The sequence below is a fragment of the Aeromonas sp. MaB10011B genome (assembly GCF_017939325.1).
GTDB classification, from domain to species: Bacteria; Pseudomonadota; Gammaproteobacteria; order Enterobacterales; family Aeromonadaceae; genus Aeromonas; species Aeromonas caviae.
Map to the genome: position 1 here is coordinate 169719 of NZ_JAGKRK010000072.1, position 112130 is coordinate 281848.

Below are 112130 nucleotides of genomic sequence, written 5' to 3' on the forward strand. Positions count from 1 at the left end.
CTACCAGCCAGCTGATGACCCCCTCCTTGGCCAGGATCAGCTTCCAGGCGTAGACCCGCACCAGATAGCTGGACCAGAGCGGCAGCATGATGCCGACGTAGAACAGGGCCCGGGTCTTGCCGCTGGTGTAGCGCGCCATGTAGTAGGCCACCGGAAAGCCGAGCAGGGCGCAGGCCAGAGTCACTAGCAGCGACATGCCGACGGTGCGCAGGATCACGTCCAGATTCTCCGCCCGCAGCAGGGCGACGAAGTTCTGTAGGCCCAGTTCGTGGCGGATCTGGCCGCTGAACTCGTCCAGCCCGAAGAAGGCGTTGGAGAGCAGCATCAGCAGGGAGCCGACATAGATGATGCCAAGCCAGAGCAGCGGCGGCCCGAGCAGGACGGCCAGCAACAGACCCGGCCGCCCGTAGAGCAGGGTGGAAAGGCGCCGCAGCGGCCGATAGGAGAGGGGGGCAGTGGGTTGGCTCATGGCAAGGCTCGCACTGTGGGGGGCGCTCATGGTTGAGCTCTCTGAGGGGCGGTGTGCAGGTGATGGATCGCCTGCTCCGGCCAGCTGAGGCTGACCCGGGCGCCACGGGGCAGGCGGGCCTGGCCCTCGTTGGGGTGGTTGACGATAAGCTCGAGCTGCTCGCCGAGATCGACCCGGTAGCGCACGAAGGGGCCGAGGTACTCCACCTCGCGCACTTCCCCTGACCAGCCGGGCGTGCCGGCCTCGGCGAGACGGATCCGCTCCGGGCGCACCATCATCTGGCGCTCATCGCCGCACAGACGCCTGGCCTGCTCTCCCTCGAACAGGTTGACGGTGCCGACGAAGCGGGCGACGAAGGGGGTGGCGGGGGCGTCATAGATGGTATCCGGCGCGGCGATCTGCTCGATCTTGCCCTGATTGAAGATGCAGATGCGGTCGCTCATGGAGAGCGCCTCCTGCTGATCGTGGGTGACGAAGATGAAGGTGATGCCGAGCTGGCGCTGCAAGGCTTTGAGTTCGAGCTGCATCTGCTCGCGCAGCTTGAGGTCGAGGGCCCCCAGCGGCTCGTCCAGCAGCAGGATGCGCGGCTGGTTGATCAGTGCCCGGGCGATGGCGATGCGCTGGCGCTGGCCGCCGGAGAGCTGGCCCGGCTTGCGGTTGCCGACGCCGGGCAGGCGTACCATCTCCAGCATCTCGTCCACCTTGCGGTAACGCTCCGCCTTGGCGACGCCCTTGAGCATCAGGCCGTAGCCGATGTTGTCGCGCACATCCATGTTGGGAAACAGGGCGTAGTCCTGAAACACGGTATTGAGGTTGCGGTCGTAGGGGGGCACGGTGGAGCAGGGCTCGCCGAACAGCCGGATCTCCCCCTCGCTCGGGTATTCGAAGCCCGCAATCATCCGCAGGCAGGTGGTCTTGCCGGAACCGCTCGGCCCCAGCAGGGTGAAAAACTCGCCAGCCGGGATCTGGAAGGAGATGTCGTCGACCGCCTTCACCTCGCCATAGTGGCGGCTGACCCGGTCAAATTGTACGGCATTCATGGGACGTCCTTGTCTGTGTGAGAAGCGGGCCGGACTCCTGTCCGGCCCCATCTGGTTATCCGGTCTTAGCGGCCACCCAGGATGGCGATATAGTCCGAAACCCAGCGGTAGTAGGGCACGCAGGTTCCCTGGCTCTTGCACTGGGAGACAGGAGTACGCCAGAAGTGAACCCGATCGAAGTTGTCGATGCCGTTGGTCTTGCACCCCTCTTTCCCGAGCAGGGCATTGCCCTCGCAGGCGGCCGGTACCACGGGCACTGAGCCGAACCAGGAGGCGAGATCCCCCTGCAGCTTGTTGTTGAGGGAGTGCTCCAGCCACTGATAGGCACAGGTGAGGTTCTTGGCCTCGCTGTGCACCATGCTGGTGTCGGCCCAGCCGGTGACCCCTTCCTTGGGCACGGTAGTGGCGATGGGCTGCTTGTCGGCGATCAGGGTATTGGCCTGGAACGGCCAGGAGCCGGAGGCCACCACCCCCTCGTTCTTGAAGTCATCGATCTGGACGAAGGCGTCGTGCCAGTAGCGTCCCACCAGCTTGCGCTGCTGGCGCAGGAGGTCGAGGGCGGCCTTGTACTGATCCTCGTTCAACTCGTAAGGATCCTTGATGCCGAGCGCCGGCTGGTGGCTCATCAGATAGAGGGCCGCATCGGCGATGTGGATCGGGCCGTCGAACGCCTGCACCCGGCCCTTGTTGGACTTGCCGTCCGGCAGGGTCTGTTCCTCGAACACCACGCTCCAGGAGTCGGGCGCCTTGGGGAACACCTTGGTGTTGTACATCAAGATGTTGCCGCCCCACTGGTAGGGCACGCCGTAGTGCTTGCCGTCTACCGTGTGCCAGGGGGCATTCTGCAGGCGGGGATCTATCTTGCCGTAGCTCGGGATGAGCGCCAGATTGAGCGCCTGTACCTTGCCGCCGGCGATGAGGCGTAGGCTGGCGTCGCCGGAGGCGGTCACCAGATCGAAGCCCCCCTCGTTCATCAGCGCCACCATCTCGTCCGAGGTGGCGGCCGTCTTGACGTTGACCTTGCAGCCGGTCTCTTTCTCGAAGCCGGTGACCCAGTCGTAGTTCTTGTCGGTCTCGCCGCGCTCCACATAGCCAGCCCAGGCCACGATGTTGAGCTGGCCTTCCCCCTTGCCGAGGGTGGTGGGGGCTGCCTGGACCTGGCTTGCCAACAGCGCCGGGATCAGGGCCAGGGTCAGAGGGGTCAATTTCATCTTGCTCTCCTTGCATGATTGGCAACCGTGGCGGCGCCACAGTAGGCATTAACATCCTGTTAACCAGCCATGAGCGTAGGAGAAGCGGTGAGCAATGAGAATTTCAATTTTTAACGGCTTGGGTATCTGTAAAATCAATATCGAGCGCAGATGAATCTGTTTTCTTTGTCGGAGTCACGGCTGTTCAGGCTCAGTCCTAGCGGGGGAGGTGCTGGCGGGCCCGCAGCCGGCTCTGATCTCTGGCGATGTCGATGAACTCGCGTGCGGCCCAGTCAAGGCGCGAGCCGCGCCGCCACACCAGACCGATGTCGATGGCGGGGATGGGTTCCTTGATGGCGCGGGCCTCGACCCGCTCCTGCTCCAGGGACCAGGGGCGGTAGGCAAAGTCCGGCAGCAGGGCGAGCCCGAGCTGGCTCGCTACCAGGCTGCGCACCGCTTCCACCGAGGCGGTACGCAGCACGATGCGCGGCGCGATACCGTAGCGGCGCAGGCCGCCGCCGATGATCTGGTCCAGCTGGTCGGCGGTCAGCGAGATCATGGGCTCCTCGCCGAGCGCCTTGAGGGAGAGGGTCGACTCGGCGCAGAGGGGGTGGTTGGCGGCGAGCCAGACCCGCAGCGGCGAGCGGGTCAGCAGCTCGGTATCGAACGCCTCCTGGCGGATGGTGCGGTTGGTCATCAGGATCCCCACGTCCACCTCACCATTGACGATCTGGTGCTCGAGATAGGGCTGCTCATCCTCCTTCACCTCGATCTGCACCGCCGGGAAGGCGCGGCGAAAGCGGCCGAGGGCCTCCGACAGGTAGTAGCCAGCAACCAGGGTGGTTACGCCTATGGTAAGCCGCCCCTGATCCTGCTGGGCTACCGCCTTGAGGGACTGGCTGGCTTCGGTCATGGCGCTTAGGATGCGACGGGCGTGCAGCAGAAACTGGTGGCCCTGGGTGGTGAGGATGACCCCGCGCGGATTGTGCTCGAACAGGGCGGCGCCGAGCTCGGTCTCCAGCTCGCGGATGGCGCTGGTGACCGCCGACTGGGAGATGTGCAGCTCGGCGGCTGCGCGGCTCACCGAGAAGCTGTCGGCCACCGCCACGAAATAGCGGATCTGGCGAAAGGTGAAGTTCATCTGGGCGTCCTGCCACGTGCGATCAAGGTGAGTGCCAGCTTAACCTCGAATCATACCCAGACAAAAGGCGCCGTGATGGCGCCTTTGTCGTTGTTTTTACGGAAATTAGCGGGCTGTCACCGCCTCTGTGACCGGTACACGGTTCACTCCCTTGCCCAGATAGGCGAGGGTGATGGTCACAATGATGCAGGTGAAGCTGAGCCACATGTAGGGCAGGTAGTCGAGGGTCGCTACCCCGAGGACCCCGGCCATGAAGATGCCGTTGTCGCTCCAGGGCACCATGCCGCAGGTGAGGGTGCCGCCAAACTCGGCGTTGCGAGAGAGGTTCTTGCGCGCAAGCCCCAGCCGGTCGTAGTTCTTGGCCATGATCTTGGGGGTCAGGATCAGCGATACATACATGGCGGAACCGAACACGTTGGCCAGGAAGGCGGTGCCTATGGTGTGGCTGGTCAGGCTGCCGGCGCTGTTGATGCGCTTCTCGAAGGCGCTGGCGATCACTTCCAGGATGCCGACCTTCTCCAGCAGACCGCCGAAGCCCAAGCCGAAGATGATGACGGCCACTGAGCCCAGCATGGACTCCATACCGCCACGGCCCAGGATGTTGTCGATGAAATCGACGCCTGAGGTGATGGCAAAGGGGCTGTAGGCGGAGTGCATCGCCTTCACCGGATCCATGTCCAGGAAAACGATGGCCCAGACAAGACCCAGCAAGGCGCCGAAGCTGATCACCGGGAAGGCGGGCTTGCGGTTGGCCAACAGGCCCAGCACCAGCACCACGGGCACTATGGCCATGGGGGTGATGTTGAACTGTTTGTCGAGGGCGTCCATCACCAGATTGACCTGCTCCAGGCTGACGTTGCCGGAATACTGCATGCCGACCACGGTGAACAGGGCGGCGGTGATGACGTAGGAGAACAGGCTTATGGGCAGCATCCCCTTGATGTGTTCCATCACGTCGACGTTGGACATGGTAGAGGCCAGCACCACGGAGTCGGAGAGCGGGGAGAGCTTGTCACCGAAGTAGACTCCGGAGAGCACGGCACCGGCTACCAGCGGCGCGGGTACCCCCAGGCTGTGGCCTATGCCCATCATGGCGATGCCGGCGGTGGCCGCCGAGCCCCAGGAGGTGCCGGTGGCCAGCGAGGTGAGAGAGCAGATGATCAGGGTCGCCAGCAGGAAGATGGAGGGGTGTATCACCTTGAGGCCGAAGTAGATGATGCTGGGGACGATGCCGCCGGCAATCCAGGTGCCCACCAGGGCACCGACGGAGATCAGTATCAGGATGGCCCCCATCCCCTTGGCGACGCCGTCGACTGCCGCCTGCTCCAGGGATTTGTAATCGTGGCCGAGCTTGATGCCGAGTCCCATGATGACGAACCAGGCGATGAACAGTGCCAGCTGGATTGGCAGATCCAGCACGCTGGTGAAGGAGAAGGCCAGGGCCAGGAAAATGGCCAGGCAGGCAAATACTTGCGACATGCCCGGCAATCGGATGTGGTGTTGTTGGTTTTGCATAGACGCTCCCTAAACTCTTGCTCGCCAAGGTCAGCCCCTCTCGTCCTGCGGATGCGTCGATCCCGAGAGGCTTACCAAAAGAGGGCGCAATCTACCATAAAGCGGAGGTGTAAAATCCCTGCTCATTCGGCAAAACAGCTTTAAAATTTTAAAATCCCACAAAATAGTTGATCTAATCGGCATTTTTCACTGTTCAATCGACACCGTTTGATAGCCGGAAATCCATAGGCAAGTTCGATTGCAGATGGCGACACCAAAGATGATAATGGTTATCATTAATCTTTATCGGACCAATGCCAATGAACTGGATAGCACGCGCTCTGCTCTTGGCCGCCCTTCTGGCGGTGCTGGTCTGGGGTCAGGAGAAGGAATACGGGTTCTGGAGCCTGGGGTTCTTGCTGGCTGCCTGGGTCATGCTGGAACCCAGGCTGAGACCGGTGTTGATCCTGCTGCCGGTTGCGGGAATGACAGGGGTCGTCACTCTGCTCTGGCAGCAGGGCTGGCATTAAGCCTGGCGAGTGGGGACGGCCTGGATCTTGTCGTAGGCCTGGCGCAGGGAGGCGATGACCTTCTTCTCCATTTCGCTGCGTTCGGCGTCTGTCGTGAAGTAGATCATGTCGACATCGTGACGGATGTAGTGGGAAGGAAGCTGGTTGAGTGTCAGGCAGCAGAGGTCTGCCAGCTGATAGGGGGTCAATGTTCGAGCCAACCCCTGTTTTTCTATCTCCTTGAGCACCAGATGCTCATAGAAGTTGTGAATATCGGTATCCAGGATCATGGGAAAACCCCCGTGGTGGCGCAGCATCTTCAACAGCATAGCCATGGGGCATGAAAACACAAAAGGCCCGTTACTCTCGTAACGGGCCTTTGCAGAATGATGGTGCGAAGAGAGGGACTCGAACCCTCACATCCGTGGGACACTAACACCTGAAGCTAGCGCGTCTACCAATTCCGCCACCTTCGCACACTGATTTTCTCCAGCTGGTTTTTAAATGCGGTTGGAGCGCATTTTCTGTGTTTTACATGCCAGAAGCATGGTGCGAAGAGAGGGACTCGAACCCTCACACCCGGGGGGCACTAACACCTGAAGCTAGCGCGTCTACCAATTCCGCCACCTTCGCACATCGGGTTATCAGTCTGGATTTACATGCTGTCTGATAAAAGCATGGTGCGAAGAGAGGGACTCGAACCCTCACACCCGGGGGGCACTAACACCTGAAGCTAGCGCGTCTACCAATTCCGCCACCTTCGCACATCGGGTTATCAGTCTGGATTTACATGCTGTCTGACAAAAGCATGGTGCGAAGAGAGGGACTCGAACCCTCACACCCGGGGGGCACTAACACCTGAAGCTAGCGCGTCTACCAATTCCGCCACCTTCGCACATCGGGTTATCAGTCTGAATTTACATGCAGTCTGATAAGAGCATGTTGCAGTATGGTGCGAAGAGAGGGACTCGAACCCTCACATCCGTGGGACACTAACACCTGAAGCTAGCGCGTCTACCAATTCCGCCACCTTCGCATCACTGCGGTGGGGGATTCTATAGAGTTTTGGGGGGGCGTCAACAGCCAAAGGGGACTTTTTTCGCTGTTGACGGATAAAGGCGTGCCAAGGGCACAAAACTTCAGCAATCGGCGTCAGACGGTGGCCAGCGCATCCTGATACATCTGTTCGTACAGGATGACGGAGTCTGCCCAGTCGAAGCGGGTGTTCATGGCGTGGTGCTGCACACGGGCAAAACGTGCCGGTTCCTGCAGATAATGGAGCAGGCTGCGGCGCATGGCATCGAGCAAGGTGCTTGCAGTGGGATCGTTGAAGCAGAAACCGGTCGCGTGCGCCGGGTCGGCATCCCAGTCCACGACGGTATCTTTCAATCCGCCGACAGCCCGCACCAGGGGCAGTGTGCCATAGGCCAGACTGTACATCTGGTTGAGCCCGCATGGCTCGAACAGAGAAGGCATCAGGAAGAAGTCGGCGCCGGCCTCCACCAGGTGGGCCAGACGGTCGTCATAGGCATTGATGAAGGCAAACTTGTCGGGATGCTGCTGGGCAATGCTTTGCAACTGGGCGGCGAGAGAGGGATCACCGGAACCCACGATCACTACCTGAACCTGGTGCTGCAAGAATTTGTCCAGTGCAGGGATGAGCAGGTGTACTCCTTTCTGCTCGGTCAGTCGACACACCATGCCATAGATGGGGAGGTTGCCAACGGGGAGCCCCGTCTCCTGCTGCAGGATGCGCTTGCAGGTGTGTTTGCCATCCAGGTTGTCGGCATCATAGGTGGCGGGCAACAGAGGATCGAAGGCGGGATCCCAGTCCTGATAGTCACAGCCGTTGAGGATGCCACGCAGGTCAGCAGCCCGCTGCTGGAATACGCTGGCCATGCCGTGAGCGCCCAGGTGCGTCAGCAGCTCGCTGGCGTAGTTGGGGCTGACCGCATTGATCTTGTCTGCGTAGAGCACACCGCACTTGAGCAGATTGATGTGACCATAGTCGTAGTTGATGCGCTGCTCGTAGTCGTGGATTTCCGGCACGGCCCAGAACTGCTGGCGATCGAATACCCCCTGAAAGGCCGCGTTGTGAATGCTGATGACCGACCGGGTGCGCTGGAAGAAGGGGTTGTGGGCATGACGGGTTTTCAGCAGCAGCGGCAGCAGACCGGTGTGCCAGTCGTTGCAGTGGGCGATGTCGGGAGCGAAACCCAGCTGTTCGCACGCATGCAGGGCCGCCGCGGCCAGAAAGGCAAAGCGTTCACCGTTGTCGGGATAGGCCTGGTTGTTCTCGGCATAGAGCTGGGGGCGGTCGAAATAGTGCGGGCAATCGAGCAGATAGACGCAGATCCCGTCCAGTTCCAGCTGATGGATGCGATAGCTGATATCACTGCGATCCTGGGGGGTGGGGAGCCAGCGCGAGGCGAGGAGGGTGGCCTCGTCCCGGCGCTTGATGGTCTTGTAGAAGGGCATAATGATGCGCACATCGTGCCCCTGACGGGCGAGATGCTGCGGCAGGGCCTTGGCCACATCCGCCAGGCCCCCGGTCTTCACCAGCCCCTCAACCTCCGAGGCTACAAACAGGATTTTCAGTGGGTTAATAGCCAACTCTTGCTCCCTTAGGTACCACGACGATACCGCCTTCGGATACGGTAAACCGCTCTCTGTCATGGTCCAGATTCTCACCGATCACGGTGCCGGGTGCAATTTCAACGTTCTTGTCGATGATGGCGCGGCGAATGGAGCAACCTTCGCCGATTTTCACATCCCCCAGCAGCACGGATTCACTGATGTGGCTGCAGGGGCCTATGTTGCAGCGAAATCCCAGTATGGATCGCTGGATCTGGCTGCCCTGAATGAAGCAGCCACCGGAGATCAGGGAGTTGGCGATCTTGACCTTGCAGTCGTCGGTATCGATGAAGGTGGCGGGGGGCAGGGGCGGGTAATGGGTGTGCAGCGGCCACTTGCGATTGTAGAGAGAGAAGGGGGCATCGTCGGCCACCAGGTCCATGTGCGCCTGCCAGTAAGAGTCGAGCGTCCCCACATCGCGCCAGTAGACATTGGGCTTCTCGCCCGGGATCACGTTGGTGCTGTAGTCGTAGACATAGACGGGGGCACGGGGGAACAGGCTGGGAATGATGTCCTTGCCGAAATCGTGACTGGAGTTCTCCTCGGCGGCATCCCGCTTGAGCTCCCGATAGAGGGCCTCTGTCTCGAAGATGTAGTTGCCCATGGAGACCAGGGCCTGGGTGGGGTCGCCGGGGATGTGTTTCGGGTGACGGGGCTTTTCTTCAAAGCCAATCATGCGCCCTTCCTGATCCACCTCGATCACCCCGAAGGCGCTTGCTTCCTCGATGGGCATGCGCAGTGCCGCGACGGTCAGGGCGGCCGCTTTCTGCTTGTGGAAGCTCACCATCTGGCTCACGTCCATCTTGTAGATGTGATCGGAGCCGAAGATGCAGACGTGCTCGGGGTCGGAGATCTCGATGAAGCGCAGGTTCTGGTAAATGGCGTCTGCGGTGCCGTCATACCAGCGTTTGCCCATTCGCATCTGGGCCGGAATGGGGTCGATGAAGCGATCCGTGATGCCGACGATGTTCCAGCCCTTCTTCATGTGCAGGTAAAGGGACTGGGACTTGAACTGGGTGAGTACATAGATGCGCAGGAAGTCGGCGTTGACGAAGTTGTTGAGCACGAAGTCGATCAACCGGTAACTGCCGCCAAAGGGTACGGAGGGTTTGCTGCGGGTGGTGGTCAGCGGTTGCAGTCGGGTACCTTCACCGCCTGCCAGTATCATGGTGAGTATGCCTGCCATCGTCGTTCTCTCCCTGAGATCATGATGTTGAAAAGGTTTTCATGTTGCTGCGAAAAAAACACCCCTAAAGGGGTGGTAAACGTTTTCTTGGTACCTTAACAGATCCCGTCTGGCACTCTCTACTTGTTTTATTACAACCGTTGCACTTCTTTAAGCTTTGCTCAGATACACCTTGAATTTGGTATCGCCCGCGATCACCTCGGTCTGTTTGAAGTGCGCATCCAGTATAGGCTGGTATCGCAGGAAGGCATTGGCGACTATGGTCAGGGCGCCATTTGCGGTCAGGTACTCAGGAGCCTTTGCCAGGAAGGTTTCGGTGGCGGCGTAGAAGGTCTTGAGCCCGGCATGGAAGGGGGGATTCGAGACAATCTGTTGGAATGTTTCGGCAATGTCGGAATAGACATCGGAGGCATGAACACGCCCGCTCAGACCGTTGACCGCCAGGGTTCGGCGGCTGGACTCCAGTGCCAGGGCATTGATATCCACCATGGTGACGGCCAGGGCCGGGTTGCGCTTGGCCAGCACGGAACCGATGACGCCGGCGCCGCAGCCAAAGTCGAGCAGCTTGCCCGTCACGGGGGGGAGGCTCGCCAGCAGCATCTGGGTGCCGAGATCCAGGCCGTCTGCACTGAAGACCCCGGGCAGGGCCATGACGGTCAGGGTGGTGTCGCCTGCCTGGCACTCATAGCGACTGAACCAGGCGTCCAGCTCGAAGGGGACGACCGGTTTGTCGAGCATGCCGTGGTAGAGAGAGCAGCGGCGCGCAGAGTCGCGCTTGATCGGTTTCTCGCCATAAGGTGCCAGCAGCTTGTCTGCCCCGTTGATGCCGCCCCGGTTCTCGCCGGCGAGGAACAGGTCGGCCCCGCTTTCGAGCAGCGGCGTCATCATGGCCAGCAGGTATTGCGCCTCGGCCTTGGCCTTGGGCATCAGCAGCAGCAGGGCATCGAAGCGGGGGGCGCCACCCAGCTGGTGATCGAACAGGATGGCGTCTCCCAGAGCGGCCTGCTGGCTGCGGTAATAGCAGTAATCCGTGGTGAAGACGGTCAGGCTTTGTGCCAGCTCGGCCAGTTGACGAGGATAATCATCCTCCAGGGCACCGCACACCAACAGCCGCTTGCCGACAAAGAGGGCTTGGTTACGTTCCAGCATCTGACTGACGGCACTGACAGGACGGCTCATTGGGTCTCTCCACGCATTTTTGGGCGGCCATTATACATGGCCGCTTTCGCCTTGACATTTATGCCGTGTTCCCGAAATATGCCCAGACGCCTTATTTACCCAGAGATGATGCAATGCGGTCATGCGTATCGAAACGAAAGCATAAACACAGCCTGACAATCGGGCCTGCTGGCGTGCGCGCGTAACCTCTCATCCCTGAGACGATTCAAGCCCCGGTAGCGACTCCCGTACCGGGGCTTTTTATTGACCAATCCATCTGTTTAGGAGAAGGAAATCCCATGTTTCAAGGTTCGATAGTTGCCCTGATCACCCCATTTCGACAGGGCCAGCTGGACGAGGCCGCACTGGCTCGCCTGGTAGAGTGGCACATAGAGCAGGGAACCCATGGCATAGTGCCGGTCGGCACGACCGGGGAGAGCCCGACCCTGACCCACGATGAGCATTGCCGCGTGGTGGAGCTGGTGGTCAAGCTGGTGGCCGGGCGCATTCCCGTGATCGCAGGCGCAGGCTCCAACAACCCAGTTGAAGCCATTGAATACACCCGCTATGCCGAGCAGATGGGAGCGGATGCCACCCTGCATGTGGCCGGTTACTACAACCGCCCCAATCAGGAAGGGCTCTACCACCACTTCAAGGCGGTGCATGACGCCACCACCAAACCCATCATCGTCTACAACATTCCGCCCCGCGCCATCGTTGACGTGCAGCCGGCGACCCTGGCCCGTCTGGCCGAGTTGCCGCGCATTGCCGGCGTGAAGGATGCCACCGGTGATCTGGCCCGCCCCTGGGTTGAACGCCAGCTCATCAAGAAGCCGTTTGCCTGGCTCTCCGGTGAAGACGCCACCGCCGTGGCCTACAACATCGGTGGTGGCCAGGGTTGCATCTCGGTGACGGCCAACGTGGCCCCCAAGCTGGTGGCCGAGGTGCAGAACCTGGCGCTGGCCGGTGAGTGGCAAGCTGCCCGCGAATTGCAGGACAAGCTCATTCCGCTGCACCAGGCCATGTTCGCCGAGCCGAGCCCCGCAGGGGCCAAGTATGCGGTCTCCCTGCTGGGTCTGTGCAGCGAAGAGTGCCGTCTGCCGGTGATGCCGCTCTCCGAGGCCACCCGCGAGCGCATCCGCAGTGCCATGCAGGCATTGAATCTGTTGTAAAAACTGGGCTCTGGATCTCGCTTTTGATTGCCCGGTCAATTAATGGCCGGGCTTTGCCGATATACTCGCTTGGATACAACCAAGGATGATTTGGCATGGAAGAATGGGATCCGGAGCACTTCACCAGTTTTGAACATCTCTGTGAAGTGACCTTGTCTGCGGTCAGGGAAAAAACAGAGGCTGAACAGATCTATCTGTGGCTGCGTGCTCCGACGCCCCAGCTCTATCACTATCGCCCGGAACAGGGTCTGCTCTGCCTGAGCGCCGACATCCTCTCTTCCCTCGAATTGCCCATCCTCTTCATCGAACGTTCCCTTGCGCTCGGCCAGTTGCTGGTGGAGCCCATCGCGCCGACCCGTGCCATCTGGGAGCGGGAGAGTGTTGAACCCGAGATCCCGCGCCTGCGTGCCAGCTTCCCCCTCAAGCGTCACAAGGGGCTGGAGGCCGTGGTCTATCTGGAAACCCGCCGTCGTCTCGATCGCCTGCCAAGACGCCAGCAGCAGAGCATCCAGCTGCTCATGCATTATCTCGCCGCCGAGCTCGAGAGTCGGCGACTCGCGGGACAGGTGGATCTGGAGCGGGATCAGCGGCTCCACACCCAGGCAGACCTCGTGCGCAGCCAGGCCCTGCAGGACTCTTTCCTCAGCATGCTGCAGGCGCTGCATCAGGTGGGGGTCAAGCTCTCCCGCTGCGAGAGCGAGGATCGTTTGCTGCACGACGCGGTGGCACTGGCCCGCCAGGAGTTGCAGTTCGATCGCATCGCCATCTTCCTGACTGACAGTGAATTCAAGACCATGCACGGTACCTGGGGGACCAACGAGGCGGGTGAGCTCATCGACGAGCGCCATTTCATCAGCCCCATTCCGGATCATCCCACGGTGCAGGAGGCGCTGCGTCGTAAGGACTATGTCCTGGTGCTGGAGGACACGCCTCTCTATTACGAGAAGCAGGAGGTGGGTCGCGGCTGGAACGCCATGGTGTCGCTCTGGGACGGGAGTACCCCCATCGGCTGGATCGCCGCCGACAACCTGCTCTGGCGGCGCCCCCTCAAGGCGTATCAGAGCGAGATCTTCAAGCAGTATGCCGCCGTGCTCTCTCAGTTGCTGATCCGCCAGCGCACCCAGGAGAAGCTTGAGCGCTTCAATCGGGAGCTGGAGCTGAGGGTGCAGGAGCGGACCCGGCAACTTGCCGATACCAACCGGGCGCTGGAGGAGGCCAACCGGCGCCTCTCTCTGCTGTCTTTGGAAGATCCCCTGACTGGCATCGCCAACCGCCGCCAATGGGACATCACCATGGAACGGGAGTGGGAGCGGGCTCGCCGCCATCAGGGGGTGCTGGCGGTGCTGATGATCGATGTGGATGAGTTCAAGTCCTACAACGATCACTTCGGCCACGGCAAGGGGGATCAGTGCCTGCAGCGGGTGGCGGCACTGCTGCAGGACACCGAGCGGCGGCGTACCAACCTGGTGGCCCGCTATGGGGGGGAGGAGTTTGTCATCCTGCTGTGTTCACCGCAGCCGGGAGAGGCGGAGCGGCTGGCGGAGCAGATCCACCACGGCCTTGACGCCTTGCAAATTCCCCATCCGGCCTCCCGGGTAGCGGCGACACTCACCGTCAGCATCGGGTTCAGCTATCTGGTCCCGTCATCGGACAAGGAGTGGCAAACCCTGACCGAGCAGGCGGATCAGGCACTCTATCACGCTAAATCACAAGGGCGTGCCTGTACCCTGGCATATCGCTGACACCTGCGTGGGGGCTGCCTCCTGGCATCGCCCTGTATAAATGAGGTGGCAAGCGTTTCTCGCCATCTGGCGCATGGCGATGCGCCCGCTCTCTGGCTAGAATGGGGGCCCATTTTTCACAGACAGATCCTGCACCATGACCCTATCCGGATTTCAAGGCCTGGTTTTCGACCTCGACGGCACTCTGGTGGACTCCATGCCCTTGCACCTGGCCGCCTGGGAGCACACCGCCCGCGAGTTTGGCTTTCGGTTCGACGCCGACTGGTTTTATGAGCTGGGAGGCATGCCCAGCCGCAAGATAGCCCTGCTGGTGGCCGAAGTGCAGCAGATCGCGCTGGATCCCCTAGTGGTGACACGCTGCAAGACCGAACACTATGTCGCCAACCTGCATAAGGCCACCCCCTTCCCGGCCATGCTGGATCTGGTGGAACGCTATCACGGCCGGATCCCCATGGGCATAGGGACAGGCTCTCCCCGTATCAATGCCGAAGCGGTGCTGCGCAACACAGGGCTGGATCGGTATTTCCCCGTGGTGGTCACCGCCGACGACGTAGAGCTGCACAAACCCCATCCAGACACCTTCCTGCTGGTGGCGCGACGCCTGGGGGTCGAGCCCGGTCAATGTCTGGTGTTCGAGGACACGGGCATAGGCGCACAGGCCGGTGAAGCGGCCGGCATGCAGGTCTGCATGGTCAGAGAGGGAAAACCGGTCGGGTTGACCTGCTGAGTGACGAAGACGAGCGGGTCAACAACCGGCTCGGGAGAGAAGCCCCACTCTCATACGGGACAGGCGAAACATGAGAGTGGGGAGCAGATGTCACTGGCTGACGCAGCAACACCGTCAGGATGGGCGGGGGCGAGATTTACTGCTCGCTGCCACCACCCTGGTTGTCGTCATAACGGCTGGGGGCGCCATGGGGGCGCGGCGCCATGGAAACCCGTGGCTTGCGGGCTCGCTGGATGCTGACGGCAGGACGGCCGGAGTGCATGGCAATGGTGGAAATCTTGGCCTTGTAGACCAGTTGCTGATTGCCATGGGCATCGGTCAACAGCACGCTGTACTGGTCAAAACCGCTGATGGTCCCCTCCAGCTTGATGCCGCTCACCAGGAAGATGGCGACCTGGCTACGGTTTTTGCGCAACCAGTTGAGGGCAGAATCTTGCCCGTTCCCGAGGGAGAAGGCCTGCTCGATAGTGGAGTAGCTTGGGGATTCAGTTGTCATAAATTATTGTCCCGCGGAAAAAAAGTGGCGTTTGATTGTGCTAAATGGTCACTGCCTTGTCAAAGTCATTCTCACTCCCGGGCAGGATGGATAACGACAGGGCTGGTCGGCAGGGGCCGCTGCTGCAATAATTGGCGGCTCTGGCCCCGTGGCGGGCCTCATGCTGGGGTCTTATCTTGCATCCGGTTTCACACCAACATCCACCCACCTATACCCATGACGCGACCGCCTGCGAAGAGTGTGACCTGCTGGTGCCGGCCACCGAGCTGGCCGTGGGGGAGACGAGCAGTTGTCCGCGCTGCGGCCATACCCTGACTCGTCATCTGCCGGAGCAGGAGCGCAGGCCCATCGCCTATGGCTTTGCGGCCATCATCATGTTCGTGCTCTCCAACGCCTTTACCTTCATGTCGTTCTCGGCCAAGGGGGTGGGGCAGGAGATGACCTTCCTGCAGTGCATCACCACCCTGGTGGATCAAGGCTACCTGTTCCTAGGGGCCGTGCTGAGCATTACCCTGATCGGGTTGCCGCTGGTCTATATCGGCTCCATCATGCTGGTGCTGTGGCGCCTGGACAAGGATCTGCACAGCAAGGCCCTGCGCTCCCTTGGCCGCCTGCTGTGCCGGATCAAGCCCTGGCTGATGGTGGACGTCTTCCTCATCGGGGTGCTCATCTCTCTGGTCAAGCTGATGGGGATGGCCGACATCAAGATGGGGCTGTCGTTCTGGGCGTTCGTTGGCTACACCCTGCTGCTCATCAAGATGATCTCCTCCCTGGATCGGATGTGGCTGTGGCAGCGGCTGTTCGGCCCGACGGCGGCGAGGGAGCTGGATCCCGAGGAGAGCGCCCTGTCGTGCGGTCTGGTGGGCTGTCACATCTGCGGCGCCCTGAACGAGCAGGATGCCCATAGTTGCGTTCGCTGCGGTGATCACCTGCACAGCCGCAAGCCGGGTGGTCTGAACCGCACCTGGGCTCTGCTGATCACCTCGGTGATCCTCTATGTCCCAGCCAACCTGTATCCCATCATGGACACCGTGTTCCTGGGGGATGACAGCCCCTCGACCATCATGGGCGGGGTGGTGCTGCTGTGGGCCATGGGCTCCTACCCCATTGCCGCCGTCATCTTCTTCGCGAGCGTGGTGGTGCCGCTGGTGAAGATCCTGGCGCTGCTGTGGCTCTGCTACGTGGTGCAGCGCGGCCAGGGGACATCTCCCCTCGGCAAGCTCAAACTCTATCGCATGACCGAATTTGTGGGGCGCTGGTCGATGATCGACGTCTTCGTGGTGGCCATCCTGGCCGGTCTCATCCGGCTCGACAATCTGATGACCATCTACCCTGGCCCTGCGGCCGTCGCCTTTGCCGGGGTCGTACTGGTCACCATGGTGGCTGCCATGAGTTTCGATTCCCGCCTGATCTGGGATTTACAACAAGGAGAACGCGAACGTGAGTGAGCGTAAGACAAGGTGGAAACCGGGCTCTGATTTCATGAGTTCGGCTGCCGCTATCTGGATGGTGCCTTTGCTGGCGCTCTTCATCGGCGCCTGGATGCTGTTCCAGCACTGGTATTCACAAGGGCCGAGCTTCACCCTGACGGTGGCGACCGCCGAGGGCATAGTGGCAGGCAAGACGGTGATCCGTTCTCGTGAAGTGGAGGTGGGCCGTATCGAGACGGTGGAGCTCAGCGAGGACTACAGCCATGCCGTGCTCAAGGCTCGCCTGACCAATGCCGCCGCCGGCATGCTCAAGAAAGACAGCCAGTTCTGGGTGGTCAAGCCCAGGGTCGGGCGTGAGGGCGTTTCCGGTCTTGGCACCTTGCTCTCCGGTGCCTATATCGAGCTTTCTCCCGGAAAGAAGGGCAGGGCGCGAAGCGAATACGCCATGCTGGACAGGCCACCCCTGGCATCCCTGGATGCCAAGGGATTGCGGCTCTCCCTGTCCAGCCGGGATGCCAACGCGCTGGGTGTGGGCTCCCCCATCAGCTATCAGGGATTCACCATCGGCCAGGTCGAAGAGGCCAAGTTCCTGCCCGAGAAGAGCGAGATGCAGTACCAGCTCTTCATCAACGCGCCTTATGACGTCCTGGTGAGCAGCAACTCCCGGTTCTGGCTGACGCCCGGCTTCGAGGTCTCCATGAGCAGCGAGGGGATGAAGGTGAAGATGGACTCGCTGGAGAGCCTGATCAACGGCGGCATCACCATGGGGCTGCCTCCCGGCTGGTTGCCGGGGGAGCCGGTGAAACAGAACGACGAGTTCGTGCTGTTCAAGGACGAGGAGAGCGTGCTGGCCGGTAGCCTGGATCAGTTCATCGACTATGTCTTCCTGTTCGACAATGATGTGGGCGGGCTGCATCCCGGCGCGGCGGTACAGTATCGCGGCATCCGGGTCGGTACCGTCATCTCGGCTCCCTATCTCATCGACGACAAGGGCGTCCAGCTGTTCAAGAGCCGGCAGATCCCGGTGCTGGCGCGCATCGAGGTGCAGCGTCTCTCCCACCGTTATGCCAATGCGGAGAAGGAGCAGTGGCGAGCCCTGTTCAACAAGCAGTTCAAGGAAGGGCTGAGGGCCAGCCTCAAGACCGCCAGCCTGCTGACGGGGGGCAAGGTGATCGATCTGAACTTCTATCCGGATGCGCCTGTCTATCAGCCGCTCAAGATGGCGGGCTATCAGGTCTTCCCGACTGCCCAGGCCGGGCTGGATCAGATCGAACGCAAGGTGAACCTCATCCTCGACAAGTTCGTCGACATGGACATGGCCACCACCCTCACTCAGGTCAACAGCACCCTGATGACACTGGACAAGACGCTCAAGCATGTCAGTGCCGTGAGTGCGAATCTGGAGCAGTTTACCGGTCAGCAGTCGACCCAGCAGTTGCCGGCCTCCCTCAACCAGAGCCTCAAGCAGTTGCAGGAGACGTTGCAGACCTATGATGCCGGTTCCCAGACCAATCAGGAGCTGCGTCAGTCGGTGCAATCACTCAACCAGCTGATGAGTGAGTTGCAACCTCTGGTCCATTCACTGAACGAGCAGCCGAGTTCGCTGATCTTTGACCGCGCTCGTCCGCGGGATCCCGAGCCCAAGCGAGGAAAATGATGAAAAAACGGATGTTGACGCTGGCCTTGCTGGGCCTGCTGGCGGGATGTGGCAGTGCGCCGACGACGCTGCATTACTATTCGCTGGATGCTGACACGGCGCCGTCGAGTGTCACCACGGCGCAGCCGCAGCACCAGTTGGTGCTGCGCCCCGTCGCCCTGTCCGGTCAGCTTGACCGGATGAGCCTGGTCTATCAGCTGGAGGGCAAGGAGTTGCACTTTGCCGAGTACCATCGCTGGGCAGGTTCCCTCGATGCCCAGTTGAACCAGTTGACCCTCAATGGCCTCTCCAGCCGCTTGCCTGGCTGGGTGGTGCGTCAGGACGGGGCCCGCAAGGGGTCTGTGCTGAGCATCTCGGTCGAGCGTTTCCAGGGGCGGCACGACGGCCGCGCCCTGCTCAGCGGTCGCTGGCGCCTGCTGACGGAGGAGGGGGTCGTGTTGAGAGATGTTCCCTTCCAGCAGGAGCGGGTGCTGCCTGCCGATGGGTATGGCGCCCTGGTGAACGAGCTGGGACAGGGCTGGCAACTGTTGCTCGATCAGATTGCGGCGGATGTACGCACGCGCATCTGAGGAAGCATAAAAAAAGACGGGAGGCCATGGCCTCCCGTTTTGTTTGGGGTCGTCGTTATTGCTGTACTTCCGAGACGCCCTGTACCTTGACCTCTACCCGGCGATCCGGGGCCAGGCAGACGATCAGCTCGCGCTTGGATTTGCTGGTGCAGCTGTCGCCGGTGACGGGAGACTGCTTGCCACGCCCTTCCACATTGACCTTGCCGGCCGGCAGGCCCTTGCCAATCAGGTAATCGGCCACGGTCCGGGCACGCTGCTCGGACAACTTCTGGTTGTAGGCCTCGGAGCCGATGCGGTCGGTATAGCCGATGACGGTGGCCGACCCGTCTTTAGGCCTTTCCTCTTCAATCTGGCTGTAGAGGGTATCCAGCGCCTGCCCGGCCTGGGGCTTGAGGGTGGCCTTGTTGAAGTCAAACAGCACGTCCGAGCTCAAGGTGAACTGCTTGTCGACCATCACGGGCTCGGGCGCGGGGGCGGGAGCTGCGACCGGCAGAGCCGGTGCAACCTGACCGAAGCGATAGACGGCGGCCAGGGAGAGCAGGCCGTTGTCCATGCGCAGGCCGGTATCGTCACGGCTGCCATACGGGGTGCTGTACTGGTATTCGAGGCGGGCTGCCCAATCCAGGCTCAGGGCATACTCCGCACCGAGCGCGCCGACGAAGGTGAAGCGGCTGTCGTTTTCCAGCTGATCGCTGTCGGTCCAGCCATAGCCGCCCCCGACACGGCCGTAAAGGTCCAGATTGTCCGCAACCGGGAACCCCAGTTTCAGCGTGAGCTGGGCCAGCTGGGCTTGCACGGAGTCATTGAAGGCCGCGCCATTGCGGGTGCCGCTGTACTTGAGCTTGCCAAGGTAGTCATAACCCAGTTCGACACCCAGATTCTGGTTGATCTGGTAACCGGCGAAGGCACCGGCGCCGACTTCATCGTCGTCTTTGTCGGTGATGGCGATGGAATTGCTCTCATCGACACCGTAGAAGTTGGACCAACCCAGTTTGGCACCGCCATACCAGGTGTTGTCTTGTCCGGCTGCCTGGGCGTTGGCCGCAAGCAAGCCTGAAACCAGCAAGGTAATCAGTGTTTTGTTCATAGATGCCTCTGCAATCTTGTGTGTGGGGAGCGCGAATTCATGTCGCCTCGCCTCGTGGGTTGGGCCTGTGTTCGACCACAACACGTTTAAACGTAGCTCGCTTTTCCCGATCTACAAGCAACTGATATAAAACATATTGTGATATCCATCTGCATCATAGTGGAGACAGAAGACCGCCGGGGAACCGTGACTCGAATCTGTGATGGGTGTCATATGGATTGCTTGCCCTTGTCGGCAAGAGGGCCGGCTAGGCGCCGGCCCTGGCAGGATGGCCTCCGTTATCGAGGGAGGAATTCGTACTCCTGTTCGATGAAGGCGGCAGCCCGCTCGCTCAGGGCGGCGTGTACCACTGTGGTGGGGTGGACCTGGTCCCAGAACATCTTGCCTTCACAGTTCAGCTCGCCCGCACTGCGGCGCGCCATGGGCGTTGCGACGGCCTGAGCCAGCAGAGGGTTGCCGGCGATGGCAAGGCGCTCCTCGGGATTGAAGGGGGCCAGTCGACTGTCGGTGGCGGCGCTGCGGGAGGCAAAGGGCTTCCACACATAGCCGCCGCCATAGCAGGCGTGTTCGGTGTCGCTCAGGCCGAAGTTCTGTGGCTCGCGCAGCATCTCGGCGAACTGCTTGTCGATCTCGAACAATTTCACCATGCCGGTGGGAGCCAGCTGGCGTGCCAGATTCAGCAGCAGCTGGTTGTGGTAGGCGGAGACATGGCTGGCTGCCTCGACCACTTTCTGGCTGCGGGCCGAGGGGTTCTGGCCCAGATCCGGCAGGTTGAACAGCAAGATCTGCTTGGCACCGTTCAATACCATGCGGTTGGCCGCATCGCTGATGGCGTCGCGCACCCGCTTGGCATCCTGCTCGGTGTTCCAGCCATAGGCCAGGTAGTCGTTGGCACCGACCCAGAGGATCACCAGATCGTCGGGCTTGAAGCCATCCTTTTGCAGGAACTGGGTCACCTCGTAGTCCAGGTTGTTGATGACCTGATACTTGGGGTTCCAGGAGATCTTGTTGTAGGCCACGGCAGTGGCGCCCCCTTCCGCCTCGTTGGCGATGGCGAGGCCCGGGAAGTGCTGGTTGAGCTGCTCCAGCCAGACCGGTCCGTTGGAGAAGCGGCCCTGATGGTAGGGAGGGCTGGAGGGGAGGTAACCACGCATCTTGTCGTACATCTTGCCGGTGTCGGAGAGGCTGTCGCCGAACATCACGATGCGGGAGAAGGGGGGGCGCGTCTCGGCGGCATGGGCCGTGAGGGCGAAGAGACCCAATAAACACAAAAGCCATTTGTTCATGTAGCTGTTCTCATGGATGGGGCAGGGCGGGCCTGCGGGCTGTTCCTCGATGGCGGCGGGCTGGGAACCCGCATGGCCAGGTGAAAAGGTATCCACTCGAATACATTTTTGCAGCATGCCGTGGCCATTTAATCGCTTGCGATCACATCACTCCTCCCTGAATGGGGAGGCTTCACGTTTGTTTCACGCGCCCCCGGGCAAGATGCCCTCATACAGCAAAGACAGGAGCATGAAATGAACAACGCAAAAGCAATCGCCCTGGTGGCCCTGATGTCCGTCTCTTCCTTCGCCATGGCGGCCTACACCGGCCCCAAGGAGCAGAACAAGGTATCGGTCGCCCAGTTGAAAGACGTGGCCGATGATCAGTGGGTGACCCTGGAAGGCAAACTGGTCAAACACCTGGGTGGCGAAAACTACCTGTTCCGTGACGACAGCGGCGAGGTGGAAGTGGAGGTGGACGGTGACGTGTGGCGCGGTACCGAGGTGGGCCCTGACGATCTGATCCGCGTGCGCGGCGAGGTGGACCACAGCTGGAACAAGACCGAAGTCGAGGTGGAACACCTGGAGAAGGTGGGGGCTGCGCCCCTGAGCAAGGGTGGCTTCATCGCCAAGTAAGCTTTCAGGCCACAGTAAATGAGAAGGGCGCTCCAGGAGCGCCCTTCTTGCATGCCATCAGCCAGCCCGGCTTGCGACGGTTCGCTTGAACCCCTTCTCGGCCTGATTGACCTTGTAGAGATAGCGGCGAGCCTCTGCCTTGGGATGTTGTTCGGTCAGTACCTGATAGACGGCCTCGGGGGAGAGGCGGTTGATCATGCCGGGGGCCGCCTTGCGATCGTTGGAGAAGGTGTTGAGCACCCCTCCCGCACCACCGTTGTAGGCGGAGATCACCGCATAGCGGCGGGACTGGGGATCCTGGATATCCGCCAGATAGACGGTCTGCAGCAGGTGCAGGTAGGCGGTCCCCACATCGATGTTGTAGGCCGGATTGAACAGATCTTCCCTGGTCGGCTGGCCATCCTTGCCCTTGACCCTCACATAGACATCCCGCCCAGCGGTAGCCGGGATCACCTGCATCAGGCCATAGGCGTTGGCGTGGCTGACCGCATAGGGGTTGAAGCTGCTCTCGGTCTTGATCACCGCGTAGATGAGACTCTCGGCGACCCCGTACTTGCGGGAGGCGTCGCGGATGATGCTGGCGTATTTGTAGCCGCGCCTGTCTTCGTGGTTGGCCACCATGGGAATGTCGATGAAGAAGATGTTGCGGATCCCGAGGGTGCGTTTCTTCATCGCGTTGGCGATCAGATAGTCGGCATAACGTTCTGCACGCCAGCTGGAGCGGATCGCTTGTCCCTGGTTGTCCAGCACCTGGCCATAGAGGAAGGGCTCGCCACCTGGCATGATCTCACGGTCGGAATAGAGGTCGACCTCTGCCGGATCGTCCGGGGTCAGCAGGGTTTCGATGATGGCGCGACGCAGGTGGGCGCGGGGATCCAGACCCGAGACGGTCTCCACCATGATGTGACCGCTGGAGAAATCGATGTGGGCGCGGCTCTTGTACTGATCCGTGTATTTGACGTAGTCAAACTTGCCCGCGAACAGCGCCTCGCGCCCCCATATCTCGTTCACGTTATGGGAGAGCGCACTGATCATGTGTTCAAAACCGCGCACGTCCTTGCCGTTGACCAGATCATCATCGCCACTCCCGCTGGTCTGGGGTGTGGATGAACAGGCAGAGAGAAACAGCAGGGCGCACAGCAGCCCAAAAAAACGACCCATAAGATCCTCAAACCGGGCGGTGGGGCCGCCCGTCACTGACTGGCCTGAGCCAGGATTGGTGTCACCCTGCGGCATATTGACGACTCAGGGGGACGCTGGCCCTTTGACTCGATTCCCGCTCACTGGCTGGGAGGGGTGTAACCGTCGATCTGGACTTCACCCGCGTCGAACAGATAGCTGACCATCTCTTTTTCCAGCAACTGGCGGTGCTCGAGATTCATCATGTTCAGCTTCTTCTCGTTGATCAGCATGACCTGCTTCTTCTGCCACTCGGTCCAGGCTTCCTTGCTGATGTTGTCGAAGATCCGCTTGCCGAGTTCACCGGGGTAGAGTTGGAAATCGAGACCCGGCGCTTCTTTCTTCAGGCGCAGGCAAAATACGGTACGGCTCATGTTGACCTCTGTGGTTGCAAGTCTGGTTGTAAGTCCGGGTAGGCGAGCAGACGGGCCGTGGCCGCCGCCAATCCCACCTCGGCAGGATGGCGTAAGTTATACCAGAGTCGGGTATCCGCTTCCATGAGCAGGGGGGCGGGCGGAACAGCCATTTCGATCAGCAAAGGGCGGATATCGAGGTGGAAGTGGCTGAAAGTGTGACGAAATCCAGCGAGCTCCTGATAGGCGGCATCCTCCAGCCCCAACTCCCGCAGTCGTCCGGTCACCTCTGTGAGGGATTCCACCTGCGGGAAGCAGTAAAGCCCGCCCCAGATCCCTTGCGGCGGACGCTTCTCCAGCAGCAGCTGATCGCCGTGGCGGATGATCAGCATAATGCCGTTGCGTGCCGGAATGCTCTTCTTCGGCTTGCTGTGAGGGTAGGCGGTGGGGTTGCCCTGCGACAGCCCCTGGCAATCGGCCTGCACCGGGCAGCGCTCGCAGGCGGGCTTGCTGCGGGTGCAGACGGTGGCCCCCATGTCCATCATGGCCTGATTGTACTGGGCCACCCCGACGCGCGGGGTGAGGCGGGTCGCCAGCTCCCAGAGATCGTGCTCGACCTGCTTCTGGCCCGGCCAGCCCGCCAGCGCCAGCCAGCGGGTGAGTACCCGCTTCACATTGCCATCCAGGATGGCGTGGGGCTGGCCCAGAGAGAGGGAGAGCACGGCCCCGGCGGTGGAGCGACCGATGCCGGGCAGGGCCATCACCTCTTCCAGTTGTTCCGGAAAGAGGCCGCCGTGCAGATCGCGGATCTGCTGGGCAGCCTTGTGCAGGTTGCGCGCGCGCGCGTAGTAGCCAAGCCCGGTCCAGTGATGCAGCACCTCGTCGATGGGGGCGTTGGCCAGGGCCAGCACGTCGGGGAAGCGGGCCATGAACCGCTCGTAATAGGGGATGACAGTGGCAACCTGGGTCTGTTGCAGCATGATCTCGGAGACCCAGACCCGGTAGGGGGTCTTGTCCTGCTGCCAGGGCAGGGTCTTGCGGCCGTGGATCTGGTACCAGTCCAGAATGCGGGTGGCGAAGGTGGTGTTGTCTGAGTGGCTCACAGTGTGCTCATGTTCTGATGATAAGTCCGCCCGCCATCAGGAGGGCGATCCCCGACCCGGCGCATGGCAATGGTCGAGTGTAGGTTATTGATTAAAAAGGGGAGCTCTCGGGCTCCCTCAGAATGGGCGCTGACCCTCCCGGGGGAGGGCCACCGGATGCCGGCAGATCAGCCGCGCCAGTCTTGCAGCGCCTTGAGGCTGGCATACTGGCCGTCGACCTGCAGGACGATGTAGTCCTGGGCGATGGCTGCCAGGATGACACCGGGGGCTATCTCATTCCCCTCGCGCCACTCCCGTCCATTGAGCACGACGGCCCGCTTGGCCGGGTCGGAGGAGTAGTTGTGGGCACCATAGGTCAGGGACGGTACCTGCTGTTTCAGGGCCGGGGCCAGGGCGCCGAGGGGGATGGCACTGGTCTGGACCTGAGCCTGGGGCGCACTCTCTTCCACCAGCGGCGTGTTGTTGAGGGCGGCCATCAGCCGTTCTGCCAGACTCTGTCCCCCCTGGTTTGCGGTAGTCGCAGCCGGGGTTGCGGCAGGTCTTGGAGCGACCACGGGCTCCGGCAGGGGGGGCGGCAGCGGCCGGGTGATCATGGGCCTGGGTTCGACCCGCACGAAGGGGGGAGTCACCACTTCCTTCACTTCGACCTGCTGTTCCACGGGTTTGAGGTGATAGAGGTGCCAGCCATAGTTGGCTGCGGCGCCCATCACCAGGGCCAGGGGCACCAGGGCCCACCAGATCCAGCGGCGGTTGGGCTCCTCTTCCTGGCTCACGGGCAGACCCATGAGCGGCATATGGGGGGTGAACTGGGGCTGGTCGGCCCGGCGCAGGGCCTTGAGCAGGGTGGACATCAGGAGGCCTCCTCGACCATGGGATCCGTCTCATCATCCGCCACGCTGTCGAGATCGACCGGCGTGCTGGCTCGCAGGGATTCATCCTCCAGCCTGGGCATGGGTTCGCCGGAGGCCACATTCAGCCGCAGCAGGGTGTTGCTGCCGGCGATGCCGTCCGGGGTCAGTCCCTGCTCGCGCTGGAACTGTTGCAGCTTGTTCTTGAGGGTGGCATCAAAGCGGCTCACCTTGCGATCGGGTTGCTGCATGGCGCGGCTAAGGGCGTTGTCCAGCCACTGCACCTGGGCAGCCCCGGCATTGCTCGCTATCAGGGGCACGTTGCCCCTGGGCATGCGCCAGAGCAGGGTGTAGCTGCCGCCCCAGGCGTCGGAGAGCCACTGCCTGTCCACCTGCCAGCTCTGGTTGCCGATGAGCAGGGAAGCCTTGTCCGCCCCCAGGCTGACCAGGGTGGCGTAATAGAGGCCGCCGGTCTCGTCGGTGAGACTGATGAGGGCCGGGTATTGCAGCGCCTGCAATTGCGCCAGGGAGGCTTCTCCCTCCTGGCAGCGCAGGCCCGCACGGGGGGCATTGTCGCAGGTTGCCTCCTCCAGCTCGGCCTGGTAGCCCCATACCTTGTAGAGATTCTGCATGGCGACGTCCGGCTCCAGCGCCTGATTGATGGCGCGGGTCAGCTGGGCCTGCTGCTCCGGCGTGTCATCCACCTTGACCGGTACCTCGACCTTGACCAGGGGGCGGGCTGGGAAGAATCCAAAGAATTGCCAGCCCCACCAGCCGGTGGCGACCAGCAGGGCGCCCACCAGGGCGACCGTGAGGCCGGATTGCCAGCTCCCCTCGTCGCGAATGCCGCTCACCTCATACGCGGACTGGCTGATGTCCCCGTGCACTATCTTGTGGCTGCCACGGGCGAAGGCGGCGATGAGGGCGCGGTCGCAGATGAGGTTGATGAGGCGGGGAATGCCCCCGGAGAGGCGATGCAGGGTCTGGATGGCCCTGGGGGTGAAGATGGGCTGGACGCAGCCTGCCACCTGCAACCGGAAGCGGACATAGGCATCCACATCCTGGCGCGACAGCGGCAGCAGGTGATAGCGGGCGGTGATCCGCTGCGCCAGCTGGCGCAGCAGGGGCTGGCGCAGCATCTGTTGCAGCTCGGGCTGGCCGATGAGCACCACCTGCAGCAGTTTCTTCTCGTCTGTCTCCAGATTGGTGAGCAGTCGCAACTGCTCCAGCACGCCGGGCAGCAGGTGCTGGGCTTCATCCACCAGCACCACGCTGCGCTTGCCTGCCGCCAGATTCGCCAGCAGATGATCCCGGATAAGGTCGAACAATTGCTTGAGGCTGGCCTCTTCGCCGTAGGGCAACTGGAATTCGTCGCAGATGGCGGCCAGCAGATCCCGCTCGGTCAGAGAGGGATTGAGGATGTAGGCGATCTCGGTGTCGGCGGGCAATTGCTGCAGCAGACAGCGGGAGACGGTGGTTTTCCCCGTACCCACTTCCCCGGTCAGCAACACGAAGCCGCCACCGTCCTGCAACCCGTAGTTGAGGTGGGCGAGGGCCTCCCCGTGACGCTCGCTCATATAGAGGTATTTGGGGTTGGGCGAGATGGAGAACGGGGGCTCCGACAGACCGAAGAACTGTGTGTACATAAGGATCCATTCCATTGTTATGGGCGGCAGGTTAAAGCCTCCCAAAAGGGATGTCAAAGACCCGGATACCATAAGGGGAGCTGGCTCGAACCACGGGCTGAGTCGCCCGGGACGATGGCGGGAAGCAGCCGCCCGGCCGAGTGATGGCGAGCCTGGTTCGACGGGTGCACATCGTCTCTCTTGGCCAAAAGCGGTATCATCGGGGCAAGTTTATCGAGGGAGAGTGCGCGTGCAGATTTATCTGGTCGGAGGGGCGGTGCGGGATCGCCTGTTGGGATTGCCCCAGGGTGACAGGGATCACCTGGTGGTCGGCGCCACGGTGGAGCAGATGCTGGGTCTCGGATTCACCCAGGTGGGCCGAGACTTTCCGGTCTTTCTTCACCCCAAAACCCAGCAGGAGTACGCCCTGGCGCGCACCGAGCGCAAGCAGGGGCAGGGTTACACCGGCTTCGTCTGCCATGCCTCCCCCGAGGTGACGCTGGAGCAGGATCTGCTGCGCCGGGATCTCACCATCAACGCCATCGCCGAAGATGAGGACGGGCAACTGCACGATCCCTACGGCGGCGTGCAGGATCTGGAGGCGCGGTTGCTGCGCCATGTCTCGCCGGCCTTTGCCGAGGATCCCCTGCGCATCCTGCGGGTGGCGCGCTTCGCCGCCCGTTTCCATGCCCAGGGGTTCGTGGTGGCCCCCGAGACGCTGGGGCTGATGCGCGAGATGACGGAGGCTGGGGAGCTGGCCCACCTGACCCCGGAGCGGGTCTGGAAGGAGCTGGAAAAAGTGCTGCTGGGGCCGACACCCCAGATCTTCTTCGAGGTGCTGCGCGAATGCGGCGCCCTCAAGGCGCTCTTCCCCGAGCTCGATGCCCTGTTCGGTGTGCCGGCCCCTGCCAGATGGCACCCGGAGATCGACACCGGCATCCACACCATGATGGTGCTGGCGCAGGCATGTCGCCTCTCCCCCGAACTGACCGTGCGCTTCGCGTCCCTCTGCCACGACTTTGGCAAGGGGCTGACCCCGCCCGCCTTCTGGCCGAGCCATCACGGCCATGGCCAGAAGGGGTTGCCGCTCATTCGGGATTTTTGCGAGCGCTTCCGGGTGCCGAACGAGTGTCGCGATCTGGCACTGCTGGTGAGCGACCTGCACACCCATATCCACATTGCCTTCGAGCTCAAGCCCGCGACCCTGCTCAAGGTATTCGACAAGGCCGATGCCTGGCGCAGACCGGAGCGCTTTGCCCAGCTGCTCGATACTTGTCGCGCCGACTTCCACGGTCGTACCGGCTTCGAAGAGAAGGTCTACAGTCAGCCGGACTATGTCGCTCAGGCCCTGGAGGCGGCGCAGGCTGTGCCGGTCAAGGAGATAGTGGCGGCCGGCTTCAAAGGGGAGGCAATCCGCGAGCAGCTTGCCAAGCGGCGGCTCGATGCCATCAGCCGGGTGCGCGACGAGTGGACCTTTATCGAGGAGTAAACGCCGCAGCCGATCGACGCTCAATCGACGGCGTGATATGGGCGAAGCATAAAAAAGCCCGGGTCAATGACCCGGGCTTTTTGTCGTGCGGCGTGGGCTGCTCAGGAGAAGCAGGCCTGCAGCACGTAGAAGATGGCGATGGCCAGGATGGCGCCCGCGGGCAGGGTGATGACCCAGGAGACCACGATGTTGCGCAGCACGCCCAGGTTCAGGGCCGCGATGCCCCGTGCCAGACCGACACCCATGACGGCACCGACCAGGGTCTGGGTGGTGGAGATGGGCAGACCGGTGCCGGAGGCGATCACCACGGTGGCGGCGGTGGCCAGCTGGGCGGCGAAGCCACGGCTCGGGGTCAGGTGGGTGATGCCGGTGCCGACGGTCGCCATCACCTTCTCGCCCATGGTGGCCAGACCGATGACGATGCCGATGCCGCCAAGGGGCAGGATCCACCAGGCGATGTGGGAGCTGCCGCCGATCTCGCCGCCGGCCGCCACGATGGAGGCGACTGCAGAGAGCGGACCGATGGCGTTGGCCACGTCGTTGGAGCCGTGGGCGAAGGCCATGGCACAGGCGGTGATGATCATCAGGATGCCGAACACCTTCTCCACGTTGGCGAAGTGCATCTTGCTGTCATCTTTCGGGTTGTACTGCTGGCCGCGGATATAGATCCAGCCGGCAAACGCCACCGCGATGGAGATGGCGACGGAGAGCAGGACGCCCTCGCCATTGCTCAGGTGCAGACCGACGTGGGTCAGCCCCTTCTTGATGGTGACCAGGCAGATGACCAGGGACGTCAGGAACATGTAGAAGGGGACATAGCGCTTGGCGTTGTCCAGGGGGTTGTCCGTGTTGAAGATGAGCTTCTGCACGCTGATGAACATGAAGTAGGCGATGATGCCCGAGATGGCCGGCGTGATGATCCAAGAGCCGACGATGCCGCCAAACTTGTTCCACTGTACCGCTTCCGGACCGATGCTCACCACGGCGAAGCCCACGATGGCGCCGATGATGGAGTGGGTGGTGGAGACGGGCCAGCCGAAATAGGAGGCCAGGATCAGCCACAGACCCGCAGCCAGCAGGGAGGCGATCATGCCGAGCACCAGCAGATCCGGCGTGTCGGCAAAGGCGTTGCTGTCGATGATGCCGCTGCGGATGGTGGCCGTCACTTCGCCACCGGCCAGATAGGCACCGGCGAACTCGAAGATCATGGCGATGATGATCGCCTGACGGATGGTCAGGGACTTGGTGCCGACCGATGTGCCCATGGCGTTGGCGACGTCGTTCGCACCAATGCCCCAGGCCATCAAAAAGCCGAACAAGGCCGCCACGAGCACCAGGGTGGTGCCGTAATTTGCGATAATGTCCATTAGTAGTGTTTACCCAGTCAGTCGATTACGAACGAGCCAGCATCAATTCCAGACGGGCGCCAACGCGCTCTGCCTGATCAGCCAGGTCACCTACCCATTCGAGGATCTTGTAGAGGAACATAACGTCGATCGGATTGTATTTGTGCTCAACGGCTTGCAGCTGTTGGCGCAGTCCGATCTGCATGGTGTCAGTATCGTCCTCGATGAGATCCAGCTGGTGGATCATCTCGGCAACCATTTCAACTTCACGTCCTTTAAAGCCGGTTTCGAGCAGCTCATCGAGTTCTCCGATGGCTTTTTCGGCTTGGGCGGTCGCATCGATACAGCGTTTGAGATAGGCCATGAAATCGGCGCGCATCTCGGTGGGGAATTCCATCTTGCGGCCAAGCATGCGACCGGAAATATCCTTGGCACGGTTGGCAATCTTGTCCTGCTGGGTCAAGAGCTCCAGCAGATCGGTACGGGCGACCGGCAGGAACAGGCCGCGAGGGAGTTTCAAGCGGATTTCGCGCTTGAGGATATCCGCTTCTTTTTCCAGCTGGGCGATCTGTTGCCGGATCTTCTCGGCATCTTCCCAGCGGTCTTCGGCGACGGCATCAAAGAAGGGAATGAGCTGTTCGCAGCACACGTGAACCTTGACGATATGCTTCTGCAGCGGCTTGATGGGGGACTTGGCAAAAAGACCCAAAATAGTATTTACTGGCATGGCCAAACCTGTGTCGGTGAAAAAACACTCGATACGATTTTATGAGGGGCGCATGGTAACCGAACTGTGCCATCAATAAAACCGTGAATTAATCGTGAACTGTCGCTGGCATTATATCCTCGCGACCCTGAACATGCCCCCCAAAGTTGCCCGCCAGCCCGGAATGACTATGCAAACTGAGATCGAGATAAAGTTTTTCGTCACCAGCAATATTCAAGAACCCCTCTCCAACCTTCTGAATTCACTAGAGATTATTTCTTCCAATCAAGCCGCTCTTGGCAACGTCTATTTCGACACGCCCGACCTGGGTTTGCGTGGGCTCGACATGGGGTTGCGCATTCGTCGCAGCGATGATTTTTCCGAGCAGACCATCAAGTGCCGGGGGCAGGTCGTGGGCGGATTGCACGCCAGACCCGAGTACAACACCCCGGTAGAGGGAACCATTCCGACCCTGTCTGCCTTTCCTGCCGATATCTGGCCGAGTCTGGCGGTGCGCGATGAACTCCAGAGCCGTCTGGTGGCCCAGTTCAGCACCGATTTCCTGCGCCGCCACTGGCTGATCGCATTCGGAGATGCCGAGATCGAGCTGGCCTGGGATCAGGGGGAGATTGCCGGTGCCCTGGGGCGTACCGGGATCGACGAGCTGGAGCTGGAGCTGAAATCCGGCGATGCCCGCGCCCTGTTCACCCTGGCGAGCAAGCTGGCGGTGCTGGGAGGATTGCGGCTGGGTGCCCAGTCCAAGGCGCAGCGCGGATACAGGCTGGCTGGGCTTGGCAAGCCACTGGCCGTGCAGCCCCTGCAAAGGATTGAGGGCAAAGATCAGAAGGCCAGCATTACCCTGGGTATGCAGCACTGGCAGTATCATGAGCAGCTCTGGCTCGAGAGTGGCGATGCTGGCGAACAACAACGGGCGCTGCATGCCCTGCTTGAGGGGATATCCCTGGTTGCCGAGGCGGCAGGCACGCTGACGGTGCCCCCCTCCTGGCTGGCCGACCTGCAGGCGCAACAGCGTCTGATGATGCAGGTGGCCGGGGATCGTGCATCACTGCATGCCCTGTTCCACCATGCCGACCTGGTGGGCCTGCAGCTGTCCATCGCGGCCTGGCTGCATCTGGGGGCGTGAATCCTCTGTAGTGCAGAGCGCAAAAAGGTGAGCCCGGGCTCACCTTTTTTATGGCAGTTGCACCTTGAGCGGCGCTATCAGTTCACCACGGCCACGTTGATGGTGCCGTTGCCCTGGGTCATGCGGACCCGGGCGCCAGGCACAAAGGTGGGGCTGGCCTTTTGTACCACCACGATGGATTCGCCGTTCTCTTTCTTGATCTCGAGCTCGACCCCGTCAACCTGGTTGAGTTTGTCCCCTGCCGCCTTGCCGGCCGCCGCACCCGCGATGGCGCCACCGGCCGCCGCGATGTCACTGCCACGACCGCCGCCTATGGTGCTGCCGAGCAGGCCGCCGACCACGGCACCGCCAATGGTGCCGATCAGGGAGTTCTCATCGGCCTGGATCTTGACGGGGCGGGTGGAGAGGATGGTGCCATAGCTGACGGTCTGTACCTGCTTGGCGCGATCCTTGGTGTAGACATCGCCGGAGTAGACGTCGCTGTTGGCACAGCCGGTGATGGCGGTGGTGGCCGCCAGCAGGGTGACGAGAGCAATACGTTTGAACATGATGGGCCTCCTGGGCGGGCATCGGATTAATCTGGTGATGAATTGCACTTTACGCCAACCAGATTGCGCATGAAACCCGCAAAGTGTAACCAATTATGTGGCCGGAAGGCTCCCGTGCCGGTGGTGGATGGTCAGGTCAGGGCTTTTTCCAGCAGCAGGCGATCCTCGCTTGGCCCGAAGTAGCCTCTCTCTTCTGCCAACTGCTGATAACCCAGCCTGAAGTAGAGGCGCTGGGCCGGATTGGCGGGATCCACGGTCAGCCTCACCCGGGCAACCTGCAAATGCGCCAGAGCCTGCTCCACCTGCAACATCATTTGCTCGGCCAGGCCGAAGCCGCGCGCTTCGGGGCGTACTGCGAGGGAGAGCAGCCAGCCCTGCGACCGATCCTGACCAAGCCCCCCGAGGGCATAGCCCAGCAGCCGGCCTTCCCGCTCCGCGACGACCAGCAGTTCGGGCCACAGATCCATGGCCTGGCGAAAGAAGAAACCGGGGTAGACATCCTCGCCGAAGACATCGGCATCTATCTGCCAGATGGCGTGCATGTCGGTGTGGGTGGCAAGGCGCAATACGGGGGACGAGTGCATCGGGGCTCCTCTCATCGGGTCTCTGCTGCGGGGCAGCCAAAAAGGAGGCACAGGGTAGAAGGGGCGGGGAGTCGATGCAAGGGGGGCATTTGTGGCATGCCGCGGATAAAGAAACAGGGCCCGCAGGCCCTGTGTCATCAGAGGAGGCTGGTCGCCTGCTCCAGCCAGGCGAGATCCTCGCCCTCCAGCAGCGGGCTCAGACGGCGGTAGACCTCCGCATGGTATTCGTTGATCCAGCGGAACTCCGCCGGGCTCAGCAGGCTGCGATCGATGAGGCGGATGTCGAACGGCACATAGGTCAGTCGCTCGAAGCCCAGCATCGGCAGCTCGCCACGGGCCTCCTGTTCGGTCACCACCACCAGGTTTTCACAGCGGATGCCGAAGGCATCTTCCCGGTAGTAGCCCGGCTCGTTGGAGAGCACCATGCCCGGCTGCAGGGCCACCAGGCTGCCCTTGGGGGCGATGCGCTGCGGGCCTTCGTGCACGCTGAGGAAGTGGCCGACCCCGTGGCCGGTACCGTGGTCGTAGTTGTAACCGGCCTGCCACAGTGGCATGCGGGCCAGCACGTCGAGCTGGATGCCGGCTGTGCCGCGGGGGAAGCGGGCCTGATCCAGGGCAATATGACCCTGCAGCACCCGGGTAAACATGGTCCTGTGCTCGTCGGTCACCTCACCCACCTTGACGGTGCGGGTGATGTCGGTGGTGCCGTCCAGGTACTGGGCGCCGGAGTCCACCAGATAGATGCTGTCCTGGCCGAAGGCGCGCGGGGTGCCGTTTGTGTGGCGGTAGTGGCACATGGCGGCGTTGGGGCCGAGTGCCGAGATGGTGTCGAAGCTCGGCTCCACATAGTGCTCCTGCTCGTGGCGGAAGGCTTCCAGCTGGTCGGCCAGGGTGCCTTCGTCCACGCCGTCGAACTCGCCGCTGGCGATCAGGCGATCCAGCCAGGCCAGGAAGCGGGTGACGGCAACGGCGTCGCGCAGGTGGGCGGCACGCATGCCGGCCAGCTCCACGGGGTTCTTGCACGCCTTGGGAAGCATGGTGGGATCCTGGCCGGCCACCAGAATGGCGCCCGCCTCTTCCATCACGAGCTGGGTCCAGGCGTTGGCGGTGTTGGGGTCGGCCAGCACCTTCTGCTGATCCTCGCCGATGCGCTGCAACACGTCACCCAGCTTGTCGATGGGGTAGACGGAGACATCCTGCCCCACGTGCTGGCTGAAGGCGAAGCAGTCGATCTTGTCGGTATCGACGAAGAAATCCATGGTGGTGTTGGCGTAGAGCACCGCAAAGCCCAGCACCACCGGCAGGCGTTCCACGTCGCGACCACGCAGGTTGAGCAGCCAGTTGATGGGCTCGGCCTGGGTCAGCAGCACCGCATCCAGCCCGCGCTTGCGCAGATCGCTGGCCAGCATTTCGCGCTTGGCCTGGCTGGACTGGCCCGCCAGCTCCTCGCTGTAGAGGATGACAGGGCTCTTGGTCGGGGCGGGACGATCGCTCCAGTGCAGATCGATGGGGTTCTCGTCGATGCGCACCAGCTCGATGCCGTGATCGGCCAGTACTGCGTTGGCGTTCTGATACCAGGCCAGGCTGTGCAGGCGGGCATCGAAACCGACCCGGGAGCCTGAGGGCAACTGCTCCGCCAGCCACTGCACGTGGGGGTCTTCATTGAGGTGGAGAAACTCGAACAGCTCGGCCGGCGCCTGCATGCGCGCCTGCACGGTATAACGACCGTCGATGAACAGGGCCGCCCGATGCGCCATGATGATGGCGAGCCCGGCGGAGCCGTTGAAACCCGTGATCCAGTCCAGCCGCTCGGCATAGGCGGGAATGTACTCCCCCAGATGCTCGTCGTCGTGGGGAACGATGAAGGCGTCCAGCTCCAGCGTGGCCAGTGTGGCCCTGACCTGGGCGACGCGGGTTTCAATAATCTCGAAATGGTTCATGTCGTTATTGCCAGCTTGTGGTGATGTGAGTGTTCATTGATGGTGGCCGCCTGCCAGGATCTGTCTGATCGACTGGCCTGCCGCCTCGATGTGTTGCTTGAGCAGTACCACTGCTTCGTGCTTGCGCCGGGCGCGGCACAGTTCAAGGAGTCGGGCGTGCTCCCGCTCGGCCTTGTCCACGCCGCCCTGGGCGAACAGCAGTTCGAAACGCACATAGCGGTCGCAGCTCAGATTGATCTGGGCGATCAGTTCCAGTGCCTGGGGGCGATTGGCTGCCTGGTAAAGGGTGGCGTGAAAGCGGTGATTCAACTCGGCCCAGTGTTCGATCTGGGTGCCAGACTCCAGCGCCAGATCAAACTGGGCGAGGATGGCTTGCGCCTGGGCGAAGGTCTCCTCCGTCATCAGGTCGACGGCGTGGAACAGGGTATCGGCTTCGAGCAGTGCCCGCAAATAAAAGAGCTCCTCGATGGCCGAGGCATCCAGCATGGTCACCACGGCGCCGCGATGGGCCTCGAACTTCACCAGCCCCTGAGCTTCCAGTTGCATCAGGGCTTCCCGCACCGGGATGCGGCTCACCGCCAGCTCCTTGGCGATGGCGTCCTGGCGCAGGGGGGCGCCCGCAGCAAACTCGCCACGCAATATCCGGCCGCGGAGGTTCTCCATCACCATCTGGGTTCGGGTCTTGTAAGGTGGGGTCATGCTGGGGTCACGGGCAGGTTGCAAAATTGTATATTGTATAAAGTTTGGCTGAATCTAACGCGCAAGGGCCGTCAAGGCAAGGCTTGGCGGGAGCCATATGCCGCGCATCGGCCAAAAAAATACCGGCCAGCAGGGCTGACCGGTACGGGATTGCGAGCGCGAGGCGCGTTTCTTACAACTGCGGACCCGCCGCGACCAGGCGTTTGCCTTCGTCGTTGTCGGTGAAGCGCTCGAAGTTCTTGATGAAGCGCCCGGCCAGATCGGCCGCCTTGGCATCCCACTCGGCCTGGTCGGCGTAAGTGTCTCGCGGATCCAGGATGGCGGGGTTGACGCCCGGCAGCTCGGTCGGCACTTCCAGGTTGAACACCGGCAGTACCTTGGTCGGCGCCTTCTCGATGGAACCATCCAGGATGGCGTCGATGATGCCACGGGTATCTTTGATGGAGATCCGCTTGCCGGTGCCGTTCCAGCCGGTGTTGACCAGGTAGGCTTCAGCCCCTGCCGCTTCCATCCGTTTCACCAGCTCCTGGCCGTACTTGGTCGGGTGCAGGCTGAGGAAAGCCGCGCCGAAGCAGGAGGAGAAGGTCGGGGTCGGCTCTGTGATGCCGCGCTCGGTACCGGCCAGCTTGGCGGTAAAGCCGGACAGGAAGTGGTACTTGGTCTGCTCCTTGGTCAGCTTGGCGACCGGGGGCAGCACACCGAAGGCGTCTGCGGTCAGGAAGATCACCTTGGTGGCGTGACCCGCCTTGGAGACCGGCTTGACGATGTTGTCGATGTGATAGATGGGGTAGGAGACCCGGGTATTCTCGGTGCGGGAGCCGTCGTCGAAGTCGATGGTGCCATCGGCGGCCACGGTCACGTTCTCCAGCAGCGCATCGCGGCGGATGGCGTGGTAGATGTCCGGCTCGGCCTCTTCGGAGAGCTTGATGGTCTTGGCGTAGCAGCCCCCTTCGAAGTTGAACACGCCGTGATCATCCCAGCCGTGCTCGTCATCGCCGATCAGCTGACGCTTGGGATCGGTGGAGAGGGTGGTCTTGCCGGTGCCGGAGAGGCCGAAGAAGATGGCCACGTCCCCATCCTTGCCCACGTTGGCGGAGCAGTGCATGGAGGCGATGCCGCGCAGGGGCAGGAAGTAGTTCATCATGGAGAACATGCCCTTCTTCATCTCGCCACCGTACCAGGTGCCGCCGATGAGTTGCATCTTCTCGGTCATGTTGAAGGCGACGAAGTTCTCGGAGTTGAGACCTTGCTCCTTCCAGTTCGGGTTGGTGCACTTGGCACCGTTCATCACCACGAAGTCCGGTTTGAAGGTCTTCAGCTCCTCTTCGCTCGGGCGGATGAACATGTTCTTCACGAAGTGCGCCTGCCAGGCCACCTCGGTGATGATGCGCACTGCCAGGCGGGTGTCCGGGTTGGCGCCGCAGAAGCCGTCCACCACGAACAGACGCTTGCCGGAGAGCTGTTTGGTGACCAGCCCTTTCAGATGTGACCACACTTCCGGGGTAATCGCCTTGTTATCGTTTTTACCCTGGTCAGACCACCACACAGTATCCTGGGTAGTGGCATCTTTGACGATATATTTATCTTTAGGGGAGCGGCCGGTGAAGATGCCGGTGTTGACGTTGACGGCGCCAAGCTCGGTGACGACGCCACGCTCGAAGCCCTCAAGGTCTGAGCGGGTCTCTTCAGCGAAAAGCTGCTCATAGGAGGGGTTGCGAACGATTTCCTGGCTGTTTTTGATACCGTATTGGTCCAGCTTCAGTTGTTGGGCCAGGGTGGGTTCTACCACGATTGTCATTGTATTCTCCTGGGTTCAGAGGTGTGTAGGGTTCTATCTGACGTTCATGCTACCACCTAGGTGGTAGTTTTTAGCGATCGCCATCAAACTTTATAAAATAGGGTATTTTTTTGTTATTTAAGTTAAAGGCGGGTTTTGCCCGCCTTTGATTAGTGTAACTGGTTTGCATCATTACCGGGAGCCCTGCTGAACAGGGTTTCGATGTCTATCCCGTCGAATTCGTAGTGGGCGCCGCAGTAATCGCAGTGCATGTCGATCTTGCCGAGCTCCTGCACCATGGATACCGCTTCCTCCTTGTCTATCTGCAGCAAAGCCCCTTCGCAACGGGCGCGGGAGCAGGTGCAGCGGAACTCGATGGCCTGGGGATCGAACACCCGTACCTTGTCCTGGTGGTAGAGGCGGTAGAGGATCTCTTCCGCGTCCAGACCGAACAGCTCTTCGTCCTTGATGGTGGTGGTGAGCTGGACCAGGTGGTCGAAATCTTCGCTGTGATCCTCGCTCTGGGCCGGCAGCTCCTGCAGCAGGATGCCCGCCGCACGGGGCTCGCCCTCGTGGTGGCCGGTGCGGATCCAGAGGCGGGTGGCGAGTTGTTCGGACTGGGCGAAGTAGTGCTCCAGGCAGGCCGCCAGGGTGTCGGCCTCCAGGGCGATGATGCCCTGATAGCGCTCTCCTTGATCCGGGGTGATGGTGATGACCAGATGGCCGTTGCCGATCAGGCTTTGCAGCTTGCCGTCCGTCGGCAATTCCCCTTCATAGCGTGCCACGCCGCGCAATTGCTGGTTGTTGTCGCCGTTGATGACGGCCAGACGTACCGGACCGTCCCCCTGCAGCTGCACCGTGATGGAGCCTTCGAACTTGAGGGTGGCGGTCAGCAGGCTGGTGGCAACCAGCAGCTCGCCCAGCAGGTGCTGCACCTGTACCGGGTAGTTCTGGGCGTCGATGATGTGGCGGTAGGTACGATCCAGCTGGACCAGCTCCCCACGCACTTCGTACTCTTCGAACAGATAGCGATACAGGAGGTCTTGGTTACTCATCATGGTTTCCTAGGATGTTCTTGGGGAAAATAAACACATTGTTAAACAGGTGGTTAGGAACTAATTCCTCCACCTGTCGTCATAAAGGGGCCACAGACGCGGATTAGGATTGTTTGACCCGGATAAGCTGGCGTCGCTCCTGCTTGTCGGGTCGGCGCTCCGGGCTTGGGGCAAACTGGCTGTTGAAGCGGCGGGCTTCGCTGTTTTCGGCCCGTTTCTTCAGGCTGGCCTCTGTCTCTTCATAGAGTTGCTGGGCCAGCGGGGCGGATTTGCGCTGCTCGCTCACCTCGAGCACCCGCACCTCCCGCTCGTCCTGGCCTTGCCAGAATCGCACCAGGGCGCCGACCTCGACCGCCTTGCCTGGCTTGGTGCGCTGGCCGTTGTAGTGCACCTTGCCGCCGTCGATCTGATCCCGCGCCAGACTGCGGGTCTTGTAAAAGCGGGCGGCCCACAGCCACTTGTCGAGACGGACCTGAGTGCTGCTTTGTGCTGGATTCGACATGGATCGGCTCCGGGATGGCTGAAAAGGTGCCTGATTATACCAGAGGCGGGCCCCGGGATAGAAACAGGGGGCATCCGGGTGTGACGGAAACTGAATTTTCACCCCTTGGTCCCATCCGGTCGGTTGTCTCTGGGTCCATTGCCGTACACAATAGCCAACCGACTTGGATGCCAGACAATTTTGAGAAAGATGACGCTACCGTTCAGGGATGATTTGTTGACTTCCCTTCTGGCTCGCTGCAAGGCCATGCCACTCTCCCGTTTCAGCCAGCCCCTGTTCTGGCTTCTGCTGCTGTTGCTGGCCCAGCAGTGTGCCGTGCTCACCTGGCGCCTGTACGAACTGGCCCAGCCCGCTCCCCTGACCCCCTGGCAACCCTCGGTCACCTCGGTGCAGGGGAGTGGTGGCGATCGCCTCGATCTTGGCAACCTCAGCCGCCTCTCTCTCTTTGGCAAGGCGCTGCAACCCCAGGCAGACAAGGTGGCAGAGACGGTGGCGGCGGATGCCCCGAAAACCCAGCTCAATGCCCAGCTCAACGGGGTGCTGGCAAGCTCGGATCCCGCCAAGTCCATCGCTATCATCGCCCACAACGGGACACAGAACTCTTACGGCATCGGAGACTACATCGACGGTACCCAGGCCAGGATCCGCCAGGTGTTTGCCGATCGGGTCATCATCGCCCGGGACGGCCGTGACGAGACCCTGATGCTGGACGGGGAGGAGTATGGCAAGCCCCTGCCCAAACCGGCCCGCCAGGAGGGACTCTCCTCCGTGCGCAGCGAACTGCTGGGCAACCCGGGCAAGATCACCGATTACCTCAATATTTCTCCGGTCCGGGTGGACGGTCGCATGACCGGCTATCGCCTCAACCCGGGTCGCAATCCGGAACTGTTCAATCAACTCGGACTGGTCGCCAACGATCTGGCGGTCAGCATCAACGGCCTGGATCTGCGTGACAACGCCCAGGCCATGCAGGCGATGCAGCAGGTGGCGGGCGCCACGGAAATGACCGTCACCGTCGAGCGGCAAGGACAGCTCTATGACGTCTATGTCGGCTTGTCAGAATAATGAATTGGAGTAGCACCAAGAATGACAAATAAAGGGAAGGGCTGGCGTCTGGCCACCATGGCGGCAGCCTTGATGATGGCCGGTTCTGCCTGGGCCACCGAGTATTCCGCCAGTTTCAAGAACGCCGACATCGAGGAGTTCATCAACACGGTCGGCAAGAACCTGAACAAAACCATCATCATAGAGCCATCGGTACGCGGCAAGATCAACGTGCGCAGCTATGACCTGCTCAACGAGGATCAGTACTACCAGTTCTTCCTGAGCGTGCTCGACGTTTACGGCTTTGCCGTGGTGCCCATGAACAACGGCGTGCTCAAGGTAGTGCGCTCCAAGGATGCCAAGACCTCGGCCATCCCCGTGGTGGATGACACCAACCCCGGCGTGGGTGACGAGATGGTGACCCGGGTCGTGCCGGTGCGCAATGTCTCGGTCCGTGAACTGGCCCCCCTGCTGCGTCAGCTCAACGACAACGCCGGCGGCGGCAACGTGGTCCACTACGAGCCCTCCAACGTGCTGCTCATCACTGGCCGCGCCGCTGTCGTCAACCGCCTGGTGGAGGTGGTTCGCCGGGTGGACAAGGCGGGGGATCAGGACATGGACGTCATCAAGCTCAAGTTCGCCTCCGCCGGCGAGATGGTGCGGCTGGTGACCAACCTCAACAAGGATGGCAGCAATCAGGGGGCCAACGCCTCGCTGCTGCTTTCCCCCAAGGTGGTGGCCGACGAGCGCACCAACTCCGTGGTCATCAGCGGCGAGCCCAAGGCCCGTGCCCGCATCATCCAGATGGTGCGCCAGCTCGACCGGGATCTGCAGAGCCAGGGCAACACCCGGGTCTTCTACCTGAAATATGGCAAGGCCAAGGATCTGGTGGACGTCCTCAAGGGGGTCAGCTCCAGCATCGCCGCCGACAAGAAGGGCGGGGCGGCTGCCACGGCCACGGGCGGCGCCAGCATCGGCGGCGGCCAGCTCGCCATCTCCGCCGACGAGACCACCAATGCCCTGGTGATCACCGCCCAGCCGGACGTGATGGCCGAGCTGGAGCAGGTCATCGCCAAGCTCGACATTCGTCGTGCCCAGGTGCTGGTGGAGGCCATCATCGTCGAGATATCGGATGGTGACGGCATGAACCTCGGGGTGCAGTGGGCCAACACCAATGGCGGCGGCACCCAGTTCACCGACACCGGTCTGCCCATCGGCTCCCTGGCCATCGCCGCCAAGGATTACAAAGACAACGGCAACACCGACGGCCTGTCATCCCTGGCGGGCAGCTTCAGCGGCATGGCGGCAGGCTTCTATCACGGGGACTGGGCGGCGCTGGTGACGGCGCTCTCCACCAACAGCAAGAACGACATCCTCTCCACCCCGAGCATCGTCACCATGGACAACAAGGAGGCCTCCTTCAACGTCGGTCAGGAAGTGCCGGTGCAGAGCGGCTCCCAGAGCTCCACCACCAGCGATCAGGTGTTCAACACCATAGAGCGCAAGACGGTGGGGACCAAGCTGGTGGTGACGCCCCAGATCAACGAAGGAGATTCCGTGCTGCTCAACATCGAGCAGGAGGTCTCCAGCGTGGCACAGAAGCAGGCGACCGGGACCGCCAACCTGGGCCCCACCTTCGATACCCGCACCGTGAAGAACGCCGTGCTGGTCAAGAGCGGCGAGACAGTGGTGCTGGGCGGCCTGATGGACGAACAGACCCAGGAGCAGATCTCCAAGGTGCCCCTGCTCGGGGACATTCCGGTGCTGGGTTACCTGTTCCGTTCCTCCAAGACCTCCACCGCCAAGCGCAACCTGATGGTCTTCATCCGCCCGACCATATTGCGTGACGCCAATGTCTACTCCGGGGTCTCCAGCAACAAGTACACCCTGTTCAGGGCCGAACAGCTGAGCCGGGCTGCGGAAGAGGGCTATGCCACCTCGCCGGTTCGCCAGGTGCTGCCCGCCTATGGCCAGGACGTGATGATGTCCCCCGAGGTGCAACAGCAGATCCAGAGAATGCAGGCCCAGCAGCAGGCGACCGCCACCGGCGTGCGCGCCCAGGTGCAGGAGCAGCCCTTCGTGCAGAGCAAGCCCTGATGGCCGCCTACCAGCTCGATGGCAGCGAGCTGCCGGCTCCCCTGCCGGAACTGCCGTTCGCGTTTGCCCGCAACTTCGGGGCCATCCTGACCGAGCGCCAGGGTGCCCCGGTGCTGCTCTGTCGTCAGGGGATCTCCCCCCAGACCCTGCTGGAGGTGCGCCGGGTGGCGGGCTGTGCCTTCGCGGTGGAGCAGCTTGGCAACGACGAGTTCGAGACGCTCCTGATGGCCCACTATCAGCGTGACTCCTCCGAGGCGCGTCAGCTGATGGAGGATCTCGGCAACGAGATGGACTTCTTTGCCCTGGCCGAAGAGCTGCCCCAGAGCGAGGATCTGCTGGATGCCGACGACGACGCCCCCATCATTCGCCTCATCAATGCCATGTTGAGCGAGGCGATAAAAGAAGAGGCGTCCGACATCCACATCGAGACCTTCGAGCGGGCCCTGGTGATCCGTTTTCGCATCGATGGGGTGCTGCGGGAGATCCTGCGCCCCCACCGCAAACTCGCCTCCTTGCTGGTGTCGCGCATCAAAGTCATGTCGCGCATGGACATCGCCGAGAAGCGGGTGCCCCAGGATGGCCGCATCTCACTGCGCATCGGCGGCCGGGCGGTGGACGTGCGGGTCTCAACCATGCCGTCCAGCTACGGCGAGCGGGTGGTATTGCGATTGCTCGACAAGAACAACGTGCGCCTCGAGCTCAAGCAGCTCGGCATGACACTGGCCAACCGCAACATCATCAGCGAACTCATTCGCAAGCCCCACGGCATCATCCTGGTGACGGGCCCGACCGGTTCGGGCAAGTCCACCACCCTTTATGCGGCCCTCTCGGAGATCAACTCCCGGGATCGCAACATCCTGACCGTCGAAGACCCCATCGAATATGACCTCGAAGGGGTGGGCCAGACCCAGGTCAACAGCAAGGTGGACATGACCTTCGCCCGGGGCCTGCGCGCCATTTTGCGCCAAGACCCGGACGTGGTGATGGTGGGGGAAATCCGTGACCTCGAGACCGCCCAGATCGCGGTGCAGGCATCCCTCACCGGTCACCTGGTGATGTCGACCCTGCACACCAACACCGCCATCGGCGCCATCACCCGGATGCGGGACATGGGGATCGAGCCCTTCCTGCTCTCCTCGTCGCTCCTGGCGGTACTGGCCCAGCGGCTGGTGCGCACCCTCTGCCCGGATTGCCGCGCACCGCACCCTGTCACCGAGCAGGAGCGTCTGGCCATGGGCATCGAGCTTGCGCCGGATCAGCAGATCTGGCGTCCGGTGGGCTGCGAGCAGTGCAACCACACCGGCTATCGCGGCCGGACCGGCATCCACGAGCTGGTGGTGGTGGACGAGGCGGTGCGCGAGGCGATCCACAGCGCCAGCGGCGAGCTCGCCATCGAGCGGCTGATCCGGGGTCACACCCCCAGCATCCGCCGCGACGGCATCGACAAGGTGCTCAAGGGGCAGACCAGCCTCGAAGAGGTGCTGCGCGTGACCCGGGAAGACTGAGATGGCGGCATTTGAATACAAGGCCCTCGACGGCAAGGGGCGCAACAAGAGCGGCGTGCTGGAAGGGGATTCCGCCCGCCAGGTGCGCCAGCTGCTGCGCGAGCAGGGGCTGACCCCCCTCGAGGTGAACGAGACCACCGAGAAGGCCAAACGGGAGGCGAACCGCTTCGTGCTGTTTCGCCGTGGTGCCTCCACCGCAGAACTGGCCCTCATCACCCGCCAGCTGGCGACTCTGGTGGGGGCCGGTCTCACCATCGAAGAGGCCCTCAAGGCGGTCGCCGAGCAGTGCGAGAAGGCCCACCTGCGCAGCCTGGTGGCGACGGTGCGCAGCAAGGTGGTGGAGGGGTATTCCCTGGCCGATTCGCTGGGGGCCTTCCCCCATGTGTTCGACCAGCTGTTCCGCTCCATGGTGGCGGCCGGCGAGAAGTCCGGTCACCTGGAGAAGGTGCTCAACCGTCTCGCCGATTACACCGAGCAGCGCCAGCACATGCGCACCAAGCTGCTGCAGGCGATGATCTATCCCATCGTCCTCACCCTGGTGGCGGTGGGGGTCATCTCCATACTGCTCACCGCCGTGGTGCCCAAGGTGGTGGCCCAGTTCGAACACATGGGCCAGCAACTGCCGGGCACCACCCGCTTCCTCATCGGCACCAGCGAGCTGTTGCAGCACTACGGCCTCTGGTTCCTGCTGCTCCTTGGCATTGGCGGCCTGATCTGGCGCTGGTGGCTGACCGACGACAAGCGTCGTCGTCGCTGGCACCAGGTGATACTGCGCCTGCCGGTGATCGGTCGGGTCAGCCGCGGTCTCAACACCGCCCGCTTTGCCCGCACCCTGAGCATCCTCAACGCCAGCGCCGTGCCCCTGCTGGAGGGAATGAAGATCGCCGGCGAAGTGCTCTCAAACGACTATGCCCGCATGCGCATCGGTGAGGCCACCGAGCGGGTGCGGGAGGGGACCAGCCTGCGCAAGTCGCTGGATGAAACTCGAATTTTTCCGCCCATGATGCTGCACATGATCGCCTCGGGCGAGCAGAGCGGCGAGCTCGACAGCATGCTGGAGCGGGCGGCGGACAACCAGGACAGGGAGTTCGAAACCCAGGTGAACATCGCCCTCGGGGTGTTCGAGCCCATGCTGGTGGTCTCCATGGCCGGGGTGGTGCTGTTTATCGTGATGTCGATCCTGCAGCCGATCCTGGAGCTCAACAACATGGTGAATCTGTGAGGGTCGGGTGCCCGAATAGGCTTCGCCATTCGAACCTGCAAATTCAATCGAACGATCGTGGTTTAACAGTTAATCGTTGATGGCTCATGCCATCTCATTTCGTTAGGGAGTCAGTCATGCAAAAGCGTCGTCAATCGGGTTTTACCCTGCTGGAAGTGATGGTGGTCATCGTGATCCTGGGGATCCTGGCCAGCCTGGTGGTGCCCAACCTGATGGGCAACAAGGAGAAGGCGGATCAGCAAAAAGCGGTCTCCGACATAGTGGCGCTGGAAAACGCCCTCGACATGTACAAGCTGGACAACAACCGCTACCCCACCACCGAGCAGGGGCTGGACGCCCTGGTCAACAAGCCGACCGCATCCCCTGAGCCGCGCAGCTACCGCGAAGGGGGCTACATCAAGCGCCTGCCGCAGGATCCCTGGGGCAACCAGTACCAGCTGCTGAGCCCGGGCCAGTTCGGCAAGATCGACATTTTCTCCATGGGGATGGACGGCGAAGCCGGGACCGATGACGACATCGGCAACTGGAACCTGAAGGACTTCCAATAAGTGATTCCGCCGCGTCGTGCTCACTGCGCCACCCCGGGGCTGCCTGAATGAAGGTGGCCTCTTGGGCCCGTCACCAGGCCGGTTTTACCCTGCTGGAGGTGTTGCTGGTCGCCATGTTGATGGGACTGGTGGCGACCGCCGTCACCCTCAGCATGGGGGGAGCCAGGGGGGATCGGGAGCTCGACAAGCAGGCGCGCCGCTTCATGGCGACCCTGCAGCAGGCCCAGGAGTATTCGGTCATGGATGGCAGGCTGCTGGGGCTGCGGGTCGAGGAGAACGGCTGGCAGTTTATGTCCCGGGATCCCAAGGATCGCAAGTGGCGCGCCCTGACCGGTGACAAGTTGCTGGGGCCGGTGACGTTGCCGGAGGGGATGACCCTGGCGGTGGAGCTGGAAGGTTTCAACTGGCGTACTGCGTCGGACGAACGCCAGGAGCAGGGTCGGGACGAGCGCGAGCGGACACCCCAGATCCTGGTCTTTCCGGGGGGAGAGCTCTCTCCCTTCGTGCTGACCCTGAGCCAGCAGGACGAGGATCTGCACTACCTGCGCACCGTCAGGGGGGACGAGTTCGGTCGTCTCTCCCTGTTGCAGGATGAAGAGGAAGAAGAGTGAGGAGCGCCAGGCCCGCAGGGGGCGTTCTAGCGCGTCGCACCGCTCTGTCGGGCGGCCCCGCCCGGGGGCGCGGCATGACGCTGCTGGAGGTGATGGTGGCCCTGGCGGTGTTTGCCATCGCCGGGCTGGCGGTGATGAAGACCGCGAGCGAACACCTGACCGGCCTCAATTATCTGGAGCAGAAGACCCTGGCGACCTGGGTGGTGGAGAATCAGCTGGTGCAGCAGAAGCTCGAAGGCAAGTGGCCGGGAGACAGCTGGGTGGAAGGGGACGAGGAGATGGCCGGGCAGACCTGGTACTGGCGCTATCGCGGCGTCGCCACGGCGGACAGCAACTTCAGGGCGCTGGACATGGAAGTGCGCACCGCGCCCAAGGCCGAGAGCCCGGTGGCCATGATCCGGACCTATCTCAGCCGATGAACATTCATCAACGTGCGTCCATGATCCGGAGCCGGTGTCAGCCGATGATCCAGAGCAACCCCCGCCCATCGCGCCACCGCGGCTTTACCCTGCTTGAGATGTTGGTGGCCATTGCCATCTTCGCCACCCTGAGCCTGGGTGCCTATCAGGTGCTGCAAGGGGTGCTGACCAGCGACGAGGTGGCCAAGCGCAAGGAGGCCCGCCTCTCGGAACTGCAGCTCGCCTTCAGCCTGCTGGAGCGGGACGTCACCCAGATGGTGCCGCGCAGCGGTCGCATCGACGGCGAGAACAACAAGGTGCTGCTGGCGGCGTCCCGCTTCGGCCAGCAAAGCGACGACTGGGGCATGGCCTTCATTCGCGGCGGCTGGCTCAATCCGGACGGCATACTGCCGCGCTCCGGCCTGCAACGGGTGGGTTGGCGTCTCAAGGGGCAGACCCTGGAGCGGTTGAGCTACCTCTATCCGGATCCGGCCATTGGCACCGAGCCGCGCATCCAGCCCGTGCTGACCGGCGTGACGGCGCTGCGCCTCTATTTCTACGGCAAGGGACAGTGGAAGGAGGAGTGGACCCAGCGCGACCTGCTGCCCTATGGGCTGGCGGTGGAGCTGGAGCTTGAAGACTACGGCACCATCCGTCGCCAGTTCCTGATCGGAGCCGGTGGCCAGAGGGCAGAGAATGGTAACTGATCGTCGTTTTCCCCTGTCCGTCACGGAGGATGACGGCACTATTCGACGTCGCCAGTTCTTGATCGGTGCTGGTGGTCAGAGGGCAGAGAATGGTAACTGATCGTCGTTTTCCCCTGTCCGTCACGGAGGATGACGGCACTATTCGACGTCGCCAGTTCCTGATCGGAGCCGGTGGTCAGAGGGCAGAGAATGGTAACTGATCGTCGTTTTCCCCTGTCCGTCACGAAGGATGACGGCACTATTCGACGTCGCCAGTTCCTGATCGGTGCTGGTGGCCAGAGGGCGGACAATGGCAATTAAGCGCCCCCGCCCTCCTTTGGCCCCCGGCAGACAGCGGGGCATGGCCCTGCTGGTGGTGTTGCTCATCCTCGCGGTGATGGTGATCGTCGCTAGCAACATGAGCGGCCGCCTGCAACTGGAGCTGCGTCGCACCGCCAACCTCACCCTGGGCAAGCAGGCCTGGTGGTATGCCATGTCGGCGGAGGCCCTGGTGATCAAGGTGCTGAACCAGGACTTCAAGGATGACCCGGATCGGGTGAGTCTGGGACAGAACTGGGCGCGGGAGGACGGGGTCTTCCCGGTGGAGGATGGCACTCTCTCGGGCCGGGTGCGGGATCTGCAATCCTGCTTCAACCTCAACAGCCTGAGCGTGCCCCTCAAGGAGGGGGAGAACGGCGACGATCTCGACGCCCAGCCTTACCAGTTCAAGGTGTTCCGGGCCCTGCTCGCCCAGCTCGAGGTGGATGATTACGAAGCGGTGCAGCTGACGGACGCCATCCGCGACTGGACCGACAAGGATACCCAGCTGGTCTCGAGCAACGGGGCCGAGGATGCCTACTACGAGGGACTCAATCCCCCCTACCTGGTGGCTAACCAGCGGATGCTGGGCACCGACGAATTGCGGGCGGTGCGCGGGGTGAGCGCCAGCCTGTACGCCCGGTTGGCCCCCTATGTGTGCTCCCTGCCCAATGACAAGCTGGTGGTGAACATCAACACCATCCGGCCGGAGCAGGCGGCCCTGCTGGTGGGGCTCTACCAGGGGAAGATCGGGCTGGACGATGCCAAGCGGGTGCTGACCAGCCGCCCCAAGAAGGGGTGGAAGAACAAGCAGGAGATGACGGAGCAGTTGCAGGTTCAGCCGGGTGCCATCACCGGGCTGGATGGCGCCCTGGACATCAAGAGCAGCTTCTTCGAGGCCCGCCTGCTGGCGGAGGTGGGGGAGACCCGCGCCAAGCTTGAGACCGTCTTCCAGCGTGGCAAGGACAACAAGCTGGTGATGCTGCGTCGCCTGAGCGGCGGCGCCGAATAACAAGGGGGCGTGGGGCGGTTTCAGCTGCCCTGCGCATCCCCCGATTGGACTGCAACCCATGGCTGTGCGCCCGCCCCCCCCTGAGGGAGGAGCGGGCATGGCAGGAGAGACATTAGTGAGCGAGAGTCTGGTCATCCGTCTGGGGACCAATGCGCAGCAGCCAGTGCACTGGCTGGTCTGGTCGGCGCAGGAGCAGGAGATCATCGCCTCCGGCATCCTGGCCTCGGCGCACGCCCTCGGCGAGCTGCAGGAGCGTGCCGGTGGTCGCCCCGTGGTGACCCTGGTGCCCGGCAGCGATCTTATCTTCCGGCGGGTCAATCTGCCGGGCAAATACAGCCGCCAGAGTGCGGCGGCCCTGCCCTATCTGCTGGAGGAGCAGATCGCCTCAGACGTGGACGATCTGCACCTGGTGGTGCTCGGCCATCAGGGCCGCGAGGTGGATCTGATGGCGGTGGACAAGGGGAAGATGCACTCCTGGCTCGGCTGGCTGGAGCAGGCAGGGCTCAAGACCCTGCACCTGCTGCCCGATGTGCTGGCGCTGCCGCTTGCCGCCGATGGCTGGTCAGCCCTGCAACTGGGGGAGGAGTGGCTGGTCCGCCAGGGCCCCCGTCAGGGCATAGTGGCGGAGGAATCCCTGCTGGCCATGCTGCTGGCAGCGCAGACCGAACCCGTCACCCTTCACTGCCATACTCCCATCCCCGCCATGGCGGCGGGTAACTGGCAGGGGGCTGACCCGGAACTGCCCATGCTGTTGCTGGCGAAAGGGGCGTTGACCTGCCAGGCCAACCTGTTGCAGGGGCCCTATCGTCCCCAGACCGAATACGCCCGCTACTGGTTGCAGTGGCGCAAGGTGGCGGTGCTGGCAGGCGTATTGTTGCTGGTGGCCCTGGTGCAGCGCGGTGTGCATCTGCACCAGCTGGCGGAACAGGACAAGGCCCTCAAGGCGGAGATCCGGCAGGTCTACACCCGGATCTTCCCGGGGGAGACGCGTATCGTCAACGTGCGCAGCCAGATGACCCAGCACCTCCAGCAGTTGGGGCAGGCTCCCCAGGATGGCGTCCTGTTGCTCCTGACCGAGCTGGCCCCGGTGTTTGCCGAGGTGCCCGGCCTCAAGCCCGAGGTGCTGCGCTTCGATGCAGCCCGGGGCGAGCTGAGGTTGCAGGTAACGGCCCCCGGCTTCACCGAGATCGAACGTTTCCGCGAGCTGGCGGGCAAGCGCTTCGAGGTGCAGCAGGGTGAGGTGCGAAGCACCGAAGGCAAGGTCGAAGGGGCGCTGGTGCTCAAGGGGAGGTCGTCATGATGGACAAACTGCAGAGCTGGTGGCGCGGCATCAGTGCCCGCGAGCAGCGGCTGGTAGCGGTGGGGGGCAGCGTGCTGCTCATCGGGCTCTTCTACTGGGCGATCTGGCAGCCGGTGGCAAATCGCATTGCCGAGCGCGAGCGGCAGGTGGTGAACCAGCAGCAGACCCTGGCCTGGCTCAAGGAGAAGGGGCAGGAGGTGCTGGCGATGCAGGGGGGACGGGGGCGCCAGATCGATACCGGCGGTACCCTGGACGGTGTGGTGAACCGCACCGCCTTCAACCAGAAGATCAAGATTGCCCGCTTGCAGCCCCAGGGTCAGGAGCTGCAGGTATGGATAGACACGGTGCCGTTCGATGATCTGCTGATCTGGCTTGCGACCCTCTCGGATCAATACGGCGTCCAGGTGCAGATCATCGAACTGGCCCGCGAGGGGCTGGCCCCCGGGCTGGTCAAGGTCAGACGTTTGCAGTTGAGTCGTTCCCAATGAAGCGAAAAATAGTGATCGCCGGCCTCTTCCTGCTGGCCTATCTCGGTTTCCTGCTGGCCCAGTTGCCAGCATCCCTGGTGGTGCGTCATCTGCCGCTGCCCCCCAATCTGGTGCGGCTGGAGGGGGTGAGCGGCACCCTCTGGAGCGGTCAGGCCGCCCGGGTGCAATATGCCAGCGAGTCCCTCACCCAGTTGCGCTGGGATCTCGATGGCTGGTCTCTGCTGCGGCTGGCGCCCGAGGTGTCGGTGCGCTTTGGCGAGCGCAGCGGACTCAACGGGCAGGGGATCCTGGGTTGGAACGGTGCCGCTTTCGGGCGCGACATCACCCTGAATGCGCCGGCCCCCTGGGTGCTGGAGCGGGTGCCGATGAGACCCCCCTTCCCGCTGACGGCGGCGGGTCAGTTGCAGCTCAAGATCGATCAGTTTGCCCAGGGCATTCCCTGGTGCGACAACCTTTACGGGGATCTTCACTGGTATGACGCACAGGCGGACACCCCGGCGGGCAAGCTGGCCCTGGGGGATCCCGAGATCAAGCTCACCTGTCTCGACTCCCGGCTGGTGGCCGAGATCAAGCAGGGCTCGGAGGCGGTGCAGGTGCTGGGCAAGCTGGAGTTGCAGGCCAATCGCCAGTACCTGTTCCAGGGCACCCTGAAACCGGGTCCCGAGCTGCCGGACCAGATGAAACAGGGGCTCCCCTTCCTCGGCCAGCCCGATGGGCAGGGGCGCTTCCCGCTGCGTTATCAGGGCCGCATCTGACGGCGTTGCCCATGGTTTGAACCACCCCGCCCCGGCGGGGTGGTGTCGTTATGGGGGCGCGCCGGCTGGCGCCGTGATGAGGTGATTGAGGAAGAAGCTGAACAGCTCGGCCCGGGAGTGCAGGTTCAACTTGGCGTAGAGGTGCTTGCGGTGATTCTTCACCGTGCCGCTGCCGATGCCGAGCGCACCGGCAATGGCCTCGGTATCCAGCCCCTGCAACAGCAAACCCGCCACCTGGCGCTCCCGCCGGGTTAGCTGATCTCCCCCCACACTGGCGATAGCCTGCTCCACCGCCCCCTTGAGGTCAGTGCCATCTGACCTGGCCGGGCTGCGGGCCAGGCGGGGTGTCTCTTCCCGCCAGTGCTGGCGACACAGCGAATGCACCAGCGGGAACAGTGCCTCCAGCCTGGCCAACTCGTCACGGCTGAGGGAGCTGCGCTTGTCGAGGCGGCCCAGAAACAGCATCAGGGTGAGGCCGCCGCGCACCGGCAGGATCAGCCCCACCTCCTCCTGCCAGCCGGTGGCCTGATAGAAGTGGTGGCGATACTCGGGGTCGAGCCGCCCCCGTGACACCTGCGCCAGGGTCCAGACCCCGGCACCCAGCCCCTGCTCCAGCGCCTGCATGAAGGGATCCTGACTGAAGTGGCGGGTGAGGTAGCGGTCGAACAATAGGGCCCGCTGATGATGCAGGTTGTCGTAGAGGTAGACGGGGCGCAGCCCCACCCCGAGCAGCAGGGCACAGTCGAACGCCACCTGTTGCTGGATGAGGCGCACCAGTGCTGCCGGGAAGCCGCTGCCGTGCAGGGCATCGACGGCGGCGGTCAGGCTCAGGGTATCCGTGGCAGGAGACGGGGGCATGGCGATGGGCTCCGGGTCAGGGAATGGCTTCCCCACGATGGCAGGATGCTAGCACGGGAGTGGCAAAACTGTCCCCTGGGGGACATATCTGCCAGCACTGCAAACGGCGAGGATGGCCCTCTTTCTCTTGCTGTTGGAGCCCTCCATGACAAATCCTCACTTGCTCGATGAGCTGACCCAGCGCGGCCTGGTGGCCCAGAATTCCGACCCGGTGGCGCTGGCCGACCACCTCGCCACCCCGCGCACCGTCTACTGCGGGTTCGATCCCACCGCCGGCAGCCTGCACATCGGCCATCTGGTGCCACTGTTGATGCTGCGCCGCTTCCAGTTGGCGGGCCACACCCCGGTGGCCCTGGTGGGCGGTGCCACCGGCCTTATCGGCGATCCCAGCTTCAAGGCAAGCGAGCGCACCCTCAACAGCGCCGAGACGGTGCAGGGCTGGGTCGCCAGCCTGTCGGCCCAGATAAAAGCCCTGCTGCCGGCGAGCGACGGGCTGGCGGCGCCGCTGCTGGTCAACAACGCCGACTGGATGGGGCAGATGTCCGCCCTCGATTTTCTGCGGGACATCGGCAAGCACTTCTCGGTCAACGCCATGCTGGCCCGCGAATCGGTGCGCCAGCGCCTGGCCCGTCCGGATCAGGGCATCTCGTTCACCGAGTTCTCCTACACCCTGCTGCAATCCCAGGACTTCGCCGTGCTCAACCAACGCCTCGGCTGCACCCTGCAGATCGGCGGCAACGACCAGTGGGGCAACATCACCAGCGGCATGGACCTCACTCGGCGGCTGCATCAGGCCCAGGTCTATGGCATGACGCTGCCGCTCATCACCAAGGCCGATGGCACCAAGTTCGGCAAGACCGAGGGGGGCGCCGTCTGGCTCGACCCGGTGCTCACCTCCCCTTACGCCTTCTACCAGTTCTGGCTCGGTACCGCAGACGAGGATGTCTACCGATTCCTGCGCTACTACAGCTTTATGCCGCTGGCCGAGATTGAGGCGCTGGAAGCGGAGGATGCGAAGCGGCAGGGGCGCAAGCTGGCCCAGCAGGTGCTGGCGGACGAGCTGACCGAACTGGTACACGGCAAGGGGGCGCTGGCGGCGGTGCAGCGCATCAGCGAATCGTTGTTCAGTGGCGAGGTAGCACGCCTTGGGGAGAGCGATCTGGCCCAGCTGGCGCAAGATGGCATGCCAAGCAGCTGCATCGAGGGGGAAACGGATCTGGTGACCCTGCTGGTGGAATGCGGCCTGGCCAACTCGAAGCGGATCGCCCGCGAGCTGCTGGCGGCGGGGGCCGTCAGCGTCAACGGTGCGATCCGCCGGGATGAGCCGCTCACCGCCGACGATCGGCTGTTCGGCCGCTACCTGATGCTGCGCCGGGGCAAGAAGCAGTACCACCTGGTGATCTGCTCATGAAGGGGTGAGCGCCTCGATGACGTAGTCGAGGAAGTGGCCGACCAGGGCCGACTCGGCCCGGCGCTGGGTATAGAGGGCGTAGAAATGGGCCCCCTTGGGGCGATAGTCCGGCAGCACTTCGCGCACCACCCCCTCGGCCAGCTCGGCCGCCACCAGGTAGCGCGGCAGGCGGGCTATCCCCAGTCCCTGGCGCATCCCCTGATGAATCGCCTTCTTGCTGCTGAAGGCCAGTTCGCCCGCTACCTCGAGAGGGATCTCGCGCCCCTGGGCAAGGAGGGGCCAGCGCTCGTGGCGGCCGTACTCCTGGCTGCGGGTGATGAGACTGTGCTGGTGCAGATCCTGCGGTGTGCTGAGGGGCGGGTGGCGGTCGAGGTAGTTGGCGCTGGCGCAGAGCACCAGATCGTCCACCGCGATGGGGCGCGCCAGGTAGGGCTGGGTGCCGAGCTCGGTGCTGCGAAACGCCACGTGCAGGTTGTCGCGCAGCAGGTCGGCCGGGGTATTGCTGAAGTCGGCGATGATCCGCACCTCCGGGTGGTCGGCGCGAAAGCGCAGCAGCACCGGAGTCAGCACCACTTCTCCCCACAGATCCGGCGCCGTGATGCGCAGCTCCCCGCACAGTGCCGAGCGGCGGCGCTGCAGGCCGTCCAGCAACTGCTCGTGCAGGGCGATCATCTGGTCGGCCTGGCGGTAAGCGAGCTCTCCTGCGTCGGTCAGTTGCACCCGGCGGGTGGTGCGGCTCAGGAGCACGCTGCCGAGGCTCTGCTCCAGGTGGCGCAGATCTTTTGACGCCTTGCTCGGGGTGATGCCGAGCTGGGCCGCCGCCGCGGCGAAGGAGCCGCAGCGGACGATGGCGACCAGCAGGCGCATCAGGTAGAGGGTATCGAACTTGTGGTGACGCATGAGGGGTGGCCTATTGTGTCTTGCTGGGAATGAATGTCTTGCTTGTGCGCCTGATTATATCCTGGTGGCCCGGGTTTATAGTGGCCGCCATGCCATTGCGATCCCGGGAGAGGACGATGAACAAGACATTGGGCGACAGCTTCCACTTCGAGCGAGCCGGATTGCGGCTCAAGAACCGGGCCGTGCTGGCCCCTTTGACCCACAACATGAGCGGCGCAGGCGGTGATCCCGGCCAGGCCGAGCTCGACTGGCTGGCGCGCTGTGCCCGTGGCGGCTTCGGCCTGCTCATCGCCGCTGCCACCCAGGTGCAGCCTGGCGGACGCTGCTGGGCGGGGCACCCTGCCCTGATGACGGATGCCCAGCAGCAGGCCTTCACGGCCCTGGCCGACAGTGCGCGGCAGGCCGGGGCGCTGGCGGTGGTGCAACTGCATCACGGCGGGATGCGGGCTCTGCCCGAGCTGAACGACGGGGCGCCAGTCGGCCCGTGCGCGCTGGCGCCGGGCGGGCGTTACCCCCTCGGGGTCAAGGGGCTGAGCGAGGAGGAGATTCTGACGCTCATTGACGCCTTTGTGAGCGCTGCGGAGCGGGCCCATGGCGCCGGCCTGCACGGGGTCGAGCTGCACGCAGCCCACCACTTCCTGCTCTGCAACTTCCTCAACCCCCTGCACAACCGGCGCACCGACCGCTGGGGTGGCAGCCTCGCCAACCGGGGGCGGATCCTGGTGGAGATAGTGCGCGGCATTCGCGCCCGTCTACCCCGGGGCTTCCTGGTCGGGGTGCGTCTCTCCCCCGAGAGCTATGCCCATATCCAGGGCATCGAACTGGCCCATCAGCTGGCGGTGGCGCGCCTGCTGGCGGACGAGGGGATCGACTACCTGCACTTCTCCATGGGGGACAGCTTCAAGGCGGTGGCGGGGGATCCCGACGGCGGCGCCCTGCTGGAGGCGGTAAGGGTCGGGTTGGCCGGGCGGGTGCCGCTCATGGTGGCGGGCAAGATTAGCGACGCAGATTCGGCGGAGCGGGCTCTGGCCGGCGGCGCCGATCTGGTGGCGGTGGGCACGGCGGCCCTTGGCAATCCGGACTGGATGGAACGGGTGAGCCGCGGCCTGCCTCTGCATGCAGCCCCTTTCACGGCGGCGCACCTCACGGAGGTCGGCTTCACCCCAAGCGCCCTCGACTACCTGGCCAGCATGGGGGTGCTGGCCCCGCGCGATGCGGCCTGAGGGCTTTCATGAACGGTATGCGCTCGGCAGGCTGCTGAGCTGATGTGACAAGGCCCTCGTGAAGAGGGCCTTGTGCGTGTCAGGCGCCGAGAGGGAGCAGGTCGGCGTAGTCGTCGAGCGCCGGGAAGTGCTGGAAGGTGAGCGGCGGCATCTGGCTGTCGGGGTGACGGATGCCGAGCTGGTGGGCGATGCCGAACTCGGCCGAGGCGGCCAGGATCCGCTCGCTGTCATCCACGAAGAGGGTGCGGACCGGGTCGAACGCCAGCCGCTCGGCCAGTGCCTGCCAGCAGTGCTGGCTCTCCTTCGACCACCCGAGCTCATGGGTGCTCACCATCAGATCGAGGTGCTGGGCGAGGCCGAGGCGTGCATCCTTCACCGACAGGCTGGCGGGATGGGCATTGGTGAAGAGCACCACCTGCTTGCCGGCGGTCTTGAGTGCGGCCAGGAAGGGAATGACGTTGGGGCGCCACTGGATCTTCTCCAGGATCTCCTGTTTGAGGGCGCGGATGTCGAGCCCGAGCGTCCGGGTCCAGTAATCCACGCAGTACCAGTCGAGGGTGCCGTTGACCGCATGATAGTGAGTGTCTATCTGCGCCTTCGCCTCGGCCAGCGGCAGGCCGAGTCGCTCGGCGTAGCGCGCCGGCACCAGGGTTTGCCACAGATGGCTGTCAAAATGGAGATCGATCAGGGTGCCATCCATGTCGAGCAACACGGTATCAATCTGGTGCCAGGGCAGGGGAGTCGACATGGGGCCTCGCGATGTCTGTGGTGATGGGAAAAACGGGGCGCATTATAACGGATTTTTCAGACATCTTTCCCCTCTTTGCCCCGTGGTGTTCGGCAGGGGAGTCGTTTACTCTTGAAACACGATTTTTTAACGAGCAGTCAGCCCCCGATGAGCGATCCCCACAAGCGCAATCCCGTCCACCTCAGTGTCGAGACCATGGCCCATGACAAGAGCAAGCCGGAGATCCTCAAGGCCGAGATCGTGGCCGAGAGCCGGCTGTTCAAGGTGGAGTCCCTTCACCTGAAATTCTCCAACGGCGAGGAGCGGGTCTACGAGCGGATGCGCGGCGGCAACCGGGGGGCCGTCATGGTGGTGCCCCTGTTCGATGCCCACACCCTGCTGCTGGTGCGCGAGTACGCGGCGGGCACCCACTCCTACGAGCTGGGTTTCCCCAAGGGATTGATAGACCCCGGTGAAAATGCCTTCGAGGCGGGCAACCGGGAGCTGATGGAGGAGGCGGGCTTCGGGGCGAGCAGCCTGACCCTGCTCAAGCAGGTGTCGCTGGCGCCGGGGTATTTCTCCAGCCGGATGGACATCTTGCTGGCGCGGGATCTCTACCCCGAGCAGCGGGTCGGTGACGAGCCCGAGCCTCTCGAGGTGATCCCCTGGCCCCTCAACCGGATCGACGAGTTGCTGGCGCGACCGGACTTCACCGAGTCGCGCAGCATCAGTGCCCTGCTGCTGGCCAGCAAATGGCTGGCGGAGCAGGGAAATTAGCCCGCAGAGGGGCTGTTTGGCAATCAGAGGCAGAGGTAAGCACCATGCAGGAGTTGTTGGCCTGGATACCCGAGGTCAAGGAGATCGCCCGTGAGGCGGGCAGGATCCTTCACGAGATCTATCGCGGCGGTCAGTTCGAACGCCAGTTGAAGGAGGATGCGACCCCGGTCACCAGTGCCGATCTTGCTGCCGATGCCTACCTCAAACAGGCGCTGGCAGCGCTCACTCCCCATGTCCCCGTGCTGACCGAAGAGGCGGCCGACATCCCCTTCAGCCAGCGTGCGAACTGGCGCCAGTACTGGCTGGTGGACCCGCTGGACGGCACTGGCGAGTTCATCGCAGGCAGCGGCGACTTCGCTACCCTGATCGCCCTGGTGCGGGACAATGTCCCGGTGCTCGGGGTCATCTATGCCCCCGAATCCGATCTGCTCTACTGGGCGGTGCGCGGTCACGGCGCCTTCAAGGAGGCGAACGGCGAGAGCCGTCCCATCAGCGCCATCCATCATGAACACGATCAGCCTGACTCCCTGGTGGTGGCCATCAGCCGCCGCCAGAAACTGGAGAACCTGACCCGTCGCCTCAACCCGGCCATCCACTACGAGCTGATCCCGCTCGGCTCCAGCTCCCTCAAGTCCTGCCTGGTGGCGGAAGGCGTGGCGGATTGCTACGTGCGCCTGGGCCCCACCGGGGAGTGGGATACCGCTGCCGCCCAGTGCATCGTGGAGGCGGCAGGGGGCCGCATCCTCAGCCTAGCGCTGCAACCGCTGAGCTACAACGAGACCGAGTCGCTGGAGAACCCGGACTTCATCGTGATGGGGGACCCGGATCTCGCCTGGGGTCGCATTCTGGCCCACTGACGGGTCGACCAGCTCGCAGAGAATGCAATCAGGCGACCACAGGGTCGCCTGATTGCATTGGTGTGATCCACTGGCTGGTTACGGGGATTTTAGGGAGATTCGCTAATGATGGCGATAACGGCAGTGGATCATCATATCCAATCTGGCTGCACTGGCATAAATTTCAGTTAATTCTGAAAACACGCATTTCATCGAAACAAAAAATCGACGTGGGTTTTAATTTTGGTTTTATATTCCTAACTTTTGGTTAATGTCAGGATTAATTGAATAATCCGGGGTGAAATTTCCTCCCAATCTCACTGGTGGAACAGGGCTTTGCCAGTGAGATCTGCCAGCCTCCCTTTTTGAGAATTAAATGCTAAAGGAGCACAATGTTTTTAGATTTTAATACTACATAAAAGTGATTTATCGATGAGTTTATCTGCAGACGTCTCACGGGAGCTGTCCGGTTCCCCCTCCACCATGGCCAGCACCGGCTGGCGTCGCCACGACACCCACTGGGTCATCAGCCTGTTCGGCACCGCCGTCGGCGCTGGCATTCTGTTCCTGCCCATCAACCTGGGTCTGGGGGGGATTTGGCCCCTCATCATCGTCGCCGTGCTGGCCGGTCCCATGACCTTCCTGGCCCACCGCGGGCTGGCGCGTTTCGTGCTCTCGTCGTCGCGCCCCCAGGCCGACTTCACCGAGGTGGCCGAGGAGCACTTCGGCAAGATGGCCGGGCGCCTCATCTCGGCGCTCTATTTCCTCTCCATCTTCCCGATCCTGCTCATCTACGGCGTCGGGCTGACCAACACGGTGGAGAGCTTCATGGTCAACCAGCTCGGCCTGGCCTCCCCGGATCGGGTGATGCTCTCCGGCGTGCTGGTGTTCGCCATGATCGCCGTGATGCTGGCCGGCGAGAAGGCGATGCTGCGGGCCTTCGCCGTCATGGTCTACCCGCTGGCGGCTATCCTGCTGGCCCTCTCCTGCTACCTCATTCCCCAGTGGCAGTGGCCGGAAGTGACCGCCTTTGAAGGCACGAGCTTCCTCAACACCGTCTGGCTGGCGCTGCCGGTCACCGTGTTCGCCTTCAGCCACGCCGCCGCCATCTCGGGCTTTGCCAACGTGCAGCGCCGGGAATACGGGGAGCAGGCCGAAACCAAGAGCGGCCTGATCCTGCGCAACACCACCGTCATGCTGGTGGGCTTCGTGCTCTTCTTCGTCTTCTCCTGCGTGCTGAGCCTCTCCCCGGCTCAGTTGGCCGAGGCCAAGGCCCAGAACGTCTCCGTGCTCTCCTATCTCGCCAACATCACCGACAACCCGGTGATCGTGACCCTGGGGCCGCTCATCGCCTTCATCGCCATCAGCTCCTCCTTCCTCGGCCACTTCCTCGGTGCCCGCGAGAGCCTGAAAAGCCTGATCGCCAAGCCCACCGGCCTGCCGCTGGCGAAGGCGGACAAGCTCGGCATCGCCCTGATGTTCTTCGCCATCTGGGGCGCCGCCATCATCAACCCGGGCATTCTGGGGTTGATGGAGACCCTCTCCGGTCCCGTCATCGCCATGATCCTCTTCATCATGCCGGTGGTGGCCATCTACAAGGTGGAGGCGCTGGCCCGCTTCCGTCACCGTTGGGTCAACGGCTTCATCCTGCTGACCGGTGCCCTGGCGGTCTCGGCCCTGCTGTTCAGCCTGCTGAAATAAGCCAGGCCGTCAGCATCAAACAAGAGAGGCGACCTCGGGGGTCGCCTCTCTTGTTTCTGCTCTCTGGTTGCCTTGCCGTCGTCTCACCCCAGCTTGGCGCCGTTCTCCACCGCCTGCTCGGGGATGGCGATCACCACGGCGCCATCCGGGCGATAGAAGCCGGTCAGCAGAAACTCCGACTGGATGGGGCCTATCTGCTTGGGGGGAAAGTTCACCACGGCGACGATCTGGCGGCCCACCAGATCCTCCGGTCGATAGAGGTCGGTGATCTGGGCGCTGCTCTTGCGCACCCCGAGCTCGGGGCCGAAATCCGCCCACACCTTGTAGGCGGGGCGGCGCGCCTCGGGGAAGGGCTCGACCCGCACCAGGGTGCCCACCCTGAGCTCCACCATCTCGAAATCCTGCCAGCTTATGGTCTGCATCTTGGCTCCTCGTTGCCCATACCTTGCATGAGCCTCAGCATGCCTCGAATGCCCGGGGATTGTCTTCGGCAAAGAGCCGACTGATTACGGCAGGCGGCCGTTTTGCTGGCGCCAGAGGGAAGGGGTCAGTCCGGTCTCGGCCAGGAAGCGCTCGGCAAAGGCCCCCTGGTTCTGGTAGCCGCAGCGGCTGGCCACTTCGCCGACGGGCAGCCGGGTGCGGGCGAGCAGGCTGCGGGCCAGCGCCATACGCCGCATCCTGAGGTAGTGGGAGACGCTCGTGCCCACCTGCTGGCGAAAGGCGTGTTTGAACTGGCTCAGGCCGAGGCAGGCGATGGCGGCAAGTTCCTCGTTGGTGAGGGGGTCTGCGAGGTGGGCTTCCATATGACGCTGCACCTTGGCGATACGAGGGGCTATGCGGGGAGCGACGGCGGGGCCCATGCCGCGTCCCTCGGTCAGCAGCCCGAGCCACACCTGATCCATGCCGGCCACGTGGCGCCCCTCGGCCACCATGCGGTGCAGGAAGGCGAGGTAGTGGCGCTGGGCCTCATCCAGCTCGACGAAGGGGTGGTCCCCCAGGGCTGCCGGCAGCCAGTGGCTCTCCTGCACCAGAAACACGTGCGCCGGGTCGGCGGCGTAGTCGTGGCGAAGGCCAGGGGCGATGATGCAGGCAAAACCGGGGGCGAGGCGACATCCCCGACCCTGCACCTCGATCTCGAGGGGGCCGACGAGGGGGATCACCAGCTGGGCGTGGTCATGACTGTGGCTCTGCATGTCGCTCTGGTAGTGACGCAGGCTGAAGGGGGAGGCGGCAGATAAGCATGACGCGGCACCGGGCCGCGTCATTGAAAGGGATGCATCGTTTGCCATGGGCAGCCGCATTACTCGGCGTCGAAGTCTTCGATCTCTTTGCCAAGGGCTTCCATGATGGCGCGGGCCTCGGCGGGGACGCTGTCCGGGTGATCCTTGCGCAGGTCGTCGTCACAGGGCAGCGGCTGGCCGGTGAAGGCGTGCAGGAAGGCTTCGCAGAGCAGCTCGCTGTTGGTCGCATGACGCAGGTTGTTCACCTGGCGACGGGTGCGCTCATCGGTCAACACCTTCAGCACCTTGAGCGGGATCGAGACGGTTATCTTCTTGACCTGTTCGCTCTTCTTGCCGTGCTCTGCATAGGGGCTGACGTAGTCGCCGTTCCACTCTGTACCCATGTTCCACCTGTAGTCGTTTGGCCGTGAGCGCGGATTTTAACCCTTAAGGAATTCAATGGCAATCCAACAGCAAAGCCATTTAGACGTCTAGAAGTGTTGACGGCTTTTTTAAGGTGGCGTAGTGTGGTGCACCATGGGCCGGCAGTCCGGCCAGCGAAAATGAGAGCGGGGCTGGACGACCCACGAGGCGGACCGGCTCCGGCAACCCATCAAGGAGAGTGACATGACCCACAAGGCCACCCTGGCGGTACGCACCGGGATTGAGACAGACACGCAGCACGGTGCAGTGGTGCCCCCCATCTACCTCTCCAGCAACTACACCTTTGCCGACTTTGGCGAGCCCCGTCAATACGACTATGCCCGCTCCGGCAACCCGACCCGCACCAATCTGGCGGACGCCCTGGCGGCCCTGGAAGGGGGGGCCGGCGCCGTGGTGACCGGCACCGGCATGGGGGCCGTTCACCTGGTGACCACGGCTCTGCTCAAGGCGGGGGATCTGCTGATCGCCCCCCACGACTGCTACGGCGGTACCTGGCGTCTGTTCGAGTATCTGGCGGCCAAGGGCCACTACCAGGTGCAGTTCGTGGATCAGGGGGACGAGGTGGCGCTGGCCGCCGCGCTGGCCCAGAAACCCGCACTGGTGTGGGTGGAGACCCCCTCCAACCCGCTGCTGCGGGTGGTGGATATCGCCGCCATCGCCGAGGCCTCCCACGGGGTGGGGGCCCAGGTGGTGGTGGACAACACCTTCCTCTCCCCCTTGCTGCAACAGCCCCTGGCCCTTGGTGCCGACGTGGTGGTCCACTCCACCACCAAGTACATCAACGGCCACTCCGACGTGGTCGGGGGGGTGGCGATCGCCAAGGATCAGGCTCTGGCCGACTCCCTGGTGTGGTGGGCCAACTGCCTGGGGCTCACCTCCGGTGCCTTTGACTCCTACCTCACCCTGCGGGGCCTGCGCACCCTGGCCCCGCGCCTGCGCACCCATCAGGAGAACACGGATCGCATCCTCGCCTTCTTGCAGCAGCAGCCGCTGGTCAAGCGTATCTATCACCCCAGCCTGCCGAGCCATCCGGGCCACGACATTGCGCGCCGTCAACAGTCCGGCTTTGGCGCCATGCTAAGTTTTGAGCTCGATTGCAACGAGACGGGGCTGCGTGCCTTCCTCGCGGGGCTGCGCCTCTTCTCGGTGGCGGAGTCCCTCGGCGGGGTGGAGAGTCTGGTGGCCCATCCGGCCAGCATGACCCACAGGGCCATGACCCCTGCGGCCCAGCAGGCGGCGGGTATCAGTGCCCAGTTGCTGCGCCTGTCGGTGGGGATCGAACACGGTGAGGATCTGGTGGCCGATCTGGCCCAGGGGTTTGAACAGGCGCAGTTGGCACAACAGGCAGAGCAGGTGAAGTAATGGAACAACAACAAGGAGAGTGTGTGGTGGCAACAGAGGCAGTCTTCAAGCGGCGCCATGTACACAAGTTCGGCGGCAGCAGCCTGGCGGATCCGGTCTGTTATCGCCGGGTCGCCAGCATTGTCGAGCAACAGGTGGGGGGCAACGAGCTGGTGGTGGTCTCCGCGGCGGGCAAGACCACCAACCGGCTGATCCAGCTGGTGGAGCTGGCGGAAGCGGGGGATGAGGCCGCAGGCGAAGCCATCACCGCCCTGCACGCCTATCAGCAGAGCCTGATCGACGGCCTGCTGGAAGGGGAGCTTCACCTCGATCTGAGCAAGCAACTGACGGACGACATGCAGCTGATCGCCAAGACCCTGGAGGGGCAGTTTGACCGCTTCGAGCGCAACGGCCTGCTCGCCTTTGGCGAGGTGTGGTCCGCCCGCCTGCTGGCTGCCCTGCTCACCAGCCGGGGTGAGGCGGCCACCTGGCTCGATGCTCGCAGTTTCCTGCGCGCAGAAGACGGCGCCCTCATCAAGGTGGATACCGCCCTCTCCAGCGAGCTGCTCAAGGCCCGCCTGGCCGAGCACGCCGGTCGCATTGTGGTGACCGGCTTCATCGCCGCCGACATGGAGGGGCGTTCCCTGCTGCTGGGGCGCAACGGCTCCGACTACAGTGCCAGCCTCCTGGCGGCGCTGGCGGACGGGGAGTCGACCACCATCTGGAGCGACGTGGCCGGGGTCTACAGTGCCGACCCGCGCCGGGTGAAAGAGGCTCGTCTGCTGGAGCGCCTGAGCCTGGCCGAGGCCAACGAGCTGGCGCGCCTGGGCTCCTCGGTGCTGCATTCGCGTACCCTGCAGCCGGTGGCCGACAGCCGTCAGCGCCTCACCCTGCGCTGCAGCTACAATCCGGACGAAGGCTGCACCCACATCCTGCGCCGTGCGCCCCGCTCCGGCGGTGCCCGCATCGTCTCCTCGGTGGATCAGATAGCCCTCATCGAGCTCAAGGTGCTGCCGCAGACTGACTTTGAGCAGACAGTGGCGGCCATCGAGGCCCATCTGGCCCGCCATCGCCTCCATCCGCTCACCCTGCAGCGCCAGCCGGATCGGCGGGTGCTGCGTCTGGCCTACACCCTGGAGGTGGCACAAGGGGCCTTCGAGGTGCTCCGTGACTTCCAGTTGCAGGGCAACTTTACCGGCCTCATCCAGAAGGAGGGGTTCAGCCTGGTCGCCCTGGTGGGGGCCGGCGTCACCGACAACGCCGAGCAGTGCCACCGCTTCTACCAGCTGCTGGCGGATCAGCCTCTCGAGTTCGTGCAGGTGGCCAAAGACGGCCTGAGCCTGGTGGCCGTGCTGCGCCAGATCGTGCTGGAGCCGCTGCTCATCGCTCTGCACAGTGCCCTGTTCAGCCGCCCGACCCGGGTCGGGCTGGTGGTGTTCGGCAAAGGCAATATCGGCGGTCACTGGCTGGGGCTCTACGCCCGCGAGCAGGCGCGCCTCGAGCATGAGCTCAATCTGGCGCTCACCCTCTATGGGGTCTTCGACTCCAAGGGCGGGCTGCTGGACGAAGAGGGGCTGGATCCCCTCAAGGTACAGGACAACTTCCATCCCAAGCCGCTCATCTGGCCGGAGCTGCTCTCCCAGCTGGAGCAGCACAGTTTTGACTCCCTGATCGCGCTCGACATGACCGCCAGCGAGACGGTGAGCCGCTACTACCCGGACTTTGCCCAGCTCGGCATCCACATCATCGCCGCCAACAAGTTTGCCGGTGCCGCCGACAGCGAGTTTTACCAGCGCATCAAGCAGACCTGCCGCGACCATCAGGTGCAGTGGCGCTACAACGCCACCGTGGGGGCCGGGCTGCCCATCCAGTCCAGCATCCAGATGCTGCGCCAGAGCGGCGACCGCATCCAGGGGGTCTCCGGCATCTTCTCCGGCACCCTCTCCTGGCTGTTCCAGCAGTATGACGGCACTCGCCCCTTCTCCGAACTGGTGGACGAGGCGTGGCAACACGGCCTGACCGAGCCGGATCCCCGGGAGGATCTCTCCGGTCAGGATGTGCGCCGCAAGCTGCTCATCCTGGCGCGGGAGGCGGGCTTCGAGCTCGACTCCGCCGACATCGAGCTGGAGAATCTGGTGCCTGTCACGCTGCGCAAGGTGACCGCCGATGAGTTCATGGACAGGCTCAAGGAGCTGGATGACCCTATCCAGACCGCCTTCGAGGGGGCGCGCCGGGTCGGCAAGGTGCTGCGTTATGTCGCCCGCTTCGAGCACGACGGCAAGGCCCGCGTCGGGCTGGAGGCGCTGGAGCCCCATCACCCGTTTGCCAACCTCTTGCCCTGCGACAACGTGTTCGCCATCGAGAGCGACAGCTATCGCACCAACCCCCTGGTGATCCAGGGGCCGGGAGCGGGCCGGGAAGTGACGGCCGCCGCCATCCAGTACGATCTCTGGCAGATCTGCGCCAGCCTCTGAGGCTGCGTGACACGATGCAATGAGAAGAGGCGCCCCAGGGCGCCTCTTCTGTTATCGGGTGGCGGAGTCACCAGAACAGCCGGCCCAGGAGGGGGGCGAGCAGCACAGTGGCCATGCCGGCGATCATCATTACCATGCTGGAGACCACCCCCTCCTCGTTGCCCATCTGATAGGCCCTGGCTGTCCCGGCCCCGTGAGCCGAGGCACCAAAGCCCGCGCCCTTGCCAAGGCGGCTGCGGATGGCGAGCACGGTGAGCACGCTTTCTCCCACCGCCATGCCGATGACGCCGGTCAGCACCACGAACAGGGCGGTGAGATCGGCGTTGCCACCCACGGAACGGGTCGCCTCCACCGCGAAGGGGGTGGTGATGGATCGCATGGCCATGCTGCGTTGCAACAGCTCGGAGAGGTTGAGCCAGCGGGCCAGCAGCACTGTGCTGCCCACCGCCATCACCACGGACGCCACGACCCCGACCGAGAGGGAGAGCCAGTGGCGGCGCATCAGCTGGCGATTCTCGTAGACGGGCACCGCGAAGGCGACGGTGGCAGGGCCCAGCAGCCAGAGCAGCCAGTGGGATTCGGCCATGTAGTCCCGGTAGGGAATGTGGAACAACATCACCACGGCCACCAGCAGGGTGGGGGCCAGCAGCAGCGGCATCAGGGGCAGGATGCGCTTTTTGCCATAGAGCCACTTGCTGGCGTAGTAGAAGAGCAGGGTCAGGGCGAAGCAGAGCAGGCCGAGCAGGGTGTCAGACATGGCGGCGACTCCGGCGGGCCAGCTTCAGCTCGAGGCGATAGACCCTGTCCACCACCAGCGCCGTGGTGCCGAGCACCAGCACGGTGCTGACGATCAGGACCACCATGATGCGCCACCCCTCCTGCAGCAGCAGCTCCTGATAGTTGACCACGGCCACTACGGCAGGGACGAAGAAGAGCAGCATCTCCGCCAGCAGCCAGCGGGCCCCGGCACTGAACCACTGGGCCTTGACCACCCCGAGCAGGATGCAGACCAGCAGCAGCAACATGCCGGTGAGGTTGGCGGGCAGGGGCAGGTGCAAGGTGCGCACTGCGATGTCGGCCAGCAACCAGATGGCCGCCAGCAGGGCGATTTGGAAGGGGGTTTGCAACCAGCGAAGGCAGAGGGTTTTCATGGCAAGCGTCTTTCTGTGAACCTGCTCACAGTATAGAGAGGGACCAAACCTGCAAAAAATGAATTTAAATTATCAAAATCATGCCAAAGAGGCATGATTTAGCCAGCCATCCCCGTCAAGAGAGCACCATGGATATTCGAGCCCTGCGTTACTTCGTCGAGCTGGTGCGGGAGCAGAGCTTCACCCGCGCCTCCGAAAAGCTGTTCGTCACCCAGCCCACCATCAGCAAAATGATCCGCAACATGGAAGAGGAGCTAGGCCAGCCTCTGCTGAGCCGGGTCGGCCGCCGCTTCACCCTGACCGACAGCGGCCAGGTGCTGTTCAATCGGGCCCAGACCATCCTGGCGGAGATGCAGCAGCTGGAGGCGGAGCTGGCGGATCTGCAGAGCCTGCAATCCGGGCGTCTTGCCCTCGGCATCCCGCCCATGGTGGGTCATGTCTATGCGGATCTCATCCGTACCTATCGCAGCCGCTACCCCGGTGTGGAGCTCTCCATCGTCGAATATGGCGGGCGGCGCATCGAGCAGGCGGTGCTGGCGGGGGAGCTGGATCTCGCCATCACCATGCTGCCGACCAGGGAAGAGGGGGCCCTCTGCGCCCTGGATCTGGACAGTTACCCCATCCGGGTGGTGCTACCGGACCTGCCCCGCTGGCGCGAGGGGGGCGAGATCCGGCTGGAGGCTCTGCGGGACGAACCCTTCCTGCTCTATACCCAGGCCTTCACCCTGAGCGAGCGGCTGGAGCAGGCCTGCGAGCAAGCCGGGTTCGTGCCCCAGGTGGCGGCCCGCAGCAGCCAGTGGGACTTTCTCACCGCCATGGTGCGAAGCGGCATGGGGGTCGCCTTCCTGCCGGAGCCCATCTGCCGGCGGCTGACGCCGGATGGGCTGGTGTTGCGCCCTCTGGCCCCGGCGCTGAGCTGGCGACTCGGGGTGATCTGGCCAGGGGATCGCTACCTCTCCCGCACCGCCGAGGCCTGGCTTGCCCTGTGCCGCGAGCAGGGCTGAGGAGCGGGCCTGGGGTTAGGGGGTCCCCGGTGACGCCATGCCTGTGACGAAGCGGGCATAGGCTGCGGAGTGTCGCACCTCCTCAATCTCGTCCCACACCTGTTGGCTGAGATCGGGGTGGGCCTGATGGAAGGGGTGGGAGAAGATGAGGTAGTAGGGTTTTTCGACCAGGGGAGGGGTGATCCGCTCGAGTGTGGCCTGCAACTGCGGGTGGGCGGCCAGGGTCCGTTCTGCGACCCCGGTTTGCAGGGCGGCGGCAACGGCGCGCTGTATCGCGACCTTCTTGAGCAGGATCAGTGGTTCCCTGCTGGAGTCATCCACCCTGACACCGCTCTCCTGCAGCTGGGCGACGATGGAGAAACCGGACTGCGCCGCAATGACGCCCCGGGCGACGAGCTGCCGGCCATCCCAGCGAACCTGTCCGCCTTTTGGCTGGTAGAGGCTGTAGCTCTCGGTGAGCAGGCGCTTGGCGGGATCAGGTGCCCCGTGTCGCATGGGATAGACCCCTATGGTGCGAGCACGCTCTTCGCTGTAGCTCAGCTTGACGGCCGCATCGAGCTGGCCCTGGCTGACGAGGGAGAGGCAGCGTTTCCAGGGAAGGGGGGTGAGAATGATGGGGTGCCCGATCCGGTTTGCCACCTCCTTGAGGTGGAACTGCACTATCCCCTCGCCGGACATCAGCAACCAGGGAGGCGAATCACTGTTCTCCATGCAGGCACGAATGCTGCCGGGGGCGGCCATGACGCAGGTCGGCAGCAACCAGAGCAGCAGCGCCAGGCAGAGAGTGCGCAAGGGGAGCCTGCCTGACAGGGGAGAACCGGCGAGCCAGTCAGGGAGCGATGCCAAAGTCATCCCTCATCGGGTCATAGAGATAGGAGCGGTAGTCGGTGCTCTCGTCGGGCAACTGCGGGTTGGTCAGCCGGAAGATCTGGCGTGAATCGAGCCGGGCAAAGACCAGGGAAGGCTGGAAATGATGGCGCCAGAGGCGCTGCAGGGAGCCATCTTTCCATGCCAGTTGCAGGCCGCGCAAAAGGCGCTCGCGCTCCTTGCTGTAGGTGGCGTGGCTGTAGAGGGAGTGGATGAGCGGATAGAAGAGGGCGACATGGCTATCCACGGTCAGCCCCGGCAGGCCGGGTCTGTGGTTTTTCCACTCGCTCAATATCTCGTTGGCACCACGGCAGAAGAGATCGATCCGGCCACGGGCCACCAGGCGAAACAGTGACTCATAGTTATCCACCTCCTGCACCCTGAAGCCGTTGTAGCGCAGGATGTCGGCATCCCGCCAGCCGGTGCCCACCCCTTGCGTGAACTGCTGCAACTGGGACAGGGTGTGAACCCCGGCCAGGGCCTGGGCACGGGCGCTGCCGACAAAACAGACCCGGTAGCCGAGCACGCCCAGATCGATGGGGAAGGGGACCAGGCTGACGCCGGGTTGAGGGATCTCCTGGGGCCAGCTGTCGACGATGAAGAGGGCATTCTTGCCCGGCGTTTGCACTTCGAGCCGCATCCTCGCCTTGTTCATCCTGATGGCATCGAGCAGTTCATAGTCGCCGTAATCGGGCCGTGTTTTCTCCAGCGCCAGCCTCATCGCCGCCCGGTAATAATTCATGCGGACATCCTGTTGGGGTTCCCCTGTGATCAGGGTGAAGCGGGTGGCCGCCATCGTGAGGGACGGGAGGGAGAGGGCGAGCAAAAGGAGCAGGATTCGATGCATCTTGACCGGGTTCGGCAACGGGATTGTGCCCAGTATAGACGGGCCATTCCCGTCGACACAGCGCTATCAGGCTCTGGCAGATCTGACCTCTTGAGAAGGGGGTCATGCGGATTTCATCAAGAGACCCAGGCGACGACATAGCTGGCGCAGCGTCTGGTTGTCGAGGCAGCCAAAGCCGAGCAGCCACCCTTCCAGCGTCGGCGGGCCCAGGTAGAACTGGCCCAGATGGCGCAGCCCCAGCCCGCAGGCGTTGGCGGCATCGGTCCAGCGCACCTCTCCACCGGGGGGCAGCAGCACGGCGCACTGCAGGCCGGCACCGCTGTGGATGGGGGTGAGCCCCGGGCAGTGCTCGGCCAGTTCCGCCAGCAGCAGATCCCGTCTGCTCTGGTAGAGGAGGCGGCTCTGGCGCAGGTGGGTGGCGAAGTGCCCGCCCCGGATGAAGTCTGCCGTGACCGCTTGCTGCAACTGGTTGCTGTGGCCGTCGACGGCGGCCCGGGCGCGGCAGAAGGAGTCCATCAGCGGCCTGGGCAGCACCAGGTAGGCGAGGCGCAGCGAGCCGAACAGCACCTTGCTGAAGGTGCCCACATAGATCACCCGCCCCTGGCCGTCGAGCCCCTGCAGGGCGGGCAGGGGACGCTGATCATACTGGTACTCCCCGTCGTAATCGTCCTCCAGGATCCAGGCGCCGTGACGCTCTGCCTCGGCCAGCAGCGCCATGCGGCGGGGCAGGCTCATGGGGACGCCAAGGGGATACTGGTGTGCCGGGGTGCAGTAGATGAGGCGCGGTGCAGGATGACCCCCATGAGGGTTGAGCCCCTCTTCATCCACCGGCACCGGATGCACCCGGGCACCGGCGCTCTCCATGGCGGTGCGAGCCCCGGGATAACCGGGGTCTTCCACCCAGACGGTGTCACCGGCATCGATGAGCAACTGGGTCGCCAGCAGGATCCCCTGCTGGGAGCTGGTGAGGATCAGGATCTGATCCGGCTCGCACACCACGCCACGTGATTGCACCAGATAGCTGCTGATGGCGGCGCGAAGTTCCCCAAGCCCCTGGGGATCCCCGTAGTTCATCCAGTCGCTGGCGCGCTGGCGCCACTGTTGCTGCATCAACCGACCCCAGAGTGCCTGGGGGAAGAGACGGGGATCCGGCTGGCTGGAAGCAAAGGTGGTGCCCACCTCGGGCACGTCGTGACAGGCGCCACCCAGGGCCATCTCCTGGCCGCGACGGGAGAGGCCAGCCGCTGACTGGGGCGGGCGCGGCGCGGGGCGCACCGCCGCCAGGGCGACAAAGGTGCCGGCGCCCACCTTGCGCACCAGATACCCCTCCGCCTCAAGCCGGCCATAGGCCAGTTCCACCGTGCTGCGGGAGATCCCGAGATCCCGGGCCAGGAGACGGCTGGCGGGCAGGCGGCTGTGCAGGGGCAGGTGGCCCGCCAGGATGGCCTCGCGCAGGGTTCGCACCAGTTGTTCGTGCAGGGGCAGATCCCCTTGCTGCTGGCTGGCGAAGAGCGTTGGCAGAACGGTCATGGTGTGCTCCCGTTGGCTCGGGGGTTGCGCCCCTTTCGAGGCAGGGATCCTGCCCGCAGGGCATGGCGCGGCTGTGGGGCTGGCGACCGACGGGCAGAGCGGGTGGGGTGGATGGTCATGGTGGCGGCTCGATGAAATTGGTCTGCCCATATTGGCAAAATTGGTCGGCGTGGCAAGGCCATTTTGTCGCTACATTGGTGGTCACAGGGTGGCGCCAGCAGGCGGCACGGATTGGCAACACAAGGAGTCTGCATGTCGGAATACAGTGCCACCATCAGTTGGCAGCGGGGGGAGCATGAGCCCTTCGTCGATCAGCGTTACAGCCGGGCCCATGAGTGGGCGTTTGATGGCGGGGTCAGGGTGCCGGCCTCCTCCTCTCCCCATGTGGTGCCGCTGCCTTACTCGGTGGCGGAACATGTGGACCCGGAAGAGGCATTTGTGGCGGCCCTGTCCAGTTGCCACATGCTCACCTTCCTCTGGTTGGCGGCGAAGGCGGGCTATCGGGTAGAGAGCTACCGGGACGAAGCGGTCGGCATCATGGCGAAAAACGGGCAAGGTCGCCTCGCCATGACCCGGGTCACCCTGCGTCCCAGGGTGATCTTCGGGGGAGAGCAGGAGCCCGCTCTGGCCGATCTGGAGCAGTTGCACCACCAGGCCCATGAGGAGTGCTTCATCGCCAACTCGGTCAACACCTTCGTCACCACAGAGATCGTCATCTAGTCATCAGGAGCGTTCAGGATGAGTCATGTATTGAGCACAGGGGTGGCAGGGGCCGCCGAAGCCAGCGCCTTTTTCGAGGCCCAACTGAAGTTTCGTACCGATCCGGCGGATCTGGCCGCCGATCTGCTGGCCGGGGTGGCGGGGATCGTGGTCATCGATACCCGCTCCCCCGCACACTATGCCGAGGGGCACATTCCCGGCGCCATCTCCTTCCCCCACAGGACCATGACGGCGTCGACCACGGCGGTACTGGACCGGAACCTGGTGTATGTCTGCTATTGCGACGGCATCGGCTGCAACGGTTCGACCCAGGGGGCCTACAAGCTGGCGTCCCTCGGGTTTGAGGTCAAGGAGTTGATAGGGGGTCTGCACTGGTGGCGTCAGGACGGTTTCGCCGTCGCCACGGGCAGCGAGCCCGGAGTGCTGCTGGAAGGGGGAATTGCCTGTGCCTGTTGAACGTTGCAATGAGGGGGGCGACGCCTCCCTGTCCGGCGCCGCCCTTTTCAACGACTTTGGGCAGCCTCTGGGGCGTGCGCTGCCAGAATGGCGCGGCGCCGAGTTCCCTCCCCACCGCGCACTGCATGGCTGGGGCTGTCGTCTCGAGCCCCTTGATCCCGAGCGCCACCTGGGGGATCTGTGGCAGGCATTCAGTGCCGACAGCGGGGCCATGTGGACTTACCTGACCAGCGGCCCTTTCGCGGACGAGACCGCCATGGGGGTCTGGCTGCGGGAGGTTGCCACCAAGCGGGATCCCCAGTTCTACGGCATCATCGACGAGGGGAGCGGACGGGCGCTGGGACTGGCGAGCTACCTGCGCATCGATCCCCTGGCGGGCAGCATCGAGGTGGGCTGGCTGCACTTCTCCCCCGCCATGCAGCAGTCACGGCTGGCGACGGCGGCCATGGTGTTGATGATGGCCAATGCCTTTGCTCTGGGATACCGGCGCTACGAGTGGAAGTGCAATGCCCTGAACCTGCCTTCGCGCCAGGCGGCCCTGCGCCTCGGCTTTCACTATGAGGGGACCTTCCGTCAGGCGCGGGTGGACAAGGGACACAACCGGGATACGGCCTGGTTCTCCGTCATCGACAGCGAGTGGCCCGCCCTGAAAGGGTGCTTCGAGCGCTGGCTGGAGGACGGCAACTTCGATGCGGCAGGGCGCCAGCGGCTGCGCCTCTCCGAGCTGACCGCCGCCTGCCGTTCGGCAGAGGCATGAGGGAAGGGGTGAGGCGGACCCGATCGCCCGCCGTGTTCTGGTCACCCGCGAAGGGGCTCCGATGTCGGAGCCCCTTCGTCCTTTTCAGTCGTGGTGATCGCCGATGGGGGCGGCAATCCAGTTCATCAGGCGCACCATGTCTGCCGGCGCCACCCCGACCGAGAGGCCGCGCTTGCCGCCGCTGACCAGGATCTCGTCGAAGGCCATGGCGGAGTCGTCCAGCACGGTGGGCAACTGCTTCTTCTGGGCCAGGGGGCTGATGCCACCCACCTTGTAGCCGGTCAGCTTCTCGGCGTCGAGCGGCTTCATCATCTCCACCTTCTTGAGCCCGGTCGCCTTGGCGAGTTGCTTGAGGCTGCACATGCCCGATGACGGGACTATGGCGACCACTGCCTGCTTGTCGTGATGGGCGAGCAGGGTCTTGAACACGCGCTCCTCGGGCAGGCCGAGCTGGGTCGCGGCATGCTTGCCGAAATCGTCGTGGGCCTCGCACTCGTAGGGGTAGAGCTTGTGGGGGATCTTCAGCTTCTTCAGCAGGTTGATGGCGGGTGTCATGGGGTCTCCTCGAGCCAGGGCAAGGCCAGACAGTCTGCGCCCGGGCGCCTGATGTGGCAAGTACCTGGCTGCATCAAATGGGACTCGTGTTCGCGTAACCGAGTTCCGGATCCTATGCTCTGAACTCTTGTTCCCGCATTCTCGCGGGGGGCGTCGGCGAACGAAAGGAATCGTAGCCATGAATACCCCAGCAATTCGCGCTCGCGACGTCGAGGCGTTCGATCGTTATGAGTCCCTGGCCCGGCAGATGGCTCTGGAGCGGGCCTACGGCATGGTCGAGTTCGATCTCGATGCGCGCATCGTGTCGGTCAATCCCCTGTTCTGCGACATGCTCGGGTACGAGGCCGAGGCGTTGATCGGTCAATCCCACCTGATGTTGCTGCCGGCGGATCTGCACGTCGGGCACGCGTTCTTCTGGCAGAGGGTGCTGAACGGCGAAATCCACTCGGGGGAATTTCGCCGGATCACGCGAGACGGCAGCACCCTCTGGATCCATGCCACCTACATGCCCATCACCGACGAGGAGGGGTCCCTGCTCGGGGTGATCAAGCTGGCTCACGACATCACTTCCGGGGTACTGGCCAAGCAGCGGGTCGAGCTGCAGAGCCGGCTGTTCGACATCGTCGTGGCCGCCCACCAGAGCTTTCTGCTCGATCGCAATCTCGGCTCCGCCTGCGACACTGTCTTCGAGCGGCTGCTGAGTGTCAGCCAGAGCTCCTATGGCTTCATCGGCATCCTCCAGTACGAGGAGGGGAGCCCCAGCCTCTATGTCCCCTCCATCTCCAACGTCTCCTGGGACGAGCAGACCCATGCCTGGTACGAGCAGCAGCGCCAGAATCGGGGAGGGCTCACCTTCAGCAAGCTCGACAACCTGTTCGGCCACGTGGTTACCCACAACGTCCTGGTGTGCTGCAACGATCTGCCGAGCCACCCGGCGAGCCGCGGTGTCTCCCCTCGTGGGCATCCGCATCTGGACAGCTTCCTCGGCATCCCCATCCGCCACAAGGGGGAGGCCATCGGCATGATAGCCCTGGCCAACCGCCCAGGTGGCTTCGATGAGGCGTTGGTGACCCTGCTCGAGCCGCTGACCACGGCACTGGGCACCCTGATCCATGCCCGCAACCTGGAGGATGAGCGCAGCCGCATGGAGCGGGTGCTGCGTTTCAATGCCGAGCACGACTTTCTCACCAAGCTGCCGAACCGCAGCAGCTTCTTCAGCCAGGCCAACGTGGTGCTGGAGCACATCCAGCGCCATCCGGCCGGGGGAGAGGCCTGCTGCCTGGCGCTGATAGACATCGACTTCTTCAAGCAGATCAACGACGAGCATGGCCACCTCGCCGGGGATGCGGTGCTGGAGGCGCTGGCCAGCCTGCTGATGCAGGCGGTGCGCAGCAAGGATCTGGTGGCACGCTTTGGCGGGGAGGAGTTCATCATGCTGCTACGGGGGGTGGCCCTGGAGGAGGCCCACGTCATCATGGAGCGCACCCGCCAGCTGGTGGAGGGCCACCATTTCGTCTACCAGCAGCAGGCGATCACCGTCACCATCAGCGTGGGGCTCACCGCCTATCAGATGGGCTATCGCCGCATGGACGACTGGCTGCAGTGTGTGGATCAGCGCCTCTACGAGGCCAAGCGCCGGGGGCGCAACCGGGTTGCCTAGGATGCAGGAACAGGAAACAGAAGGGCGCCATCAAGGCGCCCTTGGTTTGAGGACGGCTAGCGCGATGACCTCGAGCGAAGATCCATTGAAGCCCCTTAGTGAGCGCTACTCGATGCGGCGGTAAGGGGGGGCCGGTGAGGAGAGCGCCCTTTTCTCTGCGATGATGTGGGTCAGCCTCGCGGCCGGCAGGGCCTTGTAGAACAGCCAGCCCTGGATGAAGGCGTGCTTGTCGAACGACTCGATCAATCTCAGTTCGTGCGGGCTCTCCACCCCCTCGAAGACGAGCTGCTTGTTCAGCTTGGCAATGCCGTTGAGCATGGAGATGAAGAGATCCCTCTTCAGCTCTTCATGCAGGCCATGAATAAATATCTTGTCCAATTTTATTTCGTCGAAATCGATGGATGTCAGCCAGACAATATTGGATGCCCCGGTACCAAAGTCGTCCAATGACACCTTGAACCCTTTTTTGCGGGCGGCAACGGCGAACTCCGATATTTTCTGGTGGTACTCGTTGATCCTCTCCGTTATTTCAAGCTTGATCTGATGAGGCTTTATATCGTGCAGGATGACTTGTTTATGCAGGTAGTCGAGATATTCCGGTTTGTTGATTTCATAGTTGCTGATATTCAATGACACCATCAGGTTACTGTCTTGCTTGAGCAGGTGCTGCAAATCATGCAGGGCGCGATGAGCAATAAAGAAGGAGATATTCTGATACAGCGCGAGCTTGGTGGCGATGGGAATGAACAGCTCGGGGGAGACCTGGCCATAGAGCTCATCCTTCCAGCGCAGCAGCGCCTCCACACCGACGATGTGATGCTGTACGGCATGCACCACGGGCTGATATTCGAGGTAGAGCTCCTCCCTTTTTATCGCGCGTATCAGACGAAACTCGAGGGAGCGCTTCTCTTCTTGATAGCTCGTGACCGAGAAGGCGATGAGGCCGCCGAAACACAATGCGATGACGCAATACAGCGCGATCAGCAGCGGGTGATAGGCGAGGATGCCTGCGTTGTCATTGTAGGTCACGATGCAGTAATCGAAGGCGTCGCTGCACAGCCGGGTCGACAGGGTCGAAAAGTGGTTGCTCGCGGCGGGGGAGCCCGCCAATGAGATGAACTTGTGTTCCCCATTCTTGGTGACGAGCTCATACGAGAAATCCGCGGTGTCCTTGTATATCTGCTCCGCTCTCAGCCGAGAAGAAAACGCCACGACGTTGCCGAGGCGGGTCATATTTCGGATGAGCTGGGAGGGGAAGAGATCGCGCGGCTTGAGATAGACCTCGAATCCGGAGGCCGTGATGAAGTCATGGCGGGGAAGCTGCGATTGTTTCTCCAGGATCCCCCAGTTGGCGGTACAGAGCAGCTTGTCACCCTCGGCGATGCCTATGTCATCGACATAAGGGTAATAGGAGGCGATGATCCTGATTTTATCTATGGTGGGTTTGTTGCATTCGATGAGGGCGGCCTGGTTGACTGCACGTAATGAGGTCGCAAGCTGTAAGGTGACCTCATCCGATTTTATTAACAGGTTTTTTGAGAAAGCCAGCTGCTTGTTTTTCTGAAGTGCCAGGGTGGAAAAATGGCCGACAAGCAAAAATAAGAGCAATGAGATGAAACAGCCTAAATAAATGCGTTGATTGCCAGCAACAGACTTTAACATGCAAAGCTCTCATTATTGACACTGTCAGGCAACGAGAGTATCCCAGCCCGAACAAGGCTGACAAGGCTTAATACGAGGCTAAATATCCCTGTGACGAGGCGATATTATTTTGGTTGTCAATTGAGTGCTATTTCAGCCTTGGCGGTCACAACCTCGGGGGGAGGGTGGGGCGGTATTGCACCCTGGTCTCTCTCCTGACGGGAAAGGGCACACCACGACAGACATAAAAAGGGCGCCTTGTGGGCGCCCTTTGGCTGGAAGGAGGCTGGATAGCCCGCCTGTCAACCCGTGTTGCGCATGCCTGCCGCGATGCCGGCGATGGTGACCATCAGCGCCTGATCCAGCTCGGGATGCAGGGTCTCAGGATGGTTGCGGGAGCGGTTGAGCAGCTCGGCCTGCAGCACGTTCAGCGGATCCGTGTAGGGGTTGCGCAGCTTGATGGACTCCTTGATCCAGGGCTGATCGTCCAGCAGGTCGCCCTGCGGGCGCAGTTTCAGCACCACTTCGATGGAGTCGGAAAGCTCCTGACGCAGTTGCTTGCCCAGGCCCCACAGCTCTTCCGGTACCAGACGGGTGTCGTAGTACTCGGCGAGCCAGAGGTCGGCCTTGAGGAACACCATCTCCAGCATCTCCAGACGGGTGCGGAAGAAGGGCCACTGGCGGCTCATCTCGTCCAGCACGGCCTTCTGGCCGTCATCGATGGCCTGCTGCAGGCCCTTGTGGGCGCCGAGCCAGGCCGGCAGCATCAGCCGGTTCTGGGTCCAGGCGAAGATCCACGGGATGGCGCGCAGGCTCTCGACGCCGCCGTTGGGCTTGCGCTTGGCGGGGCGGGAGCCCAGCGGCAGCTTGCCCAGTTCCATCTCCGGGGTGGCGGCGCGGAAGTAGGGCACGAAGTCCGGGTGACCGCGCACTATGCCGCGGTAGTGTTCGCAGGAGACGGTGGCCAGCTGCTCCATCACGGCGCGCCAGCTCTCCTTCGGCTTGGGCGGCGGCAGCAGGTTCCCCTCCAGCACGGCGCTGGTGTAGAGGTTGAGGCTCTGGAAGGCCACCTTGGGCAGGCCGAACTTGAAGCGGATCATCTCCCCTTGCTCGGTGACGCGCAGGCCGCCGCGCAGGGATCCCGGCGGCTGGGAGAGGATCGCCTGGTGGGCGGGGGCGCCGCCACGGCCGACGGTACCGCCACGGCCATGGAACAGGGTGAGGCGGATGTTGTTGGCCTCGGCCAGCGCCACCAGGGATTCCATGGCGGCATACTGGGCCCAGCCCGCGGCCATCATGCCCGCGTCCTTGGCGGAGTCGGAGTAGCCGATCATCACGTACTGGCGACCCTGGATGTAGCCGCGATACCAGTCCACCGACAGCAGGCGCTCCATCACGGCGGTGCCCGCCATCAGGTCTTCCTGGGTTTCGAACAGCGGCGCCACCGGCATGCGGAACTTGCAACCGGCTTCTTTGAGCAGCAGTTGCACCGCCAGCACGTCGGACGGCGCACCGGCCATGGAGATGATGTAGATGCCGAACGCATCGGGGTCGTGCTGGGCGATGACCTTGCAGGTGTCGATGGTCTCGCGGGTCTCGGCACTCGGCTCCCAGTCATTGGGGATCAGCGGGCGGCGGGAGTTGAGTTCGTTGAGCAGGAAGGCCTGTTTGTCGTCCTCGCTCCACTCGGCGTAGTCACCCAGCCCCAGATAACGGGTCAGCTCGGAGAAGACCTGGCCGTGACGCTCGCCATCCTGACGGATGTCCAGCTTGACCAGGTGGATGCCGAAGCAGGCCAGCTTGCGCAGCACGTCCAGCAGCATGCCGTCGGCGATGTTGCCCATGCCGCAGGCGTGCAGGGAGTGGTAGCAGAGCTCCAGGGGCTCGCGCAGCTGGGCGGTGCTCTTGACCAGATCCCGGCTCTCGCTCGCCTGGCCCTGTACCTTGGCGGTCAGGTACTCCTGGGTCTCGCGCAGTTGCTCGCGCAGCTCGCGTACCAGGGCGCGATAGGGCTCGGGATTGTCGCCGACCCGGGCACGCACGGCGTCGGTGCAATCGGCCATGGAGAGCTCGGAGGTGAGCTCCTTGATGTCCTTGTAGAACAGGCTCACCGCCATCCAGCGGCCCAGCTCCAGCACTTCGGCGGTCACCTTGGCGGTGACGAAGGGGTTGCCGTCGCGGTCACCGCCCATCCAGGAGGTGAACTTGACCGGCGCGGCGTCCAGCGGCAGCCGCACACCCAGATGGTGTTGCAGGCGCTCGTCCAGATTGCGCATGAATTCGGGGATGGCCGGCCACAGGCTGTTTTCCACCACGGCGAAGCCCCACTTGGCTTCGTCCACCGGGGTCGGGCGCTGTTCGCGGATCTCGTTGGTGTGCCAGGCCTGGTTGACCAGTTGCTCGATGCGACTCTGGATCTTGTCCCGCTCGCGGGGCAGCAGATCGGAGAGTTCCAGCGCCTCGAGGCAGTCGTTGAGCTGCACGTGCTTGTGGATCAGGGTACGACGGGTCACCTCGGTGGGGTGAGCGGTCAGCACCAGATCGATGTCCAGCTCGCGCACGGCCTGGATGATGGCCTCCTGGGACAGGTTGGAGGCTTTCAGCTTGTCGAACATCTGCTCCAGCGGGTCCGGGGTGCAGACCTGCTCTTCGCAGCGACGGGAGATGGTGTGGAACTGCTCCGCCACGTTCGCCAGGTTGAGGAACTGGCTGAAGGCACGGGCCACGGGCAGCAGTTCGTCATCGGAGAGGGTACGCAGGGTGTCGAGCAGGCGCTCTCTGTCTGCCTCGTTCCCCTTGCGGGAAGACTTGGCAAGTTGGCGAATGGTCTCAATCTTGTCGAGGAAGGCCTGCCCCTGATGATCCTTGATGGATTTACCTAGCAGTTGGCCCAACATGCCTACGTTGGCCCGTAGTGCGGCGTACTTTTCGTTCATTCCACATCCTTATTTTGTTGGTGCCTCCTGACCTTCCAGGCGGGAGGCGACCTCACTTATTGTTGTGCGATTACAACATATGCTCCGTCATCTTAGGGGGACAATCTACCCAGATTGTCTGCGCAAGGTCAAATAACAAGCCGATTCAGAACATGTATTTCCCTCACCTGTCCCAAGGCGCCTGTCATGTAACTTACTTACATCCCTATTTGGCTAGACGCAGAAGCGCCGGATCAGGTGCTGCAGCACCGCCGTGGTCGGTTTGACGAACGACAGATCCAGGTATTCATCGGGCTGGTGGGCCTGGGTGATATGGCCTGGGCCCATCACTATGGTCTCGCAACCCAGTTGCTGGATAAAGGGGGCTTCGGTGCAATAGTTCACGGACTCGGCGGCCCGGCCGCTCGCCTTTTCCGCCTCCCGCACCAGCTCGGAGTCATCCTGGCAGGCATAGGCCGGAATGGGTTCGTGCAGGTGCTGCAGGTGCAGGCAGCCCGGCTGGTGGATCTCGATGGGGGAAAGCGCCTCTTTCAGCATGCCCATCAGCTCGTCGGGACCCACCTGCGGGGTGGGACGCATGTCGATGTGCAGCTCGCAGCAGCCGCAGATGCGGTTCGGGCTGTCGCCCCCCTGGATGTAGCCGAGGTTCAGGGTGGGCTGGGGCACGGCGAAGCGGTGATCCGCGTACTTTTCCTTCAGATCCTGCTGGAGCCTGAGCACCTGACCCATGGCCTTGTGCATGATCTCCATGGCATTGACGCCGTTGGCGGGATCCGAACTGTGGCCGCTTCGGCCTGTGATGCGAATGGCTTCCGACATGTGGCCCTTGTGGGCCACCACGGGCACCAGCCCGGTGGGTTCGCCGATCACCGCGTAATCGGGTTTGAGTTCGGCTGCGGCGGCGATGGCGCGGGCCCCGGCCATGGTGGTCTCTTCATCGGCGGTGGCCAGGATGCGCAGCGGCTTGCTCAGGGTCTTGAGGTCGACTTCCTTGAGCGCTTCCACGATAAAGGCGAAGAAGCCCTTCATGTCGATGGTGCCGAGCCCGTACAGGCGGTTGCCCTCTTCGGTCACCTTGAAGGGGTCTTTGGTCCAGGCTCCTTCATCGAAGGGAACCGTATCCGTGTGGCCCGCCAGCAGCAGCCCCCCTTCTCCCTGACCATAGGTCGCCACCAGGTTGAACTTGCCCGGCAGATCCGGCAGGGCCGTCACCTCGCACTGGAATCCAAGCTGGCCGAACCAGTCGGCCAGCAGCCGGATCACCGCCTCGTTGCTCTGATCCCAGCGAGTATCCGTGCTGCTGATAGAGGGAATTGCAATAATATTCTTATAAAGTGAAAAAAAATCCAGTTTGGCCATCAGCTCCTCCTTGCGTCCCCGGAGTGTTTCTGTTAGAAAATACAAATGCAAAGTGAGTGCATGAATATTCTTTTCGAGTGCTCATCGACAAGGCCTCTAGTTGTAAGGGAAAGTTAATGTTCTGTCACCTGATCTGTAACCGACGACGCATATCCGCCTGAATTGCCCCTCCGCACTTGTTGCATCAAAGGGGCGATAGCCGACCCCTTGCACCGCAGCACCATGCTGTGAATTTCGAACCCAGACTTGGAATACTCAAACATGCTTAAGACCGTTATCGTCGGTGCCAGTGGCTACGCGGGGGCCGAACTGGCCGCTCTGGTCCAGAACCATCCACAACTCGAGCTGTTCGGCCTCTATGTTTCCGCCGGCAGCCAGGACGCCCACAAGCGCTTCTCTTCCCTGCATCCCCAGTGGGTGGGCAAGCTGGATCAGCCGCTGCTGCCCCTGGACGAAGACGGCATGACCCGGATCCTGACCCAGGCCGATCTGGTGGTGCTGGCCACTGCTCACGAGGTGAGTGCAGAACTCGCGCCCAAGTTCCTGGCCAAGGGGTTGCCGGTGTTCGATCTCTCCGGTGCCTTCCGGGTCAACGATCAGCAGTTCTACTCCTCCTTCTACGGCTTCACCCACGAGAATGAGCAGTGGCTGGAGCAGGCCGCCTACGGTCTGGCCGAGTGGAATGCCGATGCCGTCAAGGCCGCCCAGCTGATTGCCGTGCCGGGATGCTACCCGACCGCCTCCCTGTGCGCCCTCAAGCCGCTGCAACAGGCCGGGCTGATTGCCCAGGGGTGGCAGCCCATCATCAATGCGGTTTCCGGCGTCTCCGGGGCCGGTCGCAAGGCCGCCATCAACACCAGTTTCTGCGAAGTGAGCCTCAATCCCTACGGCACCTTCAATCACAGGCACCAGCCGGAGATCAGCCACCACCTCGGCAAGGAGGTGCTGTTCCAGCCCCACCTCGGCAACTATGTGCGGGGCATCCTGGCCACCATCTATGTGCAACTGGCGGAAGGGGTGACGCCGACCCAGGTGGATCAGGCCTACCTCAAGGCCTACGAAGGCAAGCCGCTGGTACGCCTCACCGGCCAGATGCCCTCCATCCGCGGCGTGGCGAGCACGCCCTACTGCGACATCGCCTGGCAGCAGCAGGGCAACATGCTGGTGGTGGTTTCTGCCATCGACAACCTGCTCAAGGGGGCCGCCTCGCAAGCCATGCAGTGCATAAATATCAAGTTTGGTTTTGAACCGGCCACCGGCCTGATTTAACGCTTTAAGAAAGGATCGAGAAGATGGACAAGCAGACGCTGGTAATCAAGTTGGGTGGTGCCCTGATCGAGAACGACGAGGCCCTGACCGCCCTGTTCGCCACCCTGAAGACCTTCCTGGATGATCAGCACCGTCCTCTGGTGCTGGTGCACGGTGGTGGCTGCCTGGTGGACGACCTGCTCAAGGGGCTGGGCATGACCTCCACCAAGAAGAACGGCCTGCGGGTGACTCCGTTCGAGCAGATCCCCGTGATTGCCGGTGCCCTGGCCGGGACCGCCAACAAGATGATGATGGCCAAGGCCATCTCCACCGGCATTCCTGCTGTGGGTCTGTGCCTCGCCGACGGCGGTCTGTGCCAGGTGACCCAGCTCGATCCGGATCTCGGTGCGGTCGGTGACTGCAAACCGGGCAACCCGGCGCTGGTGGCCGGCATCCTGGGGCAGGGCTTCCTGCCGGTGGTGAGCTCCATCGGCATCACCGCCGACGGACAGATGATGAACGTCAATGCGGATCAGGCGGCCACCGCCATCGCCGAAGCGCTGGGCGCCGATCTGGTAATGCTGTCGGATGTGAGCGGCATTCTGGATGGCAAGGGCAAGCTGGTGCCGCAACTGGACAAGCAGAGCGCGCTGGACCTGATGGAGAAGGGCGTTATCACGGACGGCATGGCCGTCAAGGTGAAAGCCGCCCTGCACGCCGCAGAGACCCTGGGCAAGCCGGTCTGTGTCGCCAGCTGGCGCTACCCGGATCAGCTGCTCAAGCTGCTGGCTGGCGGCGCTGTTGGCACCCAGGTCACCCTCTGATCTCCACCGGGAAAGGACAATCCGATGCAACATCTTCTGAAAGACAGTGATTTAAGCAAGGCCCAGATCGAGGCGCTGCTGGCGCTTGGCAAGGCGGTCAAGGCCGATCCGAAGAAATACAGCCAGGCCCTGGCGGGCAAGAGCGTGGTCACCCTGTTCGAGAAGCCCTCCCTGCGCACCCGGGTCACCTTCGACATCGGCATCGCCAAACTGGGTGGTCACAGCGTCTATCTGGATCAGCAGAACGGGGCGCTCGGCAAGCGGGAGTCGGTGAAGGATTTCGCCAGCAACCTGTCCCGCTGGTGTGACGCCATCGTCGCCCGGGTGTTCGATCACCAGACTCTGGTCGAGCTGGCCGAGTTCGGCTCGGTGCCTGTGGTCAACAGCCTGTGCAACCTCTACCACCCCTGCCAGGGGCTGGCGGATTTCATGACCATCAGCGAGCACTACAGCGACCTGTCCAAGGTGAAGCTGGCCTATCTCGGCGATGGCAACAACGTGAGCCACTCCCTGCTGCTGCTGGGGGCGACCCTCGGTACCGATGTGACCCTGGTCTGCCCGAAAGGCCATGGCCCGGATACCCAGATCTTCCTGCAAGCCCAGGCGCTGGCAGCTCAATCTGGCGCGACCATACATATCAGCGATGATGTCGCGGATATCGAAGGCTTTGACGTGGTTTATACCGATACCTGGGTTTCCATGGGTGACAACACACCAATGGAGCAGGTAAAAGATATCTTCATGCCTTATCAGATCAACCAGGCCCTGCTCGATCGGACCGGCATCCAGCACGTGCTGCACTGCCAGCCGGCCCACCGGGAGCTGGAGATCACCTCGGAGGTCATGGACGGCCCAGCCTCCCTCATCATGGATGAGGCAGAAAACCGGATGCATATCCAGAACGCCGTGCTGCTGACCCTGTTCGGACAGGGCCAGAAGTAATCCGGCAACCGACCCGGAATCACCCCTTTTTATCGAATCATCACGGAGAGAAGTAAATGAGCGGAATCAACAAGATCGTACTGGCTTACTCGGGCGGACTGGATACCTCGGCCATCATTCCCTGGCTGAAGGAGCACTATGACGCTGAAATCATCGCCTTCGTCGCCGACGTGGGCCAGGAGCGTGACGATCTGGAAGGGATCGAGCAGAAGGCCATCGCCTCCGGCGCGGTCAAGTGCATCGTCAAGGATCTGCGGGAAGAGTTCGTCAAAGAGTATGTCTACCCGACCCTGAAGACCGGCGCCGTCTATGAAGGCACCTACCTGCTGGGTACCTCCATGGCCCGTCCGGTGATCGCCAAGGCGATGGTCGAGGCTGCCCTGGCGGAAGGGGCTGATGCCATCTCCCACGGTTGCACCGGCAAGGGCAACGACCAGGTGCGGTTCGAAGGGGCGGTGGCTGCTCTGGCGCCCCAGCTGAAAGTGATCGCCCCCTGGCGGTTGTGGGACATGCGTTCCCGGGAAGATCTGCTGGCCTATCTGGAAGCCCGCAACATCCCCTGCAAGGCGACCCTGAAGAAGATCTATAGCCGTGACGCCAACGCCTGGCACATCTCCACCGAGGGTGGCGAGCTGGAGAGCACCTGGAACGAGCCGTCCGAAGCCGTCTGGCAGTGGACCGTCTCTGCAGAGGATGCCCCGAACGAGCCGGAATACGTCAAGCTGACCGTGGCCAAGGGCGAAGTGGTCGCCGTTGACGACCAGCCGCTCAGCCCGCACCAGATCCTGACCACTCTGAACGAGCGTGCCGGCAAGCACGGTGTGGGCCGGATCGACATCACCGAGAACCGGATGGTGGGCATGAAGTCCCGTGGCTGCTACGAGACCCCGGGTGGTACCGTGATGGTTGCCGCACTGCGCGCCGTGGAAGAGCTGGTACTGGACAGACCGACCCGCGCCTGGCGGGAAAAGCTGGGTGCCGAGTTCTCCCACCTGGTGTATGACGGTCGCTGGTTCACCCCGCTGTGCAAGGCCATTGTCGCCTCCGCCAACGCCATCGCCGAGGAGCTCGACGGTGAAGTGGTGCTGAAGATGTACAAGGGTCAGGTCACCGCGGTGCAGAAGAAGTCGCCGAACAGCCTCTACTCCGAAGACTTCGCCACCTTCGGTGCCGACGAAGTGTACGACCAGAGCCATGCCGAAGGCTTCATCCGTCTCTACACCCTGGCGAGCCGGATCCGCGCCATGAAGGAGCAGCATCAAGCCATCGGTGGCGACCATACCCACGGCTAAGCAAGCGCTATCACCCGTTGATACGAGGGGGCATGGCCCCCTCTTTTACAGGCAGAGAGGCCCTTTGCCATCCTCATCGGGTGTGACGAGAGCGGCTGCGCCCTGGCCGCTTCTGTGAGATAACAGGCTCGCAGAAAAACAGGGCAAGATTTCAAGTTCGACGGCGCAAGGCGCCGCCGACAACGCATTCAAGGAGAGCAGTATGGCACTTTGGGGTGGACGCTTCAGTCAGGGAGCCGATAGCCGGTTCAAGCAGTTCAACGATTCGCTGCGGTTCGACTACCGTCTGGCGGAGCAGGATATTCAAGGCTCCATGGCCTGGGCCAAAGCGCTGGTCAAGGTGGGGGTGTTGACCGAGGGTGAGCAGGCTCAGTTGCAGCAGGCGATGGAGGTACTGCTCGCCTCCGTGCAGCAGGATCCCCAGCAGATCCTGAACTCGGACGCCGAAGACATCCACTCCTGGGTCGAGAGCCAGCTCATCGACGCCGTCGGCGCCCTTGGCAAGAAGCTGCACACCGGTCGCTCGCGCAACGATCAGGTCGCCACTGACCTCAAACTCTGGTGCAAGGCACAGGGCGAGCTGCTGCTCGGCTCCATCACCGCCCTGCAACAGGGGCTGGTGGCCTCCGCCCGTGCCAACCAGGCCGCGGTACTGCCGGGTTACACCCACCTGCAGCGTGCCCAGCCGGTCACTTACGCCCACTGGGCCCTGGCCTATGTGGAGATGCTGGAGCGGGACCATTCCCGTCTGCAGGATGCCCTCAAGCGCCTCGACACCAGCCCCCTCGGCTGCGGTGCCCTGGCAGGCACCGCCTATGCCATCGACCGCGAAGCCTTGGCGCTCGACATGGGCTTTAGCGGTGCCACCCGCAACAGCCTGGATTCGGTCTCCGATCGGGATCACGTGGTGGAGCTAATGCATGTCGCGTCGCTGTCCATGACCCACCTGTCGCGCTTTGCCGAAGATCTCATCTTCTACAACACCGGCGAGGCGGGCTTTGTAGAGCTGTCTGACGCCGTCACCTCCGGCTCGTCCCTGATGCCCCAAAAGAAGAACCCGGACGCGCTGGAGCTCATTCGTGGCAAGACCGGCCGGGTGGTCGGCGCCCAGATGGGTATGTTGATGAGCCTCAAGGCGTTGCCGCTGGCCTATAACAAGGACATGCAGGAAGACAAGGAAGGATTGTTCGACGCCCTCGACACCTGGCACGACTGCCTCGATATGGCGGCGCTGGTGCTGATCGATCTGAAGGTCAATGGCGAGCGGACCAAGGCGGCGGCCCAGGGCGGCTATGCCAACGCCACCGAGCTGGCGGACTATCTGGTGGCCAAGGGCATCCCGTTCCGCGAGGCTCACCATATCGTCGGCGAGACCGTGGTCTATGCGATCCAGGTGAAAAAGCCCCTGGAAGAGCTCTCCCTCCCCGAATTCCAGCGCTTCAGCCCCGTGGTGGGGGAGGATGTCTACCGGAACCTGGAGCTGGAAGCGACCCTGGCCAAGCGGGTTGCCAAGGGAGGCGTCGCTCGCGAGCAGATAGAGGCAGCCCTCACCGCCGCCGAGGCCTGGCTGGCCAAACGGGCGGGTTAAGCCAAGCGGCTCGCCATGGGAACAAGAAGGCAGAACGGCAACCCCAGGGTTGCCGTTTTTTTATGGGTACGCCTCGGCGCCGTGGGGCGCGTTGACCAGGCGCTGTTCAGCCCCTGTGTCCGGCGCTGGCCTGATGCACGGCGTCCGTGAGCAGTCGTTGCAACTGGCTCCTGGCCTCGTCGGTTTCATGGCTGGCAGTGAGCAGCACCACCCCCAGGGTGCCCGGTGAGGGCAGCACGCCGCCGAGGGGGGCGAGACTGGCCGGCATGCCGATGGGGGAACGCACCGTGATCCCGAGCCCGGCCTGCACTGCGGCCCAGATCCCGCCCAGGCTCTGGCTGGTGAAGGCGATCCGCCAGGGGATCCCGGCATCGTCGAGGGCGCGGATGGCCCGCGCCCGCATCAGGCAGGGGGCATCGAAGAGCACCAGGGGCAGGGGCTCCCCGCGCGCGAGCAAAGGGGCGAGGTCCCACTCGGGGTGGGCAATCCAGGCCAGTTGCACCACCTCGATGAGGGGAAGATCCTCCCGCTCTCCCTGTGGCTGCCAGGCGAGAGCCATGTCGAGGGTGCCCTCCCTGATCCCCTGCACCAGAGCCCCGTTGCGATCGATGCGGGTTGTCATGTGCAGGGCCGGGTGCTGGCTACAGAGGGGCCCCAGCACGGCGGGGAGCAAAGATTCGCCGAAGTCCTCCTGCACCCCGAGCCGGATCTCCCCTTGCAGCAGTTCCCCTTTGAGGGCGAGTACGGCTTCGTCATTGAGCGCTAGCAGCCGCCTGGCGTAGCCCAGCAGGCGCTCACCGCTGGCCGTCGGCACCAGGTGACGTCCCTGCTTCATGACCAGATCGGTGCCGCACTGCTGTTCGAGTTTTTTCAACTGGGCGCTGACCGCCGAGGTGGAGCGGTACAGCCGCTGAGCCGCTAGCGCAAAGCTGCCGCACTCCAGCCCCAGCACATAGCTGCGCAGGGCATCGAGATCCAGGCTGGGGGGAAGGGGTGACATAACTATCCTTATAATCGGGATGATTGGTCTTGAATATTTCGATTTTTTAAATTGTAGCAGTGAGGGAGAGTGGCTTCATCTACCAAGGAGATTGCCATGACACCTGATGTTCCCGATCGCGCCGCCCTGGCGCAGCTTGCCCCCCGACTCGCCCGACTGGCGGAAGAGACGCTGTTTGGCGATATCTGGCAACGCCCCACCCTCTCGGCACGCGAGCGCAGCCTGATCACCCTGGCCATCCTGGCGTCACTGGGCCGGGTGCAACAACTACCCTGGCATATTGCATTCGCCCGGCAAAACGGCCTGTCCCGGGATGAGCTGGAAGAGCTGTTCACCCATCTTGCCTTCTACGCCGGTTTGCCCGCCGCAGTGACAGCCGTGGGTTATCTGCCCCCCCGCGAGGAGGTGACCCCATGCCGCTGACCCGCATCACCCTGTGCGAGGGGATGAGCGACGCACACCTGCAGCAACTCAGCGCCCTCTACCACCAGACCCTGGTGGAGGTGTTCGAGGTGCCGCTGGAGGATAAATTCCAGATCCTCGAGATCTTGCCTGCCAGTGCGCTCATCTATGACCCCCACTACCAGACCGGCCGCCGGGACCAGGGTTTCATCCTCTTCCAGATCCTGGCGGGCAAGGTGCGCAGCACCGCGACCAGGGAGCGGCTGTATGCACGTCTCGCCGAGCGCCTTGAGGCCGAGCTTGGGATCCACCCCGACAACCTCATGGTGGTGATCCAGCAGACCGATGCCGCGGCGTGGAGTTTCGGCCAGGGCCGGATGTTCAGACAGGAGGTGGCCTCATGATCGCCATGCACTACCGATTCACCCTGCCCGCAGACTACGACATGGCGCTGATCGAGCAGCGGATCGCCAGCAATGGCGCCAGACTGGACGGCTTTCCCGGTCTGTTGTTCAAGGCCTATCTCTACAGCCGTCAGGACGATGGGGCCCTGCCGGGGCAGGAGAACCGCTATGCCCCCTTCTATGTGTGGCACAGCGCCGAGGCGATGCACCGATTCCTGGCAAGCGAGGGATTCGCGGCGCTCACCCGGCATTTCGGCTGGCCCCGCATCGAGACCTGGCATCTGCTGCGGGCGCCGGATCCGGCCTCCCTCGACGGGGCTTGCATGGCCAGGCTGCGGCGCACCAAGGTCGCTTCCCACGACCAGCTGGCCGACCTGCACGGCGAGGCCATGGTGAGCGGCTGGGATCTCACCCGATGGGAATGGCTGGAGGCGGATTTTCTCCCGTCCCCCTCATCGCCCTTGCCTGCCGGGGGCGAGATCTACCGTATCGGCTATTTGGCGAAGGGGGTCGGGGTGTAAAGCGGAATTATCTTTGTCATTGATGTTTTTTTTTCATTCATTTGGGCTGTGAAAGTGATATTCGCATCGTGAACATAGGGTGTTATATCGCGCTTGTGGATGATGATGTGGCATTGCGGCCACCTGCAGCAATGAACTGGCTCAGTGGGACACATTCAGGGTGACGGCCCGCGCCGGGCAGGGCATGATCCCGCTGCAATGCGTATGGACGCGTCAACCGGATCAAGGAGTTCCCATGTACCTGCCACCCCATTTCGCCGTTACCGACCCCGAGGCGCTGCACCAGCTGATGCAGGCGCACCCCCTGGGGGCCCTGATCACCTGTGGTGAAGGGGGGCTGGATGCCAACCACCTGCCGTTCGAGTTCGATGGGGAGCAGGGGGCCCACGGTGTGCTGCGGGCCCATGTGGCCCGCAACAACCCGCTTTGGCAGGAGGTGAAAGAGGGCGACGAGGTGCTGGTGATCTTCCGCGCCGCCGAGGGTTATATCTCTCCCAGCTGGTATCCGGGCAAGCAGGTGCATCACCAGCAGGTGCCCACCTGGAACTATGCCGTGGTGCACGCCCATGGCCGTATCCGGGTGAGGGACGATGCCCGCTTCGTGCGTCGCCTGCTCGCGACCCTGACCCGTACCCACGAGGCGGGAGAGTCCATTCCCTGGAAGATGGCGGATGCACCGAGAGACTATCTCGAGACCATGGTGCAGGCCGTGGTGGGCATAGAGATCGAGATTGAGCGGCTGGTCGGCAAGTTCAAGCTGGGTCAGAACAAAGAGGCGGCGGATCGCCTGGGAGCGGCCAATGCCCTGCAGGAGCGCGGGCAGAGCACGCTGGCAGAGGCGATGCTGAGTCCACCTTCCTCACTACCCTAGCGTGGCATCATGGGATCCGGCCCGACAAAAACGGCAACCTCTAGGTTGCCGTTTTTCATGGTTCCACTCCCGTTCACGCGCTGGCATTGAGCAGTTTGCCGACACCTTCCCCCTTGCCATTGGGCAGGGTTTGCTTGAAGGCGTAGAGCAGCTGATCGAGGTTGAGGTCGCTGTTGCCAAGGGAGCCTTTGAGGGTGTCGAGCTCGCTCTGCAGCGCGTCGAGGCGGGTGCTCTGGGTGCCGTCTGCCAACTGGATGCGGGCGGCATCGATGGCCTGGGGCAGCGACTGGCCCGAGGATTCCTGGCCCAGGGTCTGCATCAGCGCCCCCATGAAGTGGTTGATGGCAGGGCGGTTCTGCTCGCTGTCAGCCTCCTGGATGCCAAGGCGCTGGAACAGGCTCTGCACCGTGGGGGCAAGGTGCTCTTCCTGCACGGCAGGCTCGGTCTGGGCGGGCGGCGTGCCGTCGCCCAGCAGCTTGCTGCCGAGCTTGATGGCAAGGGAGGCGAGGGGAAGCAGGGTGCCGATGGCGATCATGATGTCACTCTCCGTACGACTGATGTCATGACGGAGCAGGGAACGGGCCAGCTTGGCGATCATTCAGCCGAAAAATGGCAGGGGATTGATCCTGCTGTGAATTTCGTTTTTGCCAGGCAGAGGGCGAGCGGGTGCGAACGGGGGCGGCGGCAAACCCTTGCAGCCCGGGGGCTGGTTGGTTTGCCACCCGGCTTGCCGGATCAGAGATCCTTGAACGGGCGGCGCTTCTCCTCCTCGATGACGATGGCCTCCAGATTGGCGATGCGCTCCTGCAACTCCTTGATGATCATGTCCTGCTTGCCGAGACGGTCGGTAATGCGGGCATCCCCCATCTGGTAGCGGGCGCGCTTGGTGAGATAGCTGAACGACACGCTGATAAAGACGATCAGAACGATACCTGTCCACATGGTCATGAATGACTCCTTTCAAGATTTGAACGAGAGGATCTGTCTCCCGCGCTGTCGTTGTCTCATACCCGACCTTGGGCGGCAATGCCCGCTTGGTTGTTCAGAGCGGCCAGAGCGGCCAGCCGAGCCAGATCCCGAGCAGCAGCAACTGCCCCCAGACGATGGCCCAGAACCGCAGGCGGTAGCTCCCTTTCTGGGTCTTGTGGCGCAGCCACTGGCGGGCGACCAGGGCGCCGGGCCAGCCGCCGCACAGCTCAAGCAGGTGCAGGCGGGCCTCGGGCACGCGCCAGCCGCCACGAATGGCCTGGCGCTTGTCCCAGGCGTAGGCAGCCAGGGTCAGCAGGCTCATCAGCAGGATCAGGGCCAGCGGCCACCAGTTGGCGTCCCGCGCGCCGAGCCAGCCTGCCCAACCCAAAGGCAGCAGGGCAAGGGCCATCATGACAGGCACGCCGGATCCCGGGTCTCGCCCGGGTGTAGCGTGCGGATCACCCGGGCCGGATTGCCCACCGCCAGGGAGTCCGCCGGGATGTCCCGGGTCACCACGGCGCCAGCCCCTATGATGGAGCGGGGCCCTATGGTGACGCCTGGGCAGATGATGGCCCCGCCGCCAATCCAGCAGTCATCGCCGATCCGCACCGGCTTGTTGTAGGCGGTCCAGTTGCGTCGCTCCAGATAGTCCATGGTGTGGGTGGCGGTGTAGATCTGCACGTTGGGGGCCAGCAGCACATGGTTGCCGATATGCACCTCGCCTACGTCGAGTATGGTGACGTTGAAGTTGAAGAAGGTCTTCTCGCCGATGTGGATGTTGCGGCCGAATTCGCAGGTGAAGGGGGTACTGATCCAGCAGGAGTCGGGACAGTGGGCGAAGAGGTCGCGGCAGATCTGCTGGCGCAGGACGTGATCCCCCGCCGGTGAGGCGTTGAGTCGGCTCAGCAGCGTCTGGCCGCGAATGCGGTCGTTCGCTATCTCCTCGCTCTGGCTGTCCAGGGCGCCCCCCGCCAGTACCTTGTCCCAGTCGCTTGCCATGGTCATCTCCTCCTGCTGCAAGAGGGGGCAGTATACGCGACAAGGGGAAAGGGTGTCAGAGTGAGTGCCGGGCCCGTCAGGTGATCCCCGTCATCCTGTCATCCTGTCATCACGTCATCACGTCATCAGGACAAGGGGCAGGATGAGCAGGATGGAGACGAGGTAGGGGAGCAAGACCCGCCGCCCCAGGCTGCGTCCGCCAATCACCAGTGCCAGCACCCCTTTCACCAGGGAGTTGACCAGCCCGGCGAGCAGTATGCCCCTGGCCGCCACCTCCAGGGCCAGCTCCTTCTGGGCGAGCTGGGAGAGGGAGAGGGTGATGGCGTCCACGTCCGTGATGCCGGAGACCAGCGACAGCAGATAGACCCCGGAGTTGCCCACCTTGCTTTGCAGCAGGGTGGCCATGAAGCCGATGAGGGCGAGCAGCAGGCCGAACTTGATGGCGGTGGCGAGATCCAGCGGGTTGCGGGTTTCGGGCTGTACCGGGCCGTCCGGCATCTCTTCCCGCTGGCGCCAGAACCAGAAGGCAAAGCCGTAGACGATGGCTGCCAGCAGCAGCAGGGGGGCGGCCAGACGCAGCGCCAGCTCTCCGTGGATGATCAGCACCAGTGTCAGCAGCCTGAGCCACATGGTGGCCCCCGCCAGCAGGATGCCGGTGGCCAGCAGCCGCTCCAGCCCTCCCTGCTCCTTGTTGAGGCGGGCAAATTGCAGGGTGAGGGCGGTGGAGGAGGCGAGCCCCGCCAGCATGCTGGTGAGCACCAGTCCGGAGCGGGTGCCGAGCAGGCGCACCGCAAAGTGACCACAGAACGAGATGCCGGCAATCACCACCACCATGAGCCAGATCTTGAAGGGATTGAAGGCATTGAGGGGACCCATCTCGGCATCGGGGAGCACAGGCAGCAGCACCAGGGAGATGAGCAGAAAGCGCAGGGTGGCGTGAAATTCCAGTTCGCTCAAGAACAGCATCCCCTGCTGGATCTTGCCCTTGAGCCCCATCAGGAGGGCCGCCAGCACGGCGCAGGCCACCGCCTCGCTCGGGCTCTGCAGCACCGACATCAGCCCCAGCAGGTAGGTGAGCACCATGGCCACCGAGCTGGTGAGGCCGAACTCCCCCTGCCAGCGCTGGGCCAGCCAGACCGAGAGGCCGCACCCCGTCACCACGGTCAGCAGACCGAGCAGAGCCAGCCAGGGCCCCAGGGTGGGCAGCAGCAGGGCGCAGACCCCGCCGAGCAGACCGATGAGGCCATAGGTGCGCATCCCGGCGATGCGCTGGTTGTCTCCGAGCTGGCGCACCTGCCAGCCCCGCTCCAGCCCGATGATGAGCCCGATGGCCAGGGACACCAGGGCGCCGTAGACGGGCTCGGCCTCTATCCACATGGGTTTCTCCTCCCGCTGCCGTTTCAGTGAGGATGGCACAGGGCATCCCGGGGCAGGGGGAGCTGGCCCACAGAGCGGGTGTCCCGCCTGCCGGGGCCTTGCAAACAAAAAAAAGGCGCCACCTGGAGGGGGCGCCTGGAAAGGTCAAACCTTGCGGTTTGCAGACCAACGGAACCAAAGATCACACACTTCACACTCAGCACTGCTGTGGGGGCAGGGCTCAACCCTGCCACTTGCCTCCTTCCACTATCACGTCGTTGGGATCGGTATCGGCGCTAAGCTTGTCGCGCACATACTGGTCGTAGAGTTTGAGCAGGTACTTCTCTTCCCCCAGCTTGGCGAGACGGTCGTTGACCCAGTCACGCAGCTCGATATTGCCCTTCTTCACCGCCGGGGCGATGGGGTCTTCCGAGCCCAGCTTCTCGGGCAGCACCCGATAGCCCGGGTTCTCCTTGGCCCAGCTGAACAACACCAGGTTGTCCTGGGCGTAGGCGTCGCCGCGGCCCTGGGCCAGGGCCTGCAGGGATTCGGTGTTCTTCTCGAACTTGAGCACCTTCCACTCCGGGTGGTTGCGGGTCAGCCAGATGTCGGCCGTGGTGCCGGTGGTGACGATAAGCCGCTTGCCGGCCAGATCGTCGAGCTTCTTGGCGTCGCTGCCTTCCGGCACCAGCACCTGCACCGCGACCTTGAGGTTCGGGTTGGTGAAGTCCACCACCTGCCGCCGCTCCGGGGTCACCGTCATGTTGGCGAGGATGAGATCCACCTTGTCGCTCTGCAGGAAGGGGATGCGACTGGCGGGCTCCACCGCCACGAACTCGACCTTGTTCTCGTCCCCCAGCAGATCCTTGGCGAAGCGGCGGCCGAGATCGGTGTCAAAGCCGACGTAGTTGCCCTTCTCGTCCACATAGCCAAACGGCGGCTTGTCGGTGAAGACGCCGACGATGAGCTTGTCCCGCGCCTTGATCTTGGCGAGGGAACCGTCTTCTGCCTGGGCGGCGCCGCTGGCGAGGCCCAGGCCGATGAGGGCGCTAAACAGGACCGAGGTAATTATCTTCATGCTGACTCCTTTCGTTTGCTGACAGTTGTATAAGAAAACTTGGCGAGGAACTGGCGGGCACGCTGGCTCCTGGGATTGTCGAAAAATTGATGGGGGGCGGCCTGCTCCAGGATGTGGCCGCCGTCCATGAAGACGATGCGATCCGCCACCGCCTGGGCGAACGCCAGCTCGTGGGTGACGATGAGCAGGGTCATGCCGCTGCCGGCGAGATCCCGGATCACCTCCAGCACCTCCTGCACCATCTCGGGATCCAGCGCTGCGGTCACCTCGTCAAACAGCATCACCTGGGGGTTCATGCACAGGGCCCGCACGATGGCGATGCGCTGCTGCTGGCCGCCGGAGAGCTGGCGCGGATAGTCATGGCGCCGCTCCCACAGGCCGATGCGGGTCAGCAGCTGTTCCGCTTGCAGCAGGGCCTCGGCTCGCTCCCGCTTCTGCACCTGCACAGGGCCGAGCAGCACGTTCTCCAGCACCGTCAGGTTGGGGAAGAGGTGATAGCTCTGGAACACCATGCCGATGCGCTGGCGAAGCCGCTGCCAGTCGGTGTTGGCATCCAGCAACTCTCCGTCGAAGCGAATGTCGCCCCCCTGAATGGGTTCGAGCCCGTTGAGGGTGCGCAGCAAGGTGCTCTTGCCGCAGCCGCTCGGCCCCAGGATGACGATCACTTCCCCTGGGTTCACCGTGAGGCTGACCTCATCCAGTACCCGGTGTTGGCCGAATTGTTTGCTGACAGCATTGAGCTCAAGCAGAGGTGTCATACCGCATTACCCCATTGTTGCTCCAGCCGGCGCGAGGCGAGCGAGAGCGGATAGCAGACCAGAAAAAAGAACAGGAACAGCAGACCGTAGATAAGCAGCGAGCCATAGGTGCGCTCGATGATCTGCTGGCCCACCTTGATCACCTCCACCACCCCGATCAGCACCGCCAGCGAGCTGGTCTTGATGATGCGGGTGTAGATGTTGATGGTGGGCGGCGTCAGCCGTTGCAGCGCCTGGGGCAGCAGCACGTGGCGATAGAGCTGCCAGCGGGAGAGCCCGAGCGCCAGGCCAGCCTCCTGCTGGCCGCGGGCGAGGGAGTTGAGGCCGCCGCGCACCACCTCCCCCACCTCGCTGGCGCCCCAGAGGGCCAGCACCAGCACGGCGCACCAGAAGGCCGGGATGTCCAGGCCAAAGAAGATCGGCAGCCCGAAGAAGAAGAGGTAGAGCCAGACCAGCACGGGCACCACCCGAAACAGCTCCAGATACAGCCGCAGCACCCCTTGAGTCAGGCGGCCGCCCTGCTGGGCCAGCACGCCGTAACCCAGACCACCCAGGGTCGCGAACAGGATGGCGAGCAGCGATATGGCGAGGGTCTGACCCGCGCCCACCGCCAGCAGCGGCAGCGCCTGCGTCAGCTGCTCAGTGACCGGACTGGCCATAGTGATCCCTCCTTTCTTGTGTATGGGTGGCGAGTGACGGCGGCTGCAGCTGCAGGAAGATAAGTGCCCACATCGGGATCCTCGCCTGCATCAGCGATTCAGTGACCGAACTGACCATATTGATCCCTCCTTTCCTCTGCATGGGTGGCGAGTGAGGGTGGCAGCAGGACAATAGGTGTCTGCATCAGTTGCTCAATGACCGAACTGACCATGTTGCAGCCTCCTTTCAACGACGCGCAGGGCAAGGGAGAGCGGCAGAAAGATCAGCACGCACATCAAGGTCAGCACCGCCAGCATCTCGTAGGTCTTGTAGTAGAGGGCGATGTAGTTCCTGGTGGTGTAGAGCAGCTCCGGCACCGCCACTGCCGAGGCCACCGTGGTCTCTTTGAGCAGAAAGATGAAGTTGGCAAACAGCGCCGGCAGGCTGGCGAGCCAGGCCTGGGGCAGCTGGACGTGGCGCAGCAGCTGCCAGCGGGAGAGGCCGATGGCCCGGCCCGCTTCCAGCTGGCTGGGGGGGATTGCCTGAACGCCTGCCCGCAGCGCCTCGGTGAGGTAACCGCCACCGAGGAAGGTCATGGCGATCACTGCCGTGGCAAAGCCGGAGAGCGAGATGCCGAGCGCCGGCAGCCCGAAGTAGAGAAAGAACAGCTGGATCAAGAGCGGCGTGTTGCGGGCCAGCTCCACATAGGCGCGGATCACCCCGTTCAGCCAGGGCTTGTGCAGGCTCAGCAGCGTCACATTGAGCAGCGCCACGACGAGCGAGGTGAGGATCACGATGGCGCCGAGCTGCAAGGTGACCCAGACCGATTGGCCGAACGCCGGCAGGGTGGTGAGAACAAAGGACCAGTCGAAGCTCATGCCGGGATCCTCCCGTCGCGGCGCAGCCGCTGGGGCACGACCGTGATGGCGTCAGGGTACTTGATGCCGGCGCCGGTGTTGAGCACCACCACCCGCTCGCCCCCCTGTATCCAGCCCGCTTCCCGCAGCTGGCGGGCGGCGGCGAAGGCGGCCGCCCCTTCCGGGCAGACGAAGCTGCCTTCGCGCGCGGCGAGCTGGCGGATCTCGCGCTGGATGGCGCTATCGTCCACCGCGATGGCGCACCCCTCGGTGCGATAGAGGGCGTCCAGCACCAGAAAGTCCCCCAGCGCCTTGGGCACGTTGATGCCAAAGGCGAGGGTCTGGGAATCGGGCCAGAAGCGCGATTCGCGCTCCCCCTGCTGCCAGGCCTGGACGATGGGGGCGCAGCCGCTTGCCTGCACCGCCACCAGTCGCGGCAGTGGCCCCTTGACCCAGCCCAGCTCCTGCAACTCCCGCAGCGCCTTGTAGATGCCGATGAGACCGACTCCGCCGCCGGTGGGGTAGAGGATGACGTCCGGCAGGGTCCAGCCGAGCTGCTCGGCGATCTCCAGCCCCATGGTCTTCTTGCCCTCGATGCGATAGGGCTCCTTGAGGGTGGAGGCATCGAACAGCCCCTGCTCGGCCACCGTCTCGGCCACCTGGCGACCGGCGTCGCTGATGAGGCCATCCACCAGATAGAGGCGGGCACCGGCCAGCGAGGTCTCCAGTCTTGTGATGGCGGGGGCCGCCTGGGGCATGACTATGGTGCTGCGCAAGCCGGCGCGGGCGCCGTAAAGCGCCCAGGCGGCCCCGGCATTGCCGTTGGTGGGCATGGCGAAGTGGGTGACGCCGAGTTCCCGGGCGCGGGAGACGCCGACCGCGGCGCCGCGGGCCTTGAAAGAACCGGTGGGGATGATGCTCTCATCCTTCATCCAGAGATCCGGAATGCCGATCTGCTTGCCGAAAGCGGGCAGGGGCAACAGCGGGGTGAAGCCTTCCCCCAGGGTGATCACCTGGGCGGGGTCGCGCACCGGCAGCAGCTCGTGGTAGCGCCACAGGCTGGCGGGGCGGCCCAGCAGAGCGGCCGGGTGCCAGGCCTGTTTCAGGGCCTCGAGGTCGTAGCTGGCCAGCAAGGGGGCACCGACCGGGCTCAACTGCTGGGGCTGATCGGCATCCACTATCTCGCCGGTCTTGCTGCAACGCAGATGTGATAGGTAGCTGTACGGCATGCTTTATCCTGAATGGCTCACGTTGGCTGGTGTCTTATTCCATCCTGTGACCAAAGGGCCGGATAACAAACAAAATAAAGCGGCAAACTTAAGCGAAAAAGTTCATATGGATCCCCCGTGTCGGCGGACCACCCTCTGCCACCGGTCGGGGGGTTGGGCCATCCGGCGCGCTTTGTTAACCTGCCCGCTCACTCAAACCGCAGGGAGCCGCCTCGATGCGAGCCATTGTCAGCCTGCTGGCCCTGTCACTGATCTGTGCGTGCAGCGGCCAGCCAACCAGAGAGGATGCCATGTCAGGGAATACGCGCCTTCACTACCCCGTCACCCGCCAGGGTGAGCAGGTGGATCACTATTTCGGCCAGGCCGTGGCCGACCCCTATCGCTGGCTGGAGGATGATCGCAGCCCCGAGACGGAGGCCTGGGTCAAGGCCCAGAACCGGGTGACTCAGGGTTACCTGGCGCAGATCCCGTATCGCGCCGCCATCAAGGAGAAGCTGGCCGCCTCCTGGAACTACGCCAAGGAGGGGGCACCGTTTCGCGAGGGGCGCTACCACTACTTCTTCAAGAACGACGGCCTGCAGAACCAGAACGTGCTGTGGCGCCAGCAGGAGGGCAAGCCGGCCGAGGTGTTCCTCGATCCCAATACCCTCAGCCCCGACGGCACCACGGCGCTGGATCAGCTGAGCTTCTCCCGCGATGGCCGCATCCTGGCCTACTCCTTGTCGCTGGCCGGCAGCGACTGGCGCGAGATCCACCTGATGGACGTAGAGAGCAAGCAGCCGCTGGAGGCGCCCCTCAAGGACGTGAAGTTCAGCGGCATCAGCTGGCTCGGCAACGAGGGCTTCTTCTACTCGAGCTACGACAAGCCCGACGGCAGCGAGCTGTCGGCCAGGACCGATCAGCACAAGGTCTATTTCCACCGGCTCGGCACGGCGCAGGAGGATGACCGGCTGGTGTTCGGCGCCATCCCGGCCCAGCACCACCGCTACGTGGGGGCGACCGTCACCGAAGATGACCGCTTCCTGCTCATCTCGGCGGCGAACTCCACCTCAGGCAACCGCCTCTATGTGAAGGATCTGAGCCAGGAGAACGCGCCGCTGCTGACGGTGCAGGGGGATCTGGATGCGGACGTTAGCCTGGTGGACAACAAGGGCGGCACCCTTTACCTGCTGACCAACCGGGACGCCCCCAACGGCCGGCTGGTGACGGTGGATGCCGCCAATCCGGGCCCGGCCCACTGGCGGGATCTCATCCCCGAGCGTCAGCAGGTGCTGACGGTACACAGCGGCAGCGGCTATCTGTTCGCCGAGTACATGGTGGATGCCACCGCCCGGGTCGAGCAGTTCGACTACGAAGGCAAGCGAGTGCGCGAGGTGGCGCTGCCCGGCCTTGGCAGCGTCAGCGGCTTCAACGGCAAGCACGATGATCCCGCCCTCTACTTCGGCTTCGAGCACTATGCCCAGCCGCCGACCCTCTACCGGTTCGAGCCCAAGAGCGGCGCCATCAGTCTCTATCGCGCCTCGGCGGCGCCGTTCAAACCGGAGGATTACGTCTCCGAGCAGCGCTTCTACCAGAGCAAGGACGGCACCCGGGTGCCGCTCATCATCAGCTACCGCAAGGGGCTGAAACTCGATGGCAGCAACCCGACCATCCTCTATGGCTACGGCGGTTTCGACGTGAGCCTGACCCCGAGCTTCAGCGTGTCGGTGGCCAACTGGCTGGATCTGGGGGGCGTCTATGCGGTGGCCAACCTGCGCGGGGGCGGCGAGTATGGCCAGGCCTGGCACCTGGCGGGCACCCAGCAGAACAAGCAGAACGTGTTCGACGATTTCATCGCGGCGGCCGAGTACCTCAAGGCCGAGGGCTACACCCGCACCGATCGGCTGGCGATCCGAGGTGGCTCGAACGGCGGTCTGCTGGTGGGGGCTGTGATGACCCAGCGGCCGGATCTGATGCGGGTCGCCCTGCCGGCGGTGGGGGTGCTCGACATGCTGCGCTACCACACCTTCACCGCCGGGGCGGGCTGGGCCTATGACTACGGCACCAGCGCCGACAGCGAGGCGATGTTCGACTACCTGAAGGGCTACTCGCCGCTGCACAACGTCCGGGCCGGGGTCAGCTACCCTTCGACCCTGGTGACCACGGCGGATCACGACGATCGGGTGGTGCCGGCCCACTCCTTCAAGTTTGCCGCCACCCTGCAGGCCGACAATGCCGGCCCCCATCCCCAGCTCATCCGCATAGAGACCAATGCAGGGCACGGGGCGGGCACGCCGGTGGCCAAGCTTATCGAGCAGAGTGCGGACATCTATGCCTTCACTCTGTACGAGATGGGCTATCAGCAGTTGCCGCGTCAGCCTTGACCCGGGCGAGGCGGGCGTCAGCCATCCACTATCATCAGGGCCCTGCGGGGCCCTTTTCATGGCCGCGTGTTGGAAGAGCTGCGCTGGCTGCACTAGCTGCGACCATCCCTGTCTCGCTGCTGGCCCGTTTTGGCAGACGGGCCCCATCTGTCATCCCCCCGGTGGTATAGTCAGCCACAAGATCCGCATTCAAGGAGTCCATCGTGAAGAAGATCATCTGCATCCTGCTGGGGTTGGCGCTGGCGGCCGTGGTGGCCATCGCCGCCCTGGTGTCCCTCATCGATCCCAACCAGTTCAAGCCCCAGCTGGTGGAACAGGTGCGCAAGAGCACCGGCCGCGAGCTGGTGATACAAGGTGATATCGGCTGGCGTTTCTGGCCAAGCCTGGGCCTCTCCCTCGAGCAGGTGGCGCTGCGCAACCCCGCCGGTTTCGCCGAGCCCGACCTGGTGCGCTTCACGCGCGGGGAGGCCTCGGTGGGCCTGCTGCCCCTGCTCTCCCACAAGCTTGAGATAGGCAAGGTGACCCTGAGCGGCGCTCATCTGTTTATCCAGACCAGGGCGGACGGCAGCTCCAACCTGAGTGACCTGCTCAAGGCCTCCGCCGACCCCAAGGGGGAGGCGACCACCGAGCCTGCCGCAACGACGCCCCCGCCCGCCAGTGACAAGCAGCCCTGGCAGATCAGCCTGCAAGGAGTGGAGCTGCAACAGGCCAGCGCCCTGGTGCGGGACGACCGCAGCGGTACCGTCTCCCGGCTCGACAGGCTGGATCTCGATCTGGGGCAGTTGACCCCGGGGGAGTGGGTACCGGTGACCCTGGCGGCCAAGGGGGCCCAGGGTGAGCTGGCGTTTGATCTCAAGGGGTCGGCCCAGCTCAAACCGGCCCGGGAGGCCATGAAGAGCGAGCTCAAGGATCTCAATCTCAGCGGCAGCCTGAACCAGCCGGCGCAGCGGCTCGATGCCTTCACCCTCAAGGCCGATCGGCTGGCACTGGGGGAGTGGAGCAGTCTGAGCCTTAGCCTCAGCGGGGCACAGGGGGCGGCGGACAAGCCGACCCTGGCCGGTACGCTGGAGGGGACTCTCAAGGCGCGCCTCGATGAAAACCGGCAACTGCTGGAGCTGTCGGATGCCGTGCTGGCCGCCAAGCTGAGCGGCGATGCCCTGCCGCGCCCGCAGACGCAGCTCAAACTCGCTGGCTTTGCCCGCGCCGAGCTGGACAAGCAGGCCGTCACCCTCAGCAACCTGGTGATGGGGGTGGATGATGCTCTGCTGAGCGGCAGCGGCGCCGTTCGTCTGGGGGCCGTACCCAAAGTGGACTTTGACCTCAAGGGGGACAAGCTCGATCTCGACGGCTGGCTCGGCAAGCAGGACGGGGCCAAGACCGCCGCATCTTCTGCCGCACCGGCCACAGTGTCGGCGGGTGAGCAGGGCGCAGCGGCCAAGTCAGCCCCCTCGGCTCAGTCCCTGTCCACGGCAGAGCCTGACTTGAGTGCCCTCAAACTGGTCGATCTGGCGGGTCGATTGCAACTGGGCGGCCTGAAGGTGAAGGGCCTGGACCTGAGCTCCGTCGATCTGCAACTGGCCCTGAGCGGCGGTGAGCTCAACCTCAAGCAGTTCAGTGCCGGGGTGGCCGGTGGCAAGGTGACCGCTAGCGGCGTGCTCGATGCCCGTCAGCAGCCGGCCCGCTATCAGGTGCACAAGCGGGTGCAAGGGGTCGATGTGCGGCCCCTGCTGCAGACCCTGGCCCAGACCGACCTGCTGGAAGGCAAGGGGGATCTGGAGGTGCAGGTGCAGGGTAGCGGTCTTTCCGAGCAGGCGCTGCGCAGCCGGATGCAGGGCAAGGTGAACCTCAAGTTGAGCGATGGCGCCCTGCACGGCATCAACCTGGCGGAGATGATCCGCGAGGCGCGGGCCACCCTGACCGGCAAGGGGGCGGATCAGGTGAAGGAGGTGCGCAAGACCGACTTCAGTGCCCTCACCGCCAGCTTCCAGATTGCCGACGGGGTTGCCAGGAGCGATGACATCCAGCTCTTTGCCCCCGCCCTGCGGGTGAAGGGGCAGGGCCAGACCGCTCTGGTGCCGGAGACCCTCGACTTCCTGTTCCTCACCTCTGTGGTGGAGAGCAGCAAGGGGCAGGGGGGCAAGACGGTGGATGAGCTCAAGGACATCACCATACCGGTGCGCATCGGTGGCCACTGGCAGGCGCCGAGCTACAAGCTTGACGTGAAGGAGCTGCTCAGCAACAACAAGGTGCTGGAGGAGAAGGCCCGCAAGGAGGCCGAGCGCGGTCTCAAGAAGCTGCTGGGTGACAAGGCCGACAACGAAGGGGTGAAGGGGGTGGCGGACCAGCTGCTCAAGGGCCTGTTCAAATAGCCAGCCTCCCGTTGTTGTCATCAAGAGCCCGCCCCGTGCGGGCTCTTTGCTGTGGTGCCGGGCGTTACGGGACGAGGTGTGGTCGGCAACATGAGGTACTATGCGAAATAGTCTTCGAAACCGGGAACCAGGAGGGTTCATGAAAAAACGGGTGCTGATCACCGGCGGTGGCAGAGGTATCGGGGCCGCGACAGCCCGCTATCTGGCGGCGCAGGGTTACCATCTCTGTCTCAACTATCGTCAGGACAGGGTGTCCGCCGAGGCGGTGGTGGCCGAGATCCTGGCCACCCATCCGGTCGAGTGCATCGCGGTGCAGGCCGATGTCAGCGTGGAGGCCGAGGTGGTGCGCCTGTTCGAGGAGATGGACGCGCGGCTCGGCCCCGTCACTCATCTGGTGAACAACGCCGGCAGGTTGCAGCCCCAGATGAAGGTGCTGGAGATGAGCGCAGAGCGCATCAACCAGACCCTGACCACCAATGTCACCAGCTGCTTTCTCTGCTGCCGGGAGGCGGTGCGCCGCATGACGGCGGGGGGCGCCATCGTCAATGTCTCTTCGGCCGCCGCCCGGCTGGGCTCCCCCGGGGAGTACGTGGATTATGCCGCCGCCAAGGGGGCCGTCGACGTGCTGACCAGAGGCTTGTCGCTGGAGCTGGCGGCCCAGGGGATCCGGGTCAACGGGGTGCGTCCGGGCTTTATCTACACCGACATGCATGCCGACGGCGGCGAGCCCGGCCGGGTGGACAGGATCAAGGGCAATATTCCCCTGCAACGGGGCGGTCAGCCGGCCGAAGTGGCCACCGCCATCGCCTGGCTGCTGTCGGACGAGGCCTCCTATGCCACCGGCACCTTTATCGATGTGGCGGGCGGACGCTAGGTCATCTTCAACAAGCCTTTCGTCAACGAGAAGGGGCGCCATGGCGCCCCTTCTGCTTATTCTCCCAGCAGCTGTTGCCAGACCGCCAGCACATGGCCCCGCTCTCGCGGCAACTGATCGTCCCCCACCTTGCGGGAGATCTCCGAGAGGTTGAGGCGATGGCCGAGGTTGCGGATCTCCAGATAGGCCTGCTTGAGCCCCTCCGCCTGCTCCAGTGTGAGTACCCCCGCCATCACGCACTCATCGAAGATGCGCACATTGTCTGACCAGCGGGTGAGGGCGTCCGGCTCACCGCAGGCATGGGCCAGCACCAGGTACTGGGCGATGAACTCGATGTCCACCATGCCGCCGGGGGACTGCTTGAGATCGAACTCTCCCTCTCCCGCCTTGAGCAGGTGATCCCGCATCTTCTGGCGCATCTCCCGCACTTCGCGGGCCAGGGTGGGCAGATCCCGCTCCTTGGCCAGCACGTCGCGGCGGATGCGGGCAAATTCGGCGACCACGGCATCATCGCCATAGATGGGACGGGCTCGCACCAGGGCCTGATGCTCCCAGGTCCAGGCTTCCTGCTGCTGGTACTGCTCATAGGCCGACAGCGATGAGACCAGCAGGCCTGAGTCGCCGGAGGGGCGCAGCCGCATGTCGATCTCGTAGAGGATGCCGGACGGAGTGCGGGTGCTGAACAGATGCAGGATCCGCTGGGCCAGGCGCAGGTAGAACTGGCGGCTGTCGATGGGCTTGCGGCCATCGGTGTAACTGTTGGGGTCGCCGCCGTGCAGGAACACCAGATCGAGATCCGAGCCGTAGCCGAGTTCGATGCCCCCCAGCTTGCCGTAGGCCACCACGGCGAAACCGCGCTGGCCGCTCACCGCCACCTCGGACGGCACCCCGTAGCGTTCGCTCATCTGGGCCCACGCCTGATTGACCACCTCCTCGGTGATCGCCTCCGCCAGCCAGGTGAGGTGGTCGCTCACCTTCATCAGCGGCAGGGCGCCAGCGATGTCGGCGGCGACGATGCGCAGGAGCTGCACCTGCTTGAACTGGCGCAGCGCCTCCATCTGCTGCTCCACGTCCTCCTCGGGGATGCGTAGCAGGAACTGGCGCAGCTGGGGCTTGTACTGATCCAGCGGGGTGGGGTGGTAGAGGTGCTGGGGATCCAGCAGCTCGTCCAGCAGGATGGGGTAGCGGGCCAGCTGCTCGCTCACCAGGTTGCTCTCGTCACACAGGCGCACCAGCTGGCGCAGGGCGGCGGGGTTTTCCGCCAGCAGTTGCAGATAGGCGCTGCGGGTGAAGATGCGGGTCAGCAGGGTGCAGACGCGTTCGAACAGGCGGGCGGGCTCGCGGCTCGCCACCACCAGGCGCAGCAGCTCCGGCATCAGCCAGTCCAGGGCGATGCGCCCCTGGGGCCCTACCTGACGGCGCTTGTACTCCTCCTTGAAACGCAGCAGCGCGGCGCAGAGGGGGGCGGGCTCCACCACTCCCTGCGTGGTCAGCAGTTTTTCCAGCTCGGCGGCATCAAGCTCGGTGCGCCAGAGATCGAGCCAGAGCTGTTCCAGGTGGGCGGGGGCCTCCTTCTCTTCCCCCACCACGGCGACGAACTCCTGATGGACGGCGGCCATCTCCTCATCGAGGTGGGCCATGAAGGCGTCCCAGTCGGTAAAGCCGAGGGTGGCGATGAGTCGCTGGCGATCCCGATCCTCGGTGGGCAGAGTCTGGGTCTGCTGATCGCCGATCTCCTGCAAGATGTTTTCCACCCGGCGCAGGAAGCGATAGGCGGTGAGCAGGCGTTCGCACTGGCTCCCCTCCAGGGCGCCCCCCTGGGCGATGGCGGCCAGCGCCTCGGGCAGGTGGCGTACCCGCAGGGCGGGCTCGCGCCCGCCACGGATGAGTTGCAGCGCCTGGGCGATGAACTCCACCTCGCGAATGCCCCCGGCCCCCAGCTTGATGTTGCCCTCCAGTCCCTTGCGGCGCACCTCGGCGGCGATCATCGCCTTCATCTGGCGCAGGCCGTCGATGACGCCGAAGTCGATGTAGCGGCGGAACACGAAGGGGCGCAGCAGTTCGGTCAGGGCCGTGGCATGTTCACACTGGGGGCCCAGCACCCGCGCCTTGACCATGGCGTAGCGCTCCCAGTTGCGGCCGTGATGCTGGTAGTAGTCCTCCATGGCGGCGAAGGAGATGGCGAGCGGCCCCGCATCGCCAAAGGGGCGCAGCCGCATGTCGACCCGGAACACCTGACCATCCTGGGTGGGCTGGTGGAGGGCGTTGATGAGACGCTGCCCCAGCTTGATGAAGAACTGCTGGTTGGCGAGCTCCCGCCGACCGCCAACGGTGTAGCCGTTCTCGGGGAAGGTGAAGATAAGGTCGATGTCCGAGGAGAAGTTGAGCTCGCCGCCGCCGAGCTTGCCCATCCCGAGGATGAGCAGCGGCTGGGGGTTGCCATCGCCGTCCATGGGGGTGCCCAGCTCGCTGCACTGTTTGGCATAGAGCCAGTCGCGGGCACCACAGATGAGGGCATCCGCCAGCTTGGTGAGATGGATGAAGCTCTCTTCGACCTCGGACTCCCCGAGCAGCTCGCGCCAGGCGATCACCAGCATGCGGCTGCGGCGGAACTGGCGCAGGATGCGCTTGAGCGCCTCCTCGTCCGCGACCTCGGCGAGCAGGGCTGCGAGTTCAGGTTCATAGGCGGGCCAGCGCTCGGCCCGGGTCAGTGCGTCCGATGCCAGGGTCTCGGCCAGCAGCCCCGGCTGCTTGATGAGGGAGTCGGCGACAAAGTCGGAGAGGCCGAGCAGGGTCAGCAGGGTCTGGCGGGTGGGCTCGGGCAGTGCGTCATACTGGGGCGCCAGGGCGAGCAGCCGCTGCCAGTGGCGCAGGGCCTGCTCCTGCAACAAAGGAGAGAAGGCGGAGAAAGAGGGAGAGTGCTGGGCCACGGTTGCCATCCTTGTGGTTGACGAGTCTGCAGGGAGAGTGAAAAGCCGGCTGCCAATCTAGCACTCCCGGGCGCTGGCGTCACAGCGCCGCTGCCCGGAAGGTGATCCGGCGACGGATCTGGCGATCGGCCGGGCTCAGGGACGCCGGTAGATCTCGGGGTCGTAGATTTCCATCAGGCTGCCGGGGCTTCTCGGCGGCACAAAACCGAAACCGGCGTAGAGGCCGTGGGCATCGGAGGTGGCGAGAGAGAGACGGCGCAGCCCTTGCAGCTCCGGGTGGGCGAGGATGGCTGCCACCAGGGCCTTGCTGTGACCGCGCCCGCGATGTTCGGGCAGCACGAAGACGTCGGCGAGATAACCGAAGGTGGCCTTGTCTGTGATGACCCGGGCGAAGGCGACCTGCTGGCCGTCGAGATAGGCTCCGAAGCACAGGGAGTGGTTGATGGCCCGCTGCAGGGTAGTGAGGGGAATGCCGAGGCACCAGTAGGCCTCTTCACTGAGGAAACGGTGAATGAGCGGGACGTCGAGGCGCCCCTTGTCGTCGCTTATCTCAAGCGCACGTTCTGTAGTCTGCATCCTGGCTCCTTGCCGTGATGAAAAAAGAAAGGCCCCTAAGGGGGCCTTCCAGTGTACTCAAATCACGACCTCAGGCCAGCCTGAAGGTTTGACAATGGGTGCCAGCATCAGGCCAGCTTGAAGGCCTGGATATGGCTGTCCAGCGTCTGGCTGTGGTGTTCCACCAGTTCGGAGGCATCTTTCAGCTCCCGCAGCACCACGACGGAGCCTTCCACCACCTGTTTGACCTGCTCCAGGTTGGCATTCATCTCCTCGGCCACCGAGCTCTGCTGCTCGGAGGCGGCGGCGATCTGGCGGTTCATGTCGGCCACTCCCTGCACCCGCTGCACTATGGTGTCGAGCTGGGTACCTGCCTGGGTCACCTGCTCCACCCCCTTGTCCGCCTGCTGCACGCTCTCGGCCATCAGGCCGACGGCCTGGCGGGCGTTGCCCTGAAGCTGCTCGATCATCTTCTGGATCTCGACGGTGGCCGCCTGGGCACGGTTCGCGAGTTCGCGCACCTCGGAGGCGACCACGGCAAAACCGCGACCCGCCTCACCGGCGCGGGCGGCCTCGATGGCGGCGTTCAGGGCCAGCAGGTTGGTCTGCTCGGAGATGCTGCGGATGGTGTCCACCACGGATCCGATGCGATCGACTCCGTGCTCCACTTCGTTGACCACGGTGGAGGAGCGCTGGATGTTGCCGGAGAGAGTGTCGATGGTGTTGACGGTAGCCGCCACGCAGCGGCTGCCCTCCTCGGCCAGCTGGCTGGTTTCGGCGGTGGCGTGGGACGCCTGCTCCGCGTGGTTGGCCACTTCTCGAATGGCACCGACCATCTGGCTCATGGCGCTGGCAAGCTGCTCAATCTGGGTGAACTCCTCGTTGATGGCCTCGTTCGCCTCATCCATGCAGAGAGTCACCTGGGAGGCGATCTCGTTGAGCTCCTTGCAGGCGGCACGCTGGGTCCCGAACACCTCCTTGAGGTTCTCCTGGGAGTGGGCCACCGCCTTGGCGATGTCGCCGAACTCGTCCCGGGACTTGAGCAGCACGCTGTGGCTGAGATCCTTGTTGGCGAAACGCTCCAGCAGCCCCACCAGGTAGTGGACCTGCTTGACCATGAGGCGGGAGCCGGTGAGGAGCAGCACCACGAAGACGACCCCCATGAGCGCCGTCTCCACCAGCCCGGTCCAGAGCAGGCGATCGGCGATGGTGTTGGCCATGGCGGCATCAATGCCCTCGCTGAGCAGGGTCGCTTCCAGGTTGCTGGCATCGAACCAGAGTTTGGCCAGCAGCAGCAGGGTGCTGAACACCATGAGCAGCACCACCTTGGGCACCAGTCGGATGTTGCTCATGCGCCTCTCCAGCGGGTTCAACTGCATAATTTTTCTCCTTTCAACGTCCATTATTCCTTTGCCGTCATAGCTATCGGCATTATCTTCCTTTTTATTAATTTGCACCGTGCTTAAAGTTGGAAAATGTATGCGACATCACTTGACTCATTTGCGTACCATGGATCTGCTGATGGGGTTTCTCTCCGTGATTTCGGTCTGCCTGGTGGCTGCTCGCTGGCTGGGGCACGGTGAACTGAGCCCCCAGACTTTGCAGCTCTTTTATGATGTCGACAGTCTGATCTGCTACTTCTTCCTCGCTCACTTCGCCTATGGCTGGGCGCGTGCCTCCGACAGGATGGCCTTCTTCAAGAGCAACTGGTTCTATCTGCCCGGCAGCCTGCCCATGGTGGAACAACTGCGCTGGGCGCGGCTCATCCAGCTGTGGCGGGTCTACCAGTTGCTCCGGGACAGACCGGATTTGCTGGCCATGTTCCGTCGTGAACGCAACGAAACCACCCTCTCCGGCATTCTCTTCCTCTTCTTCCTGTTGCTGGGGGTCGGCTCCGGCGTCATGTACTGGCTGGAAACGGGGCAACCCGGCAGCCAGATCCAGACTCCTTACGATGCCTTCTGGTGGACGTTGGTGACCCTCTCTACCGTGGGGTACGGGGATCTGGTGCCCAAGACGGAGGAGGGGCGCTTCGTCGCCAGCCTGCTGATCCTCTTTGGTGTGGGGTTGTTTGGCGCCCTCAGCGGCTTCATGGCCAGCCTGTTCGTCCATCCCGGCAAGACCAACGACGACACCGCGGTGTGGCGACGCCAACAGAGCGAGCAGCAGGCGCAACTGCTCAAAGAGCTCAAGGCCCTGCGCGCCGAGGTGCAGGCGCTGAAACAGAAGTAGGTACGACGTCTGGAATGGTCGCGTCGTAAACCGGCGGCGCTGCGAGACAGCTCTCACTCGGGGAGATGGCGCTTTTCTTTGCTTGTCCTTTGACCCGCAGGCGGCTTAACATTCGGCCTGCAACCTAATCCAACGAAGAGAATCGATCGACCATGCGCGCCCTTCTCGGGATCCTGATCTGCTTGTGTGCCCAACAGGCACTGGCCGATACCCGCTATGTTTCAGACAACATCTTTACCTATATCCACAACGGTCCGGGTACCCAGTACCGGATCCTCGGCAGCGTCAAGGCCGGTGAGCCGCTGGAGGTCAAGGCGGTGAACCAGGAGGCCGGATTCACCCAGGTGGTGGACGGTCGTGGCCGCGAGGGCTGGATCAAGAACAGCGAGCTGCAGGGGGAGATCAGCCTGCGTGAACGTCTTCCCCAGGTTCAGAAAGAGCTGGACGAAGCCAAGGCGCGTCTGCTGAACCTCAATGGCGACAACGAGAAACGCTTCGCCGAGAAGGATGGCAAGATCGCCGAGCAGAGCAAGGAGATCGCCAGCCTCAAAGCCCGTCTGGACAGCCAGAGCGCCGAGATGAGCAGCCTCAAGGAACAGAACGACGCCCTGACCCAGAGCTATGACAACCGTGAGCACGACATGCAGATGGACTGGTTCATCCGCGGTGGTGCCATGGTGGGGGGCGGCATCCTGCTCGGGATCCTCCTGCCCATGCTCCCGCGCCGTCGCAAGAGCAGCGAGCGCTGGATGAACTGATCGCCCGGCGGTCAACAGAATGAAAGGTCGCCAGAGGCGGCCTTTTTTCATGGTGTGTCTGGCGAGAAGAGGGCCATGTCGGGGGTCGCCATCGGCCCTTCCTGCTCGTAAGATGAGGCAAACGATCCTGTGCCGCGCGCATTCTCAACAAGAGCCTTCATCATATGTCATCAACTGAACAGGCCTTCTGGTTCGTGCTGGGGGGCGATCACCTCGTCCTGCTGGATGAACAGGGGCGCATTCCACAAGGGCCCCGCGCCGTTTTGCCCACCCATCTGCACACCCCCCCCTTCGAGCGCTTCGACGAGTGGGACGGCCTGCCTTGCCATCTGCTGGATCTGGGGGGCGAGGCGGAGACCGGGGCCATGGCCCCGCTGCGCCAGCTCATGGTGGCGGGGGACGAAGAGGGCTTTCGCCTCGCAGGACGGGCCTGGCAGCTCGCCACTTTTCGCCGAACCCATCGTTTCTGCGGTGAGTGCGGCGCCCCCATGACCCCGAGGGAAGGAGAGTGGGCCCAGGGGTGTCATCACGGCCATGTCGTCTATCCGCGCATCTCCCCTTGCATCATCGTCGCGGTGCGCAAGGGGCCGGCCATCTTGCTGGCAGCCCACCGCCGTCACTATCAGGCGGATGATCCCATGTATACCGTGCTGGCCGGCTTCGTGGAGGCAGGGGAGAATCTGGAGCAGTGCGTGGCGCGGGAGGTGTTCGAGGAGAGCGGCATCCGGGTGACCAATGTGCGTTACGTGGCGAGCCAGCCCTGGCCCTTCCCCCACAGCCTGATGATGGGCTTCACCGCCGACTACGAGAGCGGCGAGATCCGGGTGCAGGATGACGAACTGGTGGCGGCCGATTTCTTTGCCGCCGACCGGCTGCCGCGCTTGCCCCCTCATGGCACCATAGCGCGCCGGCTCATCGAACAGTGCCTCGCCGAGGCGCGTTGAGGGAAAACGGGGGCGCTTGTATGCGCCCCCTCACATCTTTGCACTCCTGCGGCGAAGTGCGGCGTCAGGGTCGCCCTCAGCCTTGCACAAAGTGGTATCATGTCCGCCATTTTATGCGTGACATGACTCAGGAACTGGGATGAAAGAGCTGAAAAACGATCGATACCTGCGTGCCCTGCTGCGCCAGGAAGTGGACATGACCCCGGTATGGATGATGCGTCAGGCTGGCCGTTATCTGCCGGAATACAAGGCGACCCGCGCCGTTGCGGGGGATTTCATGTCCCTGTGTCGCAACGCCGAGCTGGCCTGTGAAGTCACCTTGCAGCCCCTGCGCCGCTATCCGCTCGATGCCGCCATTCTCTTCTCCGACATCCTGACCGTGCCCGATGCCATGGGGCTGGGCCTCTACTTCGAACAGGGGGAAGGCCCGCGCTTCGAGCGCCCGATCACCTCCATGGCCGACGTGCAGGCCCTGCCCATCCCGGATCCGGAAGACGAGCTCGGCTACGTGATGAATGCGGTACGCACCATCCGCCGCGAGCTCAAGGGCGACGTGCCGCTCATCGGCTTCTCCGGCAGCCCCTGGACCCTGGCCACCTACATGGTGGAGGGGGGCAGCTCCAAGGCCTTCACCAAGATCAAGAAGATGATGTATGCAGAGCCGCAGACCCTGCATCTGCTGCTCGACAAGCTGGCGGACAGCGTGATCAGCTATCTCAACGCCCAGATCAGGGCGGGTGCCCAGGCGGTCATGGTATTCGACACCTGGGGCGGCGTGCTCACCCCGCGCGATTACCGCGACTTCTCCCTGCAGTACATGCACAAGATCGTCGATGGCCTGATCCGTGAACATGAGGGCCGCCGTGTGCCGGTCACCCTGTTCACCAAGAACGGCGGCCAGTGGCTGGAGCAGATCGCCGCCACCGGCTGTGATGCCCTGGGGCTGGACTGGACCACCGACATCGCGGACGCCAAACGCCGGGTCGGCGACAAGGTGGCGCTGCAAGGCAACATGGACCCCTCCATGCTCTACGCCACCCCGGAGCGGATCCGCGAAGAGGTCGCCACCATTCTGGCCGGTTTCGGTCATGGCAACGGTCATGTCTTCAACCTGGGGCACGGCATCCATCAGGATGTGGACCCGGAACATGCCGGCGTGTTCGTCAACGCGGTGCATGAGCTCTCCGCCCGGTACCACGGTCGCTGAGCGCGGCAAACAGCGTGATGAACGGGGCCTGCGGGCCCCGTTTTGCTGTCCGTGACACAGGGGGCTGCATCCTGGTTGCGGCTCGGGTTACACTGCACCCCCATGTTGGCAGTTGTGGCCGGGATGGGGTCGTTGAGGGGCAGGAGGCTGGATGGAGAAGCAGGCGTGGGATTGGGGGATCGACCTTGGCGGGACCAAGTGCGAGTGCGTGGTGCTCGATGGCGACGAGGTGTTGCTGCGCCACCGCATTCCCACTGAACGGCACGGCGGCTACCAGCACATGCTGGGCCAGATCGCCAAACTGGTGGACGAGTGTGCCGCCAAACTCGGTCAGCGTCCTGCACTCATCGGCATGGGGACGCCGGGGGCCCGGGACCCCCAGACCGGGCTGCTGAAAAACAGCAACACCACCGAGTTCAACGGCAAGCCGCTCAAGGAAGATCTGGAGCGCAGGCTGGGCGTCCCCGTGCTCATCGCCAACGACGCCAACTGTTTCGCCCTGGCGGAAACCCATCTGGGGGCGGTGCGCCAGCATCATCCCGATGCAAAAGTGGTGTTCGGCATCATCATGGGCACCGGGGTCGGGGCCGGCATCGTCATCAACGGCCAGATCCTCAACGGTCACCACGGCATCGCCGGGGAGTGGGGGCACAACGTCCTGTTGCCGGAGGGGCCAGAGTGCTACTGCGGCAAGCGCGGCTGCGTCGAAACCCTCATCAGCGGCCCGGCGCTGGAGGCCTGGTACGAGGCCAGGACCAAACGCCGTCTCTCGCTCGCCCAGATTGCTGCGGCCAGTGCCCATGATCATGTCGCCAGGCTCACCATGGACAGGTTGCACCTGCTGTTCGGCCAGGCCCTCGCCAACGTGATCAATATTCTCGATCCGGACGTCATCGTCATCGGTGGCGGCGTGGGCAATGTGCAGAGCCTCTATCGCGCCGGGCGCGAAACGGTATTGCCCTTCCTGTTCAACCCCCGCTTCGCCACCCCCATGGTAGCGCCGGCTCTGGGGGACAGCGCCGGGGTATTCGGTGCCGCACTG

The 112130-nt window shown here is 63.4% G+C and carries 105 protein-coding genes, 5 tRNA genes and 4 pseudogenes (2 of these 114 cut by a window edge); 54 read left to right on the forward strand and 60 right to left on the reverse strand.

Translation table 11 applies throughout. The annotated features are described in order from the left end of the window. The 5 genes from J9893_RS15150 to nhaC all read right to left on the reverse strand — a co-directional run. On the reverse strand, positions 1–499 hold the 5' portion of the coding sequence (locus J9893_RS15150; protein ID WP_210599903.1) for an ABC transporter permease. It extends 470 nt beyond the left edge of the window; only the first 499 of its 969 coding nucleotides appear in the window; its start codon is at positions 497–499; its stop codon lies off the left edge, out of view. Next, complete coding sequence (locus J9893_RS15155; RefSeq protein WP_210599904.1) at positions 496–1509, reverse strand: ABC transporter ATP-binding protein; 1014 nt, start codon at positions 1507–1509, stop codon at positions 496–498. The genes J9893_RS15150 and J9893_RS15155 overlap by 4 nt, the downstream gene beginning before the upstream one ends. 65 nt (positions 1510–1574) lie before the next feature. Then, the gene (locus tag J9893_RS15160; protein WP_128312919.1) at positions 1575–2720 is read right to left on the reverse strand and encodes an ABC transporter substrate-binding protein; all 1146 of its coding nucleotides are present in this window, start codon (positions 2718–2720) and stop codon (positions 1575–1577) included. A 196-nt stretch (positions 2721–2916) separates the two neighbouring features. Then, positions 2917–3840, reverse strand: coding sequence for a LysR family transcriptional regulator (locus tag J9893_RS15165; RefSeq protein WP_210599905.1), 924 nt, complete (start codon positions 3838–3840; stop codon positions 2917–2919). Positions 3841–3945: 105 nt separating this feature from the next. Further along, on the reverse strand, positions 3946–5355 hold the full coding sequence (nhaC, locus tag J9893_RS15170) for a Na+/H+ antiporter NhaC (protein ID WP_210599906.1): 1410 nt from the start codon (positions 5353–5355) through the stop codon (positions 3946–3948). A gap of 299 nt (positions 5356–5654) precedes the next feature. On the opposite strand from nhaC, the gene J9893_RS15175 reads away from it, so the two are divergent. Then, positions 5655–5864 carry a hypothetical protein gene (locus tag J9893_RS15175; RefSeq protein WP_010675758.1) on the forward strand — a complete coding sequence of 70 codons (210 nt, stop codon included), beginning with the start codon at positions 5655–5657 and terminating at the stop codon, positions 5862–5864. Here the strand turns inward: J9893_RS15175 and J9893_RS15180 are convergent. From J9893_RS15180 to rsmC, 9 genes and pseudogenes are all read right to left on the reverse strand, one after another. Continuing rightward, complete coding sequence (locus J9893_RS15180) at positions 5861–6133, reverse strand: late competence development ComFB family protein (RefSeq protein WP_029314828.1); 273 nt, start codon at positions 6131–6133, stop codon at positions 5861–5863. The two genes, J9893_RS15175 and J9893_RS15180, sit on opposite strands and share 4 nt — an antisense overlap. Before the next feature lie 100 nt (positions 6134–6233). After that, a tRNA-Leu gene (locus J9893_RS15185) sits at positions 6234–6319 on the reverse strand. 71 nt (positions 6320–6390) lie between these two features. Further along, a tRNA-Leu gene (locus J9893_RS15190) sits at positions 6391–6476 on the reverse strand. A 45-nt stretch (positions 6477–6521) separates the two neighbouring features. After that, positions 6522–6607 (reverse strand) — tRNA-Leu (locus J9893_RS15195). A 45-nt stretch (positions 6608–6652) separates the two neighbouring features. Next, a tRNA-Leu gene (locus tag J9893_RS15200) sits at positions 6653–6738 on the reverse strand. A gap of 55 nt (positions 6739–6793) precedes the next feature. Continuing rightward, positions 6794–6879, reverse strand: a tRNA-Leu gene (locus tag J9893_RS15205). Between the two features lie 116 nt (positions 6880–6995). After that, on the reverse strand, positions 6996–8456 hold the full coding sequence (glgA, locus tag J9893_RS15210) for a glycogen synthase GlgA (protein ID WP_104452232.1): 1461 nt from the start codon (positions 8454–8456) through the stop codon (positions 6996–6998). Then, positions 8446–9666 (reverse strand): annotated as a pseudogene (gene glgC / locus J9893_RS15215) (glucose-1-phosphate adenylyltransferase); the annotation flags it as partial. The pseudogene glgC and the gene glgA, both read right to left, overlap by 11 nt. Positions 9667–9813: 147 nt before the next feature. Then, positions 9814–10842: a 16S rRNA (guanine(1207)-N(2))-methyltransferase RsmC gene (rsmC, locus tag J9893_RS15220; protein ID WP_201888131.1), complete on the reverse strand. Its 1029-nt coding sequence runs from the start codon at positions 10840–10842 to the stop codon at positions 9814–9816. Positions 10843–11120: 278 nt separating this feature from the next. On the opposite strand from rsmC, the gene dapA reads away from it, so the two are divergent. The 3 genes from dapA (at position 11121) to J9893_RS15235 (ending at position 14462) form a co-directional block, all read left to right on the forward strand. Next, on the forward strand, positions 11121–11993 hold the full coding sequence (dapA, locus tag J9893_RS15225) for a 4-hydroxy-tetrahydrodipicolinate synthase (RefSeq protein ID WP_039040606.1): 873 nt from the start codon (positions 11121–11123) through the stop codon (positions 11991–11993). A 95-nt stretch (positions 11994–12088) separates the two neighbouring features. Next, positions 12089–13735 (forward strand): diguanylate cyclase, encoded by a 1647-nt coding sequence (locus tag J9893_RS15230; protein WP_041211732.1) that lies wholly within the window; start codon positions 12089–12091, stop codon positions 13733–13735. Positions 13736–13871: 136 nt separating this feature from the next. Next, positions 13872–14462 (forward strand): beta-phosphoglucomutase family hydrolase, encoded by a 591-nt coding sequence (locus J9893_RS15235; RefSeq protein ID WP_043152842.1) that lies wholly within the window; start codon positions 13872–13874, stop codon positions 14460–14462. A gap of 136 nt (positions 14463–14598) precedes the next feature. Here the strand turns inward: J9893_RS15235 and hfq are convergent, their stop codons facing one another. Further along, positions 14599–14958, reverse strand: coding sequence for an RNA chaperone Hfq (gene hfq, locus J9893_RS15240; RefSeq protein ID WP_039040603.1), 360 nt, complete (start codon positions 14956–14958; stop codon positions 14599–14601). A gap of 176 nt (positions 14959–15134) precedes the next feature. On the opposite strand from hfq, the gene J9893_RS15245 reads away from it, so the two are divergent. Genes J9893_RS15245 through J9893_RS15255 form a run of 3 tightly spaced genes read left to right on the forward strand, consistent with a single transcriptional unit; the run spans position 15135 to position 18614 of the window. After that, complete coding sequence (locus J9893_RS15245; protein ID WP_043152840.1) at positions 15135–16406, forward strand: paraquat-inducible protein A; 1272 nt, start codon at positions 15135–15137, stop codon at positions 16404–16406. Beyond that, positions 16399–18045 (forward strand): intermembrane transport protein PqiB, encoded by a 1647-nt coding sequence (gene pqiB, locus J9893_RS15250; protein ID WP_210599780.1) that lies wholly within the window; start codon positions 16399–16401, stop codon positions 18043–18045. Before J9893_RS15245 ends, pqiB begins: the two co-directional genes overlap by 8 nt. Then, a complete protein-coding gene (locus tag J9893_RS15255) occupies positions 18045–18614 on the forward strand; it encodes an ABC-type transport auxiliary lipoprotein family protein (RefSeq protein WP_210599779.1) in 570 nt (189 codons plus the stop codon). The genes pqiB and J9893_RS15255 overlap by 1 nt, the downstream gene beginning before the upstream one ends. A gap of 55 nt (positions 18615–18669) precedes the next feature. On the opposite strand, the gene ompA is transcribed toward J9893_RS15255, so the two are convergent. Together ompA and J9893_RS15265 are read right to left on the reverse strand one after the other, a co-directional pair. After that, on the reverse strand, positions 18670–19701 hold the full coding sequence (ompA, locus tag J9893_RS15260; protein ID WP_210599778.1) for a porin OmpA: 1032 nt from the start codon (positions 19699–19701) through the stop codon (positions 18670–18672). Positions 19702–19979: 278 nt separating this feature from the next. Further along, a complete protein-coding gene (locus J9893_RS15265) occupies positions 19980–20987 on the reverse strand; it encodes an SGNH/GDSL hydrolase family protein (RefSeq protein ID WP_183148961.1) in 1008 nt (335 codons plus the stop codon). Positions 20988–21221: 234 nt separating this feature from the next. Here J9893_RS15265 and J9893_RS15270 point away from each other — a divergent pair, with 234 nt between their 5' ends. After that, positions 21222–21602, forward strand: a complete 381-nt coding sequence (locus J9893_RS15270) for a NirD/YgiW/YdeI family stress tolerance protein (RefSeq protein WP_039040598.1) — start codon at positions 21222–21224, stop codon at positions 21600–21602. Positions 21603–21659: 57 nt separating this feature from the next. Here J9893_RS15270 and mltC read toward each other — a convergent pair whose 3' ends face one another. The 5 genes from mltC to J9893_RS15295 form a co-directional block, all read right to left on the reverse strand. Then, complete coding sequence (mltC, locus tag J9893_RS15275; protein WP_010675743.1) at positions 21660–22763, reverse strand: membrane-bound lytic murein transglycosylase MltC; 1104 nt, start codon at positions 22761–22763, stop codon at positions 21660–21662. A gap of 119 nt (positions 22764–22882) precedes the next feature. Then, complete coding sequence (locus J9893_RS15280; RefSeq protein WP_010675742.1) at positions 22883–23155, reverse strand: oxidative damage protection protein; 273 nt, start codon at positions 23153–23155, stop codon at positions 22883–22885. After that, on the reverse strand, positions 23152–24237 hold the full coding sequence (mutY, locus tag J9893_RS15285; protein ID WP_042014850.1) for an A/G-specific adenine glycosylase: 1086 nt from the start codon (positions 24235–24237) through the stop codon (positions 23152–23154). The genes J9893_RS15280 and mutY overlap by 4 nt, the downstream gene beginning before the upstream one ends. Positions 24238–24404: 167 nt before the next feature. Then, positions 24405–25088 carry a GspB family T2SS assembly factor variant ExeB gene (gene exeB, locus J9893_RS15290; RefSeq protein ID WP_042882413.1) on the reverse strand — a complete coding sequence of 228 codons (684 nt, stop codon included), beginning with the start codon at positions 25086–25088 and terminating at the stop codon, positions 24405–24407. Further along, on the reverse strand, positions 25088–26731 hold the full coding sequence (locus J9893_RS15295; protein WP_010675739.1) for an ExeA family protein: 1644 nt from the start codon (positions 26729–26731) through the stop codon (positions 25088–25090). The genes exeB and J9893_RS15295 overlap by 1 nt, the downstream gene beginning before the upstream one ends. 229 nt (positions 26732–26960) lie before the next feature. On the opposite strand from J9893_RS15295, the gene J9893_RS15300 reads away from it, so the two are divergent. Then, the gene (locus J9893_RS15300) at positions 26961–28199 is read left to right on the forward strand and encodes a multifunctional CCA addition/repair protein (RefSeq protein WP_210599777.1); all 1239 of its coding nucleotides are present in this window, start codon (positions 26961–26963) and stop codon (positions 28197–28199) included. A 101-nt stretch (positions 28200–28300) separates the two neighbouring features. Here the strand turns inward: J9893_RS15300 and J9893_RS15305 are convergent, their stop codons facing one another. Continuing rightward, positions 28301–29566: an inorganic phosphate transporter gene (locus tag J9893_RS15305; protein ID WP_010675737.1), complete on the reverse strand. Its 1266-nt coding sequence runs from the start codon at positions 29564–29566 to the stop codon at positions 28301–28303. 25 nt (positions 29567–29591) lie between these two features. After that, a complete protein-coding gene (locus tag J9893_RS15310) occupies positions 29592–30272 on the reverse strand; it encodes a TIGR00153 family protein (protein ID WP_010675736.1) in 681 nt (226 codons plus the stop codon). 169 nt (positions 30273–30441) lie between these two features. Between J9893_RS15310 and J9893_RS15315 the strand changes: the two genes are divergently transcribed. Continuing rightward, on the forward strand, positions 30442–31395 hold the full coding sequence (locus tag J9893_RS15315; RefSeq protein ID WP_210599776.1) for a CYTH domain-containing protein: 954 nt from the start codon (positions 30442–30444) through the stop codon (positions 31393–31395). Positions 31396–31472: 77 nt separating this feature from the next. Here J9893_RS15315 and J9893_RS15320 read toward each other — a convergent pair whose 3' ends face one another. From J9893_RS15320 to hslR, 7 genes are all read right to left on the reverse strand, one after another. Continuing rightward, complete coding sequence (locus J9893_RS15320) at positions 31473–31943, reverse strand: glycine zipper 2TM domain-containing protein (protein ID WP_010675734.1); 471 nt, start codon at positions 31941–31943, stop codon at positions 31473–31475. A 131-nt stretch (positions 31944–32074) separates the two neighbouring features. After that, on the reverse strand, positions 32075–32527 hold the full coding sequence (locus J9893_RS15325) for an N-acetyltransferase (RefSeq protein ID WP_210599775.1): 453 nt from the start codon (positions 32525–32527) through the stop codon (positions 32075–32077). Between the two features lie 137 nt (positions 32528–32664). Then, positions 32665–34467 (reverse strand): aminopeptidase P family protein, encoded by a 1803-nt coding sequence (locus J9893_RS15330; protein WP_210599774.1) that lies wholly within the window; start codon positions 34465–34467, stop codon positions 32665–32667. Between the two features lie 33 nt (positions 34468–34500). Next, entirely contained in the window at positions 34501–35166 is a 666-nt protein-coding gene (locus J9893_RS15335) for a GntR family transcriptional regulator (RefSeq protein ID WP_039040592.1), read from the reverse strand. A 172-nt stretch (positions 35167–35338) separates the two neighbouring features. Next, positions 35339–36964: a phosphoenolpyruvate carboxykinase (ATP) gene (gene pckA, locus J9893_RS15340; RefSeq protein ID WP_010675730.1), complete on the reverse strand. Its 1626-nt coding sequence runs from the start codon at positions 36962–36964 to the stop codon at positions 35339–35341. A 149-nt stretch (positions 36965–37113) separates the two neighbouring features. After that, on the reverse strand, positions 37114–37998 hold the full coding sequence (gene hslO / locus J9893_RS15345) for an Hsp33 family molecular chaperone HslO (protein WP_010675729.1): 885 nt from the start codon (positions 37996–37998) through the stop codon (positions 37114–37116). Between the two features lie 103 nt (positions 37999–38101). Further along, a complete protein-coding gene (gene hslR / locus J9893_RS15350; protein ID WP_010675728.1) occupies positions 38102–38500 on the reverse strand; it encodes a ribosome-associated heat shock protein Hsp15 in 399 nt (132 codons plus the stop codon). 213 nt (positions 38501–38713) lie between these two features. Here hslR and exeC point away from each other — a divergent pair, with 213 nt between their 5' ends. The 15 genes and pseudogenes from exeC (at position 38714) to exeN (ending at position 50484) form a co-directional block, all read left to right on the forward strand. Continuing rightward, the gene (exeC, locus tag J9893_RS15355; RefSeq protein ID WP_272876397.1) at positions 38714–39565 is read left to right on the forward strand and encodes a GspC family type II secretion system variant ExeC; all 852 of its coding nucleotides are present in this window, start codon (positions 38714–38716) and stop codon (positions 39563–39565) included. Between the two features lie 21 nt (positions 39566–39586). Beyond that, entirely contained in the window at positions 39587–41641 is a 2055-nt protein-coding gene (exeD, locus tag J9893_RS15360; RefSeq protein WP_210599772.1) for a type II secretion system secretin GspD, read from the forward strand. Beyond that, positions 41641–43146: a GspE family T2SS ATPase variant ExeE gene (gene exeE / locus J9893_RS15365; protein ID WP_041211720.1), complete on the forward strand. Its 1506-nt coding sequence runs from the start codon at positions 41641–41643 to the stop codon at positions 43144–43146. The genes exeD and exeE overlap by 1 nt, the downstream gene beginning before the upstream one ends. Before the next feature lies 1 nt (position 43147). Continuing rightward, a complete protein-coding gene (gene exeF, locus J9893_RS15370) occupies positions 43148–44368 on the forward strand; it encodes a GspF family T2SS innner membrane protein variant ExeF (RefSeq protein WP_039040588.1) in 1221 nt (406 codons plus the stop codon). 116 nt (positions 44369–44484) lie between these two features. Further along, entirely contained in the window at positions 44485–44916 is a 432-nt protein-coding gene (gene exeG / locus J9893_RS15375) for a GspG family T2SS major pseudopilin variant ExeG (RefSeq protein ID WP_010675723.1), read from the forward strand. Positions 44917–44963: 47 nt separating this feature from the next. Next, positions 44964–45527 carry a GspH family T2SS minor pseudopilin variant ExeH gene (gene exeH / locus J9893_RS15380; RefSeq protein WP_039040587.1) on the forward strand — a complete coding sequence of 188 codons (564 nt, stop codon included), beginning with the start codon at positions 44964–44966 and terminating at the stop codon, positions 45525–45527. Between the two features lie 74 nt (positions 45528–45601). Next, on the forward strand, positions 45602–45946 hold the full coding sequence (exeI, locus tag J9893_RS15385) for a type II secretion system minor pseudopilin GspI (protein ID WP_210599786.1): 345 nt from the start codon (positions 45602–45604) through the stop codon (positions 45944–45946). A 44-nt stretch (positions 45947–45990) separates the two neighbouring features. Then, positions 45991–46632, forward strand: coding sequence for a GspJ family T2SS minor pseudopilin variant ExeJ (exeJ, locus tag J9893_RS15390; RefSeq protein ID WP_201984830.1), 642 nt, complete (start codon positions 45991–45993; stop codon positions 46630–46632). Between the two features lie 25 nt (positions 46633–46657). Further along, positions 46658–46732: pseudogene (locus J9893_RS21780) on the forward strand (type II secretion system protein GspJ); the annotation flags it as partial. Between the two features lie 25 nt (positions 46733–46757). Further along, positions 46758–46832: pseudogene (locus J9893_RS15395) on the forward strand (type II secretion system protein GspJ); the annotation flags it as partial. Positions 46833–46857: 25 nt separating this feature from the next. Then, a pseudogene (locus tag J9893_RS15400) lies at positions 46858–46932 on the forward strand (type II secretion system protein GspJ); the annotation flags it as partial. Beyond that, positions 46922–47941: a GspK family T2SS minor pseudopilin variant ExeK gene (exeK, locus tag J9893_RS15405; protein ID WP_201984829.1), complete on the forward strand. Its 1020-nt coding sequence runs from the start codon at positions 46922–46924 to the stop codon at positions 47939–47941. The pseudogene J9893_RS15400 and the gene exeK, both read left to right, overlap by 11 nt. 115 nt (positions 47942–48056) lie before the next feature. After that, positions 48057–49241: a GspL family type II secretion system protein ExeL gene (gene exeL / locus J9893_RS15410; RefSeq protein WP_080767872.1), complete on the forward strand. Its 1185-nt coding sequence runs from the start codon at positions 48057–48059 to the stop codon at positions 49239–49241. After that, positions 49238–49729 (forward strand): GspM family type II secretion system protein ExeM, encoded by a 492-nt coding sequence (gene exeM, locus J9893_RS15415; protein WP_201984828.1) that lies wholly within the window; start codon positions 49238–49240, stop codon positions 49727–49729. The genes exeL and exeM overlap by 4 nt, the downstream gene beginning before the upstream one ends. Then, positions 49726–50484 carry a GspN family type II secretion system protein ExeN gene (gene exeN, locus J9893_RS15420; RefSeq protein WP_201984827.1) on the forward strand — a complete coding sequence of 253 codons (759 nt, stop codon included), beginning with the start codon at positions 49726–49728 and terminating at the stop codon, positions 50482–50484. The genes exeM and exeN overlap by 4 nt, the downstream gene beginning before the upstream one ends. Positions 50485–50532: 48 nt before the next feature. On the opposite strand, the gene J9893_RS15425 is transcribed toward exeN, so the two are convergent. Next, the gene (locus J9893_RS15425) at positions 50533–51342 is read right to left on the reverse strand and encodes a helix-turn-helix transcriptional regulator (protein ID WP_052815529.1); all 810 of its coding nucleotides are present in this window, start codon (positions 51340–51342) and stop codon (positions 50533–50535) included. A 145-nt stretch (positions 51343–51487) separates the two neighbouring features. Here J9893_RS15425 and tyrS point away from each other — a divergent pair, with 145 nt between their 5' ends. Further along, positions 51488–52753 (forward strand): tyrosine--tRNA ligase, encoded by a 1266-nt coding sequence (gene tyrS, locus J9893_RS15430; RefSeq protein ID WP_210599771.1) that lies wholly within the window; start codon positions 51488–51490, stop codon positions 52751–52753. Here the strand turns inward: tyrS and J9893_RS15435 are convergent. Beyond that, positions 52748–53653, reverse strand: coding sequence for a LysR family transcriptional regulator (locus tag J9893_RS15435; RefSeq protein ID WP_210599770.1), 906 nt, complete (start codon positions 53651–53653; stop codon positions 52748–52750). The two genes, tyrS and J9893_RS15435, sit on opposite strands and share 6 nt — an antisense overlap. A gap of 116 nt (positions 53654–53769) precedes the next feature. Here J9893_RS15435 and J9893_RS15440 point away from each other — a divergent pair, with 116 nt between their 5' ends. After that, positions 53770–54876 carry an NADH:flavin oxidoreductase gene (locus J9893_RS15440; protein ID WP_210599769.1) on the forward strand — a complete coding sequence of 369 codons (1107 nt, stop codon included), beginning with the start codon at positions 53770–53772 and terminating at the stop codon, positions 54874–54876. Between the two features lie 79 nt (positions 54877–54955). On the opposite strand, the gene yrfG is transcribed toward J9893_RS15440, so the two are convergent. Further along, complete coding sequence (yrfG, locus tag J9893_RS15445) at positions 54956–55624, reverse strand: GMP/IMP nucleotidase (RefSeq protein WP_210599768.1); 669 nt, start codon at positions 55622–55624, stop codon at positions 54956–54958. 147 nt (positions 55625–55771) lie between these two features. Between yrfG and nudE the strand changes: the two genes are divergently transcribed. The 3 genes from nudE (at position 55772) to J9893_RS15460 (ending at position 58917) form a co-directional block, all read left to right on the forward strand. Further along, positions 55772–56380, forward strand: coding sequence for an ADP compounds hydrolase NudE (gene nudE / locus J9893_RS15450; protein WP_039040577.1), 609 nt, complete (start codon positions 55772–55774; stop codon positions 56378–56380). Between the two features lie 44 nt (positions 56381–56424). Further along, positions 56425–57237 carry a 3'(2'),5'-bisphosphate nucleotidase CysQ gene (cysQ, locus tag J9893_RS15455; RefSeq protein WP_010675709.1) on the forward strand — a complete coding sequence of 271 codons (813 nt, stop codon included), beginning with the start codon at positions 56425–56427 and terminating at the stop codon, positions 57235–57237. Positions 57238–57648: 411 nt separating this feature from the next. Beyond that, a complete protein-coding gene (locus J9893_RS15460) occupies positions 57649–58917 on the forward strand; it encodes an aromatic amino acid transport family protein (RefSeq protein WP_029314815.1) in 1269 nt (422 codons plus the stop codon). Between the two features lie 83 nt (positions 58918–59000). On the opposite strand, the gene J9893_RS15465 is transcribed toward J9893_RS15460, so the two are convergent. From J9893_RS15465 to metJ, 3 genes are all read right to left on the reverse strand, one after another. After that, positions 59001–59339, reverse strand: a complete 339-nt coding sequence (locus tag J9893_RS15465) for a tRNA-binding protein (RefSeq protein ID WP_010675707.1) — start codon at positions 59337–59339, stop codon at positions 59001–59003. Positions 59340–59423: 84 nt separating this feature from the next. Beyond that, complete coding sequence (locus J9893_RS15470) at positions 59424–60182, reverse strand: AraC family transcriptional regulator (RefSeq protein ID WP_210599785.1); 759 nt, start codon at positions 60180–60182, stop codon at positions 59424–59426. A 35-nt stretch (positions 60183–60217) separates the two neighbouring features. Next, on the reverse strand, positions 60218–60541 hold the full coding sequence (gene metJ / locus J9893_RS15475; RefSeq protein WP_005327165.1) for a met regulon transcriptional regulator MetJ: 324 nt from the start codon (positions 60539–60541) through the stop codon (positions 60218–60220). Between the two features lie 223 nt (positions 60542–60764). Between metJ and metB the strand changes: the two genes are divergently transcribed. Together metB and J9893_RS15485 are read left to right on the forward strand one after the other, a co-directional pair. After that, a complete protein-coding gene (gene metB, locus J9893_RS15480) occupies positions 60765–61943 on the forward strand; it encodes a cystathionine gamma-synthase (protein WP_010675705.1) in 1179 nt (392 codons plus the stop codon). Continuing rightward, positions 61943–64396, forward strand: a complete 2454-nt coding sequence (locus tag J9893_RS15485; RefSeq protein ID WP_210599767.1) for a bifunctional aspartate kinase/homoserine dehydrogenase II — start codon at positions 61943–61945, stop codon at positions 64394–64396. The genes metB and J9893_RS15485 overlap by 1 nt, the downstream gene beginning before the upstream one ends. Before the next feature lie 67 nt (positions 64397–64463). On the opposite strand, the gene J9893_RS15490 is transcribed toward J9893_RS15485, so the two are convergent. Beyond that, positions 64464–65153, reverse strand: a complete 690-nt coding sequence (locus J9893_RS15490; protein ID WP_010675703.1) for an LrgB family protein — start codon at positions 65151–65153, stop codon at positions 64464–64466. Further along, complete coding sequence (locus J9893_RS15495; RefSeq protein WP_039040574.1) at positions 65146–65547, reverse strand: CidA/LrgA family protein; 402 nt, start codon at positions 65545–65547, stop codon at positions 65146–65148. The genes J9893_RS15490 and J9893_RS15495 overlap by 8 nt, the downstream gene beginning before the upstream one ends. A 128-nt stretch (positions 65548–65675) precedes the next feature. Here J9893_RS15495 and J9893_RS15500 point away from each other — a divergent pair, with 128 nt between their 5' ends. Next, the gene (locus J9893_RS15500; protein ID WP_039040573.1) at positions 65676–66551 is read left to right on the forward strand and encodes a LysR family transcriptional regulator; all 876 of its coding nucleotides are present in this window, start codon (positions 65676–65678) and stop codon (positions 66549–66551) included. Between the two features lie 15 nt (positions 66552–66566). Here the strand turns inward: J9893_RS15500 and J9893_RS15505 are convergent, their stop codons facing one another. The 3 genes from J9893_RS15505 to J9893_RS15515 form a co-directional block, all read right to left on the reverse strand. After that, positions 66567–67343 (reverse strand): transporter substrate-binding domain-containing protein, encoded by a 777-nt coding sequence (locus tag J9893_RS15505; protein ID WP_246875607.1) that lies wholly within the window; start codon positions 67341–67343, stop codon positions 66567–66569. A gap of 37 nt (positions 67344–67380) precedes the next feature. Then, positions 67381–68214, reverse strand: a complete 834-nt coding sequence (locus tag J9893_RS15510; RefSeq protein ID WP_210599783.1) for a hypothetical protein — start codon at positions 68212–68214, stop codon at positions 67381–67383. Positions 68215–68367: 153 nt separating this feature from the next. Further along, on the reverse strand, positions 68368–69795 hold the full coding sequence (locus J9893_RS15515) for a PLP-dependent aminotransferase family protein (protein WP_210599766.1): 1428 nt from the start codon (positions 69793–69795) through the stop codon (positions 68368–68370). 252 nt (positions 69796–70047) lie between these two features. Here J9893_RS15515 and J9893_RS15520 point away from each other — a divergent pair, with 252 nt between their 5' ends. Genes J9893_RS15520 through J9893_RS15530 form a run of 3 tightly spaced genes read left to right on the forward strand, consistent with a single transcriptional unit; the run spans position 70048 to position 71728 of the window. Beyond that, complete coding sequence (locus tag J9893_RS15520) at positions 70048–70515, forward strand: OsmC family protein (protein ID WP_210599765.1); 468 nt, start codon at positions 70048–70050, stop codon at positions 70513–70515. A gap of 18 nt (positions 70516–70533) precedes the next feature. Then, entirely contained in the window at positions 70534–70971 is a 438-nt protein-coding gene (locus J9893_RS15525; protein WP_069651919.1) for a rhodanese-like domain-containing protein, read from the forward strand. Beyond that, complete coding sequence (locus J9893_RS15530) at positions 70961–71728, forward strand: GNAT family protein (RefSeq protein ID WP_232098036.1); 768 nt, start codon at positions 70961–70963, stop codon at positions 71726–71728. Before J9893_RS15525 ends, J9893_RS15530 begins: the two co-directional genes overlap by 11 nt. A gap of 84 nt (positions 71729–71812) precedes the next feature. Here J9893_RS15530 and ybaK read toward each other — a convergent pair whose 3' ends face one another. Continuing rightward, positions 71813–72283: a Cys-tRNA(Pro) deacylase gene (gene ybaK, locus J9893_RS15535; protein WP_041211703.1), complete on the reverse strand. Its 471-nt coding sequence runs from the start codon at positions 72281–72283 to the stop codon at positions 71813–71815. Positions 72284–72461: 178 nt separating this feature from the next. On the opposite strand from ybaK, the gene J9893_RS15540 reads away from it, so the two are divergent. Then, a complete protein-coding gene (locus J9893_RS15540) occupies positions 72462–73943 on the forward strand; it encodes a sensor domain-containing diguanylate cyclase (RefSeq protein ID WP_210599764.1) in 1482 nt (493 codons plus the stop codon). Positions 73944–74048: 105 nt separating this feature from the next. Here the strand turns inward: J9893_RS15540 and J9893_RS15545 are convergent, their stop codons facing one another. The 3 genes from J9893_RS15545 to argE form a co-directional block, all read right to left on the reverse strand. Then, positions 74049–75605, reverse strand: coding sequence for an EAL domain-containing protein (locus J9893_RS15545; RefSeq protein WP_210599763.1), 1557 nt, complete (start codon positions 75603–75605; stop codon positions 74049–74051). 281 nt (positions 75606–75886) lie between these two features. Beyond that, a complete protein-coding gene (ppc, locus tag J9893_RS15550) occupies positions 75887–78520 on the reverse strand; it encodes a phosphoenolpyruvate carboxylase (RefSeq protein ID WP_210538595.1) in 2634 nt (877 codons plus the stop codon). 213 nt (positions 78521–78733) lie between these two features. Further along, complete coding sequence (gene argE, locus J9893_RS15555) at positions 78734–79879, reverse strand: acetylornithine deacetylase (RefSeq protein ID WP_039040568.1); 1146 nt, start codon at positions 79877–79879, stop codon at positions 78734–78736. Positions 79880–80140: 261 nt separating this feature from the next. Here argE and argC point away from each other — a divergent pair, with 261 nt between their 5' ends. From argC to argH, 5 genes are all read left to right on the forward strand, one after another. Next, positions 80141–81148, forward strand: a complete 1008-nt coding sequence (gene argC / locus J9893_RS15560) for an N-acetyl-gamma-glutamyl-phosphate reductase (RefSeq protein ID WP_010675690.1) — start codon at positions 80141–80143, stop codon at positions 81146–81148. A 23-nt stretch (positions 81149–81171) separates the two neighbouring features. Then, positions 81172–81951 carry an acetylglutamate kinase gene (gene argB, locus J9893_RS15565; protein WP_010675689.1) on the forward strand — a complete coding sequence of 260 codons (780 nt, stop codon included), beginning with the start codon at positions 81172–81174 and terminating at the stop codon, positions 81949–81951. Positions 81952–81975: 24 nt separating this feature from the next. Beyond that, on the forward strand, positions 81976–82893 hold the full coding sequence (locus J9893_RS15570; protein WP_010675688.1) for an ornithine carbamoyltransferase: 918 nt from the start codon (positions 81976–81978) through the stop codon (positions 82891–82893). Between the two features lie 56 nt (positions 82894–82949). Further along, positions 82950–84185: an argininosuccinate synthase gene (locus J9893_RS15575; protein ID WP_010675687.1), complete on the forward strand. Its 1236-nt coding sequence runs from the start codon at positions 82950–82952 to the stop codon at positions 84183–84185. Between the two features lie 202 nt (positions 84186–84387). Further along, positions 84388–85773 carry an argininosuccinate lyase gene (gene argH, locus J9893_RS15580; RefSeq protein WP_210599762.1) on the forward strand — a complete coding sequence of 462 codons (1386 nt, stop codon included), beginning with the start codon at positions 84388–84390 and terminating at the stop codon, positions 85771–85773. Between the two features lie 106 nt (positions 85774–85879). Here argH and J9893_RS15585 read toward each other — a convergent pair whose 3' ends face one another. Continuing rightward, positions 85880–86773 carry a LysR substrate-binding domain-containing protein gene (locus tag J9893_RS15585; RefSeq protein WP_210599761.1) on the reverse strand — a complete coding sequence of 298 codons (894 nt, stop codon included), beginning with the start codon at positions 86771–86773 and terminating at the stop codon, positions 85880–85882. A 96-nt stretch (positions 86774–86869) separates the two neighbouring features. Here J9893_RS15585 and J9893_RS15590 point away from each other — a divergent pair, with 96 nt between their 5' ends. The 4 genes from J9893_RS15590 (at position 86870) to J9893_RS15605 (ending at position 88971) form a co-directional block, all read left to right on the forward strand. Next, complete coding sequence (locus J9893_RS15590) at positions 86870–87196, forward strand: carboxymuconolactone decarboxylase family protein (protein ID WP_045522042.1); 327 nt, start codon at positions 86870–86872, stop codon at positions 87194–87196. Next, positions 87187–87579: a tautomerase family protein gene (locus J9893_RS15595; protein ID WP_210599760.1), complete on the forward strand. Its 393-nt coding sequence runs from the start codon at positions 87187–87189 to the stop codon at positions 87577–87579. The genes J9893_RS15590 and J9893_RS15595 overlap by 10 nt, the downstream gene beginning before the upstream one ends. Further along, positions 87576–88100, forward strand: a complete 525-nt coding sequence (locus J9893_RS15600) for a DUF4865 family protein (protein WP_210599759.1) — start codon at positions 87576–87578, stop codon at positions 88098–88100. The genes J9893_RS15595 and J9893_RS15600 overlap by 4 nt, the downstream gene beginning before the upstream one ends. Before the next feature lie 235 nt (positions 88101–88335). Next, the gene (locus J9893_RS15605; RefSeq protein ID WP_210599758.1) at positions 88336–88971 is read left to right on the forward strand and encodes an FMN-binding negative transcriptional regulator; all 636 of its coding nucleotides are present in this window, start codon (positions 88336–88338) and stop codon (positions 88969–88971) included. Positions 88972–89044: 73 nt separating this feature from the next. Here J9893_RS15605 and J9893_RS15610 read toward each other — a convergent pair whose 3' ends face one another. From J9893_RS15610 to J9893_RS15655, 10 genes are all read right to left on the reverse strand, one after another. After that, positions 89045–89506 carry a hypothetical protein gene (locus J9893_RS15610; RefSeq protein ID WP_045522239.1) on the reverse strand — a complete coding sequence of 154 codons (462 nt, stop codon included), beginning with the start codon at positions 89504–89506 and terminating at the stop codon, positions 89045–89047. Positions 89507–89706: 200 nt separating this feature from the next. Then, positions 89707–89919 (reverse strand): hypothetical protein, encoded by a 213-nt coding sequence (locus tag J9893_RS15615; RefSeq protein WP_043154852.1) that lies wholly within the window; start codon positions 89917–89919, stop codon positions 89707–89709. A 94-nt stretch (positions 89920–90013) separates the two neighbouring features. Continuing rightward, a complete protein-coding gene (locus J9893_RS15620) occupies positions 90014–90352 on the reverse strand; it encodes a DUF1294 domain-containing protein (RefSeq protein WP_041211693.1) in 339 nt (112 codons plus the stop codon). After that, on the reverse strand, positions 90349–90939 hold the full coding sequence (locus J9893_RS15625) for a sugar O-acetyltransferase (RefSeq protein WP_143237075.1): 591 nt from the start codon (positions 90937–90939) through the stop codon (positions 90349–90351). Before J9893_RS15625 ends, J9893_RS15620 begins: the two co-directional genes overlap by 4 nt. Before the next feature lie 117 nt (positions 90940–91056). After that, a complete protein-coding gene (locus J9893_RS15630) occupies positions 91057–92316 on the reverse strand; it encodes an MgtC/SapB family protein (RefSeq protein ID WP_143237076.1) in 1260 nt (419 codons plus the stop codon). Between the two features lie 220 nt (positions 92317–92536). After that, positions 92537–93373, reverse strand: a complete 837-nt coding sequence (locus J9893_RS15635) for a transporter substrate-binding domain-containing protein (protein ID WP_128272725.1) — start codon at positions 93371–93373, stop codon at positions 92537–92539. Next, positions 93370–94131 carry an amino acid ABC transporter ATP-binding protein gene (locus J9893_RS15640; RefSeq protein WP_143237078.1) on the reverse strand — a complete coding sequence of 254 codons (762 nt, stop codon included), beginning with the start codon at positions 94129–94131 and terminating at the stop codon, positions 93370–93372. The genes J9893_RS15635 and J9893_RS15640 overlap by 4 nt, the downstream gene beginning before the upstream one ends. Continuing rightward, positions 94128–94790, reverse strand: a complete 663-nt coding sequence (locus J9893_RS15645) for an amino acid ABC transporter permease (RefSeq protein ID WP_128344898.1) — start codon at positions 94788–94790, stop codon at positions 94128–94130. The genes J9893_RS15640 and J9893_RS15645 overlap by 4 nt, the downstream gene beginning before the upstream one ends. A 192-nt stretch (positions 94791–94982) precedes the next feature. Beyond that, positions 94983–95648 (reverse strand): amino acid ABC transporter permease, encoded by a 666-nt coding sequence (locus tag J9893_RS15650; protein WP_210599757.1) that lies wholly within the window; start codon positions 95646–95648, stop codon positions 94983–94985. Then, positions 95645–96856, reverse strand: a complete 1212-nt coding sequence (locus J9893_RS15655) for a threonine synthase (RefSeq protein ID WP_143237080.1) — start codon at positions 96854–96856, stop codon at positions 95645–95647. The genes J9893_RS15650 and J9893_RS15655 overlap by 4 nt, the downstream gene beginning before the upstream one ends. Positions 96857–97071: 215 nt before the next feature. Here J9893_RS15655 and J9893_RS15660 point away from each other — a divergent pair, with 215 nt between their 5' ends. From J9893_RS15660 to J9893_RS15670, 3 genes are all read left to right on the forward strand, one after another. Then, positions 97072–99219 (forward strand): prolyl oligopeptidase family serine peptidase, encoded by a 2148-nt coding sequence (locus J9893_RS15660; protein ID WP_143237081.1) that lies wholly within the window; start codon positions 97072–97074, stop codon positions 99217–99219. A 203-nt stretch (positions 99220–99422) separates the two neighbouring features. Beyond that, a complete protein-coding gene (locus tag J9893_RS15665; RefSeq protein ID WP_201996522.1) occupies positions 99423–101588 on the forward strand; it encodes an AsmA family protein in 2166 nt (721 codons plus the stop codon). 139 nt (positions 101589–101727) lie between these two features. Continuing rightward, entirely contained in the window at positions 101728–102462 is a 735-nt protein-coding gene (locus tag J9893_RS15670) for an SDR family oxidoreductase (protein WP_210599756.1), read from the forward strand. 56 nt (positions 102463–102518) lie between these two features. Here the strand turns inward: J9893_RS15670 and glnE are convergent, their stop codons facing one another. The 3 genes from glnE to J9893_RS15685 form a co-directional block, all read right to left on the reverse strand. Continuing rightward, entirely contained in the window at positions 102519–105392 is a 2874-nt protein-coding gene (glnE, locus tag J9893_RS15675; RefSeq protein WP_275059034.1) for a bifunctional [glutamate--ammonia ligase]-adenylyl-L-tyrosine phosphorylase/[glutamate--ammonia-ligase] adenylyltransferase, read from the reverse strand. A 135-nt stretch (positions 105393–105527) separates the two neighbouring features. Beyond that, entirely contained in the window at positions 105528–105968 is a 441-nt protein-coding gene (locus J9893_RS15680; RefSeq protein WP_210599754.1) for a GNAT family N-acetyltransferase, read from the reverse strand. A 107-nt stretch (positions 105969–106075) separates the two neighbouring features. Further along, complete coding sequence (locus J9893_RS15685; RefSeq protein ID WP_010675666.1) at positions 106076–107326, reverse strand: methyl-accepting chemotaxis protein; 1251 nt, start codon at positions 107324–107326, stop codon at positions 106076–106078. 100 nt (positions 107327–107426) lie between these two features. On the opposite strand from J9893_RS15685, the gene J9893_RS15690 reads away from it, so the two are divergent. The 5 genes from J9893_RS15690 to J9893_RS15710 all read left to right on the forward strand — a co-directional run. Continuing rightward, positions 107427–108179: a potassium channel family protein gene (locus J9893_RS15690; RefSeq protein ID WP_029314808.1), complete on the forward strand. Its 753-nt coding sequence runs from the start codon at positions 107427–107429 to the stop codon at positions 108177–108179. Positions 108180–108331: 152 nt separating this feature from the next. Next, entirely contained in the window at positions 108332–108937 is a 606-nt protein-coding gene (locus J9893_RS15695; protein WP_010675664.1) for a TIGR04211 family SH3 domain-containing protein, read from the forward strand. Between the two features lie 164 nt (positions 108938–109101). Further along, positions 109102–109881 (forward strand): NAD(+) diphosphatase, encoded by a 780-nt coding sequence (gene nudC, locus J9893_RS15700; RefSeq protein WP_210599753.1) that lies wholly within the window; start codon positions 109102–109104, stop codon positions 109879–109881. Between the two features lie 139 nt (positions 109882–110020). Beyond that, a complete protein-coding gene (gene hemE, locus J9893_RS15705) occupies positions 110021–111088 on the forward strand; it encodes a uroporphyrinogen decarboxylase (protein ID WP_043154833.1) in 1068 nt (355 codons plus the stop codon). Positions 111089–111239: 151 nt separating this feature from the next. After that, a protein-coding gene (locus J9893_RS15710; RefSeq protein WP_045522010.1) for an ROK family protein crosses the window boundary here: on the forward strand, positions 111240–112130 show its 5' portion. It continues 39 nt past the right edge of the window; 891 of the gene's 930 nt are visible here — the first part of the coding sequence; the start codon lies at positions 111240–111242; its stop codon lies off the right edge, out of view.

What these genes read in the sequence shown, in the direction of transcription:
- J9893_RS15155 (WP_210599904.1), bottom strand. Translation starts at nt 1,509, where the DNA reads ATGAATGCCGTACAATTTGACCGGGTCAGCCGCCACTATGGCGAGGTG.
- J9893_RS15160 (WP_128312919.1), bottom strand. Translation starts at nt 2,720, where the DNA reads ATGAAATTGACCCCTCTGACCCTGGCCCTGATCCCGGCGCTGTTGGCA.
- J9893_RS15165 (WP_210599905.1), bottom strand. Translation starts at nt 3,840, where the DNA reads ATGAACTTCACCTTTCGCCAGATCCGCTATTTCGTGGCGGTGGCCGAC.
- nhaC (WP_210599906.1), bottom strand. Translation starts at nt 5,355, where the DNA reads ATGCAAAACCAACAACACCACATCCGATTGCCGGGCATGTCGCAAGTA.
- J9893_RS15175 (WP_010675758.1), top strand. Translation starts at nt 5,655, where the DNA reads ATGAACTGGATAGCACGCGCTCTGCTCTTGGCCGCCCTTCTGGCGGTG.
- J9893_RS15180 (WP_029314828.1), bottom strand. Translation starts at nt 6,133, where the DNA reads ATGATCCTGGATACCGATATTCACAACTTCTATGAGCATCTGGTGCTC.
- rsmC (WP_201888131.1), bottom strand. Translation starts at nt 10,842, where the DNA reads ATGAGCCGTCCTGTCAGTGCCGTCAGTCAGATGCTGGAACGTAACCAA.
- dapA (WP_039040606.1), top strand. Translation starts at nt 11,121, where the DNA reads ATGTTTCAAGGTTCGATAGTTGCCCTGATCACCCCATTTCGACAGGGC.
- J9893_RS15230 (WP_041211732.1), top strand. Translation starts at nt 12,089, where the DNA reads ATGGAAGAATGGGATCCGGAGCACTTCACCAGTTTTGAACATCTCTGT.
- J9893_RS15235 (WP_043152842.1), top strand. Translation starts at nt 13,872, where the DNA reads ATGACCCTATCCGGATTTCAAGGCCTGGTTTTCGACCTCGACGGCACT.
- hfq (WP_039040603.1), bottom strand. Translation starts at nt 14,958, where the DNA reads ATGACAACTGAATCCCCAAGCTACTCCACTATCGAGCAGGCCTTCTCC.
- J9893_RS15255 (WP_210599779.1), top strand. Translation starts at nt 18,045, where the DNA reads ATGAAAAAACGGATGTTGACGCTGGCCTTGCTGGGCCTGCTGGCGGGA.
- ompA (WP_210599778.1), bottom strand. Translation starts at nt 19,701, where the DNA reads ATGAACAAAACACTGATTACCTTGCTGGTTTCAGGCTTGCTTGCGGCC.
- J9893_RS15265 (WP_183148961.1), bottom strand. Translation starts at nt 20,987, where the DNA reads ATGAACAAATGGCTTTTGTGTTTATTGGGTCTCTTCGCCCTCACGGCC.
- J9893_RS15270 (WP_039040598.1), top strand. Translation starts at nt 21,222, where the DNA reads ATGAACAACGCAAAAGCAATCGCCCTGGTGGCCCTGATGTCCGTCTCT.
- mltC (WP_010675743.1), bottom strand. Translation starts at nt 22,763, where the DNA reads ATGGGTCGTTTTTTTGGGCTGCTGTGCGCCCTGCTGTTTCTCTCTGCC.
- J9893_RS15280 (WP_010675742.1), bottom strand. Translation starts at nt 23,155, where the DNA reads ATGAGCCGTACCGTATTTTGCCTGCGCCTGAAGAAAGAAGCGCCGGGT.
- exeB (WP_042882413.1), bottom strand. Translation starts at nt 25,088, where the DNA reads ATGTCCACCCTGCTCAAGGCCCTGCGCCGGGCCGACCAGCCCCAGTTC.
- J9893_RS15295 (WP_010675739.1), bottom strand. Translation starts at nt 26,731, where the DNA reads ATGTACACACAGTTCTTCGGTCTGTCGGAGCCCCCGTTCTCCATCTCG.
- J9893_RS15305 (WP_010675737.1), bottom strand. Translation starts at nt 29,566, where the DNA reads ATGGACATTATCGCAAATTACGGCACCACCCTGGTGCTCGTGGCGGCC.
- J9893_RS15310 (WP_010675736.1), bottom strand. Translation starts at nt 30,272, where the DNA reads ATGCCAGTAAATACTATTTTGGGTCTTTTTGCCAAGTCCCCCATCAAG.
- J9893_RS15315 (WP_210599776.1), top strand. Translation starts at nt 30,442, where the DNA reads ATGCAAACTGAGATCGAGATAAAGTTTTTCGTCACCAGCAATATTCAA.
- J9893_RS15320 (WP_010675734.1), bottom strand. Translation starts at nt 31,943, where the DNA reads ATGTTCAAACGTATTGCTCTCGTCACCCTGCTGGCGGCCACCACCGCC.
- J9893_RS15325 (WP_210599775.1), bottom strand. Translation starts at nt 32,527, where the DNA reads ATGCACTCGTCCCCCGTATTGCGCCTTGCCACCCACACCGACATGCAC.
- J9893_RS15330 (WP_210599774.1), bottom strand. Translation starts at nt 34,467, where the DNA reads ATGAACCATTTCGAGATTATTGAAACCCGCGTCGCCCAGGTCAGGGCC.
- J9893_RS15335 (WP_039040592.1), bottom strand. Translation starts at nt 35,166, where the DNA reads ATGACCCCACCTTACAAGACCCGAACCCAGATGGTGATGGAGAACCTC.
- pckA (WP_010675730.1), bottom strand. Translation starts at nt 36,964, where the DNA reads ATGACAATCGTGGTAGAACCCACCCTGGCCCAACAACTGAAGCTGGAC.
- hslO (WP_010675729.1), bottom strand. Translation starts at nt 37,998, where the DNA reads ATGAGTAACCAAGACCTCCTGTATCGCTATCTGTTCGAAGAGTACGAA.
- hslR (WP_010675728.1), bottom strand. Translation starts at nt 38,500, where the DNA reads ATGTCGAATCCAGCACAAAGCAGCACTCAGGTCCGTCTCGACAAGTGG.
- exeD (WP_210599772.1), top strand. Translation starts at nt 39,587, where the DNA reads ATGACAAATAAAGGGAAGGGCTGGCGTCTGGCCACCATGGCGGCAGCC.
- exeE (WP_041211720.1), top strand. Translation starts at nt 41,641, where the DNA reads ATGGCCGCCTACCAGCTCGATGGCAGCGAGCTGCCGGCTCCCCTGCCG.
- exeF (WP_039040588.1), top strand. Translation starts at nt 43,148, where the DNA reads ATGGCGGCATTTGAATACAAGGCCCTCGACGGCAAGGGGCGCAACAAG.
- exeG (WP_010675723.1), top strand. Translation starts at nt 44,485, where the DNA reads ATGCAAAAGCGTCGTCAATCGGGTTTTACCCTGCTGGAAGTGATGGTG.
- exeH (WP_039040587.1), top strand. Translation starts at nt 44,964, where the DNA reads ATGAAGGTGGCCTCTTGGGCCCGTCACCAGGCCGGTTTTACCCTGCTG.
- exeI (WP_210599786.1), top strand. Translation starts at nt 45,602, where the DNA reads ATGACGCTGCTGGAGGTGATGGTGGCCCTGGCGGTGTTTGCCATCGCC.
- exeJ (WP_201984830.1), top strand. Translation starts at nt 45,991, where the DNA reads ATGATCCAGAGCAACCCCCGCCCATCGCGCCACCGCGGCTTTACCCTG.
- exeK (WP_201984829.1), top strand. Translation starts at nt 46,922, where the DNA reads ATGGCAATTAAGCGCCCCCGCCCTCCTTTGGCCCCCGGCAGACAGCGG.
- exeM (WP_201984828.1), top strand. Translation starts at nt 49,238, where the DNA reads ATGATGGACAAACTGCAGAGCTGGTGGCGCGGCATCAGTGCCCGCGAG.
- exeN (WP_201984827.1), top strand. Translation starts at nt 49,726, where the DNA reads ATGAAGCGAAAAATAGTGATCGCCGGCCTCTTCCTGCTGGCCTATCTC.
- J9893_RS15425 (WP_052815529.1), bottom strand. Translation starts at nt 51,342, where the DNA reads ATGCCCCCGTCTCCTGCCACGGATACCCTGAGCCTGACCGCCGCCGTC.
- tyrS (WP_210599771.1), top strand. Translation starts at nt 51,488, where the DNA reads ATGACAAATCCTCACTTGCTCGATGAGCTGACCCAGCGCGGCCTGGTG.
- J9893_RS15435 (WP_210599770.1), bottom strand. Translation starts at nt 53,653, where the DNA reads ATGCGTCACCACAAGTTCGATACCCTCTACCTGATGCGCCTGCTGGTC.
- J9893_RS15440 (WP_210599769.1), top strand. Translation starts at nt 53,770, where the DNA reads ATGAACAAGACATTGGGCGACAGCTTCCACTTCGAGCGAGCCGGATTG.
- yrfG (WP_210599768.1), bottom strand. Translation starts at nt 55,624, where the DNA reads ATGTCGACTCCCCTGCCCTGGCACCAGATTGATACCGTGTTGCTCGAC.
- nudE (WP_039040577.1), top strand. Translation starts at nt 55,772, where the DNA reads ATGAGCGATCCCCACAAGCGCAATCCCGTCCACCTCAGTGTCGAGACC.
- cysQ (WP_010675709.1), top strand. Translation starts at nt 56,425, where the DNA reads ATGCAGGAGTTGTTGGCCTGGATACCCGAGGTCAAGGAGATCGCCCGT.
- J9893_RS15460 (WP_029314815.1), top strand. Translation starts at nt 57,649, where the DNA reads ATGAGTTTATCTGCAGACGTCTCACGGGAGCTGTCCGGTTCCCCCTCC.
- J9893_RS15465 (WP_010675707.1), bottom strand. Translation starts at nt 59,339, where the DNA reads ATGCAGACCATAAGCTGGCAGGATTTCGAGATGGTGGAGCTCAGGGTG.
- J9893_RS15470 (WP_210599785.1), bottom strand. Translation starts at nt 60,182, where the DNA reads ATGACGCGGCCCGGTGCCGCGTCATGCTTATCTGCCGCCTCCCCCTTC.
- metJ (WP_005327165.1), bottom strand. Translation starts at nt 60,541, where the DNA reads ATGGGTACAGAGTGGAACGGCGACTACGTCAGCCCCTATGCAGAGCAC.
- metB (WP_010675705.1), top strand. Translation starts at nt 60,765, where the DNA reads ATGACCCACAAGGCCACCCTGGCGGTACGCACCGGGATTGAGACAGAC.
- J9893_RS15485 (WP_210599767.1), top strand. Translation starts at nt 61,943, where the DNA reads ATGGAACAACAACAAGGAGAGTGTGTGGTGGCAACAGAGGCAGTCTTC.
- J9893_RS15490 (WP_010675703.1), bottom strand. Translation starts at nt 65,153, where the DNA reads ATGTCTGACACCCTGCTCGGCCTGCTCTGCTTCGCCCTGACCCTGCTC.
- J9893_RS15495 (WP_039040574.1), bottom strand. Translation starts at nt 65,547, where the DNA reads ATGAAAACCCTCTGCCTTCGCTGGTTGCAAACCCCCTTCCAAATCGCC.
- J9893_RS15500 (WP_039040573.1), top strand. Translation starts at nt 65,676, where the DNA reads ATGGATATTCGAGCCCTGCGTTACTTCGTCGAGCTGGTGCGGGAGCAG.
- J9893_RS15510 (WP_210599783.1), bottom strand. Translation starts at nt 68,214, where the DNA reads ATGGCGGCCACCCGCTTCACCCTGATCACAGGGGAACCCCAACAGGAT.
- J9893_RS15515 (WP_210599766.1), bottom strand. Translation starts at nt 69,795, where the DNA reads ATGACCGTTCTGCCAACGCTCTTCGCCAGCCAGCAGCAAGGGGATCTG.
- J9893_RS15520 (WP_210599765.1), top strand. Translation starts at nt 70,048, where the DNA reads ATGTCGGAATACAGTGCCACCATCAGTTGGCAGCGGGGGGAGCATGAG.
- J9893_RS15525 (WP_069651919.1), top strand. Translation starts at nt 70,534, where the DNA reads ATGAGTCATGTATTGAGCACAGGGGTGGCAGGGGCCGCCGAAGCCAGC.
- ybaK (WP_041211703.1), bottom strand. Translation starts at nt 72,283, where the DNA reads ATGACACCCGCCATCAACCTGCTGAAGAAGCTGAAGATCCCCCACAAG.
- J9893_RS15540 (WP_210599764.1), top strand. Translation starts at nt 72,462, where the DNA reads ATGAATACCCCAGCAATTCGCGCTCGCGACGTCGAGGCGTTCGATCGT.
- J9893_RS15545 (WP_210599763.1), bottom strand. Translation starts at nt 75,605, where the DNA reads ATGTTAAAGTCTGTTGCTGGCAATCAACGCATTTATTTAGGCTGTTTC.
- ppc (WP_210538595.1), bottom strand. Translation starts at nt 78,520, where the DNA reads ATGAACGAAAAGTACGCCGCACTACGGGCCAACGTAGGCATGTTGGGC.
- argE (WP_039040568.1), bottom strand. Translation starts at nt 79,879, where the DNA reads ATGGCCAAACTGGATTTTTTTTCACTTTATAAGAATATTATTGCAATT.
- argC (WP_010675690.1), top strand. Translation starts at nt 80,141, where the DNA reads ATGCTTAAGACCGTTATCGTCGGTGCCAGTGGCTACGCGGGGGCCGAA.
- argB (WP_010675689.1), top strand. Translation starts at nt 81,172, where the DNA reads ATGGACAAGCAGACGCTGGTAATCAAGTTGGGTGGTGCCCTGATCGAG.
- J9893_RS15570 (WP_010675688.1), top strand. Translation starts at nt 81,976, where the DNA reads ATGCAACATCTTCTGAAAGACAGTGATTTAAGCAAGGCCCAGATCGAG.
- J9893_RS15575 (WP_010675687.1), top strand. Translation starts at nt 82,950, where the DNA reads ATGAGCGGAATCAACAAGATCGTACTGGCTTACTCGGGCGGACTGGAT.
- argH (WP_210599762.1), top strand. Translation starts at nt 84,388, where the DNA reads ATGGCACTTTGGGGTGGACGCTTCAGTCAGGGAGCCGATAGCCGGTTC.
- J9893_RS15585 (WP_210599761.1), bottom strand. Translation starts at nt 86,773, where the DNA reads ATGTCACCCCTTCCCCCCAGCCTGGATCTCGATGCCCTGCGCAGCTAT.
- J9893_RS15590 (WP_045522042.1), top strand. Translation starts at nt 86,870, where the DNA reads ATGACACCTGATGTTCCCGATCGCGCCGCCCTGGCGCAGCTTGCCCCC.
- J9893_RS15595 (WP_210599760.1), top strand. Translation starts at nt 87,187, where the DNA reads ATGCCGCTGACCCGCATCACCCTGTGCGAGGGGATGAGCGACGCACAC.
- J9893_RS15600 (WP_210599759.1), top strand. Translation starts at nt 87,576, where the DNA reads ATGATCGCCATGCACTACCGATTCACCCTGCCCGCAGACTACGACATG.
- J9893_RS15605 (WP_210599758.1), top strand. Translation starts at nt 88,336, where the DNA reads ATGTACCTGCCACCCCATTTCGCCGTTACCGACCCCGAGGCGCTGCAC.
- J9893_RS15610 (WP_045522239.1), bottom strand. Translation starts at nt 89,506, where the DNA reads ATGATCGCCATCGGCACCCTGCTTCCCCTCGCCTCCCTTGCCATCAAG.
- J9893_RS15615 (WP_043154852.1), bottom strand. Translation starts at nt 89,919, where the DNA reads ATGACCATGTGGACAGGTATCGTTCTGATCGTCTTTATCAGCGTGTCG.
- J9893_RS15620 (WP_041211693.1), bottom strand. Translation starts at nt 90,352, where the DNA reads ATGATGGCCCTTGCCCTGCTGCCTTTGGGTTGGGCAGGCTGGCTCGGC.
- J9893_RS15625 (WP_143237075.1), bottom strand. Translation starts at nt 90,939, where the DNA reads ATGGCAAGCGACTGGGACAAGGTACTGGCGGGGGGCGCCCTGGACAGC.
- J9893_RS15630 (WP_143237076.1), bottom strand. Translation starts at nt 92,316, where the DNA reads ATGTGGATAGAGGCCGAGCCCGTCTACGGCGCCCTGGTGTCCCTGGCC.
- J9893_RS15635 (WP_128272725.1), bottom strand. Translation starts at nt 93,373, where the DNA reads ATGAAGATAATTACCTCGGTCCTGTTTAGCGCCCTCATCGGCCTGGGC.
- J9893_RS15640 (WP_143237078.1), bottom strand. Translation starts at nt 94,131, where the DNA reads ATGACACCTCTGCTTGAGCTCAATGCTGTCAGCAAACAATTCGGCCAA.
- J9893_RS15645 (WP_128344898.1), bottom strand. Translation starts at nt 94,790, where the DNA reads ATGGCCAGTCCGGTCACTGAGCAGCTGACGCAGGCGCTGCCGCTGCTG.
- J9893_RS15650 (WP_210599757.1), bottom strand. Translation starts at nt 95,648, where the DNA reads ATGAGCTTCGACTGGTCCTTTGTTCTCACCACCCTGCCGGCGTTCGGC.
- J9893_RS15655 (WP_143237080.1), bottom strand. Translation starts at nt 96,856, where the DNA reads ATGCCGTACAGCTACCTATCACATCTGCGTTGCAGCAAGACCGGCGAG.
- J9893_RS15660 (WP_143237081.1), top strand. Translation starts at nt 97,072, where the DNA reads ATGCGAGCCATTGTCAGCCTGCTGGCCCTGTCACTGATCTGTGCGTGC.
- J9893_RS15670 (WP_210599756.1), top strand. Translation starts at nt 101,728, where the DNA reads ATGAAAAAACGGGTGCTGATCACCGGCGGTGGCAGAGGTATCGGGGCC.
- J9893_RS15680 (WP_210599754.1), bottom strand. Translation starts at nt 105,968, where the DNA reads ATGCAGACTACAGAACGTGCGCTTGAGATAAGCGACGACAAGGGGCGC.
- J9893_RS15685 (WP_010675666.1), bottom strand. Translation starts at nt 107,326, where the DNA reads ATGCAGTTGAACCCGCTGGAGAGGCGCATGAGCAACATCCGACTGGTG.
- J9893_RS15690 (WP_029314808.1), top strand. Translation starts at nt 107,427, where the DNA reads ATGCGACATCACTTGACTCATTTGCGTACCATGGATCTGCTGATGGGG.
- J9893_RS15695 (WP_010675664.1), top strand. Translation starts at nt 108,332, where the DNA reads ATGCGCGCCCTTCTCGGGATCCTGATCTGCTTGTGTGCCCAACAGGCA.
- nudC (WP_210599753.1), top strand. Translation starts at nt 109,102, where the DNA reads ATGTCATCAACTGAACAGGCCTTCTGGTTCGTGCTGGGGGGCGATCAC.
- hemE (WP_043154833.1), top strand. Translation starts at nt 110,021, where the DNA reads ATGAAAGAGCTGAAAAACGATCGATACCTGCGTGCCCTGCTGCGCCAG.